Below are 114976 nucleotides of genomic sequence, written 5' to 3'. Positions count from 1 at the left end.
TTTGTGGCAATCAGCTAATGCAGAGGTTATGACGAAACAGCTGGAGAAGGTCGATCCTTTCGCAGCGGACCACTATCATTCTTATTTAAATGAAGTGAAAAGGCTCTATCATTTGGCGGAAGATCAATTTTTCTATCGAAACTTTACTTCATGGAAAGACTATCTTTCTCCCGGTCTTGCGAAAGCATTAGTCAAAGTCAGGCCGTTTGAGCAGATGGATCATTTTCACCGCCGCTTTTTCAGTCACCCTCATGTTTTACAAACATTTAATCGCTATGCGACGTATATCGGTTCATCTCCATATAAGTGTCCAGCTACCTTTGCGTTAATTGGCCATTTAGAAATGAATGAAGGCGTGTATTATGTAAAAGGCGGCAATACGAAGATAGCCGCAGGATTTGCTCGTGCTTTTAAGGAACTTGGGGGTGAGCTGCACTTAAATCAAAGAGTGAAAAAAATAATCGTGAAAGATAAAAAAGCCGTTGGGGTTGAATTATTATCTGGAGAAAAAGCTGCAGCGGATTTTATAGTGGTGAATGGAGACTTTATTACGGCTACACGGCAGCTGATCGTCGAAGAAGATCGGCCGGCTTACCCGAATAAAAAGCTAGATAACTATGAGCCCTCCATTTCGGCTTATGTCATAATGGCAGGATTAAAAGAAAGAAACCCTAATCTTGTGCATCATCAAGTCTACTTTACTGAGAATTATCAGGAAGAGTTTGAGCAGTTATTCAAGAAGAAGCAAATGCCCAAAGATCCAACTATCTACATTAGCCATAGCGCCTCAACGGATCCTGATGTGACAAAGGGAAGCAATGCTTTTATATTAGTCAATGCCCCGGCAAGGCCAATGTCACAGGAGGAAGCAAAAGCGTATAAAGAAGTGGTCTATAAGAAACTGGCAAACTTCGGACTCGACCTTTCGTCAAAGATCGTCGCGGAAAAAATCGTTACGCCAACAGATATTACGAGCCGATTTTCCGCATATAAAGGTGCTCTGTACGGGATCTCCTCTCATAGCATGAGAAATTCGTTTTTACGACCGATGAATGCTCACCCAGATATCCAAAATATCCACTATGTTGGCGGCACCACACATCCCGGAGGCGGCAGTCCAATGGTCACGATCAGCGGAATGATGACACCTATTCCGAGGTAGGAGGAACAGCTAAACCATAGAAAAACAGCTGCACTAATTCTTCAGTTAACTGTTCTGTCTCAGCTAAACTTAGTTGACCGTACTGCAGCTTTTCTCCTGCTTCTTTGAAAGCCCCAAGATAAAATAATATCGAGGAAATCGACACATGAGGGTTGATTTCCTTTTTTTCTTGCGCTTTTTGGATCATTTTCGTAAAGAAAGGCAGGACTTCATTGATATACAATTGATCTGTATGCTGTTTTAACTCCTCATCTTCTAAAAGCAGAGATTGAAAAACAGAGGGGGGAATTTCTTGAAAAGAAGATTTCTTTTGAAACACCATGAATTCAATTTTTTCTTTTAATGGCCATTCTCCTTCAAACACCGCTTTTGTTTGTTTGACTTGATCATTGAGGTAATCTTTCATCACTTCTCTTATTAAGTTGTCTTTATTGGCAAAATAGTTATATATAGAGACCTGCGACACGCCAGCTTCTTTCGCTATGTCACTGACTTTTATCGACTTGGCTTCACTTGTTTGCAAGAGGGAAAAAGCTGCTGTTTTTATTAGTTTTTTCTTTGCTTCCGTTCTTTTCTGGAACCCATCCATTTTCCTCACCTCTCCCAATTTCCTTCTTCTATTATGTCATTTTTTGAAATAAAGGCAAATATAAAGTTCAAAATTATGTTGCGGTTTTTAGAGGGATGTCATACAATAAAAATGAAATATTGTTTAACTTAAATTTCAAAACTTTACCGTGGAGGTGATCGGCATGATTGAATTAAATGGTTTAACTAAACAATTTCCAAATGGAAAAGGGATTTTTGATGTGTCATTTACGATCAGCGAGGGTGAAGTATTCGGTTTTCTCGGACCGAATGGGGCGGGGAAATCCACAACAATTCGAATGTTAATGGGGTTTATGAAGCCGGATCAAGGCACTGCGACAATTAATGGTCTAGATTGCTGGACAAATGCGGCTGATATTCAGAAGTCAGTAGGTTATTTGCCGGGGGAGATTGCATTTATAGAAGGAATGAACGGACGAGAATTTTTACATCTCATGGCAGAAATGAGGGGATTGAAGGACCGTTCTTATGAAAAAGAATTAATCGAACGGCTTCAGTTTGATGTCACTGTGCCCATTCGCAAAATGTCAAAAGGAATGAAGCAGAAAGTGGCTATAACTGCTGCGTTTATGCACCGTCCATCCGTCATTATTCTGGATGAACCGACGTCAGGACTTGATCCATTAATGCAGCAGGTGTTTATTGACCTTGTACTCGAAGAAAAAAAGCGAGGTGCGACATTCTTGTTTTCTTCCCATAGCTTTCAGGAGATTGAGAGAACATGCGACAGAGCGGCGATCATTAAGGATGGCTATATCGTGTCATCTAAACAAGTGTCCGAATGGCAGTCCTATCAGCAGAAAATAGTGGAAGTGACAGTAGAAGATCAGCTTCAAACAGAGCATCTTGTCTCTGCCTTCAATGGAGAAGCTATTGGACCGAATCGCGTAAGAGTCACCGTTAAAGGAAATTTTGATCAGCTGATTCAGGAACTTTCCCAATGCCGCGTGAAAAGCTTGGATGTTCATGCTCAAAAATTAGAGGACGTCTTTATGAATTTCTACGACAGAAAAGGGGATGAACGATGAATCTGCCATTATATAAAAAGATGCTGAAGATTCATGCGAAAGGCATGTGGAGCTATGGGACAGGGGCAGCTGTTTATTTGCTGTTAATTATCAGTGTGTTCCCGTCTATTGCAGGTTCAGAAGAGATGGATCAGATTATTAAACAAATGCCTAAAGGCTGGGTGGATGCTTTCAGTTTAGAAAATGGCATGGGAACACTTACAGATTTTATCGCAGGAAAGTTCTATGGTTTGATCTTTATTATCATTCTTTCCATATACTCGATCATGACGGCGTCACAGTTGATGGCGCGCCTTATTGAACAAGGTTCTATAGCCTATTTGATTTCTGCGTCTGTTTCTAGAAAGCAGATTGCCTTTACACAAATCGCTGTATTACTGACAGGTTTGATATTAATTGTCGGACTTACACTTGGTGCAGGCGTTGGTGGAGCATTTTGGTTTCTAGACAGTGCCGATTTTCAAATCATTGATTTTGTCAAATTAAACTTGATTGCTTTTTTGCTTTTTTATGTAATTAGCAGTTACTCATTTTATTTTTCAGCGAGTGCCCATGATGAGAAAAAGGCCTTAAGTTTATCGGCAGGATTGACATTATTATTCTATGTATTAGATTTAGCTGCTAAGCTAAGTGATTCACTAGACTGGCTGCAGTATTTCACCTTATTCACTGTATTTAACACCTCTGAATTACTGACGGAAGATTACCCGTTTTGGGGTACGGTCATAGGGCTTGCAGCCTGTGGAACGGTTCTTTATATTCTGGCTGTACAGAAGTTTACTAGGCGGGATTTAAGCATTTAAAAAGAAAATTGGAAAACCCTTCAGCGGACGCTGAAGGGTCATTAGGTTTGTGTTGAACCGAATATGGCTATGGTGGAGTTAAGCTGACTTTCGTATCAATCACAAGGATGGGTGATGGCCGTTGGAACCATCATGGGCTGTAAGCACATAATTGAGAGAGGAATGAATTTAGAGTGTAAGTCTACGCTTCCATCGCTTGCTCTTCTGAAGTTTCTTGAAGAGTACGCATATGGTGAAGAGTAAATAGATCTTTAGGGATTTCGAATAAATCATACACATCTTCGTCTTTATTCAGTTCAGCATAAATGGCTGGACGTGTCTCGTTGGCAAGAATAGCATACGGCAATTTTTCGGCCGCTTTTCTTGAACGGATATTGACTTTACGTATTCTCATGAATACTGCTTCAATGCCTAGTTCAAAAAACAGCTCTTGAAAGAAAGCTTCTTTCGCTGGTGCGTTATATCCTTTGCCGTGATAATCTTTGCCAATCCACGTGCCGAGGAATCCAGCATTCTGGTCGATGTCATACAGGTTAATCGTACCGATTGGGCTGCCCCATTCATCGGTAATGGTACGGGAGATTAACTCTCCTCTTTCTTCGGCCTCGATCGTTTGCTTCGTAACGAACACAAACTCTTCATAGGAATGGGCTTTTTGACGCACAAAAGGGAAGACATCCGGATGCGTCATCATGTCGAATAATACATGGCTGTCATGTACATCGCGCTTCTTTAACATAATACTCCCTCCAAATGAGGGCAGTTCGGTCCCATAGTGTCCGAAATCCACCCTCGAAATTTTTCATCAATTGAATATGAATAAAAAATTTCGGGGTGGGAATCGAACCCACTAGAACCAGCTAAAGAAGCTGGTGGCGCACCATTTGCCTTCCCTATACCTTTTTGTCATTCTGATATTATAATACAAAATTTTTATCCATTTGAGAATAGGGAAAATGTAAATTTTTTAGCCAAAAAGCAAAAAATTTTTCGGCTGTTTTTTACAAAGGCAAAAGAATTTATTTCGGCTGTTATTTTGTTACAATAATAAGAAAAGAATAGGCAATGAACAAAGGAAAGATACAAGAAATCCTTATATCTATATGAAAGAAATCAGGAGATGGTGCGAGATGGCAAGAGAAACAGGACTGGTGCTTGAAGGCGGAGGAATGAGGGGGATTTACACAGCAGGCGTGCTGGATTTCTTTTTAGAAAAGAAATTGGAGTTTCCGTATGTTATTGGTGTTTCTGCAGGTGCTTGCAATGCGGCTTCCTATTTATCGAAGCAATGGGGAAGAAATAAACAAGTGAATATTGGCTTTGTCAAAGACCGAAAATATATGTCTTACCGCAATCTAATTCTAAAAGGAGAATTTTTTGGAATGGATTATTTATTTGATATCATTCCTAACCAGATTGTTCCTTTTGACTATGATGCATTTAAACAAAACGAAGCTGAATTTGTTGTCGGAACGACCGATTGCCATACAGGTGAACCGGTGTATTTCAGCAGGAAAGACTATCAGGAGAATCTATTGACGCCGATTCGGGCTTCGAGTTCGCTGCCGTTTATGGCACCGATCGTTACATATAAGGAACGCCATTTGCTTGATGGGGGAATGAGTGATCCCATTCCGGTCAAAAAAGCAGAACGAGATGGATACGAAAAAAATGTCATCATTTTAACCAGGAATCACGGGTATCGTAAAACATCCTCCCGTTTTCATTTTCTGGCAAGAAAAAAGTATGCCCGCTACCCCGGCATCTTAAAAGTGCTGGAAAACCAGTGGAAGGTGTATAACGAGACGATGGACTATGTAGAAAAACTGGAAGAGGAAAATCGGGCATTTGTCATTCGGCCGACTGAACAGTTAAAAGTCAGCCGGATTGAGCGAAATCAAAAAAGGCTTAGCACCCTCTACGAACAGGGGTATCAAGATGCGAAGCAATCTTATTCAGCCATTGGGGATTGGCTTACTAATGTATAAATGAGAATGAGGATGAAGACAGCTTCTATGATTGATCTGTTTCAGAAAGGGTATAAGCCATAGGAGAGAACTACTAATGAGGAGGGACACATATGAACACACAGTATGAAGATTGCTTAAAAGCTTGTCTTGAGTGTTTGGAAGCCTGTAATCATTGTTATCACGCCTGCCTAACAGAAGAGAATCCTGCCCACATGGCTAAATGCATCGAGCTTGACCGGGAGTGTGCAGAAATATGTGCGTATGCCGCTCAGGCCATGCAGCGCGATAGCCAGTTTGTCAAACAGATTTGCCAGCTTTGTGCTGAAATATGTGACACATGCGCTTCTGAATGCAAACAGCATGATCATGATCATTGCCAAAGATGTGCAGAAGCGTGCTTTAGATGTGCCGAGGAATGCCGAAAGATGGCAGCTTAATAAGAATGAAAGAGAGACTGGCCATAAAATTGTGCCAGTCTCTCTTTATGATATGGATTGATTTTCAGCAGGCTTTACTTTTTTTAACTGGCTGATCAGGTAAAAGACAAACCCAGCCATAGAAAACGCCAAGCCATACATTAATAGCTGATTATCTACTCCGCTCTTCAAAAGGATCGTATAGATCACAGTGCCGATCAGCATAAGGAGATTATTGCAAAAATTTTGCACAGCAATTGTTTTGCCTGAACCTACCCGTATATGTCCAACTTGCTGAACGGCTGTGTTCATTGGTACAACATACGCTCCTGCTGAAAAGCCGATCACAAACAGCAAAAGTACGGACAGCCATAGGTTAGAAGTGAGTGGCAGGATCAACATACATACAACCATCACTAATCCAAACCGGTAAGCTAAATAATAGGCAGACGCCCGTATCATATAGGGAGTCAGAAGCGAGCCGATAATAATTCCTAAGCCAACGGATGCAAAGATCATCGATTGCTGATCCGTTTCTGTAATGTTAAGAGCGGCAGGAATCCAAGCGATAACTGCGATGCGCAAGACAGCCGAACTCATCCAGAATGAGGCGGTGCCGATAAGTGAAAAAGCTGTTTTAGGGATCTGGAACAATATTTTTATATCAGCGAAGAAATCCCGTACGGCATGCGTATAGGCTAATTCTTTATTGACCGCCGTTTTTGGAACGAATAAAGCTGCCACTATGGACAACAGGTAGAGAACAAGCACAGAGCCGAGAGCGATCGTTAATGATTGAGACGCTGCGATACCTCCAATAACAGTTCCGGCGAGAATCGATACAATCGTATAGGCTTCTATATAAGCATTGGCTTTATGAAGCTGTTCATCATCAGCCGATAACTCGGGTAACAAGCCGTATTTGGCAGGAGAATAAATGACTGCGCCGATCCCGACAATAAAATAACTGATGACTTCTCCTACCCCCAATATAAAACATATAATTCCCGCTAATTTAATCAGGTTGCCAATCAGCAGAACTTGATTCTTATGGTTCTTATCCGCAAATGGCCCAACAAACGCAGCTAATAAAACATAAGCAAGCAGAAAGGCCATTTGGACAATGCCAAGATTGTCTTCGCTTCCTTTTTGTTTCAAGATCTCCACAATGATAAAAAGAATCATATTGTCTGCTAAGGCGGACAGAAATTGCGTGGTATATAATGCTCGTAAAGATCGAGTGTTTTTCATATGAAGGCATCCTCGCTTATGGATATTTTATCGATGATTAAGTATATGTATGTTAAGTGAAAATAATCTATTGCCGATCTCTGTATTCTTCGACTGCATTAGGTCGGAATCCTTTATTTCTCTATTTTTTTCGTGTGTTTTGTCGGAATGTTATGATAATTAGGTTATTTTTACTTTTATAGGGTAATTGTGAAAGGAAGGTAAGCTTTAGACATATTTCTTACAAACCATCATAAATATGAATGAAAGTGAGAATACAGGAGGAAAGGATATGTCGAATGATTGCATTTTGCTTAAAGAAGTGAAGACTAGTGCGGAGCTTAATAAGCTGCTAGAAGAGAATTTCATTTTTGTTAGCTTGGATAAGAACTGCCAAGTGTCAGTGGAGACGCATTTGTGGAAGGATTATGCCTTTTATAAATATGAGGATCTGTCCAAATATGGCATCTGTCCGATTAGTCATCTCTCTTCATTGGTGAAAATAAAAGAAGTGTGATAGAGGTTCCTCTTAAAATAGGTTAGAGGTTAAAAAGTCAAAGCAATAAAAAAAGGTGTCCACAAAAGTAAAAGCTTTTGGGACACCCTTTTCTCTTATTTAGTGACGGTGCTGGATCAGGTCAATTGAGCCTAATACGATGTGGGCTAAACCAAAGCCGAAAACCGTATTAGCGACCATTTTATTCGAATTACGGTCTTGTTTCATAGCATAACCTGCGGCTGTTACGGCAGTACCTAATGCTGTTGGAATCAAACCTTCACGAATATCCATGTCATTTCCCTCCGTAAGATGAAGAATTGGGTGAGGTTTTCGCCACCAACCATAATTTGTCCGTCCTGATATAGAATATACATGAGGGAATGAAGAATGCTTGCGTCAATAGATCGCTGACATTCCATTTGTGCTGATCTACCTTATAAATAGGGTCTGCATTCACCTTGCACAGGCCAATTATTTCTTAGCAGAGTTATTATTTTTTAGAAAATTAATGAATCGTGTTCCGCTTTTCATCTCGCTTTTGCAAAATGGGCAAGTTGGGTCATTTTGTGAGAAGTCTTTTCTCATCCATCCGTTACAGTCGTCCGACACGCACTCCCACGTTTCGATATCTTCACTTTCTAAAGGTTCTTCACGTTTTTTATTATAATAAGACATCCGATCACTTCCTCATTTTATATTTAATACCTCTACATTATCTCATACTATGTACTATACCCATAAGATTATATTTTTATAAGGCGGATTTAATGCCTGAATGAGTGATTTAATAGCTGGTATTTATTAATAAGTTTATCTAATTCTTCGCTGTATTTCAATGTTTCTTGATTATCTAATCCTTTTGTTAATCCTGTTGTAATCATGAGGTCGCGTATCACGTTGATTTGTGCAGTTAGTTTGTGGAAATTGTCAGAAGTTCTCATCTTTTTTCATTTCTCCTAATAAAATTTTTTTATGTAAAAATTACAACAAAAAGTATTATGCAAAATTTTATTGAAAATTGGAAGGCGTTCGACAAAACTTCTATTAATGTTACATAATCTCTTAACAGCTGCAAACGAATTGGAGCAGATATTGGATTTTAATGGGATTTTTCATAAATAATGTGCGAAACTTAAGTTTCGCACATTGCCTGTCTTAATTAGTGTCTGTAATAATGGAAAAGATGCTTAAAGCCTGCAAAAATGAGCACTAGAGCGAAGATGATTACTGCAATGACACCAATCGTTAATACAACAATTGCTAGTGGAGCCAAGAATGTCGGTGCTAAGTATCCAGCTACAAAAATTAATGCGAAGCCAGCCGCAATACAAGCTAAGAATAAAAAGATTTTGTGGTAGTGATGGTTGTGAGTCATGATGTTCCCTCCTTTCCTTATCAATATATGTACAAGAGATGAAAGAGAAAGAGGCGTTTACCTTAACTGGTAAAAAAATAATATAAAAACCTAGAGTAGAGAAGCGCATTGCTTCGAACAAAATAGTAATTGAAGATGAATCCTAGGCGGAGCGAAGAGAATGACAAATATATTCAAGCATTTATATGAAGTGGGGGGTATGGATTCAAGCAATCGGCACAGTGATTGCAACAGTAGGGAGCACGGAGATAGTGTTAGTCAAATTTAAGTAAAAAACCTCCCTAAGAATAGAGAGGTTTTTAAAGATTTATTGTGAATCAGAACCCTCGCCAATTGGTATTTCAATCAGCTGATTCGATCCAGTCGCTTTCGGCATTTTGCCGTCCCATTTTTCGATCCATTTGTTTTGAATGACTTCTTTAGATATCGACTTCTTGATGATTTCGTTATAATCAGAAATTCCTTTCGCTTCGATTTGTTTTTTCTCAGCTTCCGCTTTGGCAATCTTTAATTCGATTTGTTTTCGTTCCAATTCTTGAGCGGCTTCTACTCTTTTGTCAATGGCTGCCTGAGTTGATTTATCAGGCTTTGGTACACCAAGCGTCAAGTTATCTACGGTAAATCCGAGGCTGTTAATGTCTTCCGCGAATAATTTTTGCACATTTACTGCCGCTTCTGATGACTTTTCCCCATATGTATCAATAACTGAGTATTTCGCAATCGCTTTTCGGCCGGCATCCCACAGCCGGGTTCTTAAATAAGAAGCTTCAATTTCCGATACTTCGACAGGACCGAATTTATTAAATACGTCCACCACTTTGTCGGGCTGAATATTATAATTATAGGCAAAATCAATCGTCACATTTTTCCCGTCAGAAGTAGCCACTTCAATATCACTGTAATTGACGGTCTGCATACGGACAGGGTATTTCGTTACCTTGTCAAACAAACCGACTAAATGCCAGCCTTGTCCAAGTGTTTCTTTCTGTACGCCTCCATTAGGGCTGTACACTACCCCTACATAACCATTGGGGATTTTTTCAATAAAAAGGGAAAGCACCAAGACTCCGATACCTAAGGCGGCAGCGACAATAACGGCCCCCAGCACTTTACGGTTCTTGCCTGATAGCTGTTTATTTTTTTCCTCCATTTTCATCCTCCTCGAACTTACTTTTGATTTTCTCAGCTGTTTCTCCTACTTTTTTGAAGGAAGGAGCTAACATCAGCCAAATTCCGATGCAGATCAAGATCACGATAATAATAGAACCGATCATGACTTTCACATTTTCACCTCCTGCTACTATTCTTACATTCTTTAACGTAAAAATCACCCATCATATGCTAAATATGAGAATAATAGATAAAAAATCCAGCTATTATTGCTAACTTATGAATAGGCGAGGATAATTATCACTTGCAAAAAGGGATGATTACGATTTAGTATAAGTAAAAACAAAATAAATCGTAATAATTATGATTTATGAGCATCGGAGGTAATTATTCGTGAAAGACTGGCTGATTATTGGCGGGGGAGTGCAAGGCTGCACGGTCGCTTCATTTTTATTGAAAAGCGGAAAAACGACAGTAGATCAATTGAGCATCATTGATCCCCATGAGAAACCATTATCTAATTGGAAAAGGATGACAGGTTTGATTGAGATGCCTTATCTTCGCTCTCCGTTCGTCCATCATATAGATGCTGCACCATTCAGTCTTCATGCTTATGGCAAGAAACACTATGAGCTGAATCATTTCTATGGAAACTATAAGCGTCCATCGCTTGAGTTATTCAATGATCACTGCGATCAATCCTTGCAGGCCATAAAGCTCGAGAAATGCTGGGTTCAAGGAAGGGTGAAGGGATTGAAAAAAGAAGGACATTGGGTATTGGAAACAGAAGACGGGGAGCGGCTAACAGCACAAAATGTGGTCATTGCGATCGGCGTCACGGAACAGCCGCATTGGCCAGATTGGGCAAAAGAAGTAAAGAAAGCAATCCCGTCTCGCATTTATCATATCTTTGATCAGGAAGTGAAAAGGACAGACGATTTTTCACCGCCTTTTCTTATCGTAGGCGGGGGAATATCTGCTGCCCATTTGGCAGTTAAGCTCAGCAAACAATTTCCGGGACAAGTTACAATGGTAACCCGTCATCCTTTCCGGCTCCATGCTTTTGACAGCGACCCGGGCTGGCTTGGTCAAAAATATTTACGATCCTTTGATCAATTAGCCTGTTTTAAAGAAAGAAGAGACAAAATTAAAAATGCAAGGAACAGGGGATCGCTGCCTAATGATGTCTACCGTAATATCTGCTCTCTTCAAAAGCAGGGAAAATTAAAGATCGTATTTGATGAAATCAATGAATCATCTATACAAACAGATGCCCAAACACTCACATTGGAATTATCTAAATCAGGAGAGAGATTAAGCCCGCAAACGATTCTGTTGGCGAGCGGATTTGAACCATCCATGCCGGGAAAGGAATGGCTTAAACCTCTTGTACAAAATGAAAACCTCACATGCGCGGAATGCGGATATCCCATCGTGTCGAAAGATTTAGAATGGTGTCCTCACCTTTTTGTAGCGGGTGCTTTGGCAGAATTAGTTGTGGGACCGGCAGCGCGGAACATTTCCGGCGCAAGGATGGCAGCGGAGAGGATTGTTTCGAGTATATAGCTTGTTTTTTGGGCGAAAAAAAACAATCTTAAAAAGCATCCTCATTCCATTTGAAAATCAGCATCCCGTTAGGTTTAAGTACTTATATGCATTCTTTAAAACCTTGGTTAATGTCATGTGGCCACAACTCATCTAACTTTCCATATTTTTTAGCCAGCTATGAATCTTCTCCGGTGGCGGATATGCAAAAACAAACCTTTGTTACAGCTGATGGCCAGATAGTAACAGCATTCACTTCTCATTTTGCTACTTGCCCGAGTGTCAGTAACTTTAGAAAGTAAAAAAGCAAGAATTCCTCCCGACCATTTAATAAACTTGGTACCTTTATTTTTACAGATCGGGAAGGGTTTTTGTAAGATTAACAGAGATAAAAGTTACCACTAGTACAATGTTGCTAGAATTGGATATAATGGAATTATATAACAAGGCTATTGTCATCTGTGATGGCAAGGTGAAAGTGGCGGATCTGCCGCAGCATGGGGAGACGCGAATCGTCACGCACCAGGTGAAAGTTAAGAGGTCAAGTGGGATGGGGGAAAAAGCTTTGAGTGAGAAACAATGGTATAAGAAAAAAGAGAACTGGTGGATCGCTATTGGCGGATTGATTGCTGTAATTGCATTAAGTATACCTTTTATAATTATGAAAGTCAGCAACAGTAAATTTGCATTGAAAGAATTTCAAAATTTAGGTACAGTAGGTGATTTTTTTGGAGGAACTACAGTAGGATTGTTGTCGCTTGCAAGCATTACTCTAGTTACAGCAGCAATTATTATGCAAAAAGAAGAGTTAAGATTGCAACGAAGAGAGTTAAAGTTAACACGGAACGAATTTGAAACGGGGAATAATACAGCAAAAGTCCAACAGATAGATAACGCTTTTTTTAACATGCTGTCTCTACATCATCAAATCGTTAACAATATTAAACTAGCTGAGGGCGGTGACCCACTTACTGGTCGCGAGGCAATTACGGAATTAAAAAAAATCTATGAAAATAAGTTTGCCTTTAGGCAATTTAAACTTGAATATCCTGAAGAAGGCTTTAGATCCTATGCACATTCTTCTATTTTAAAAGGGTTTACTGAGAAAATTTTCAAAAACGCTAATACTATAACCCAAGAGAGTTTAGATGAAGTATACGGAGATTTTCATGCTGCATACGGCAATAACATAGGACATTATATGAGAAATAACTACCGAATAGTTAAGTTTATAGTTAATAATGTAGCAAATGACGAAGAAGAACAAAAAAAAATAGAAGAAGAAACTGGCAGGAAACCTATAATTGGTGACAAAAAATATTATTTTGGAATGTTAAGAGCCCAATGGTCTAATGCTGAATTTGAGTTAATACTTATTAATTCACTTTATAGTGAAAATCATAAATTTAAGAATTTAATAATAAAGCATGATGTATTAGATATTGAGGAGACACAAAAAAAGGATATGTCTCAAGAAGTATTTATTCTAAAGGAGAGTATGGACAAGTTTAAAGCATACAAAAAGTTAATAGAAATTAATAAATAGTTCTACCAGCCATCGGGAGGACACAAAACTTTAGAGTAGCTTTACAGTTGCTTTAAAGCTTGGTGTCCTTTTTTATTTGCTAAAAAGAGGTGTTATAAGTGAAATCGATGTGCCGCGGTCAGAAAAGCCTCGCAAGAAACGAAAAAGAAAACAAACCGTTAGAAAGTCGAGGACGCTCACTTAACGAGAGTTAGCGGATTTAATGGGCATTAACATGTGAATGCTAAAACGAGGTCGTGGAGGAGCTTATAAATAAAAAAATGAAAGAGAGCTGAAACATGCAGGATTTAATCTTTGAATATAAATGAGCTTTAGGAAGTAAGGAAAATGTACAAGGCATATCTACAAAATGATGAAGCCAAAGATCCTAAACTATCTGCTCAGCAGCTTGATGCCAAAAAATTGATCAGTGGTATGATTTCGGTTTAGAATTTACCATCGAGTGGTTAGAAGTCGGCCGTCTTTTCTTGAGTAAATAGAGGATATGATCGGCGGGATTTGAGATTATCATTTTTAAGGACTCACGAATCATGGATGCTTTTGCAAGTAATCTGAAGAAGGATAATGAATCGCCAGTGTCCGCAGTGGATATTGAGTGAATTAAAGACGCACTATCAAATCTGACAAAACGAGAAAAAGAAATTTTCCTTTTGAAAAAGGTACAACTGTACACATACGATGAAATTGCTGAATTATTGAATGTGAAAAAATCTGCGGTCCAGACAAACATGAACGTGCAGGACTTATAATGTCAAAGCGATTGAATAAGAGCCTTTGCTGCTTAGCTTAAAAAGGTTCTTTTTTGTCCTCCCTTTGCCACCTATATATGAGAATAATATTTTTAAAGAGAAGGAACAATCATGAATTGGAGATAAAACTGCCATATATTAATCGAGATCATCAAAATGGTTGAAATTAGCTATTAGGACAGGTAGGTGCTTATAGAAAAAAGTCGGAGCTAGCCAAAATTTGACGTTTCTTGTAAGAAAATAAAAATTGCAAAAAAAGATAACTAATTGTAAACAATAACAAATAATGTTTAAATAGGAGTAAGATTGACTAAATGGAAATTAATCATCACATCATTCATACTAGAGGAGGAAATTTAATGGCAGTTAATGATAATGTAGAAATTATTTCAACTAGTAACGAGGAATTAAATGGTAAGCAAGGTATGATTACAGGTATTATTTCAGGCGAATTAGGAACTGAGGTAAAAGTCCTTCTTGAAAATGGAATGGAAACTTGGATTGGTTCTGATGAAGTATTTACTTGTTAATATTGAAGGGGAATAATTGTCAGAAAAGTTGAATATATGGTAAAATAAACCTATCTCAAATAAATGGAGGTAGGTTTTTTATGAAAATGGAGTTCAGAGTGTATCAATTAACCTATTCTAATGACTTAACAGAAGGGGCTAATGAATTGTTTCGTTATTTAAGAAGTATGTCCATAGTCCCTGGTGAGCATGGGTTTGAATATTGTATAACTAATGAAATTGATTTGGACGAGAATATCATTACGTTTTGTTTTAGTGAAGAACATCAGTCGGATACTATTACTATAGATGATGAGAAAAATTCTTTCATTGCCGATGTTGCTCCTTTTATAAATACAATGGTAGCGATTGACCTTCAAGAAAAAAGAATGATAGTTCAAAATAGGGATTATCCTGCAAATAATCTTAACAAGCACCAAACTATGACACGGATGAGAGTAATGCTAAATGAAGCTTTTGAAAATGTTTACAATTCTGTATTCAACACATTAGACATCGAAAGAGAAATTAATGATGAAGAGCTGGAACACGCCTTTTATAATAACCGGGTTAGTTTTTTGCGTATGCAAATAAGTAACGCAAATCGAAATTTATTGCAACATGTTGAAATTTTTGAGGATAGACTTTTAAATGAAAAATGGGTTGAGGGCTGGAATACTGATCAAAGCGTTACATACGAGGTAATCTTAAAAGCTCCTGGGCAAGGTGGAGAGGGTGACTTAAGGCTATCTCCTATTGCAATAAGTCTGTTGAATGTTTTAGGAGCAAGGATTGAACAAATAAATATATGGGATGAGGAAGGTAACAACGAGGTTCTTTCTAGAAGTTCATTTAGTAGATTTATAATCAGAGGAATAAACCATAGAACACAAGTGATTACCTGCATAGATACCATTTCACAAGAAGTATATAACAGAAGGCAAGAGCTTAGAAGCTTTAGAGCAACGGTTGAATTATAAAGAGTAAACTAGCATAGCATCCTCCAGGGAGGAGGTTCTGTAGAGGGAAATATATGTGTTGGTCGAAATGGTAAGCAAAAAGGAGAAATTATGGATACTGGTTTTGTTACTGAATTATTTAATAATATGGGTTTAAAAATAATAGCTTTTATTATACCTTGTGCTTTAGCTTTTTTAATGAGTTTTTTGTTGCTAAGATTTTTAAAAGTTCCCTATGAAATAAGCAACTTTTTGTCAGGAATTATCTTTTTGGTTACCATGTATTATTCTTTTCAATATACATTTTCGCCAAATTCATGAAGAAACTTTAATACACTTTGCATCCATTTATATGGGTGCTTTTTTCTTGGTATAAATTTTTGTAATACGCTTGCACCTATATATGAAAAGGCTAAATCTTATGCTATTCTTGCGTTGGCGGTTTTATAATTAAATTGTCGAAAAGTAATTGAAGGATTAAGTCTTTTCTCCTAGAAATATGTAGGGAAGGGGATGATATGAATGTCTGAGAAACTAACGTATGAACACTTTGTAAGAGGAGCTTTTCAATTTGCACTTGAACGAGAAATAGATAGGTGGGGAGATCCTGCTACATTGGCTAACACTGACTATTTTGAAGATCATCTGCTACCCAGAGTAAAAGCTGCAGTGTCCTACTCCATGGAAATTTACAATGGGCATATTCGTGAAGAAAGCATATCAGAGTCTGACTATGATCTTATGGATCAAATTCTTGCATCTGTTGTTAATGCGCCAGATACGCGTGCTATTAGTAAATTGATTCAACAGTACAAAACTTCTATCCGAAGTAAATACATTACTGAGTAAGCACCCATAGCGGTGCTTTTTCTTTCCTCCAAGACAAATTCTAACGTTACAAGCCAAGGAGTGAAAGAGCGGTTTAAATAATCACTTCATCTAATAATTTTCTCTGTTTCGCTTGTAACGTTAAAACGAACCATTACAAACGAAACAAAACATGAGGTGTAACGTTACATGGCAATGCAAACAAAAATAGAAAAACTCTGCTGGCAAGTAATCGTCCTGGACGGTATTCGTTCTGAGCCTCCGAAATCGACCAGACAGATTGCTGAAGAATGTTGTGACTGGGCTGGAGAAAAGATTTCTCATATTCCAAAATGAAGAACAGCAGAAGTAAAAAGAAGTTATTGTTCAGGATAGACGCCGGGTACTAAAAACGGTTAATCAAGAATTGGATATTATTCAGCTCCAGTACAAAATGACTGAAAGGCTACTTAAACTTTTTGATCTGATAGATGATCTGTCGGATCACGTTCAGAATCGGCTAGATAAAGTAGTCGATAAAATCGTAGAAGGTGGACCAAACCGGGAATATTTAGAAATATGGCGAGATGACTTCGAAAGAGAATTAAAGCGTAAAGTATATGAAGTGAACACATTAAATAAAGAACCGCGGTAAAACAGTAAATTCCTTGCAAATCTTCGAGAGAGGGCTTTTGAATTCAGGTTAGTTCAAGAGTACCTCTCTTTATTTATGGACATTTTTAGCGAGGCATCACGGGAGGACATATACGGTTGCTATCCGGCAAATAGCGGCTAATCCTCGAATGAAAAAAATAGTGGAACAACAAGAACTTATAAGGGGTAACGGCTGAGGTGTTAGCTAAAATTCACACGCATGACGAAAAAGATTCTTTAATTATTTATAGACTGTTAATAGTTTTGTCATTTGTATTCTAAAACATTGTTGACCAAATTCACCAAAAATGTTCATTTCCAGATCAAATCCAATCATAATCAGAACATTTAAAACCTTGACATAAATGCACTATAACATAGATAATAAGATCATAATCGAATAGAGTATCCTTCGGGGCAGGGTGAAATTCCCTACCGGCGGTGATGAGTGATTTGCTCTTAGTCCGTGACCCGCAAGTATTCGCTTGCGGTGGATTCGGTGAAATTCCGAAGCCGACAGTGAAAGTCTGGATGGGAGAAGGATGGAACGTTTTTAAACATTTACTTTAAAACGTTTATTTAGTTTTGCTATTAACGCCCCGTATTGTATAAATACGGGGCTTTTATTGTTTCATTGGCTGTGAAACAGGAGTTTTCATTGACGAAAAAAGAATAAAGGAGTACGGCAAGCATGATGAATGAACATTATATGAAATTAGCCCTTACCCTTGCTGAAGGAGTCAAAGGCCAGACTTCACCGAACCCGCCCGTTGGCGCTGTAGTAGTGAAGGAAGGAAGAGTCGTAGGCATGGGTGCGCATTTAAAAGCTGGAGAGGGTCACGCAGAGGTGCATGCCCTAAATGATGCGGGTGATGAAGCCATTGGCGCGGATGTGTATGTCACTTTGGAGCCTTGTTCTCATTATGGAAAAACACCGCCCTGTGCGGATCTGCTCATCGCCTGCAAAGTGAAAAGAGTGTACATAGCTGCAGTGGATCCTAACCCACAAGTAAGCGGCCGGGGGATCAGAAAGCTGCAAGAAGCAGGCATTGAAGTCTTCACAGGCATCTGTGAGAAAGAAGCCAGATCATTATTAGAACCATTTTTTCATTTTATTCAAACAAACACCCCATTCGTCACAATGAAAACAGCCATAACAGCCGATGGCAAAACAGCAGCCTATACAGGACATAGCCGATGGATTACAAGCGAACAAGCAAGAGAAGATGTTCATTTGATAAGACACCAGCACGACGCCATATTAGTAGGTGTCAATACCGTTCTGCAGGACAACCCCCTTCTCACCACCCGATTGCCCCAGGGAGGAAAACACCCCATTCGAATTATTTTAGATACTCAATTACGCATACCGTTAGAAGCAAATGTCATCATTAATAAAGAAGCAGAAACCATCGTTGTTTGCGGATATGATGCAAGTAATGTCAAGGAACAAGAGTTAAGCAATATTGGGATTCAGGTCATCCGGCTTCAACAAAGCTTTATCTCCGTTAAAAATGTATTGATGGAATTAGGAAAGCAAGGCATTATGACGCTGCTAGTTGAAGGCGGAAGCGAAGTAAATGCTTCCTTCTTTCAAGAACGATCATTCCAGCAGTTATTAATCTATATGGCTCCCAAATTAATAGGCGGAAAGCTTGCTCCGACCGCTTTTGGCGGAGAAGGGCTGCCTCTGATGAATGAAGCGATTCCCCTGCAATTTGAAGCTGTTGAACTGTTAGGGCCTGACTTGAAAATTACGGCTTCACTTAAAAAGGAGGGGTGACGATTGTTTACAGGAATCATTGAAGAAATAGGCATAGTAGAACAGGTGAAAGCGGGAGCCCGTTCTCTTGAACTTTCCATTGCTGCAGAGAAAGTGTTAGAAGACGTTCATCTCGGCGACAGTATCGCCGTCAATGGAGTTTGTTTAACGGTAACAAGCTTTACCAACACAAGATTTACCGCTGATGTCATGCCCGAAACGTTTAAATCGACGTCTTTATCCATCTTGACAAGAGGATCCAAAGTCAATCTTGAACGTGCTATGGGTGCGAATGGACGCTTCGGAGGACATTTCGTATCTGGGCATGTAGACGGAGTCGGTGTCATCGCTGGTAAAAAAACAGATGAAAATGCTTTATATATGGATATAACGTATCCGGAACCATTCGGCCGTTATTTACTAAAAAAAGGATCCATTTGTCTAGACGGCACGTCATTAACGATTTTTCATGTCGATGAAAAGCAATTAACGATCTCGTTAATTCCGCACACGCAGGAAGAAACGATTCTAGCGAATAAAGCGATCGGTGAGCCGGTAAATATCGAATGCGATATGCTGGCAAAATATGTTGAGCGAATGTTAGAAAATCGACAAGAGCAACCTAAATCAAACGTGACGATGGACTTGTTAACGAAACATGGGTTTGCCTAAATTTGAACGGGGGAGGAAGAAATATGTTTGCATCAATTGAATCAGCTATAGAAGACTTAAAAAAAGGAAAAGTCATTATCGTTGTCGATGATGAAGACCGGGAAAATGAAGGAGACTTTGTAGGGTTAGCTGAATTTGCCGACGCTGAAATGATCAACTTCATGGCGAAAGAGGGCCGCGGCTTAATCTGTGTGCCAATTGAAGAAGAGAAAGCAAAGCAGCTGGACTTAAAAATGATGGTTGAAAACAACACAGACAGTCATGGGACGGCTTTCACTGTCAGTGTGGACCATATTTCAACTCATACGGGAATTAGCGCCTTTGAGCGGGCGAATACTATACAAGAGATGATGAATCCTGAGTCAAAACCGCAGGATTTCAAACAGCCGGGACATATTTTTCCCCTGATTGCTAAAAGTGGCGGAGTGTTAAAACGGGCAGGTCATACAGAAGCAGCAGTCGACTTAGCGCGGTTATCAGGAGCCAAGCATGCGGGTGTGATCTGTGAAATCTTAAAAGAAGATGGAACGATGGCGCGGCTTCCGGACTTGCTTGAGATGGCGGAACAGCTGGATCTGAAATTAATCACGATTGAAGATTTAATCGCCTATCGACGCAATCATGAAGAGATGGTGAAGCGTGAAGTGGAAACCGTTCTTCCGACAGAGTATGGTATGTTCCAAGCGGTTGGGTTTACTGAAGTTGTTACCGGTAAAGACCATGTCGCACTGGTTAAAGGAGAAATCAGTGAAGACGATCCCGTCCTTGTCAGAGTCCACTCGGAATGTTTAACGGGTGATGTATTTGGCTCCTGCCGCTGTGACTGCGGACCTCAGCTTGAAGCAGCCCTTCGCCAAATTGAAAACGAAGGCAAAGGCATTCTTCTTTACATGAGGCAAGAAGGACGCGGAATTGGGCTGATCAACAAACTGAAAGCTTATAAGCTGCAAGAAGAAGGCTATGATACAGTTGAAGCCAATGAAAAGCTGGGCTTTGCAGATGATCTTCGTGATTATGGAATTGGTGCGCAGATCTTAAGAAACCTTGGCGTGAAGAACATGAGGCTTTTAACTAATAACCCTCGTAAGATTGCCGGACTTAAAGGATACGGTTTAGAGGTGGTAGAACGCGTGCCAATCGAAATGCCGCCAAAAAACGAAAACCGTCATTACTTGGAGACGAAGATCTCTAAACTTGGCCACTTATTAAAAATGTAATGTTAAAACACTATAAAAATGAAGCAGATAAGGGAGAGAATAAGAATGAGCAAAACGTTTGAAGGAAATTTAATTGGTACTGGTTTAAAAGTCGGGATCGTTGTGGCCCGTTTTAATGAATTTATTACAGGGAAATTGTTAAGCGGAGCAGAAGACGCACTCGTTCGTCACGGAGTAAGCAAAGAAGATATCGCGACTGCATGGGTACCGGGCGCATTTGAGATTCCATTGATTGCAAAGAAAATGGCTGAAAGCGGCAAATATGATGCAGTGATTACGCTAGGTACGGTGATTCGCGGTTCAACGGCTCACTTTGAATATGTAAGCAACGAGGCAACGAAAGGCGTGTCAAAAGCGGCGATGGATTCTGGCGTACCTGTGATTTTCGGCGTATTAACGACTGATACGATTGAACAGGCGATCGAGCGTGCCGGAACAAAAGCTGGCAATAAAGGCTGGGAAGCGGCTGCGACAGCTATTGAAATGGCTAACTTAGTGAAAAACCTAGAGATTTAATGTAATCATTACAAAGGAGTGACGTTCAATCGTCACTCCTTTCTTTTCGTTAATGGCATTGAAAACTAAACCATGTACGCTCAAATTTCCTGTCGGCAAGATCCTGTTTTGAAATACAATAATACAGCATACCCATGTCACCCCACATGACATCCAAGTTCTCCTCATCAGAATCTACTTGCAGCAATAAAACCATGTCATCTTCATCGGCATCTACATAATCACTCACTTCTTCAAACACTTCGCCTTGAACAGACGTTGGCATGCCAAGCGTTTGGTGAGCCGATTCTTCTTCCTGGTATATCTCATCCATTAATTCGATGAGCTTTTCCTCATCTTCTTCAGGTTCCATAAAGAAGTAGTCAAGCTTTTCTCTCACCTCAAACTTCATTTCACATTGCGGATAAGGGTTCGAGTGTTTTGATACAGGAGACAGTTCTGATAGATCCCCATCAAAAAACAACACGCGCCAGCCTTCCTTTTGGTCAGGCTCTCCATAAATCACGTCCTCATCTTCTTCCCAGTTATCGTAATAAAAGAAATAAAGGAATCCGGCTGCAGGAAGTGGATTGTTAGGGTAATTTAATTCCGCCATTTCTGTTAAATTTAGCTGGGCGATAAAATTTAACGGCACATTTTTGTAGGTAGGATAGGTTAAACTGTCCGGTAGATCAGGTGTGCCGCCAAACTTCGAGCGGCCCGTTGCTAAATCTTCAGTCGGTACAGGCTGAATAGAGATACAAGTAAATAATTCTGCCAATATTTCTTGTCTTTTATGCTCAAGCTGATGCTTTTTAATTAATTTTTCAACAAAATCTCTCATAAAATTCCTCCTGTTTAGCCAAAATATAAATAAATTATATCATGTTTGTTTGGATAAATTTACAATCTGAACAGGGAAAGAGGATGAAAAATGCTAAAGAAAACAGCAAAAATCCTTATTGTATGTACGCTTTTTTTAATCATATTTAATAAAGTGGAAGCAGATCAAATGTCGATGCCGACAAAAGATTCTCTTTATCTGCTTCAAGATGCAAAAGGAAAGAGCGGCAACAGCAAAGGAGCAGCCATGGTTTCCGATATTCATCTGAACAAGAAAGATTGGCGTACAAGCATCAGTGTACATGCGATCCATTTGCCCGACCCAGAAATTTACGGCATGTTTAATGGGTATGAAGCGGTCGCTTACGTTCCAGATGAAATACTCAGCAGTTTTCCTTTGCAAAAGATCCATCTTAAAAAAGATCAGATTTGGGCGGGGAAAAATGAAGATCATTCAGCGGATATTAGGCCGTCAAAAATTGAAATTAGACCATATCATTCGAGCACAGGAGAATATGGGCCAGCTGTTTTAACTAGAATCCACCGTAAGTAATACACTTTGTGCAAAATTCAAAATAAAATTTTTAACCCGTGGTTAAGAACTGGAAATAATTTGTGCAGAAAATGAAGAAAGACGTCTGACCTTTATATTGAGAACGATAGCAGCATTTGGTACAATACTCTTTGTGGCTGATCTGCGAAAGCAGAATAAGCGGGTAGGGAGAGGGCGCTGTACGAGAGGTACATGTATTATGAAAATGAACGGAGGATTTTTTCAAGTAAGAGAGCACGGAACAAGTGTGAAAAGAGAAATGATGGCTGGAGTCGTAGGGTTTTTTACAATTATTTATATTGTGGCCGTTAATTCACTGATTTTGTCTGAGGCAGGTGTTCCCTTTGAGGGTGCGGTGCTCGCCACCATTTTGACATCTTTTGTTGGATGTTTGATCATGGCATTGTGGGCAAACGCCCCAATCTTGCTTGTTCCGGGAATGGGAATTAATGCGATGTTTACGTATACGTTTGTGCAATCAATGGGTCTTACCTGGCAGGAAGCCCTGGGTGTCGTATTCGTATCAGGTATTCTATTTTTCATCATATCGGTTACAAGATTAGCGGGATTGCTCAATGCGGCAATACCGAACACATTAAAGGAAGCTATATCTGTTGGATTAGGGTTCTTCCTGATGTTAATTGGTCTGGAAAAGGGCGGAATAGTCGTAAAGGGAACCAATTCTTTAATTGCGCTAGGCAATTTAAGTGACCCGCATGTGCTAGTGACCCTTTTAACGCTGATCGTTGCGATTATCATTTTTTTAAAAGGCTGGCCGGGCGGATTTTTATCCACGATCTTATTTGGAACTGCGGCAGCTGCCGTTTTTGGATTGTTGCCAAAAGCAGAAGGTGAACCCTTTTCTGTTGCGTCCTATAGCGGAGTATTTGGCGCCTTTTCATTAGAGAAATGGGTGGAGCTTCCTTTTCTAATCGCGGTTTTTTCGTTAACGATGGTATTGGTATTTGAGAATATTGGACTTGTGCATGGGCATACCGACTTCGCTGGCCGTCCTGATAAATTTAAACGGTCACTGCAGGCGAATGCCGCTTCCGCTTTTCTATCGGGAATCTTTGGCACCAGTCCGACGGTGTCTACTGTAGAAAGCACGGCATCGATTGCCGCAGGCGGACGAACCGGTTTGACTTCATTGACTGCCGGGACTCTGTTCCTCGTGTCTGTGTTTTTTATCCCATATATGAAGTGGATCCCGGATATGGCGATTGCCCCGGTGCTAATCATCATCGGTGGATTGATGGTTCAGAATATCCGTCATTTAGACTTGTCTGATTTGACAGAAGCATTCCCGGCGATCTTTATTATTGTGATGATTCCTTTTACTTATAGTATTGCGGACGGAATTGCGATGGGATTTATTTTATACCCGATCCTGAAGGTGTTTAAAGGAAAGGCACGAGAGGTCTCGACGGCTTTATATGTCATTTCTGCTTTGTTTTTCATAAACTTTGTCTTGCATTATATATAGATCGACTAAAACCGGCCTCGTGCCGGTTTTTTCTTTTGTTTAAAGCTTGATCATAGTTTTTCATAGCGGAGTATTCTAAGCAATAACCAAATATAAAGATTATGATGTGATTTATGAGAATAATTGGATTATAATAGAAGTAATAGGAGGATCTGGATGAACAAAAGAACAAAAGTTATTTTACTGTTTAGTATTATTTTGATTGCTAGTCCCATAGGGTTTGTATATGTATTAAACAACGGAAATCCCTATACGAAATATATAGCAAATAAGTATATTCCAGAACATTTAGAGGAAATAGGGTATGAAAAAGGACAGCTCAAAGTATCTGATTACGGAGAGCCGAAATACTTAATCAATAAAGATTTTTATCATGGGCATTACATGGTAGTTTTTATAGACGAACCTGATACAAGGTATTTTTACGGTGTAACTAAAAAAGGGAAGCAAGTGAAACAATTTTGTGAAAAGGACGTATTGTCAGCAAATGGTGTGAGCGATATGGTCGTTTCTAAGACTAAGCATAGTGAGAAAAAATGTGTGAATTTTCTTGATAACAGAGACTAATTATGAAGGTAAGAAATTGCAATTCAGGAGTTCAGAACATATAAACAATAACGCTAGTTTAGGAGATATTCTATGAAGAAAAAAGCAATGATTATGGCAGCTCTGGCAGCAGCATTTATTATATTGCATATAACACCAAGCCTGGCGTTAAGAACACAAGTATTTATCATGGGTTACCCAAAAGCGGCTATCTACTCAGGAATTATTGAAGATACCTATCATAACGAAGTGGATCAAGAAAAATTTGCTGAATTAAATGCCAAAGCGTATACCTTAACAAGACCTCCAATCGAAGAAGCTACACAAGGTGAGTTAAGAAACTATCTTGTAAAGAAAGTTGGATTTTTATATTTTGCAGAATACTATGGTGAACTTTAATTATCGGAAGAGTGGATGAAACTTCACCAGAGGAAAGTCAGCCTGCAGCTGGTGTGATAAATGTTAGGGGTGCGGCTTGTCATTCATCATAAATGAGAGAACAGTAGGAGGACTAACGTGAGAATTTTTGATGCGCACTTTCATATTATTGACTATAACTTTCCTGTTACAGTGAATCAAGAGTATGTGCCTCCCGATTATAAAGTAGAAGATTATCAACACGAAACGGCTGACCTGCATGTGGCAGGCGGTGCGATCGTATCCGGGTCATTCCAAGGGTTTGACCAAGAGTATTTATTGCATGCACTTCAACAAATGGGCCCAGCTTTTTGCGGAGTCACGCAATTGCCTTTTACAGCAACAGATGAAGAAATACTCCATTTAAATAAAAACGGGATAAAAGCATTGCGGTTTAATATTATAAGAGGCGGGTCAGAAGATTTATCAAAGCTCGACTATTTTGCCAAAAGGGTATATAACCTAGTGGGATGGCATAGTGAGTTATATATGGATGCTCAAGATTTGCCGGAAATCGCGCCTATTATTAAGGATCTGCCTGCCGTTTCTATTGATCATTTAGGGCTGTCTGAAACAGGGTTGCCGCATTTGCTTAAGCTTGTGGACAAGGGCGTTCGAGTAAAAGCTACAGGGTTTGGCCGGGTTCAGCTAAATGTAGCATCTGCATTAAAAAGTATTTATGACGTGAATCCAAACGCCTTAATGTTTGGAACCGATTTGCCTTCTACGAGAGCAAGAAGACGGTTCAATGAGGAAGACATCCATCTGATTTATTCTCTATTTGATGAACAATCAGCTGAAAAGATCATGTATTCAAATGCGGTAAATTGGTATAGAAAATGATAGCTTATAAGTGGACTGGAGGAAGGCGATGAATAAGTGGATCAGTTTTTTACTGACGATCGCGGTTTTAGGAATGCTCAACTTTATCATTCATGCTGTTTTCGGTGTTTTATTTATTGATTACGCTTTTGTCACCGGACTGATCGGTGCAGCAGGCATTTATTTTTTCAACAGTTCAGGGGGATATACAAGCAGGAATCTTGAAATGAAAGTGCAGTCGCAGACTGGAATAAAATTAAAACAGGAAGAAAATCAAAAATTTAGTCCAACGAGCGCTTTTTATGCCGCCATTTTATATACGGTGTTAGCTGGAATAGCCACTTTTTATTACTATAAAGAGTATTTTATGTAGACAAATAGGTCAACTTTATTAGAAGGAAACAATCGTATTTTCTATAAGGATGCCGGCATCTGTTTTTTTCTCTCAATTTTATGTTCACAGAAGAAATTTAGATCATTTTCACCTCGATCTTCCATACTGCTGTCTCTTGCATATGAAGACAATGAAACTCATGATTCATGGATCATGAGTTTCGGTCGATTGCCGCCCAGTTCAGCATTTGATTTTCAAGAAATGCTGCAGGGCTGGCAGCAGAATCATTTTTTAGGGTATGCACACTTGTTGGCAAGAAATTATAGGTTACTCAGGTTGGTTGTTAACGTTTGGGTCCGGTACAAAATCTGATATAAAGTCTTTATATTTGACCTCAGTAACCATTCCAGCAGATGCATGATGTAAGTCATGACAGTGGAACATCCAATTGCCGGGATTGTCGGCTTTGAAAGAAACGACATATTCTTCTCCGGGCTTGATATTTAAGGTATCTTTCATAATTGTAGAGCCTTCAACAGGGTTGCCATTTTTGCTTAAGACCTGAAAGAAATGACCATGCAAGTGCATAGGATGATCGTCTGATTTAGAGGTGTTTTTCAGAGTCACCTTTACTAAATCGCCCTTTTTTACATCTAATGGCTCCGTTTCCGGATATACTTTATCGTTAATTGTATAAACCATTCCCTCTTTCCCCATGGACGTGCCTAAATCCATTGTATATTCAACATCATATTGATTCTTTACCGAAGAAGACTGATTTTTACCATATTTCGTAATATCTAATACAGGCAGCTGTTCCGTTTCTCTTGTTTGATCCTTCTTGTCATCTGTTCCTTCGTACACAATTTCTGCTTTCATCCCTTTAGCAGCATTGCTTTCATCATGTGATTCTATTAACCAAGTACCAGGACTGTCGGCCGTGAATTCTAAATCATAGCGTTCTCCAGGGGCAATTTCTACTAAAGAATCCTCCAGTTCATCTGGGTTTTCAATTGGCTGGCCATCTGAAGAAGTCACCTTGAATTTATGGCCATGTAAATGAATTTTATGAGACATATATCCGGCGTTTACCAAACGCAGTTTAACTGTTTCTCCTTTTTTTACGGTAAGAGGAGAAACCGATTCACCACTTTTGCCGTTGATTGTATATAAATCGTACATGCTCATATCATGGCTTTCCATGTTCATGCCAGAAGAATGCATATCCTTCATGTCTCCCTCTGACTCTCCCATATCCATGCCGGAATGATCCATTCCTTCCATGTTTTCATTCCCCATTTCCATGTTGGCCATTTCGGGGTTGCTAATCCATTCATCTAAAACAAGAGTATAATCTCTGTCTGCTTTTTCTTGATTTTCTTCTACGATCAATGTTCCATACAATCCTTTATCAATTTGATTTACGCTTTCTTGATGTGAATGATACCAGTAAGTACCAGGAACGGCAGCGGTGAACTCATACGTAAAAGTTTTACCGGGCTGAACTGCATTCATAGTTACACCGGGAATACCATCTTGGTTATTCGGAACCGGAAGTCCATGCCAGTGTATGGTAACAGGTTCAGAAAGTTCATTCTTTAAATTTATTTTTAATTGCTCTCCTTGTTTTACTCTTATTTGCGAGCCTGGAACAGAACCATCATAAGTCCAGACAGGCAGGGAGGTATCTTTATTAAATGTATGGATTGCCTCTTTTGCTGTAATGGTAAATTCATTTCCAGTTTTCATTTCGGTTTCTTTCGTTGTTGTACCTTTACTGTCAGTGTCCTTCGTATGCTGTGCCTTCTCAGATTCATTCATTTTGGACATGTCATGGTCTTCCATGCTCTCAGAATTAGAGCAGGCAACGCCAATGATTGCAAATAATGCCATCATAAGACTTAACCAATAATTTTTCATATTTGTTCCTCCAATTTTTAATGATGTATCATCAGTATAGATAGTAAATTTGAAGATTCTTTGCAGAAATGGTTACCGTTTTAAGGATTTTTTAAGTTCAATTAATAAAATCTGCCTTTTACTATGGCGCGTAGAAGGGATGACTACAATTATAAAAATGTTCTAATTACTTTCATTACACTGTTCAGCTTGCTCACCTGAAGCTGCTCTTTCGCCACAGCGTTTGTCCTGGTCATTTATCTGTTTCATCTGCTAAAGGCAAAAAGAAGGATAAAATAATTTTTTTGTTGAGAGAATTTTTTGTCATCAGTTTTTTAAGTCATTGCATAACCTTTATTAATAGCAATAAAAGAGAAGGTGAAACATGGCTAATAAAAATAGAAATATCTCTAATCTCTCCTTATTAATAACCATTCTATTATTTGTAATAATCACTTTCATTCTCGCTGCAAGCTTCTTTTCAAAAGAAAGACAAGCCGTTCATTCTTATTTGCAAAAAAATATTGGAACAGTATCTTCACAAATACTTGTTACGATGTTAGGTGCTGAAATGCCCTCGTTTTCCTCAGACAGTTTAAAAAAGGAACAAACTTCTATGATCTCTCTTGGATTCGAGTTAGCTACTAATGTAAATATAGGGGATGTCCGCAGCTTAGTGGGAAATGAGATGCCGGGATTTAATATTTTTAAAGATGAAATTATTATTTCAGGGAAAGGAACAAACTTTACTACCCTTCCAACCGAGTCTTCGCCTCCGCTAGAAGATATATTAAATAAGGTCGAAATAGCCAAAGATCAATTAACAAAAACCGAAGACCCAAACACTGACGGAAAGCCAAATATTCCTCAGCGAAAAAACTTTTATATTTATCATACTCATAGCTGGGAATCATATCTTCCGTTGTTAGGGCTTGAAGGAAATCCAAATGTGAATAAAGCAGTTGATTCTAAAACTAATATCACGATAGTGGGAGAAATGTTGGGGAAAGAAATGGAAAAATTAGGGCTGGGAGTAACGGTAGACAAAACAAACATGGGAGAAGAATTGAAAAAGAAAGGGTGGAAAACACCCAAATCCTATAAAGTCTCCCGTGCCCTAGTTCAAACAGCTATTTCCAAAAATCAAGAATTAGATTATTTCATTGATCTTCATAGAGATTCTTTACGTAAGAAGAACACTACCGTAAAGATTCATAATAACCAATACGCTAAAGTCGTGTTTGTTGTTGGAAAAAATAATCCGAACTACGAAGAAAATCTTGAAATAGCAAAATCTCTTCATGAAATTCTGCAGAAAAAATACCCTCATATAAGCAGAGGGGTCATTGGAAAAAGCGGGAAGGGTGTAGATGGCGTATACAACCAAGATCTATCGAAAAGATCCATTCTTGTTGAAATGGGAGGGGTCGATAACAACATAGACGAATTACATAACACGGCTAAAGCTTTTGCGGATGTCATCAATCAATATTACCGTGAAGCAGAAAAAGTGAGCAGTGAAAATTGAATTGCTTTTTGATTATGAAGATTAAGTATAGTAGAAAAAACTTAACCCTTTTAGCCGCAGGGCAAACCATCACTGTATGCTAGTGGTAAAATAAGATTTCATCCATAGATTTAGAAAAGGAAGTAAAAATGCTGTCTTATATAAATTCGAAAGTATCTTTGTCCATCCCAGTATTTGGTTTTGTTAAACAGGAGAACGGGCTGTATTTTGTAGGATATAAAAGCTTCCCGAGGAGTAGTTAGAAGAAGATTCAATTGCAACATTTAACCGAAATCAAGTGAAAAATCTGGTGCAAGCACTTTCTATATTTATTAAACAACTGCATTCCATTCCTATTGATTTTTGCGGAAAGTATGGATGTGCCTGCAATAAATCTTAAATCTAAGGCCCTACATATATTCCATGATGCAAAACAGAAATCATGGAGGACTGTGGTAAAGGAATTACAAGGGATTTGCTACAATCTCTAGGGTGTTCTAGGGTAGAAGAGCGCTTAAAGAAAATATCTTATTTCGTCACCTTTGACCAAATCAGATACACAGTAGAGGGTGTAATCAGAAAGGGCCAATCTTGGATTCAAGAAGGTTTGGAGGAACTGAACGGAGACATAAGAAACAGTATGCAAGACTAACCCAATGGAATAAAGCATTACGCAATTTAATTCAGTACCAGCCAAAGCCATTCCCAATTCAGGGGATGGCTTTTCAACTTACCATAAATACTTTCTTTCGCATAAAGTAAATGACAGTGGAATGCAATAATAGATTACAGGCCTCTATCATTCTATTTTTTCCGTCAATCAAATTCTTTAAATGCTTTCCGATGATGTCTCTCTTCTCTGCACTCTTCATCAAGATAAATTCTGCTTTCATGAGCCAGAGTTTGACCAGTATATTTTCCGCTATAAGGCGGGGCGGCCTGATCTAATTCAGCAAATACGAGCTGGCATATCCGTCTGCCCGCACTTAGTTCAATGGGGACGTGATTCGCATTATAAAGTTCAAGAGTAATGTTTCCTTCAAACCCCGGGTCGACCCAGCCGGCATTTTGAATAAAAAGACCTAACCTGCCTATGGAGCTTCTTCCTTCCACAAACGCTGTGAGATCATTAGGGAGCTTTACCCATTCCATCGTTGTCCCCAGCACAAAACCATGAGGAGGAATAATCATTTTCTTTGTAAACACTTCATTATAGTTCGCCTTGCTATCCAAGGATAAGCAGGGGACAGATGTTTCATCAAGGCTTAAGAAATGATTGTCTAAACGCAAATCAACAGAAGCGGGCTGGAATTGAGGCTGTGTAATAGGTGTGATTTGCAGCTCATGATCCATAAGCCTGCTTTGAATAGATTGGTAAGAAAGAATCATAAATAAAAACCTCCAAGAATATTAAAAAAAATAGTAAGTGGCATGAAACTTGTAAAACGTAACCGTTACGATTTATAATGGGTATTCATAATCTATCATTTCTATGAATTTTAAACAAGTACCAATTATGTTTTGATAGAAATACGTTTAAGCATTTTTTGCCCAAGGGGAGGACAAATATGGCGACATGGAATTTAAGTAAAACAACGAACCATCTATTCATCTGCAACGGAAGCAGCTGTAATAATGTGGGAGCTGAGGAGTTAACACAAGCCATCCGCAAAGAAATCTCGGAGAGAAATGCAGATGATGTTATTCATACGACTCGAACACGCTGTAATGGTAGGTGCCATGATAAGTGCGTGGTGATCGATTACCCAAAAGGAACATGGTATAAGGATTTGAAGCCTGTGGAAGCAGCTCTTTTTATCGATTCAGTGTTAAATGGGCAAGATTATGCGGAGAAACTGAGCCATACATTTAACGAGCATGGGTTTACACGAGCAGCCGGAGTGATTGCCGGTGTAGAAAAAGAAAAAGAAGCAGTTCTTAAGGTTTCTAAGTAAGAAGGGTGTGTACTTTGCTAATTGCACACAATCATCAATAAAATTTCTAGAAAGGGGAGCTATAGCTTGTTAGATCATCTCTATCGTACAGTCATAATGGATCACTATAAGCATAAGAGAAATTACGAAAGGCTGACTGGTGACCATATTAAGAAAGCTCACTATAAAAATCCTACGTGCGGTGATGCAATGACACTTTTTTTAGATATAGAACAAGAGGTAGTAAAGAAAGCAGCCTTTATTGGGGAAGGCTGCAGTATCAGTATGGCTTCAGCCTCGATGATGTCAGAACTAATAAAGAACAAGTCAATTAAAGAAATCAGCACAATGAGAAAAGCATTCGAAGAGTTAATCCGAACAGGAGAGACTGATCAAGAAGAACTGCTGGGTGATAGCCTGTCCCTTCAAGGTGTACATGCGCTAAAAGCGCGGCACAACTGTGCATTAATGACGTGGCAAGCTTTGCATAAGATTTTAAATGCGGAAGAAAATTATCAAAATTAATTAAAACTAGGAGAGAACATCATGGATAAACATTCAAACAAACATCTGCAAATTGGGCGTTTTCACTGTATAGCCTTGTCTGACGGAGTATTTTCAGTTTCCAAGGATTTCTTTTTTGCTAACACCCCAAAAGACTTAATTGAACATATTCCCGATCCATTTCAGGCACCTCTTAACTTTTTGTTCATCGACACAGGTGAAAAAAAGGTGTTAGTAGACACGGGACTTGGACAGGAAAACACGCCAGTAAGCGGGTTATTGCTTAATCGGCTTCAGGAGGAAGGAATTTCTCCGCAGGAGGTTGATGCGGTCATCATTACCCACGGGCATCTGGATCATATTGGAGGAGTGTCGCATGAAGGAGATCCAGTCTTTCCGAATGCGAATTATTATATTAGAGACGAAGAATGGAGCTTTTGGGAGAATCAGAAAGAGTCGAGAGAATTTGAAAAACTAAAGCCAATTGAAAATCAAACAATAAAAGTTTTCTCGGATTTTGAAATTTACCCAGGGATACTGGTTAACCATACACCTGGTCATACGGAAGGTCATCTTACTGTCTCTATCCAGTCAGAAGGAGACAGCTTGATAGTTGCATCCGATATATTAAGCGACCCTTGTGTCTTGAACTATTCGCCTTCTCACATTGCAGCCGAAGTATCGCCGGCAAAGGGACTGCAAACACGCACAGCATTTTTAGAAAAAGCCTCTGAACAAGCAGCTCTGCTTTTTGTTTGTCATTATCCCTTTCCTGGGTTGGGTTATATAGAAAAAAATCAATTAGAAAACGGCTGGGAGTGGGTTCCATACATTGAGAAAGGGAAGTGATTGTTATGCCAGTAAGATATGCCCGTTTTTCACAAAAAAGCGGCCGTAAATACACTCCTAGACAGTTCGGCAGCAAATTAGACGGATCTGTTTTATTGAGAAAAAGATGGAAATCGAAAAACACCGATGAATATTCGTCTTAGTGTGTTTTTACTTACAAACAAAAGATTCTATACTAAAATTAAATCGTAATAATTACGCTTTATAAGGAGAGGTATTACATGAAAGAAATTCCTGTGACAGTGCTGAGCGGCTATTTAGGTGCGGGCAAAACAACCATTTTAAACCATGTTTTAAATAACAGAGACGGCTTAAAAGTGGCTGTGATTGTCAACGATATGAGCGAAGTTAATATCGACGCAGAAACGATTAAGCAGGGTGGAGGATTAAAGAGAACAGAAGAGAAGCTTGTGGAGATGTCGAACGGCTGTATTTGCTGCACCCTGCGAGAGGATTTGTTAATAGAAGTTGAGAAGCTGGCCAGGGCAGGCGATATTGATTACATTGTGATTGAATCGACGGGTATTAGCGAGCCGGTTCCAGTTGCTCAAACCTTCTCTTATATAGATGAGGAGCTGGGAATTGACCTGACCCGGTTCTGTTCGCTGGATACAATGGTGACAGTCGTTGATGCGAATCGCTTTTGGCACGATTTTCGTTCAGGGGACAGCCTTTTGGACCGGAAAGAAGCGCTTGGAGAAGAAGACAATCGGGAAATTGCGGATTTATTACTGGATCAAATCGAATTTTGCGATGTTTTAATCGTAAATAAATGTGATCTAGTATCTGATGAGGCTTTGCTTCGCCTTGAGCAGATTCTTCGAAAGCTTCAGCCAGAGGCGCGAATTATCCGAACCACCAAGGGACAGGTTCCAGCCAATGCCATTTTAAATACCGGTCTTTTTGACTTTGAAAAAGCTAGTGAATCAGCTGGCTGGATCAAAGAATTGACTGCTGGACACAAAGAGCATCAGCCAGAAACGCTGGAATATGGCATTGCTTCTTTTGTTTACAAACGAAGGCTGCCCTTTCATAGCGAGCGTTTTTACCAGCTAATGCATTCGTTAGCTAAAAGTATAGTCAGAGTGAAAGGGATTGCTTGGTGCGCATCAAGAAATGAGTTTGCACTTTCTGTTTCACAAGCAGGCCCCTCTATACAAATTGAACCGGTTGCTTATTGGGTGGCTACGAGGCCGCAAAAAGAACAAATGGCCATCCTGAACGCTAACCCTCACATTCAAGAAGATTGGGACCCTGAGTTTGGAGACCGTATGACGCAGCTGGTGTTTATCGGAATCGATATGAATGAAAAAGAAGTAACAAAGCTATTGGATGATTGCTTACTAACTAATGAAGAGTTTGATTCAAATTGGGATGTGCTTGGAGATCCTTTTACATGGGAGATCCCCGCAGGAAGCTGACTTGAAACCTACTCACTCTAGGCGCTTGTATTTTATTTAGCTTTCACTTCATCGGATAGAATTAGATTTTTTTAATACTCTACAGCTAGGATCAACATAGAAAGAGGTGCACAAATGGATAAATCTGTTGAAATCTATATACTAGCCGGATTTTTAGGCAGCGGGAAATCAACATTGTTAAAAAGCTTATTAATGAAAGAAAGAGAAGAAGGCCGAACAGTAGCCGTGTTAATGAATGAACTAGGAGAATACTCGGTTGATACTGGAATCATAGGAACAGATGTGACATTAACAGAACTGTTAAATGGCTGTATTTGCTGTACGATGAAGGACGAAGTAGAGATTCAGCTCCTCACATTATATAAACAGGAGCAGCCAGATGTTATTTATATTGAAGCAACAGGAGTGGCCCATCCTATTGAAATACTCGATGCTTGCCTATCACCAGTTATCGCTCCATTTGTTCAAGTTAAATCTATTATAAGTGTCGTTGATTCGAAGAGATGGTTAGATCGTACCCGGTTAAACAGACAACTTCAAAAATTGCTGGAAGAGCAAATCATACATGGGGATCAAATTTTGCTGAACAAATCTGATTGTGTTTCCACAGAAGAATTGGCAGAGATCCAAAAGGAAGTTAAGGGGCTAAATCCTAGAGCACGTATTTATACTGCATTATTTGCAGAAGTGCCACTATCCATATTAGTTGTAAACAGAGATGAACAAGACATTCAAAGCAGGGAAGAATTACATGTAAAAAAACATTTACATATACAGACAATGACCTATTCATTTCATGACCCAATTGAAAGAGGGTCGTTTGAGAGCTGGCTTAGAGCGGTTCCTTCGAACATTTTCAGAGTAAAAGGATTTATCCGGTTCCACGACGACGACCAGACTTATTTAATTCAGCACTCTTACGGGGTCCCTTATTTATTGCCGCAGCCCATTAAGTTTCCTGCTAATTTAGTGATCATCGGAACTGAATTAAACAAGGATCAAGTCAAAGAAGAATTGATGACAATTGAAGGAGTAATTAATTAATAAATTAATATTTTTCATTTCCTAGCGTGTAGAAGCTTCTGCACGCTAGGAAATGTTGGTAACAGTTTTAAACACTGCAAGTTAAATAAAAGTTATTATTTCAATAGGTATAGCTAAAAGTTATTATTCATTTGACGAATCAAATGATCTATATCTCCAGAAGGTGTCAGGTCTGCCCATTTAGGATGCGACTTCTTTAATTTACTCGCAAATTCCAATAGCATCGGTTTTTCAATATGTGCCTGTTGCAGCAATGAATCGTTTGCAAATAAAGCTTCCCTTTCCCCAGCATACAAAAGCTGCCCTTTATGTAAAACGAGATAATAATCGGCCCAGTCATAGATTAAGTGAGTGTGGTGGGTAGCATACAGAAATGTTCGGTTATTGCCATCTAGCTTTGTTAGATATTGTTTGAGCTGTTTGGAGAAATAATAATCTAAATTACTTGTGGGTTCATCCAGAATAAAAACACTAGGCTCCATAACATATACACCGGCAATAGATACGCGTTTTTTTTGCCCGCCGCTTAAACATTGAATAGGCTTATTCGCAAGTGGGGAGAGCTCTGTTAACTGCATGGCTTCATCAACCATCTTATGAACCTTTTCAATGTGCCAGCCCAAATTTACCGGTCCGTATAAAACATCCTGCTTAACAGTGGGAGCAAACAGCTGATAGTCCGCATCTTGAAAAATGATTCCAACTTGTTCTCTTAAACGCCGAAGCTCTTTTTTAGTGAAAGAAAATGGATGACCTAAAAAAGAAATCGTGCCGGAAGTTGGTTTAATAAGGCCTGCTATCAGTTTAAATAACGTCGATTTTCCAGAGCCATTTTCTCCTAAAATAGCGATTTTTTTATTTTGTGGTATGTCGAATGACAGGTTTTGTAAAGCAGCCGTCCCATCTTCGTACAGGTAGCTTACATTATCAAATGTAAAATAGGGTTGTTCGCTCATTTCATCAGCTCCTGAAGAAAAATATTTGTCGCTGCGATCACATAGAAGGCAAGTCCAATTGAGAGGAATAAATGCCTTTCTTTAGGTTCATCTAAAAAAGAAGCAGGAAGCACGAAGCAGTCAATACTTCTTGCTTTCATGGCCTCTGTTAAATGAGTGTTGCGTATGAATATCTGCTTCACAATACCTGTCATAAGAAGGGCTAGTGAGTGAAAGCTTGACTGATAGCTTTGATAGCCGAAGCGAGCCATTTGAGCTGTACGGATTTGCTCGGCGTATTCTAAAAATAAAAAGATAAATCGGTAAATTAATATAAACAATTCAACTACAATGGTCGGTACCCGACATCGAATCAAAAGAGCTGTTACATGCATAACAGGTGTGGTAAGGATGAAAAAATAAAAGCAGGTCATGCTGCTGAAAGCTACAACGAATAATTCTATGGCCTTATTCAAATCAGCCTTTACTATAAATATCTGAAAAAAAGGAGTCGAATAATGCCAAATCGGCGAAATGGCAATAGGCTCTGATGAAAAAGAAAGAATTATAGGTACAGTACCTGCTAGACTGAAACCAAATGGGATCAGCAATAATGTAAGATACTGCTTTAAAGGTATTTTAGCTGCCGTTAAGATAAATGTACTCATAAAAAGAAAGGTAAAAAAACCAATCGTTATATCTCTTGTGACTATTACGCAAAACAGCGGGATGAAAGCAAATAATAGTTTTTGATTAACGTGATAACAGCTAAGCGCATTATGGTAAGCTAATTGGTCTATTCTTATCATTTAAGTATTAGTTCTGTCCTTTTTATTACTGCCTCTCATATAGCCAATAAAGTAGCCGATAATAAGAGCCCCAATGACTCCCTGCAAGACGAAAAACAGGCTCTCGATCTCACCGCTTGGCGGCTCCCAGATCGATGTAAACCATGGTTCGTAGTCCGCAACAATTTGAGTAATCATTTCTTCTGCTTCCCCATCCGCACCACCGAATTCGGCATCTTTTAAAAATACAATAGGAACAAGTGTCAAAACGATAACGGCTAAAAATAACAGTAGATTTTTCATCAGCATGAATCAGCTCTCCTTTGACTTTAATACACGCAGCTGCAGAAGTTCTTGTACGTTATATTTTCTCAAGAAATTCATGACAATGACTGTCAGTAAACCTTCAGAAATCGCTAGCGGAATTTGAGTGAGGGCAAAAATACCGCTGAATTTTGTAAATGAAGCGAAAAATCCGCCAACCTCTGATGGAAAAGCAAGAGCCAATTGAATAGATGTCATGACGTAGGTGCCTAAATCTCCAAGCATAGCTGCAAGAAAGACAGCAATGCTGAATGAGAAGCTGAGCTTCATGCAGCTTTTATATACACCGTAAGCGATAAGCGGACCGACAATAGCCATGGAGAAAATATTTGCTCCTAAAGTGGTTAAGCCTCCATGTGCCAATAAAAGCGACTGAAATAGTAAAACGATAGATCCCAGGATGCTCATAGCAAATGGTCCAAACAATACCGACCCTAATCCGGCGCCTGTTGGATGAGAGCAGCTGCCAGTAACAGATGGAATTTTTAAGGCTGAAAGCACGAATGAAAAAGCTCCTGCTAGTGCGAGCAGCATTTTGCTTTCTGGATTGTCCTTGACCGTCCGTTTGATCGAGCGCAGCCCAACTATTAAAAATGGCAGGCAAAGTGCAAACCAGAATATGGCCCATGCAATTGGAAGGTAGCCCTCCATGATATGCATGGCGTAAGCTTTTTTCGGTACAAATAATAGCACAAGTCCGAAATAAGCCAGTTTTGTCCAAAGATTTTTCATGACCATTCTCCTTTTTGATGAAATAGACAAAAAAAGTGCATAAAAAAAACACTTTTTTGGAGAAAAGTGCACAGAAAAAAGCAAATTAAATTGCTTCTTTCGCACCTATCCTCGTAGGGTAAAGAGTTTGCATTTTTGGCAGGTCTCCTGGCTTATCATCAACGCTCCTTGCCCCCCTTCCCATCATTTGACAGTGGGTTTATCATGCGAGTCGCTCCGAATTACAGTTGCGGGACAGCGACGGTTTTGCACCGTACTTCCCTTTTAAGCTGAATTTGGTCAGCACCAAAAATGTTTGAATTTTGTCATGGCTTATTCTAGCAGTACATAAAAAATAAGTCTAGATATAATTCAGAAAATTAGTGAATGTTTCAGAATTATTGTAATGAAATTTATAGTCTCGTAGTTTAGATTCTGAAGAAAATTCTTTTTATTATGATTTTTATATGGTATGGTATTTTTAATTTCATACAAACTTGTTTAAGTGCTCACATTGTGAGTTGAAAGGGAAACTAGTGAAAATCTAGTGCAGCCCCCGCTACTGTAAATGCTGATGAAACTATAAATCCACTGAGCAATCGGGAAGGTATAGGAGTAAAGAGAAGCAAAGCCAGGAAACCTGCTTATTCAAGAGAAACTAGCTTTTCGGAGGGAGAAGCATAGGCGGAATCATGATGATTATTTCTGGTTTTCTGTGCAATTTTAGAATTCAGAATTTTATTAGCCTATCTCCCTTCTGGCGGGAGATAGGCTTTTTTGTTTAGGAGGAATGTTATGAAGAAAGGAAAAATTTTCGTTGTTGGATTCGGCCCGGGAGATCGGGAGCACATTACAAAGCGGGCGATAGATGCTATGCAAGACAGCGATTATATTATCGGCTATAAGACATACGTTGATCTGATTAGACATTTAGTCACAGCAAAGTCGATCGTGAGTACAGGAATGACCGAAGAAGTTTCGCGTGCGCAAGAGGCCGTTCGGCAAGCGGAATCCGGAAATATAGTTTCGGTGATTTCTAGCGGTGATGCAGGCGTATATGGCATGGCAGGCCTTGTGTATGAGGTGCTGATTGAGAAAGGATGGACAGAAGCAGAAGGCATTGGAGTGGAAATTGTCCCCGGTGTTTCTGCGATTAACTCTTGTGCCAGCTTACTCGGTGCCCCCGTTATGCATGATGCTTGTACGATTAGCTTAAGTGATCATTTAACACCTTGGCAGGTCATTGAGAAGCGAATTGAGGCAGCCGCCATGGCAGACTTTGTGATTGCATTTTACAACCCGAAAAGCGGTCGCAGAACGAGGCAAATTGTAGAAGCGCAACGTATTTTATTAAAATACCGTTCGCCACACACACCCGTTGGACTGGTGAAAAGCGCGTACCGTGATACTCAAAACATTATATTAACGACATTAAAAGACATGCTGGATCATGAGATCGGGATGTTGACCACGGTGGTAGTAGGGAATGCAAGCTCATTCTTCTATGACAATAAGATCATCACACCGCGTGGCTACCAGCGGAAATATACATTGGGCGAAGAGAAACAGCCGTTAAGACCACATGAACGACTGCGAAAAGAAGCTGAACCATGGGCGCTTGACCAAGAATTAGCGGCAAGGGAGGCAGGTCAAGATCAAGAGCCGGTAAAAAATAAGAAGTCTTCCCTTGAACTGGCACAAAAAGCTGTGGCTTTGCTGGATAAAGTGGACACTTCACTCATTGTAAATCAGCCAATAGAAGAAATTTTTGAATTTGCCGTCTCTCCAGGTATTGCGAATAAACAATTAACACCGGAACAAATGCGCTGCCTGGCAGATGTAATTGGTAAAAAAGGGACATTAGAATACACACCTGATCATCGTTTTATGATCAAAATGCCGACAGCAACCCCGGCAAAAATAGTCGCAGAACTGGAGAAGGCTGGATTGCTTGTTATGCCTGTTGGGGACGTGCTTAACCTAAAGGCATGCGATTTTTGCTACGGGGAAAAGGCAGAGTCGATTCCATATGCAGATGAAATTGCATCCACTCTCTCTGGTATGAAGCTGCCGAAAGAATTACATATCGGTTTCAACGGATGCGGCATGGCATGCTATCGCGCAGTGTTTGATGACATTGGTATTGTGTATCGCAAAAAGAAATTTGATTTATTTATTGGGGCAAAGCCGGTTGGGCGAACAGCACACGCGGGTCAGCCTGTTGCAGAAGGCATTGAGCCGGACAAGCTCATCCCCTTACTCACGTCATTAGTTGAAGAGTATAAAGAAAATGCTCACCCAAACGAACGTCTGTTTAAATATTTTAAACGAATGAAGAAGCTGGGTCACTTTAACTATCAGGATGTCAGCTGCAAAATCGAAATTGAGCCAGCGCCTTGCGGGGATTAAGGAGGACGCAATGATTTTATTTTTGGCAGGTACAAGTGATGCAAGGGAGCTTGCGGTTCAGATTCATAAGAATGGATACCAGTTAGTAGCGACGGTTGTTACAGAATCTGCGGCAGAGAATTTAAGATCTGCAAATATTCCTGTACGGGTCGGCCGGTTAAATTTCAGACAAATGAGGCAGCTGGTTGAAGATGATGAAATAAAGCTCATCATCGATGCCAGTCATCCGTTCGCAGAAGAAGCCTCTAAAACAGCGATGGAAGCTGCCGATTTAGAAGACATTCCTTACATTCGCTACGAACGGCCGGATGAAATATTTTCGCACGCGCTTATTACTGAAGTGGACACATATGAAGACGCAGCACTCTTGGCAAAGAAACATCGAGGGGTTGTCATGCTGACGACAGGCAGTAAAACACTATCTACATTTACCAGGCACCTGCAAGCAGAAGGCATCCGCTTCATTTGCCGTATGCTGCCGAACAAAGAAAATATGGAAAAATGTGAGACTCTTCATATTCCGCAAAAGGACATCATCGCCATTCAAGGGCCTTTTTCAACCGATTTAAACAAAGCATTATATGAGCAATACGGCGTGACATTAATGATTACCAAGGAAAGTGGAAAGGTCGGAGCAATGGATGAAAAGATAGAAGCAGCTATTTCACTAGGCATTCCTGTGCTGCTTATCAAGCGGCCGCGCATTACATACATCAATGAATGTACATCATTCGAACAAGTAAATGAATTAATAGGAGGATACTTAAATGGCCAATACCAATTTTAATACAGCATTTACCCCCTTAACGGTGGACCCAGACAAAATTTATGACTACAGTTTCTCCATCATTAAAGAGGAAATGGGGGATCATCCTTTCACAGATGAGCAATGGCTGGTTGTTCGTCGCATCATTCATGCCTCAGCTGATTTTGAACTAGGGAGAAGTGTGATGTTTACACCTGATGCCATCGAGGCAGGGATTCAATCCATCTTAGCCGGCCGACACGTCATCGCCGATGTTCAAATGATTGAAAGTGGATCAGGTCGCAAGCGATTCCAAAGACATGGTGGGGATCTGCATTGTTACATTGCGGATGAAGATGTAGCAAAAGAGGCAAAAGCTCAAGGGACTACTCGAGCGATTATTTCTATACAGAAGGCCACCAAACTTCATCAAGGAGGCATTTATGCAATTGGGAATGCACCTACTGCCTTGCTAGAACTCATCCGCTTAATAAAAGAAGGGGTAGCCAAACCGGACTTAATTATCGGAATGCCAGTAGGTTTCGTCTCCGCAGCAGAATCGAAAGAAGAGCTTGCGTTGCTTGAAGGCATCCCATTTATTACGAATACAGGACGAAAAGGAGGGAGCACAGTGACGGTTGCAGCATTGAATGCAATCTCCATTATGGCAGATGAGCACGCAAAACAAACGAAGTAAAAAAGACCCTTCACAAATGCGTCATGGATACACCACAGGAGCGTGTGCTGCAGCAATGACAAAGGCTGCTTTTATTGGCCTTGCCACCGGCACAGTGCCTAAAGAAGTAACCATTTATTTACCAGTTGGTCAATATGCCACCTTTCAGGTTCATTCCTTTGAGGTGAATGAACAAACAGTGATGTGCGAAACCATTAAAGACGCCGGTGATGACCCTGATGCTACACATCAGGCTCGGATTCAAAGCACCGTTAAATGGCAAGAGAGTCCAGGAATTGTCATTGATGGCGGTGTCGGCATTGGCCGTGCGACAAAACCAGGCTTGCCTGTAGCCGTTGGGGAAGCGGCAATCAATCCAGTCCCTCGAAAAATGATTCACGCTGTTCTTGAGGAAGGGCTCATGACGTACGGCATAATATCAGGTGTGAAAGCTGTGGTGTCTGCACCTGACGGAGAAGAATTGGCGAAGAAAACATTAAATGGCCGGCTTGGCATATTAGGCGGCATATCCATACTTGGCACGAGGGGGACGGTTGTGCCTTTCTCCAGCTCTGCTTATATGGCGAGCATCGTTCAGGCGATTAGTGTGGCAAAAGAGACCGGCTGCGATCATCTAGTCATTACTACAGGAGGCCGCAGTGAAAGGTTTGCAATGAAGCAATATCCACACTTGCCGGAAGAAGCATTTATTGAAATGGGGGACTTTGTTGGCTTTACGCTAAAGCATATTGCCAAGAAGGAAATTCCGAACGTTTCATTAGTAGGCATGATGGGCAAGTTTTCAAAAGTAGCGCAAGGCGTCATGATGGTTCACTCGAAAAGTGCTCCGGTCAGTTTTGAGTTTCTAGCTGCAATAGCAAAAAAAGTCGGTGTTAAGCCTTTAATGCTAGAAGAAATTTTACAGGCAAATACAGCTTCTCAGGTCGGTGAGCTATTGGCAGGAAACGATGATTTTTTTGAGGCGTTATGCAGAAATTGCTGTTACTTCTCGTTATATCACGTGAAGTACCCGCTCAACGTATCAACGACGATTTATGCGATGAATGGAAATTGTTTAGGAAAGGCAGAGAATATCAATGTATTGGACGAAAGTGATTGGTATCGGGGATAACGGTGCGCAAGGTTTACAGAGAGAAACAATCAAATGGATTGAAGCCTGTGACCTGCTTGTCGGTGGAGAGAGGCACCTGGCCTTTTTCTCGCAGGTTCATGCTGAAAAAAGAGTCATAAAAGGTGGGTTGCAGCCGCTTATCGATGAATTAAAAAAGGCTGAAAAAAATATGGTGATACTTGTGTCAGGGGATCCATTGTTTTATGGCCTTGGTTCCTACTTGGCGAAAAAGATGCCCATCGATATCATTCCATATGTCAGTTCTGTTCAGCTTGCTTTTTCAAGAATGAAGGAAAGCTGGCAGGATGCAAAACTAGTAAGTGTTCATGGTCGGTCTATGAAAGGATTGGCACAAAGGATTGACGGCTGCCCAAAAGTCGCTTTATTAACGGATGAAATAAATTCGCCAAGTGCGATTGCAAGTTATTTAAAGAAATTCGGAATGACTGAATACAAGGCGTTTGTTGCTGAAAATTTAGAAGGGGAAAACGAGCGCTGCCGTTTTTTTACATTAGATGAGTTAGAACAAACCAGCGTTTCTCCCCTGAATGTCTTGGTTTTAACACAGCATACCAGGCATGAAAAAAGCGCGATCGGCCTGGATGATGACCTGTTTATCCAGCGCAAACCGGACAAAGGGTTAATTACAAAAAAGGAAATCCGGACATTGTGCTTACAGGCATTGCAGCTAAAGCATAACAGCATTATGTGGGATATTGGCACATGCACAGGATCTGTGGCGATTGAAGCTGCAAAAATCGCATCAGAAGGACAAATATTCGCCATTGAAAAAAATGAGGCGGATTTAGTGAACTGTATCCAAAATCAAGCCATTCATCGGGCAGATTTTACAGCGGTACTAGGAAAAGCCCCTGAACGATTAGAAGAATTTCCAGATCCGGATGCCATTTTTATTGGCGGAACCGGAGGCAATATGGAACACCTGCTGCAAGTTTGTGTAAGCAGATTAAAGCCAGGCGGCCGCGTAGTGATGAATATAGCAACCATCGAAAACCTGGCAGAAGCGATGGAGCATTTCAAGAGCCTTGCTTGTGAAGTGGAAATAGCGCAGGCCATGATTTCACGCAGCAAGCCGATTCTGAATTTAACCAGATTGGAGCCTTTAAATCCGGTTTTTATTTTAACAGCTAAAAAGGGGAGAATGACATGAGTGGAACATTGTATGGAGTAGGCGTGGGTCCTGGAGATCCGGAATTAATTACGGTCAAAGCGTTTCGAACGCTTCAGGAAAGTCCGGTGATTGCGTATCCGAAAAAGGTTCGCGGCAGTGCGTCGTATGCCTATAAAATTGTGGATGCCTATATTAATCCAGCAGAAAAAGAAATGCTCGGACTCGTCTTTCCGATGACAAAGGATAAAGAAGAATTAGAAGTGGAATGGGTCAAGTCAGCTATTCAAATTTATGCCTATTTACAGCAGGGAAAAGATGTAGCGTTTGTTACCGAGGGCGATCCTATGTTATTTAGCACATTTATCCACTTGATGAAAATCATGAATGAGCGGTACCCCGAAATGTCCGTTCAAACCATTCCAGGCATTTCTTCTTTTAATGGTTCAGCCAATCGATTACAGGTTCCCCTAGCTGATGGAGATGAACAAGTGGCCATGGTTCCTGCGACAGAAGATATGGAAGACATGCGTAAGGTGATCGAATCACATGACGCGGTCGTCTTTATCAAAATCGCCAAAGTATTAGATCAGCTGCTTGATCTATTAGAGGAAATGAATTTGCTTTACGGAGTGAAGGTAGTTACGAAGGTCACATCCGATGAAGAAGTGATTTGGGATGTGAATGAGCTGCGGGGAGCAGAATTAAATTACTTATCTTGTATGGTGGTGAGAAAATGAGAAAAGTTTGGATTATTGGTGCTGGACCAGGCGATCCCGATTTAATTACGGTGAAGGGCTTAAAGTACTTACAAATGGCAGATGTCGTCATGTATACAGATTCTCTCGTACATGAAGATTTAGTTGCCAAGGCAAAGCCTGAAGCTGAAGTGATTCGAACAGCTGGAATGCATTTAGAGGAAATGGTTGACTGCATAATCGACCGGCTAAATCAAGGAAAAATGGTTATACGTTTACATACGGGCGATCCTGCGATGTATGGAGCAACAATGGAGCAAGTTGCCTTGCTAAAAAAGCATAATATTACATATGAAGTGGTACCCGGTGTAAGTTCTGTATTCGCTTCAGCGGCAGCTGTCGGAGCAGAGCTGACGATTCCCGATTTAACACAAACATTAATTTTAACGCGCGCTGAGGGACGGACACCTGTACCAGAGCAGGAGCAGCTGCAAAAACTGGCGAGTCATCACTGCACGATTGCGATGTTTTTAAGTGCGACATTAACGAAGAAGATTGTAAAAGAACTGCTCCATGCAGGCTGGGAAGAAGAAACCCCCGTTGCGGTAGTACAGCGAGCATCCTGGCCAGATCAAAAAATCGTTCGAACAACAGTGGGCAAGCTTGATGAAGCTATGCGGATAAACGGAATACGCAAACATGCCATGATTTTGGCAGGCTGGGCGTTAGATCCTAACGTGCATGAGAAAGACTTCCGTTCCAAATTGTACGATAAGACATTTACCCATGGTTTTAGAAAAGGTGTGAAGTCGGTTGATTAATTTACAGGAAGGTGTCATTCCTAAAATAGAGGTGAAAAAGCCTTATGCATTAGTTGCCATTACTAAGCACGGTGTGTCACATGCCAGACAATACAAAAATCAGTTTCCCAATGTGGATGTATATTATATGAAGAAATTCGCTCGAGGGGATGAAGACGAACAGCAGATTCAGTTATTTGATGGTACAGTCCGTCTATTGCTACCCGCACTTTTTAAAGAATATAAAGCGGTGATTTGCATCATTTCACTCGGTGCTGTTGTGCGCATGATTGCCCCGCTTCTTGTAGACAAAAAGAAAGATCCTGCCGTATTGGTGATCGATGATAAAGGACAATATGTGATTCCTGTCTTATCAGGGCATATAGGGGGCGCGAATGATTTAGCCCGTGAATTTGCTGCAGTTATTGGTGCCCTGCCCGTCATTACCACTGCTTCAGATGTACAAAAAACGATCCCGGTCGATTTATTCGGCGCCCGATTTGGCTGGACTTGGGATTCGGCGGATAAGCTGACACCAGTAAGCGCTGCTGTTGTAAATGAAGAGCCTGTTGCTATTATTCAAGAAACGGGCGAGCGCAATTGGTGGATGCATGATTCGGTTATGCCGCAGAACTTAACCATGTATCCGTCTATTCAAGCAGCTATTGATGCAAGACCTAATGCTAGTTTAATCATAACGGATCGGCTGTTGGAAGCGAAAGAGCAGGTGCTGCTTTCAAATGGCGTTGTGTACCGGCCTAAATCGTTAGTGCTTGGCATTGGCTGTAATCGGGGAACCTCAAGTGCTGAAATAGAAGCGGTGATCGAGGACACGTTAGCAGAAATGGGGTTAAGTAAAAAAAGTGTAAAGGCGATTGCCACCATTGACTTGAAAAAGGATGAAGAAGGACTGCTTGACGTGTTGGCGAAAAACAGCTGGTCTTTTAAAGTATACACACCAGCGGAACTGAATGAAATGCCGATCATTCATCCATCAGATACAGTCTATAAATACACAGGAGCCTACGGGGTAAGTGAACCTGCTGCTATGAGGTGTGCGAACAATCAGGCCTTATTGCTTGAAAAGAAAAAAAGCGGGAATGTAACGATTTCCATTGCCCGCATCAATTTTAAGGGGGAAAATGCATGCACCGAGTTGTCATCGCTGGAACAGGGAGTGGTGTTGGAAAAACAACGGTTACGATAGGACTGATGCGAGCACTAATGAAACGGGGGTTAGCTGTACAAGGATTTAAATGCGGACCTGATTATATTGATCCCACGTATCATAGCTCTGTGACGAATCGCCCATCTCGCAATATTGATACCTGGATGATGGAGCCGGATATTGTGCGCACCATCGTAGCACGAGCAAGCAGGGATGCAGACATTAGCGTCATTGAAGGAGCTATGGGGCTATATGACGGGAAATCTCCGCTGGGGAATATCGGGTCTGCCGCCGATATTAGTGTAGTAACCGAAAGCCCGGTCATTTTAGTGATTAATGCAGCCAGCATGGCAAGAAGCGCGGCTGCTGTTGTCAAAGGGTTTCAATTGCTTGATGAAAACGTCCATATTGCCGGGGTCATTGCCAACCAAGTCGGGAGTAAGAGCCATTTTGAGATCGTCAAGACAGCTGTGGAACAAGAGTGTTCGATTCCGGTCATTGGTTACTTGGAAAAAGGGGCTGTACCATCGTTACCAAGCAGACACTTAGGATTGGTTCCCGCAATAGAGCGCGGCGATTTAGATCCATACTTTGATGAATTAGCACAAGTGATGGAACAATCAATTGATATGGAGAAGCTTTTAACGATTTCCAAGACCTCTCCTTTATCAGCCACATCCAATATTTTTGACAAAACAACTGAGGCGACAGTCCATATTGCAGTTGCTAGAGATGCCGCATTTAATTTTTATTACGAGGAAAATTTGGGGCTTCTGCGCGCAAATGGTGCCAATCTGTGCTTCTTTTCTCCTCTGGCAAATGAGGAAGTGCCACACGAAGCCCAAGGTCTTTATCTCGGAGGCGGTTTTCCAGAGGAATTTGCGGAGCAGCTGAGCCGGAGTGAGAAAGCAAAGCGATCGATTCAGCAAGCGGCTGAGTCACTTCCGACATTAGCGGAGTGCGGAGGCTTTATGTATTGTACAGAAGCGATCATCGACCGCAGCGGAAAAGAATACCCTATGCTTGGCGTCATTCCAGGGAAAGTGAGGATGCAGGAAAAGCTGGCCGCATTAGGCTATAGAGAAATTACGGGTATGCCCAACAACTTTTTACTATCTGATCAGGAGCTTGTGAAAGGTCATGAATTCCATTATTCAGTATATGAAGGAAACAACAATCAGCCTGCTTATACAAGTAAGGGGCGCTTTAAGACTCAAGAGGAAGGGTATTTGAAAAATCGATTAACGGCGGGCTACGCACATATGCATTTTGCTTCAAATCCACAGCTTGTACGAAACTGGATCAAAGCTTGCAGGGAGGTAACCTATGAATCTATTTCCGATCCATGTGAATGTTGATTATAAAAAAGTGGTGATCGTCGGCGGCGGAGAAGTGGCTAGACAAAAGGCAGAGGCACTGTTGCCGACAAAGGCAACTATCGTCGTTGTGAGTCCGGCTGTAAATGTGAAGCTTGAGCAGTATATAAATGAAGGACTTATCACATGGCAGCAAAAACATTTTGAACCTTCAGATTTAGATAATGCCTCATTTATTTTTGCTGTAACGAATCACGAGGAGGTTAATAACGCTGTAGAAGAGGCCGCCCAGCATTGGCAGATGCTAAGCCGGGCAGATGCAAAAGGCCGAGTCGACTTTATGAATCCCGCAGTCGTTCGCAGAGGGGAGTTCTTATTAACCGTCTCTACGTCAGGAGCTAGTCCGGGGTTAACTCGAAAAGTTAAGGAAGAATTATCAGAACAATATGACCCAGTATACGCGGCGTATGTTCATATTTTACGAGAAGGCCGCGAGAAGATATTGCAGACACTGCAAGGTGAACAGAAGAAGCAAGCATTGTCGAGATTGCTAGATCCGGCGCTGCTTGCTTGGGTCCGAACGGGAAATGAGCAATCGATCGCTGAGTTTTTCGACACACTTTGTAAAGGGGAATGGTCATGAGTGGATTCGTTTACATTGTCGGTGCGGGGCCAGGAGATCCTCGGCTCATTACCGTTTACGGAAAAGAATGCATCGAAAAAGCAGATTATGTTTTATACGACCGTTTGATTAATAAAGAATTGCTGCGTTATGCGAAGCCGACAGCCGAGCTGGTTTATTGCGGAAAAGCACCGGGAGCCCATGGCTTTATACAAGATAAAATTCATGAAACGCTTGTAGAACAAGCCAAAAAAGGAAAAACTGTTGTCCGCTTAAAAGGCGGCGATCCATTTGTTTTTGGGAGAGGTGCGGAGGAAGCAGCGGTGTTAAAACAAGAGAGCATTCATTATGAAGTCGTCCCAGGTATTACCGCAGGCATTGCAGCCCCCGCTTATGCAGGCATCCCGGTCACACATCGAGATCATGCGGCGAGCTTCGCTATTGTTACAGGGCATGGGCGGGAAGAAAAAGGTCAAGATTTCTTGCGGTGGGAGGCGCTTGTGCAGATAGATACAGTTGCTTTTTATATGGGAATCGGGAATGCCGGGTATATTTCAGCTAGTTTAATAGCGCACGGGAAAGCGGCGCATACACCAGCCGCTGTCATTGAGCAAGGAACGACAGAAAAGCAGCGAACAATTGTGGGCACGCTTGAGTCGCTGGCTGATGATATTAAACGAGATAGCATTCAAAATCCCGCCATGATTATTGTTGGGGATGTGGTGAATGTGCGTAAAGAAATTAAATGGTATGAACAGCAAAGAGGTGGTCAATATGTTAAATCAGTTTAAAGAACGACGAACCATTAGAGAATTTCAGCCGGTTGAAGTAGAGCGGCAGAAAATTGAGCAGCTGCTAGAAGCGGCCATACATGCGCCTAACGACCGAATGAGAGAACCATGGCATTTTTATGTCCTGCAAGAGGATGCACTCGGGCAATACCGTGCGCTTGCTCGAGAGTTTTTAGAGCAGCGATTTCCAACAAAGCCTAATTTGGTGGAGGGGTCAATGAAGTCAATTGAAGCGACCCCATTAATTATTGTTGTCACATCAAAGATTGCTGCTGATGATGAGGGGGCGACTTATGATAACTTATTCGCTGTCAGCAGTGCTATTATGTCCATGTGGCTGATGGGTGAAAGCTTAGATTTAGGGATGGTATGGCGTACGCGCGGTGTAGGCTTTGTGCATGAAGGACCATTGCATGAATTTATCGGAGCAAATGAAGATGAGCGATTAGTTGGCACACTATGTATCGGATATCCAGTTAAACGAGATCTGCCTGAAAAGAAAAGAACGTCCTATATAGATAAAACAACATGGGTATAGGGGGAGTTAAATGGATCGTCAAGGCATGGTGTTAGTGTATACAGGAGATGGAAAAGGCAAGACTACTGCTTCTTTAGGGCTGGCATTGCGGGCAATCGGGCGTGGGATGAATGTTAAGATTCTTCAATTTATTAAATCGCCAAGCCGAACCTATGGGGAGCACCTAGCCCTTCAAAAGCTCGGTGTAGATATAAAACAGCTTGGCGCAGGATTTACGTGGACAAAAACGCCAGAAGAACACCGGCTGGCGCTTGCACAAGCATGGAATCATGCGAAACAAGCCTTGCAGGATGAAAGCATTGACGTGCTTATTCTGGATGAGCTTAACAATGCGCTCGCCATTCAGCGTTTCCCGGTTGATGATGTGTTGCCGCTTGACGAAGTCCTTTCTGAGATTCAATCTCGCCCTGCTGGGATGCATATTGTCGTCACCGGCCGGTCTGCACATCCTGAAATGGAAGAAATAGCTGATTTAGTCTCAAACGTCCAAATGATCAAACATTATTACAGCGATCAGGATGTATCTGCACTGAAAGGTCTGGAGTTTTAAGGTTGAATCAAAGTTACTGAAAGGTGTTGAATGTTCTGTTGATAGAAAAAGAAATACGGTTATACAGGCACGGGGAGACACAATGGAATGCGGCAGGGCGTTTGCAAGGCTGGATGGATTCACCTCTGACTGAACAAGGAATCGCGCAATTAGAGCCTATAATGGACAGGGAGTATGTGGTGGTAAGCAGTGACTTAGGGAGGGCGGTGGAATCAGCGGAAAGAATATTCCCCCAAAATAAAATTTTACAGGATGAAAGATTACGAGAAATTTATTTAGGTGATTGGCAAGGAGGAGAAATCTCCAATTTGTTACACAATCCCGATTATCTTCAATATATAACAAAACCGCAATACTTTTGTCCAACAACTCAAGAGACCTTTGAGCAAGTCACGACTCGGATGCTGTCAGCTATTGATACGTATAAAGCCCACCCATCACAAAAAATCGCTTTCGTTTCTCATGGAGTAGCCATTGCTTGTCTGGTGAATCGGCTGAAAAATAAGCCGCTCAGCCTGATATGGGAAGAATTCATACAGGGCGGCGATTGCGTCCTGCTTCAATTAGAAGACGAACAATGGAAGATCGGAACGAACCTGAATAACAATATTGCTTTAGGCTAGTCAATTAATTGCTGTAACTGCATCATTTGGTCATATCATTGGCTGTTTGTATGAGTTGCTTTTAAAAAAATAGCTAAAGAATTTCTGTTGAAAAATAGGTAATAAATTCGAACAAAGGGGAGAGCAAGATGACTACGTGGAATTTATCAGGCATGCAGCGCCATTTACTTATTTGTAATGGTTCAACTTGTATGGGAGCTGGCGGAGAAGAAATTACCCAATCGATCCGGCAGGAAATCAAGAGACAGCAATTAGATCCATTGATTCATACATCAAGAACACGATGCAATGGCCGGTGTAAGGATAAATGTGTTGTCATTGATTACCCAAAAGGAAATTGGTACAGTGTCCCGAATACTGAAATCGCTAAGCAAATAGTGAATGAGGCAGTAAAACCGGAACACTACATATATAAAGTGGAGGAAGCGCAATTGCAGCAGATAAATACAGAACGATTTAGAGGGGTATCTAAAAATACAGACAAACGAAAAAGCAATCAAGTGAAAAAAAAGGCGATTCTGTTTGTGGGACATGGAAGTAAATTTGAACAAGGCAATGAGGAAGTGCGTCAATTTATCCAGCAATTAAAGCGCCGTATTAAGGATTCATTATTAGTAGAAACCTGCTTTTTAGAGTTTGCCAGGCCAAACATTGAAGAAGGCATTGAGATTTGTGTAGAAAAAGGGGCTGATGAGGTTTATGTCATTCCCATTATTTTACTTCATGCAGGCCACTCGAAATTACATATTCCGGCAGAAATAGAACATGCGAAAGAGCATTTTCCTGATGTGACCTTCACTTACGGTCAGACGATAGGGATTCACGAGGCGATTATCGATATTTTATTGCATCGTTTATCAGAGGTTGGTTTTGATCTGACAGCCAAGCATGAAGAAATAGCCATTCTATGTATCGCTCGCGGCGGCAGTGACCCTGGGGCTAATAGTGACTTTTATAAGATTACGCGTTTGCTTTGGGAAAAGCTCGATGTGAAGATTGTAGAGAGTGCTTTTATGGGAGTGACTAAGCCTAGTGTGCCAGAAGGAATCGAGCGCTGTTTAAAACTAGGTGCAAAAAAAGTGATTGTGTTGCCGTACTTTTTATTTTCAGGCATATTAATGAACCGTATGCAAAAAATGACCGCCGATTTTTCTGACAAGCATTCGGACGTATCCTTCGAATTAGCCAAATACTTTGGCTACCATTCGAAATTACAGGATGTACTATTAGAGCGTATGCAGCAGGCTTTAGATGGCACTTCAACAGGCTTGCAAGATTTAGAAAACTTCAGGAAGTATGCGCAGGAACATGGTTACGAGCATCACCATCATCATTAAATGAAAGAAAAGAGCATCTTTTTAATCGGTTGATGGGATTATTGTTAAAACAATGTGAAAGAAATTTTGCCAACCATATAGCCAAATTTCTGTTCAATAAGGGATTTGGTTATATGGTTAGTTATATTTATTTAATGGATGTTTAAGCACGTCCTCAGTGTTTGAAAAGAGCTTTGTACCTATAATTGAAGGTGAAGATTATTAGCCTGAGAACTTATAAACACTAACCTAACAGGAAATGCCTTTAAATGATACCTTAAATCAATTGGGTATCCCTGGTCTAGGGATGATTAACTGTCCATGAAGTTGTATTACAATGTCAAAATGCTATTCGCACCTTCAATTGGATTTTATTGACAGTTTATTAATTTTAAGATAGATAAAAATAATAAATGGAATCTTAACTACTTTGTGAATAGGAGAAGAGTTATGGACTGGAATAATTTTTGGAATGGAGGAAATTCATTAAATCCCTTTGAAATTTTTTTGAGAGCAACCATTCTTTATTTTTTAATATTGTCTATTACAAGGTTAATGGGTCCTCGTCAAGTTGGAATTGTTTCAGCTTTTAATTTTATTACCCATGCAGGGATGGCTCATGTGGCTACTGCTCGTATGGTTAACCCTGAATCTTCACTTACAGCTGCTCTTGTTATTATCATGGTAGCTTATTCTTTAAGCCTGCTTCTTTCCTGGATTGATTATAAATTTCCTTCTATGGTAGGAACAAGCCCTATCCCTTTAGTGAAAAATGGACAACCCATTTGGTCAAAATTAAAAAAGGCTCATATTACAATTGATGATTTGTTAGCTCAACTTCGGCTTAAAAAAGTACATAACTTATCAGAAGTTGCAGAAGCGATATTAGAGCCGATGGGAGAATTAAGTATTATAAAGAAACCAGAATCTTCTCCTGTAACAAGAAGTCTATTGAATCTTCCACAAACACCGATGGGGATATCAACGATTCTTATCTATGACGGAAAAGTTAAGATGGAAGAACTGAACGCATTTGGGCTGCGGGAAAATTGGCTAGAAGCTGAAATTGCCAAAAAAGGATATTCGATTCCTCAAGTGATGTTGGCAACGTTAGAATCAACAGGAAATATCCATGTGAGTGTGAAAGTAAAATGAATCAATTACTGGACTTTTTTAAACTAACAGAAAAACTAAGCACTGCGGGGTTCGCTGTTCGAGCATTCGTATCTATTATATTAATTTATATTATGAGCCGATTTCTCATGAAAAGGGCTGCTGGACAATTTACCGCATTTGATTTTACATTTCTATGGATGCTAGGGGCATTAGCTGTTGCTCCTGTACTTGATGGAAAAATTTTGTTTACAACAACAGTCCTCGCAACTGCAACTCTTTATTTTTGGCACTTTGCTCTTTCTTGGTTATCCGTTCGAAATCATGTTTTTGCAGCACTTCTTATTGGAAAACCAACCGTTTTGATTGAAAAAGGAAAAATGAATGAAGTAAATATGCGACGTTCATTTTTTAGTACCGATATACTGCTTTCAGAAATGAGATTATCGGATGCCCCTAATTTAACTGAAGTGGATCAAGCCATTTTGGAGACCAGCGGACATTTAAGTGTGATAAAAAAATCGGGACACATTCCACCTACTCCAGTTGATTTTCAAATACCTATACTTTCTGGTGGTCTGCCGACCGTTCTCGTCAATAACGGGAAAATTATTTATGACAACTTGAAATCGTTAAATTATAAGGAGGAATGGTTAAAAGAGCAACTTAATAAATATGGGATTATTAATACAGAAGATGTATATTTAGCAACGATCAGTTCAAACGGAGATTTTTATTATTCTGTAAAAAAAGCAGCTCATAAATTGGAGGGGGAAAAATATGCTATCCGAACTAGAAATGATGAATAATGCCTTTAAAGATTTGTTTTTCCACGAAGATCTGTTAGCAAAGAAATATGCTGAATTACAAAAAGAGGTCACTGATCCGCAAATGCAGAAAATGTTTCAGGGATTGGAAATGGCAGCCCGAACACGTTATAAAGTTCTTTCACAAAAAATGAGTGGGTTTGGAATTGTATAAATAGGAGTGATGAAAGCATGAATAAACTAGACAAGCTTCATGATATAGTTGAAACAGAAATGGCATACCAAATGTTATATAATAAATATATGCTTCAGATTACAAATCCTGAAGTTAGACAGCTGTTTACCCAACTTAGGGATGAACATATGCAACATGTTACACAGCTCCAACAACAAGTTCAGCAGCTAAAGAAAAATCCCAATAATTTAAATTGAATATTAAGATTTTAGATACTCCATTTATTCAAAGTATATTTAGATAAAACTAAGAAAACCCATTAGTAAAAGGGATATCTATATCTTATTGAATGTTTAATAAATGCGTACTGGGACCTAAATGCAAGAACAACCATTGAAGGGAATCGAATCTGTAGGCAACCGTATTTTTGAAGAGATCACCAAAGTTTCTTCTGGAATATTGACAAAGGCAGAAGTGCTTAAAGAAGAGCCTAAGCCAAGTTTAAAAAAATTCATGCGTTCGTCTATACCTTTTTTCTGAGTCTGACTATAAAAAGAATAGACCAGAAACACTTAGATTTGATATGCTAAACTAATCAATAGCAGAGAAGGGAAGTAGGAGAGTGGAGATTCAATTAACGAAATGCCATGGATCTGGCAATGATTTTTTATTAATCGATGAAATGACGCATGGCTATACATTTACTGAGGAAGAACGTCGGGACTTGTCGCTGCTTTTGTGCGACCGGGATTCGGAATTTGGAGCGGATGGGATTTTATTTGTCGGCAGCAGTGACAAAGCAGACGCTAAAATGCGTGTGTTTAATTCTGATGGGTCGGAGGCATCGATGTGCGGAAACGGTCTGCGCTGTGTAGGACGCTATGTCTGTGAATTGCTAAATAAAGATGAAATCATTGTGGAAACGATGAAAGCAGATTTAAAAGTCAATCAAGAACAAGAGATTTACGAAGGTTTACCTACATATAAAGTGGAGATTTCTCCTGTGTTATTCGATGTGGACAGCTTGCCGATGAATATCGATCAAGAAACACTTCAAAATGAAATCGTACCGTCGATCTCAGATACCCTTTCATTTACAGCCCTTGCTGTGCCCAATCCGCATTTAATCAGTATCGTGACTCCGGATCAGCTGGCGTTACAGGAAGAGATGGCCAAGAAGTTGAATGGGCCGAATGAGATTTGTCCAGATGGAGTGAATGTCAGCTTTGTCTGCCCGATTAAAGAAGGAGAAATTTACGTTCGCACGTTTGAGCGCGGCGTTGGCTTTACGAACGCTTGCGGTACAGCGATGTCTGCTTCCACCTTAACGACTTGTCTTCTAGGGTTAAATCAAATGGAAGCTGTGATAGACGTCTATAATCCGGGAGGTAAAGTTCGCTGTGCGGCTCATAAAAAAGCAGATGGCAGCTACTTTATCGACTTAATCGGGAATGCGACCTATCTGTATCATGCAAAGCTAGATGTTGAGCTTTCAAATTCAAATGTTAAGATTCTCTCAAAAGCTGATTTAGAAGAACAAGCGAATTACGAAAAGCTTGAAGTTCATGCAAAAGAGTACCTTGATTCAACTTTATTCGCTTAAAAAATGAAGTACGCCAGGCGTCTCCTTAAAAGAGAAGCCTGGTTCTTTTTTTGGGTTAGAATCCGTTATAAAACACATGTAGTATAAATACTTGTTTCAGGGCACGTAATGAGTGGAAAATAAGGATAAAAAACGGGAGTGAAAGGATTGAATCAGGAAGAAAATAAACGAACATGGTTGTATTATTCCGTTTTGATTGCATTGTTAATTTTTTTCACCTGGGGATTTGCAGAAGTTGTAGACGCGCTGAAAGAAAATGAAGTCCAGAATTTCGATCATTTGATCATTAAGGAAGTTCAATCGTGGATCAATGAAGGACGTACGTCACGAATGGTGTTTATCACAAATTTAGCGTCGGTGCGGTTTCTTGCCGCAGGAACCATTATAATTACGGCATTTCTTCTGTTTAAGAAGCGATGGCATTACGCCATGTTTTTCCTGCTGACTGTATCACTTGGAGCTGGTCTGTTTAATAAGTGGTTAAAAGCCATGTTTCAGCGGCAGCGGCCAGAGATCTTACCGCTGATTGAACAAGGCGGCTACAGCTTTCCAAGCGGACATTCCATGGGGTCATTTATCTTTTACGGAGCGATCGCTTTTTTACTTTATGAACTGCTTGATAAAGGGTGGAGCAGATTGATTGGGGCGGCTTTTGCTGTTGCTCTAATATTTTTGATTGGTCTGACACGGATCTATTTAGGGGTTCATTATCCGAGCGATGTCATCGGCGGCTACACAGCAGGTGCGGCCTGGCTGACATTTTCGATGGCGGCTTTTCATTATTTTGAATACCGAGTGAATAAAAGGCGGCGTCGGAAATTACAGCTTTAAACTGTAAGATTGTCCGGAGACACTGTATGATTCATGGACAATATGAACAGGAAATTGCTATAAAAGCGGGGGTTAAGACTGGCATTGTATTTGCATATAGTTACATATACCGAAATTAGGGGGAATGAACATGTATGCAACTGTAGCCTCGATTTTTGAACAAACAGCCAATAAGTTTGCAAGTAAAGAAGCGCTAGTCGACATTCGTTCTGGGAAAAGGTGGACATACAGAGAGTGGCAAGAAGATGTCAATCGCCTGGCGAATGCTTTCTTAAGTGCAGGAGTAGAAAAAGGCGATCGTATCTCCACGTTTTTATTTAATACGCCAGAGCTTGCTACCGCTTACTTTGCGGCCGCGAAAATCGGTGCCGTCATTAACCCGATTAATTTTCGATTAAAGTCACAAGAAGTGGCTTATATCATTGCAGATGCCAAGCCGAAGATTCTCCTTTTTGAAGAAGCTTTAGAACCTCAAATTGCAGCTGTTGAGAAAGATTATCCCGGTACGTCTTTTTGGTCCATTGATCAAAAGCTACCGTATGGTGAAAATTATTATGAAAAAATGGCTCAATCTAAAGCGGAGACTCCTTCTGCGACCGTTGATGAAAATGATATTTATGCCATTATGTATACGAGCGGAACAACGGGCCGGCCAAAGGGTGTGCTGCATCGACACCGGGATATGGCAGAACAAAGCATGCTGTGTACGGCTGTCATGAAACTGCATCCTTCTGACCGTGGTTTAGTGACTGCCCCTATGTTTCACTGTGCTGAGCTGCATTGCTGTTTCTTGCCAAGAGTTCAAATTGGTGCTGTGAATATCATTGTTCACCAGTTTGATCCGAAAGCCGTTTTACAAACCATTCAGAAGGAAAAAATCACGACACTTTTTGCTGCACCGACGATGTGGAATATGCTGCTGCAGGAAGATCTGTCAGCTGAAGCGGTTCAAAGCTTACGACTTGGCCTATACGGAGCCGCGCCAATGGCTCCTGTGCTTGTGAAAATGGTGAAGGAGCGATTAGGAATTGACCTTATACAAGCTTATGGCCAGACAGAAATGGGGCCGGCCGTCACATTCTTAAGAGAAGATGAGCAGCTGACGAAAGCCGGATCAGCAGGTCGTGCTTGTCTGAACCATGAAATCAGAATTGTTAAGCCGAATGAAAACGGACCGTCAGAACCTGATGATGTGCTGCCTCCGAATCAAGTGGGAGAAATCATAGTTCGCGGACCGAGCATGATGGCAGGATATTATAATTTAGAAGAAGCAACAGCAAAAGCACTCTATAAAGGCTGGTATCACTCGAGTGATCTAGGATACATGGATGAAGAGGGCTATGTTTACATCGCGGACCGTGTGGATGATATGATTATCAGCGGAGGAGAAAATGTGTATCCGCGAGAAGTAGAAGATGTACTATATGAGCATGAAGGTGTGCTTGATGTTGCCGTTTTAGGTGAACCTCATGAAAAGTGGGGAGAACAAGTAACGGCGATCATTGTCAAAAAAGATGCCGCTTTGACGGAAGAAATGCTGGATGCTTTTTGCAAAAACAGCGATAAGCTGGCCGATTATAAACGGCCAAGATCTTATATTTTCACAGATGCGCTGCCGAGAAACGCGAGTGGAAAAATACAAAAGTTCATTCTTCGTCAGCAGCTGGATCAGAGAGTGAGTCATTAACATATAAAAGAGGTAGTGAAGTGTTCATAAGCTATGCTTATGAACGCTTTTTTATTGTTCGGGTTTTTGATGAGTAAAACTTAAAGTTACTTAAGTCGTAGTTTGAAAGATAGTTAAATGAAAATATTAAGTCCATTCTGCTGAAAATAGGTAGAAAAATTAAAAAGCAACTAAAAAAACACCTTCTTTTTCCATATTGCTCTATATTTAGTGTTTATCTATCATTGATACAGGGGAATGGAAAGGTAGATTTATTACTTTTTATCCAGTTTCATTTTAAGAATTAAGGATAAGAATTGAATCAATTATAAGAGGAGAGAAGAACTATGTTAAAAAAGATGAGTTTAGCAGGAACGCTTATGGCGTTATCAATCGGTTTAGCCGGCTGTGGAGGAGACGAAGAAACCTCAGCTTCCGGGACAGCGAAAAGCAAGGTGATGGAAGCGACTATTCAAGATGCCTCATACATACTAGCAAATCAAAACAATGGAGTGTCAGAAGGGGAAGAACCAGGGTTGTTAGCTGTAAACTTTAAGATTAAAAATACTTCAGACTCTTCCATTACTCTGTCAGGACGAAACGATGTTAAGCTTTATGATGGCGAAAACCAATTAAGTCCCAATACAGAAGCGGCTTATTCTGTTGATATTCCTCCAGCAGCTTCAGGCGGAGAGATTGGCGCAGGAAAGGTGAAAGAGATGACGGTTTTCTTCGATGTGGAAAAAGGCAAAGAATACGAAGTAGCACTTAAGCCGTTTGTGAATGGAGAGCCGGAAAGTGAAGAAGTAACTATGAAGCTAAATACACAAAAATACGAAGACAGCTTAAAAACGTTGAACGATCCAGCGAAGGCGCTCGCAGGATATGTAGATACTATTTATTTAGGCAAAGAAAATACAGACTATGAAAAATTAGTGACTGCAGATAAAGCAGCACTTCAGGAAGAAGCTCGAAATAAATTTAAAGAAAACCTGACAAGAGGAATGGATAAGCAGCTGACGGATGAAGAAGTAAATAAATATTATGAAACGTTTAAAAACACGCTCGCTCAAAAAGCCAAAATAGAACCTGTCGTGTTATCCAATGCGAATGGAAAAGCAGAAGTAAGTTTACAATACTCGGCTGTTTCCATGTCTAAGTTTTATGATCAAATGTACAATTACCAAAAAGAGTATTATCAAAATGCCGGCTATGACCGTGAAAAAGCTGAAGAATATGCTCTATCCAAGTTCGATGCCATCGTTAATTCACTTGAAGTGAAGCAAGGAGCAAGTGACATAAAAATTAAAATGCTTGAAAAAGATGGCAGATGGACTGTGGATCCGTCACACCATTCAAGCAAGTATTTAGTGGACGCATTTGGTGCGGGATCCATTTATTAAGGGGAGTGGCCAATGAATAATCAACGATGGATCATTGTTTTGGGAGCGGTTGTATCCATTGCCGCAATCGCCGTCTTCTTGGTCATGCAGCAAGCAAGCTCTCCTGAAAAAACAGTTGAAAAGTTTTATCATGCAATAGAAAAGAAAGATCATGAAGAATTAAAAACGCTGCTTGTAGCAGATGAAGAAAAAGCCAAAATGAATAAAGTGTCCTTGCAAGCGTTAATCAATTACTTAAATCAAAACAATGCAAGTTTTGAAGCAATCAAAGACGGTTTCGAAGATCAGATTTCTAATGAGGATTACTCTACCTCCACCCAGCAAATCAGTTTAATAGAAGATGAGAAGAAGTGGGGAGTCTTTTCACAATATAAATTGAAAGCAAAAACCGTCGCAATCAAAGTAAAGGATGAGCAGGAAAACGATAACATAAACAAACTATCTGCAGGTGGCATGACGATTCCGGTTCAGAATAAAGAAGAAGGTGTGTATGGACCGGTGCTGCCTGGTGTTTATGAATTAGAAACTACTGTGAGTAATCAGCTCGGTGTTTTTAAAGAAAAAGCCAAAAAAGATTTATGGGGAAATACGGAAATCAGTCTATTTATAGACGATGTGAAACTTGTGAAGGAAGACAAGAAGGTTCAACAAGAAATTCTTGAAGCGATAGCTGTCTTTAACAGTGACTTTGCTGTTTTTCAAACCTCGAGCTTTAACATGGAGAAGTTCACTAACGTGACGGATACCATTAAAGAGATCAATTCATTTGCGAAAGCTGATTTTGAACGCGCAAAAGACTACATTGATGAAGTGCAGTCTCAATATTTAGGGTCTGTTGTCAATACTGACGGATTAACGGTTCATTATTTTAACGAACAGTGGAAAGCAGATGCACAGGCGCTTGTATCTTACAGCAACAAACTGAAGCTGAGAGAACAAACGGCATATGAGGATTTTTCAGATGAAACGATTTGGAATTATTCATTGATCTATGATAATGACAAAAAGAAATGGTTAATTGCGAATGTAGTTGATACACGAAAAGGTAAAGCAGATACACAATTTTGGAACAGTAAAAAAGAAATGAAGGTCAGCAATCCAGAGGTGCATAAATGGATGCGTACCGGGCAGAAAGACCAGGCAATATTCTAAAGAAAGACCCGCTTATTAGAGAAGCGGGTCTTTCCTTATGCATTCTGTTCAGCTTTCTCTAACAGATTAGTTGTTAACGAGGTGAGGCCTGTTGTTGTTTGGCTGATTTCCTGAATGGATTCCACAATTAGATCCAAGTCTTTTTTGTTGCGCGCAAACATGTCAAGATAGTTATCCATTTCTGCCTTTACAGTAAACAATCCGCCTTTCACTTGTTCGAGTTTACTTTTGGATTGATCGTTGGAATCATTTAATGCTTCCATCTGGCTGACGAGATGATTGATATTTGTATTGTTCTTATTGATTAATGTGTTAATGCTGCTGCTCATCAGTTTAGCATTTTCCGCAAGCTTTCTCACTTCACTGGCGACGACAGAAAACCCTTTGCCATGCTCTCCGGCGCGGGCTGCTTCAATAGAAGCATTCAAAGCCAGCAGATTTGTTTGATCGGCAATATCTTCAATTCCTTGGGTGATTTTAATAATTTCTTCTGATGTTTCTTTTAGTTCTTTAATGCCTGAAATCGAAGTGCTGACTTTATCGGTGGAATCAATAAATTGTTTCTCCATTTCTTGCATTTGTGCTTCGTTTTGTATAGTTAAGCCGACTAGATTTTTGCTAGATTTCTCGGTGTTGGCTGTTTCCTGCAGAATTTGAGAGGCGCGTAAACTTGTATCAGAAATAGCGGCTTCTGTTTGCTCCACTGAAGCGGCGACCTCTTGACTGGCTGAAATAATTTCCTGCTGGAGTATGCTTTTCGCTTCATTTGCCTTATTTAATTCAGTTAATCTTACATCCATATATTGGTTAATAACGAGTTGAGCATCAAGATTCATGACATGAGTAACGGCTAAAATTGCCTCGGATAGCTCCTCTGGATCCTGTTGATAATACTCCACGATTTTTGGGATAATTAGTGTGTTAAAAGCTGCATATGAGGCGACGAACCATGTAACAGGTACAAAATGCCGGTTGTGTGTCTGCCCCATTCTCGCTCTCATCTGTAAAAATGCATCATCAATTTTCCCAGTCAAGAGGCTGCCAAAATAATCTGCAAACACTTTTTTCAGTCTCTCGCGGCTTGAAGCGTGTTTAGCAATTTGAGCCATTTCAGGATTTTTAAGCAAATGGTCTAATACTTTTTCTAATACTTCATTTAATATTTCATCTATAACTGGGGACATTTCTTGCAGCTTTTGAAGGTGCTGTTCCGTCAATCCCATATAAAATAGCCGGGAGTTCAACGTGTGATCACTCGTAGTGGCAATGACTGATTGGTTTGGAAAAGCAAGCGAAGCTTCATATTCTTGAAATTCTGTTTTATTTTTTAAGAAAGGAAACATGAGACATCCTCCATCGTATATGTAATAAGTTCTATTACATTATGCCGATGATTGGCATTTTTTTGCAACTATTAATCGGTTAGAAGCCAATAAAATGGTTGAAATAAAGGGCGATTCGTTTATCAATATAGGAATTTTGGTAAAGGGTAGTAAGAGAATGCTTTAGGGAAAGAAGTGATGGTATGGAGCAAATGGTCGACGGTTGGTACAGGACTGAAATTCTTTATTTTATGGTCATTTCTTCAGTGATCATTTTAACTAAGTGGCTAGTCATGTTTAAAGTGAAAAAAAGTCAAGGGACAGAAGAGAAAAAAGCTGTTTGGGTTTGGCTTCAATCTGTTCTGAATTGGTTTTCTTTTTATGGAATTATTCTTTTGTTTTTATATTATTTTTCTAATGAGAGCTGGCTGTTTTACTCGCTCTACTCAACAGATGAAGTAGAAGTTACCTTATTTCTTCTGCTCGTTTTAATCGTTGTCATTTCATTTGCGCATCGAATAGCGAGGCTGTTTAACCGCATTGTCATGCCGAATATTTACGAATTTTACGGAATGGATCGAGGATCGGGTGCGACTATTAGTCAGATCATCTATTATATCGTTATGACGGGCGCGCTTGGTTTTAGCTTTGCGGCAGTGGGTCTAGATCTGGCAACTGCTGCAGCCGTTTTCAGTGTGCTGGGAATCGGAATCGGATTCGGATTGCGAAATGTGGCAGGTAACTTTATTTCGGGTATTATCATTTTGTTTGAACGTCCGATTAAAGTGGGAGATACTGTTGAAATCAATGGTAAGTTTGGCAGGGTTGAAAAGATTCGTCTTCGTTCAACTCTTGTTCAGACGGCAAAAGAAGGGGCGCTTATTGTTCCTAATCAGTACTTTCTCGAACAGGTGGTGCCTAACCGGTCAGGAGCTGAAATATTGGCTGAGGTAAGAATACAAGTGGCTTACGGGGAGGATACAGTCAAAGTAGAACGGTTATTGCATGAAGCAGCGGAAAAAATAATTAAAGAGAAAGACATTCAGCTGATGGGGAAGCAGGATGTGCGCTTTGTGGAATTTCGTCATCAAGCGATGATCTTTCTGGTAGAGGTGCCTGTTCAAAATATTGAGATAAAGCAGCGAACAGAGAGTTATTTGCGTCATGCGATTGCTGAAATATTTTATAGTAATGAGGTGATTCTTTCATCTGAACAGAGCGGCTCGCCTCAATCGTAAAAGGAGCAGGGAGAAGAACTCACCTGCCCCTTTTTGGGTTCACTTTTAAGACGACGGTTTTAAAAATTCATGCTGTCCACAAGTCAGGAGATCTCTCCATATACGATTGATCGTGGATGTTTCCATAATCGCTTCCATTCCTAAATGGCGGAGTAATTGATTGGCTGAATCAATCACTGCTTGAACGGTATGAAGGCATGTGCCAGTCATTTTTGCTAAGTCGTCCTCAGAAAGTGCAGAGCCTGAGGTGTGTTTTTCCCACATTTGCTTGACCATTAAATAAAATTGGCCTTCGAGCAAATGATGGTTTTCCATTGCTTTCTTGAGAGGGTCGGATATGAGCGTAACTGTAGGATTCTTCGCTCTTTTCTCCTTGTAAATGGTCTCAGCTTCTTCTAAAAAATGCTCGCCGATTCCAAGACAAACAGCCGTAAATGATGCTTCCGAGAATTGTTGGAATGGAAAGGAATGAACTTCATACCCGAAAGCGTTCTCTCGCTTGAAAATGGAGAACGTTCGCTCTGTTGGCACAAAAATATCTTTGACCATTACTGTATGACTTCCCGTCCCTTTTAAACCGAACGCTTGCCAATCCTCTTTAATTTCAACTTCTTCGGGAAGAAAAATCATCGCCAGCATGTCATCCGTTTTCCCTTTAATTAGGCAGTTGGCTGTGACCATCGTTGCATGATTGGCTCCGCTGCAATATTTCCATTCTCCACTGACCAAAAAGCCGCCCGCAATCGGTTCCGCGACTCCTGAAGGCGAACCGCTGCCTGCAATCACAGCTTCAGAAGGTGAAAAAAGTTCATCGGCGGTTTGGGAATGAAAATAAGGAACAAACATACCTCCGCCAGAACCAATCGTCACGAGCCATCCAAAGCTTCCATCCATAGAGGAGGCCTTTTGACATTCATAGAGACCATCTGGCAAACTCATTTCTAGTCCATTCAAAGACTTAGGCACAAATAATTTAAAAAGCTTTGTTTTATAAATATAATCGAGTATTTCGTCCGGCAAAGATCCAGATACTTCTATCCATGCAGAAGCTTCTCTGATAAATGCCGTGACATCTTGATCACGCAAAATGGTCACCAGCTTTCGTTTTCTTTCATCATAGCACGGAGTAATAGTATTCTGCAGATAAAAGATATGAAAATACTTGACGCGGCTATTGAATTTCATTTACGATGTTAAACGTAATAATTACGCTTTATATACAAGTTGATTTTTAATCACCTAAACACACACTTTAAATCGTAATCGTTTTGTTTTAATGAAAGGGAGCGGAGAAAATGAAAAAAGTACCGGTAACCGTGTTGAGCGGATTTTTAGGAGCAGGAAAAACGACATTATTGAATCACATACTCGACAATCGCGAAGGAAAAAAACTGGCTGTCATTGTGAATGATATGAGTGAAGTAAATATTGATGCAGAGCTAGTGAAGCAGGGCGGATTTTCACGAACAGAAGAAAAATTTGTTGAGCTGCAAAACGGCTGTATTTGCTGCACACTGCGCGAGGATTTAATGATTGAAGTGGAACGGTTGGTTAAGAATGGCGGCATCGACGGAATTGTGATTGAATCAACAGGAATCAGTGAACCCATTCCCGTTGCACAAACCTTCACTTACATTGATGAGGAGATGGGAATTGATTTATCCGCTAATTGTCAGCTAGATACCATGGTGACAGTAGTAGATGCTTATCGCTTTTGGAATGACTTTTCATCAGGTGAAACGTTGCTCGACAGAAAGCAAGCGGCAGGTGAGGATGATCATCGAGAAATTGTCGACCTATTAATCGATCAGATCGAATTTGCCAATGTTCTTATCCTGAATAAACTCGATTTAGTTGATGACGAGACAAGAACTGTGCTTCTCGGGCTGCTCAAAAAATTAAATCCTGAAGCAAAGGTGATTGAGACTTCTCATAGCCAAGTGAATTTGAACGAAGTCTTTCACACTGGTTTATTTGATTTTGATCTGGCGAGCCAAGCAGCAGGCTGGCTGAAAGAATTAAACGAAGAGCACGTGCCTGAAACAGACGAATATGATATCACTTCATTTGTGTTCAGAAAAAATATCCCTTTTCATCCAGAAAGACTTTATCAATTTTTAAGTGAACTGCCAGTGGAGATCGTCCGATCAAAAGGGTTTATTTGGCTGGCCAGCCGTCCGACAGAGTCTATTCTTTTATCGCAGGCGGGACCGTCGATTGTACTCGAATATGCAGGGAGCTGGATCGCAGATTTACCGGAAGAAGAGCAGAAACAAATGTTTCAAGAAGAACCTGAAATCCTAGACACTTGGCACCCAGAAACGGGCGACCGTAAACAGGAGCTAGTGGTGATTGGTGTGGAAATGAACCATGCGGAAATGATTGCGGGACTTGAAGCGTGCTTGCTAACGGAAGCTGAACAGCACCTAGATCCTCGTGATTTTAAAGATCCGCTGCCCGTCTTAACAGGTGAAACGGTTCAGCAATAAGAACATTCTCTTATGGAATGTGATCCCCCTTCTGATAAAATAGAAATACATTGAATCAGAAGGGGATTAATATGTGCTTAATTAACTTTCAGTATCAGCAGCACTCAACATACAAATTAGTGCTGGCGGCAAACCGGGATGAATTTTTTGAGCGTCCAACTGAGAAGGCTCACTTTTGGGATGACCATCCAAACGTGCTTGCTGGGCGGGATCTTAGACAAATGGGCACTTGGCTTGGAATCACGAAAGATGGCCGAATCGCAGCTTTGACTAATTACCGCGATCCGTCTGAAGAAACAGACGGGAAAGAATCGCGCGGCGAAATTGTACGTTCCTTCTTAACGAGTCTTGATTCTCCGAAAACATTTTTAGAAAAGCTAAGCAGCGAGAAAGATAAATATGCAGGATTTAATCTGTTAGTCGGAAATGCAGATGATCTATGGTATTACAGCAATAAAAGTGATCAGATAGAAGCGGTTTTATCCGGGACACATAGTTTAAGCAATGCTTTTTTGACAACGTCTTGGCCTAAAACGGACAGAGGAAAAACTCTGCTAGAACAATGTCTGAATGACGAAGAGGCAGGTATAGACTGTTTGTTTTCTCTTTTGCAAAATGATGAACAGGCACCGATTGAGAGTTTACCCAAAACAGGCGTCTCTTTAGAATGGGAAAAAATCTTGTCGCCGATCTTTATTAACAGTGAACATTATGGAACGAGGGCATCAACCGTCTTAATCATTGATCGGGAAAATAATGTAAAGTTTATAGAAAGAAGCTACTTAAACGGAAAATGTATAAACGAAGAAAGCTTCCGCTTTACGATTCAGCCTTGATGGTTGAATGGTGAAGGGAAGCTTTTTTGTTAAGCGATTTTACTGTAAGTGTTTGCGGACAAAAGGCGGGCCGAAACTAAACGTTTGCGGGCTAAAATACCAATCCAGGCAGCAATAAATGCCTTAATCAAACCGCCAATAATAAATGGTGCAAATCCGCCGGCAAAAGCTTGAGTCCAGGTTAAATCAGCGAAAACCTTCAGCCAGGCTGTTCCAAAGCCAAGGTTAATGAACATGCCGATCACATTTGCCGCAAATGCTTGTGCTACGGTAAAAGATGTTTTCTCTAAATAAAGACCGATAACAAAAGCTGAAAGAATGAAGCTGATGATATAACCGCCAGTAGGTCCAAAGATCACTCCCATGCCGCCGCTCATTCCAGAAAAGACAGGGACACCTACAGCACCAATCATCATATAGACAAATGCGGATAAGGCCCCGTATCTAGAACCTAAAATCGTTGCCGCAAGTCCAACAGCTAATGTTTGTCCTGTTATTGGCACTAAAGGTAAAGGGATGGTGACTTGAGCTAATATTCCGATAATTGCAGCGAAAATAGCAGCCGTCAGCATCATTTTCAGTCGTTCTCGCTGTTGATTCATGTCGATTCCCCCAAAGAAATTATGTCTAAAATGTTAACTTTATTTTAAACACAGTTGTCATTATAGTCAATAAAATTATTCGATCAGAAATTACAGTTAGTGCAAAATTCAAAATATAAACTAATACCGAGAAGCAAGTAACATAGGGGAAATGTATAACTGTTATTTTATTGAGGGCTGAATCGTGCGAGAAAAGTAGCGTTATTTGAGAATAGGCAAAAATTAAACGAAGGGGAGGAAGTACTAGCTGCTCAAAATAAACGGCTGGCCCACCTGATCGCTGAGCCAGCCGCTGCATTTCAATATTCAGCTTTTACGCTTCTTCTAAATCTGCAATACTTACTTCTGTTCTTTCTTCTAACGGACCGCGAAGGTGAACCACAGCCATTTGTTCGTTTTCCTTCAATTCATCAATCCAAACGGATGTGCCATTGAATTTGACGTCAATATCCGCAGATGAAGATAAGATTTGTTTAGCACGTATAATATCCATCTGTTTACCTCCTGTTATTGTAAACGGTGAAGAAAAACATCATCTCGTTTTTGCATTTTGATCCTTGTTTCGTTTCACACCTTTGCTGTTGTCACCGGCTGTAATTTCAGAAGCAAATTCAGTCGTGCCACGTGCTGGTGAGCTTTGATTTTTGCTGCCTTTGTTAAACTTTTTCGTCATTTTTCATTCTCCCTTCCATATAGTCAGTTATAGTGTTTGAAGGAAAATGAAAGTTATGCACTTCATTTGAAAATGATAAGGGTTATGACATAAAAGTGAGGGGCTTTGAATAATAAAAAGCAGGGTGATTCAAGTCAAAATCAAAAAGCCCTTCCTGCAAATTGGCAGAAAGAGCAACGCTATATTCAAGATGCATTTCTGAGGAGGTAAGCTAGTAATTATCTTCCCCATTTTATTGAAAATAAACAGATGTTTTTGACTTTTGTGTGAAATTATTGATGATGCAATGAAATAAAGCAGAGGTTATATCAGTTTATTCTGTGTTTGAATAATACCTAAATGCAGACCTTCATGGAATAAAGTAAAGTTAAGTAGTTCTTCCACAGAGCTAAAAGTAAGTCCTCTAATAGTAATCTCTTTTTGAGGCTGTGCCTGTAATCGGTCAGAAAAATGCCGTTGAATATTTTCTGTCTGTTCGTTTAACAGTTGAATGACCTCTTGTTTAGAAGGGGATTGACCCGGCCAATCTGAAGGCCGTGTGCCGGCAGCGAAATAAGAATTATATTCTTTTACTTTTGTGTCATAGCTTGAATCAGCCATCTTCATAAAGGATTCGAGCACAAAGTAAATATGTCCAGCATTCCATTTGATTGTGTTTGAAAACCCGGGAGGCTGCACATCCCATTTGCTTTCATCAATTTTCTCAAGTGTTTTGATCGTTGCACCTCTAACAAACTTCAATTGATCCCAAACCATTCCTACCACCCTTTCGATATGACTACCCTATTATCTACTTTAATCTCTTTATTGTGATAAATCAAAAAATTACACCTAAACGATATCAAAAAGTTTCATTAGTCTGTAAGCAACGAATATAAGTGGCGGTCACTGAGGCTAATAACACCAGACCAAACCCATTTTTTGGACCTGACCAACCGATACTCATCCTCGAACCACAGTTCCCATACTTTAATAATCCACCAAGTAGGTTTTTGGAATCAAATAGAATAAAGTTCTTAGGAATTATACCCGTATAATGTAGGGAATGTAACATTCAATTTTATATTATTTTTAAGTGACTGAACTAATAAAAATAGTTATAATAAAATTAAATAGAGACTATTTTCCTATTTTAAATTAGTTATATAAGATATTGAAAGTAACTGTCACATAGGTAATTATGCTCTTGATGAAGATTGCATTAATTAATGGTGAGCATATCTATGTAAGATTAACAGATGAAAGTCTTAAGAGTATAAATGTGCTTACTATTATCATTAAAATGATAAGTTTATAGCAATTTTGACAGATAAGTTTTGTAAGTATGAATGAAGATTACGAATAAGATTATTTGTGAAAGATGATGGTACTTAAATCAGAGTGGATTGATAATTTTGAATGTTACTTATTTACAGATAAATTTTATTATTTAAAAATTCAGATAAATATTTATTAGAATAGGAAAACGATATGTTTATTGTTAGAGCAAGGAACCTGTTCCTGTGACTCACGGGAATCATTTTTCCAATATCCTAAGGAGAAAATTATATGCCTATAGAAATGAAGATGATAAGTCCGGGAGAAGATGGCGATTTTCTTTTTCAGTTATACGCCAGTTCAAGGCAAAATGAAGTGTTGTTATGGGGTTGGAGTGAGGAAATGACAGGGCAATTTTTGAAAATGCAATATATGGCACAGTTGCGATCTTATGTGATGCAATATGGTGATGTAGATACTAAATTGATCTACTGTGATGGTGATAGGGTAGGGCGATTGCTATTGTCCAGTGACGAAAATAAGTTGCGCATTTTAGATATTACGATTCATCCAGAGTATCAAAATAAGGGAATAGGAACGTTTATTTTAAAGGAAATGATGGAAACGGCATGTGTTAATCAACAGAGTGTAAGATTGTCAGTGTTAAATGGAAATCCTGCACAACGTTTATATGAGCGGTTGGGGTTTGTGGTTGTGGAGGATGGAGATATATATTGCAAGATGGAGTGGAAGGATAGTCAATTTGAGGAGGTGACGCGGAGGTAGCTAACGGGAAAAGCAGTCGGATATTCATTGTTTCATAGTGAAAATATCAGTCAGTCAGAAGGAAGGAGCGCATAAATTGGAATCGTATATAGGGGAAATTCGCATGTTTGCAGGAAACTATGCACCAGAGAAGTGGGCATTATGTCAAGGTCAATTGATTTCAATTACAGAGAATGAAGCATTATTTTCTTTAATTGGCACTACTTATGGCGGAGATGGTAGAACGACATTTGCGTTACCGGATTATAGAGGAAGGGTTGTTGTTCATCAAGGGCAGAATCCGATTACTGGCACGATGTATCCGCTAGGGCAAAAAGCTGGAACTGAAACAGTCACTTTGACAACAGCACAATTGCCTGAACATACACATGTTGTTCACGCATCATCACAAGCTGGTACAGAACCAACTCCTGAGAATAATGTATGGGGAAGTGGAGTACAACAATATTCTACACAAGCACCAAATGCAACGATGAACCCACAAACAGTGTCTAATGTTGGAGGAAATCAATCGCATGATAATATGATGCCATATTTAACAATGAATTATATCATTTCATTGTATGGCATATATCCACAAAGATCATAGTGAAGGGGTGAACAAATATGGCAGAACCGTTCTTAGGAGAGATAAGATTATTTAGCTATTCATTTGCGCCAAAGGGTTGGGCTTTGTGTAATGGTCAAGTACTACCAATCAACGGCAATCAAGCGTTGTTTTCGCTTCTTGGAAAAGTATACGGTGGTGATGGTGTGACTAATTTTGCTTTACCTGACTTACGAGGAAGAGTACCTAATCATACTGGGTACGGTATAGCTCTAGGTGAGAAAGCTGGGGAGGAAACACACACATTAACGATAAACGAAATGCCTATGCATACACATCAAGTATTTGCCAGTACTAAAGATGCAAATCTGAAACAAGCTTCAGGAAATGTGTGGGGTGTAGCTGTTCCAAGCAGATTAAACTACTCTGAACAATCAAATACTACGATGCGCCCTGAAGCTTTAGCAGCTGCGGGCAATTCACAGCCACATTCAAATATGCAACCTTATCAAGTGGCGAATTATTGTATTGCAATAGTGGGAAATTACCCACAAAGAAATTAGAATGAAAGGAATGTAGACATGGATGCGTTCATAGGTGAAATTAGACCAATTGCAGGTAACTTTGCGCCAAGGGGTTGGGCATTATGTAATGGGCAGTTATTAACAATTGCACAAAATACAACGTTATTTTCCATTATAGGTATCATGTATGGCGGAGACGGCATAACAAATTTCGCGTTGCCAAATTTGCAAGGGAGAGCTGTCATGCAACAAGGTTCTGGGCAAGGGTTGACTCCTAGAACGATTGGTCAAGGCGGAGGAACAACTACAGTGACCTTAATAGAGAGTGAGATTCCTAGTCATAGTCATGTGCCAAGTTGTAATAATGCTACTCCGGAAAGTGACCCTACTAATGGGGTATGGGCGGATGTGGAGAACAGAAGAGGATATCCAAATATTTACTCACAAGAATTGGATGTCAATATGGCCCCTAATCTCATTGAACCGACTGGAGGTACTCAATCTCATAACAATATGCAGCCGTATCTTGGTTTGAATTTTATTATTTGCGTAAGCGATGGGGAATATCCTGTTAGATCTTAGTGTTTTGTGTTAATAGAAAAATAAAATAAAGGGGTGGGGTAATTGCTGAGCCGCTCTTTGCATTTTAGTTCGAGTAGAGAAAAAGCGTCTGTTATAGCGAAGTTGAACTTTTCAGTTCGGGTTGTTTTATCTTTTATGCTTATTTTTATTCCGTTTGTACAAATAAATCCTATTCAGTCCTATGCAGGGTCTAATGGTACCAATAACGGAACGTATGATTTTAGTGGTTCGCTTGATGCGGATAACAGTGCTGGTTCGGGTTTTGCTAATTTTTCGGATAAGTTTGTGATTAGTAATGGTTTTGAAGTATATGGAACTCAACTATTTTCAAAGAAAAATGGTGATGTTAATACTGCTAATAGAGGTATTGAAGAGACGCTAATTATCAAGGCTGAGGGTGGGAGTACTTGTAAAACTTTCACTTTTAAAGATTTGGGTATTAGTCCTTTTGCTGAGCCAAGTAAGCATGTTGAAAAATTTGATGTGGTATTAAAAGACATTAGTGAAAATCAAATTGGAGAGAAGATATCTTTTTCAAACACGGACTTAGAAGTAGGGAATATTACGCAATTAAGTTCTGTAGCGAATAGTGGTACACAATTTTCTATAGACAATGTTGCGTCTATCACTATTAATTACCAAATGGATAATCTTACTCCTCCAGCCGATTTAAATTTTGATAACATAACAATTTCTAATGTAAGTGTGGATTCAACCGCACCGACATTAACTAGTGGAACAATCACCCCTTCCTCCATCACAACCACAGGTGTCACATTAGGATGGGATAAGGCAACGGACAATATTACAACTGCTGGGAACTTAGAATACCGTGTCTACCAATCTACAAACAACAACATCGACACGGTAAGCAATATCGAAGAAAACGGTACACCTTTAGGATCAGGATTTACAAAAGATATCAATACGTTCAATGTAACGGGCCTCACGCCATATACGACTTATTATTTCAATGTCATCGTGAAAGATGCGGCTGGAAATAAGACGTCGTATACAAGTAAAGATGTGACGACACTTGCACCAAATGCACTACCCACTGGTTCTGTAACGATTAACGCTGGAGATAGTTTGACGAATTCAGCTACAGTTAATCTTACATTAACAGGGACAGATGTGGATACAGGTGACACGTTAGAAATGGCTTTTTCAAATGATAATAGTACATGGAGTGATTGGGAAGAATTTAGTACATCAAAAACAAATTGGGCATTATCATCTGGTGATGGTGCGAAAACTGTGTCTTTCAAGTTAAGGGATAATAAAGGTGGAGAATCCACTGTTTATTCTGACTCAATTACACTTGACACAACCGCACCAACCGTTTTAACTGTTACAATGTTATCAAATAACACAGCGACTTCAAAAGCGAAAGTTGGCGACACTGTCACATTAAACATCACAACAAATGAAGATATCCAAACACCGACTATCACGATAGCAAATCAATCAGCAACTGTTGGCACCGATGGCGATAGTGACGATAAGACGTGGACAGCAAGCTATACGATGCAGAGTACTGATACGGAAGGTGCGATACCTTTCACACTAGATATTACAGATGTAGCAGGCAATACAGCTACACAAGTAAGTTCTGTGACAAGTGGTTCAGCTGTTACTTTTGACAGAACCGCAGCTAATGATATTAATTTATCAAGTTCGTCAGTGACAGAAAAGAAACCATCTGGTACAACGGTTGGGACTCTGTCAGCAACAGATCCGAATGATGCTAGTGAAACGTTCACTTATTCTTTAAAAGCGATTGGAGATCATGCTTCTTTTACGATTGATGGTAGTACGTTGAAAACAGCATCATCCTTTGATTATGCAGACAACAATAGTTACGATATTACTGTTGTTGCAATAGATGATACAGGCAATCCATTTGAGAAAGATTTCACCATTACTGTTACACTAAATCAACCACCTACTGGTACGATTACAATAAATAATGGTAACGAGGTTACAAAGTCAACAAATGTAAGCTTAACACTGACAGCCTCCGATCCAGAAAACGAAACAGTGGAAATGCAATTCTCCTCTGATAATAACGTTTGGAGTACTTGGGAAACATTTAACATAGAAAAAACTTATACAATACCATCTGGTGATGGAACGAAAACTGTTTATGTGCAGTTGAAAGATGAGGCTGGAAATTTATCAAACTCAGTTTCGGATACAATAGAGCTCGATTCAACACCACCGGAAGTATCAGGGGTGACTGACGGGTCTTCATATCATACAGACCGCACAATTACCTTTAATGAAGGAACAGCAACTTTAAATGGAAGTGCATTTTCAAGTGGCGATACAGTCAGTGCTGAGCAAGAGCACACGTTAGTGGTTACGGACGCTGCTGGAAATAGTACAACAGTTAATTTTACCATTGACAAAACAGCCCCGACTACAACAGCTGTGTCAATTAGATCCAATCATACAAATCCGACAAAAGCAAAAATCGGAAGTGTAATTACATTAGACATCACAACAGACGAGGACATCCAAACACCAACTATAACGATTGCCGGTCAAGCAGCAACCGTAACAAATGCAGGGGATAGTAATGAAAAGACATGGCGAGCAACCTATGTGATGCAGAATAGTGATACGGACGGAAATGTTAGCTTTATAGTTGATATACAAGATTTAGCTGGAAATAGTGGAACACAAGTGACGGGAGTAACCGATAATAGTGCTGTCGAATTTGATGGAACAATACCAACCGCTACAACAGTTATGATGAGCTCAAATAATACGAGCGCTGGTGTCGCCAAGGTTGGGGATGTCATCACACTAGACATTGTAACGAATGAAGATATTACGAACCCAACTATTACAGTTGCAGGAAATTCAGCATCAGTTAGTGACAAAAATGATAGCGATGCAACAACATGGAGCGCAACTTATACAATGCAATCAAGTGATTTAGAAGGGTCAATTGCTTTTAGCATTGATTTTGCCGACCAAGTTGGAAATGCGGCAACACAGGTGACCGCTTTAACAACAGGGACTGCGATTATTTTTGATAGAACGGCACCGATTATTCAAAGTACGACTCCAGCTGATGATTCAACTAATACTGATTTTTCAAGTGACTTATCCATCACATTTAATGAAAACATAAAAATTGGAACAGGAAATATCGTGATTAAGAAACAAACGGATGACAGTACTGTTTCGACCATAGATGTGACGGGAGATAATGTAACAAAACCGTCAGATGACACAATTTCGATAAACACTGGAAAAAGTCTTACGAGTGAGACCGACTATTATGTCCAAATTGACAATACTGCAATCAAAGATGTGGCAGGAAATCCATTTGCAGGTATTGTCGATAAGACGACATGGAATTTTAAAACAAGAGCATTATCGACGGATGCTTCCTTGACTTCTTTACAATTAAATAATGGAACACTCATACCTGAATTTGATAGTACTACAACAAGCTATCAATCTTCTGTCGCATATGGAACTTCTAGTATGATCATCACGCCAGCAACAACAGATACGAATGCAAAGATAAAAGTAAACAATTTATCAGTAGTAACCGGACAACAAAGCCAACCAATCAATTTAAACGTTGGCTCAAACACGATTACTGTTGTCGTAACAGCTGAAGATGGAACAACAAAAACATACGAAATTGAGGTAACAAGAGCACCTCAACCTCCTAGTTCAGGAGGTGGCGGCGGTTCATCATCACCCAACCCTTCTAATCCACCAAAGGTAGAAGAAATCACTGTAGACGTTGAAACAGGTGAAAAGGATGACGGCACGATCGTATCTAAAACTCCTGTAAAACGAACGACTGAATCTGATGGTACTGTGAAAGATGAAGTAACATTTACAGAAGAAAAAGTAAAAGAAACAATTACTAAACTAAAAGAACAAAAACAAGAGACAGCAAGAATCGTTATTCCAGACAAAGAAGACAAAGTATCGGAAGTAAATGTTAATGTACCAAAAGATGCCGTAAAACAACTGGCTTCAGGAGAAACGAATCTTGAAATTCAAACAAATGATGTAAGTATTAAGATTCCAAAAGCATCTATGAAAGATTTCAAAGAAGATTTATACTTTCAAGTCGTTCCAGTAAAAGAAAAAGATAAGAAAAAAAGAATTGAGGAACGAGCTAAGAAAGAAGAACTTGTTCAACAAATTACTAAGGGAGAATCTGTAAGTGTTTTAGGCCGGCCAATGGAAATTCATACAAATATGCAAAGTCGTCCTGTCACATTAACATTACCTTTAACAGACCTACCAAAAAATGAAGAAGAAAGACAACAAATATTAAAAAACGTAGTTGTCTTCATTGAACACAGTGATGGTACGAAAGAAATCAAGAAAGCTACCATTATCACCAAAGATAAAACAGTGAATGTAGAATTTGAGGTGAAAAAGTTTAGTACGTTTACGTTGATGTATATGGATGGATGGGAAGAATATCTTCAGGAGCTTGAACAAAATGAAAGTGTTCATGACTCTTATATTAATGGATACCTTGACCACACATTCAGACCTAACGCACCAGTAACAAGAACGCAGATGGCAACAATGTTGGCGAGAAATTTAGGTGTAGAAACTGATTTTGGCTCGATGGAACAATATAAAGATGTATTTGATACACATTGGGCATTCAACGAAATCATGACAGCTAAAAAGTATGGCATCATGGTTGGTTCTGATGGTTCATTCAGACCGAATGAAAAAATTTCGCGTGCACAAATGGCTACAATTGCTTATAGATGGATAAAAAGTGAATGTGAAGCTAACCCTTCATATAGAATATATTGTGAAAACCTTGACGATAAATCAGGAGTAAACTACTCAGATGTATCCGATAAACATTGGGCATCACATGCTATTCGAGCGATCCAAAAGACTACTATCATGGAAGGATACGAAGGTGGTAGATTTAATCCAGAAGATAAGCTAACAAGAGCACAAGCTGTAAAAGTATTAAATCGTCTATTCAATCGTGGTCCACTGTATGGTGAATTAGAACCGTCTTTTACTGATGTACCAAAAGACCACTGGGCATTCAGAGAAATTGAAGAAGCAGCTAGAAAGCATAGTTTCATCATTGAAGCTGATGGCAAGGAATATATAGTTACACGATAATTATTCAAAAGGAAAGTCTGGAATTTTTAGGCTTTCCTTTTGACTATTAAAAAGCACCTTCAAAGAACAAAGGCTGTATCTTTTTCAGGCTTCATTTGTAAGCGGTCAGAAAGTGCCTTTGATGTTCATAATAATTGGAGAATCTCTTGTTTAGAAGGGGGTTCTACCGGCCATTCTGAAGGCCGCGTGCCGGCAGCGAATAAGGGTTATAGTCTTTAGCCTTAGTATTATAGCTTGCGTCGGCCATGTTCATAAAGTATTCAAGCACAAAGTAAATTTGTCTTGCATTCCATTTGATCGTATTAGTAAACCCTGCTTTCATCGATTTTCTCTAGTACTTTAATTGATCACCTCGGACAAGCTTGAGCTGGTCCAAAGCCATTCCACCCTGCCTTCGATTTTCTGCCATATAAGCAATTTAATTTCTTTTAAGCAAGAAATCAAAGATTTGTACTTTCTACTTTCAAAAAACGAATATAAGTGGCGGTTAATGTGATCATTAATAGGAGCTCAAATCCATTAACAGCTGCTGTGCTAGGAATGGGGAATTCAATAAAGCTGCCAATCATCATCATGGTAATACCGACCATCATCCAAATCCAGCGCCGCTTTTTCCAAACGAAAAGAGAAACGAGCAAAATGACAAAAGAAACAACTAGAACCATGACAGGCGGTCCTTCACTAGAGTTCTCATATCGAAGAGCGCCGTATTCCATTTGCGGTTCCAGATTTACATTCAAAGTGACCGTCCATAATTCATAGATGATCAGCGTAATCGTCAACCCCCAGAAGATCAGTGTCAGCCAAACACGCTGAATTCCGATGGTCTCCAGCATATAAAGGCAGAAAATGACTAAAAGTGGAGTGAAGAAAGCGTGCATCCAATAACGACTCATATTCAATGACTCAAGCAGGCCGCTTTTTCCAATCGAAGCTCCGAGGCCGATAATCGCATTGTCTAATACCAATCCTGTTAGGACAAGTAAAAGGAAACTGCCCTTATTCCATTCGTGTCTATATGCAGCGTACAGAGCGGTAATGAGTAATAGGATATAGCTGAATGAAAAAAGTAAATAAATGATTGAATCCATGAATCTTCTCCTTAAAAAAGCAGACAGAACAGTGTGTTACTTCTGTTCTGTCTGCTTATAAATTATTTATCCGTAAACGTATCCTTTAGATCACCCAGCTTTTGCTGCGCTTTCCCTTCATATTTCTCTGCTTTTCCTTCTGACTTGGTGCTGTGGTCATCTGTCAGAGCACCCCAAGCTTCTTTCGCTTTTCCTTTTAACTCTTTGCCTTTACCTTCCATACGATCGTCATTAGCGTGGTTTGTCATCTCTTCATTCATCCTTTCTTGAGTTGTAGGTTTCAGTTAATTGCTTTCATATATTGAGTAATTCCCGATAATATCTCAAGTAAACATCACGGATCATTTCACGTGATTCATTACGAATAAGAGAAATTTATATCTGACTGGAAAATATATCAATTACCAAGTAGCAGTGCTATCCTATTCATAGTCAAAAAAGATACATAGTAAGAACAGGAGTGATGAGGTGGAAATTACTTTGATCAGACATGGAAAGTCAATACATAAGGAAGGAAATCGGATGAATAGCAAACAATTTCAAAAATGGGTGATGGCATATGACCAGAAAGGAATTGAATCTGCTGATTGTTTTCCTGAACAAACAAAGGAGGCAGTAAAGAAGGCAGAAGCAGTTGTTACTAGTCATTTAAAGAGGTCAATTGATTCTGCTTCTTCCATCAGTCACCAGGCGAAAGTGGTGACCGATCAACTATATAGGGAAGTGGATCTCCCTGAATTAAATCTGCCAAGCATCATTAAATTAAAGCCCTCCGCGTGGTTAGTTCTCTCCAGAATCATTTGGTTAGCAGGGTTTTCCCATCAAGCGGAGTCTTATAAGGAAGCAAAGATTAGAGCGAGGCAAGCAGCAAAACAATTATCTGCTCTCACCCAACACCATCGGCAGATCGTTCTTTTCGGTCACGGTTTTTTTAATCGAATGATCGCCAGTGAACTCCAATCGATCGGATGGAGAGGGCGAAGAAGACCTAGAGCCAAACATTGGCATGCGGCCACTTATAAAAGGATAGATAGTTAACCTCTACCGGCTTTCTGTAGAGGTTTTTAATGGTGGCTGGCACTTGAAAAAGCAATTATTCTCGCATTTCAAAATATTTAATTCCTCATATACACCGATTAAACGTGATTATTTAGGATGAGATGGGGTTAGAAGGGGCTGAAAACCTATTGATAACGTTTTCATTCACTAAATGGCTCATATACGCATGACTTTCCCATATCCCCTTGAATCTCATTCTGAGCATGTTACGATAGAAAGCGTTGAAAAAAGCGAACGGCATACGAACAGTCAATTGAATATGAATCTCTGAGGAGGATGACATGTTAAACGAAAAAACAATCGTATTTTTAGGCGCAGGGTCAATGGCGGAATCAATGATTTCTGGAATGATACAAGCGGGGAAAGTACCTGCTAATCAAATCATTGTGACAAACAGAAGCAATCGGGAACGTCTTCAAGAATTAAAAAAGAACTACGGTGTAAGAATCACATCACTTGAAGACATTCCATATCAAGAAGCGGATCTATTTATTTTAGCGATGAAGCCAAAAGGCGCATCAGACGCATTATCTTCTATTAAAGATCAATTAAATAAAGAGCAAGTCGTCATTTCAGTATTAGCTGGCATTTCAACCGGATTTATGGAAGAACGATTAAATGCAGGACAACAAGTGATCCGTGTGATGCCAAATACTTCAAGTATGATTCAAGAATCAGCTACAGCGATGTCTCCAGGCAAGCATACGAAGATGGATCATGTGCTAGATGTAAAAGAGCTGCTTGAATGCATGGGGAAAGTATACGTGATCGAAGAAGAGCAAATGGACGTATTTACGGGTCTTGCAGGAAGCGGTCCAGCTTATTTCTATTATTTAATGGAACATATGGAGTCGGTAGGCAAGAAGAACGGAATGGATGAGGAAGTCGTTCGAGAAATTGTTGCCCAAACGATCTATGGCGCAGCTAAAATGATTATGGAAAATGATGAAACACCTGCGGAATTAAGAGAAAACGTCACTTCTCCTAATGGCACAACAGCAGCCGGATTAGATGCTTTAGCTCAATATAATGGAGGAAAAGCTATCGCTCAAGCTGTCAATCATGCCTTAAACCGCTCAAAGGAAATCAGCGAAGAACTTGAAGGCGTATTAGTTCCTTCCTAACAAAAAAATAAGCAAGCGTAAAAATAAAATAGTAATAAAAAATGTTGGAGGGATAGGATGTTAAACGAAACAGATAAACAGGTAAAAAGAGTTGTCATTAAGATTGGAAGCAGTTCTTTAACAAGCATGCACGGTGAGATCAGCAGAAGAAAATTGGAAAAATTAGCTGAGCAAATTGTCGCGTTAAAGGACGCAGGCTATGAAACAGCAGTCGTATCATCTGGAGCAGTAGCTGCGGGGTATAGAAAACTTGGATGCATGGAGCGTCCTCAGTCTTTACCAGAAAAACAAGCAGCAGCTTCCATTGGTCAAGGGTTGCTAATGGAATCTTATTCAGAACTCTTTTTATCTCACGGCTATGTAGCCTCACAAATATTGATCACAAGAAGCGACTTCTCTAATGAAAATCGCTACCATAATATGAAAAATGCATTGAACGTACTTTTAGACAGAGGAATTATCCCGATCATCAATGAAAATGATACTGTGACAGTTGACCGCTTGAAATTCGGAGATAATGACACGCTTTCTGCAAAAGTGGCGGCACTCGTGGATGCGGATCAATTGATCATTCTATCTGATATCGATGGTTTATATGATGCGAACCCTAACGAGAAGCCAGATGCGAAGCTGCTTGAAAAAGTTCATTCGATTACACCTGAAATAGAAGCAGCTGCCGGCGGTTCAGGCAGTGCAGTAGGAACAGGCGGAATGAAATCGAAAATCTCTGCAGTGAAAATCGCTTTGGCTTCAGGGTTGAAAGCATTTTTAGGAAGAGCTGAAACACCGGGCATCTTGCTCGGAGCGGTGAATGGCACAGCAAAAGGCACGTATTTTGAATCGGAGCCAGATGCGGTGAATTTAGATGATAATAAACAATGGATTGCCTTCCATTCAGGTCCCGAAGGCCAAATCATTATTAATGATGAAGCGAAGAAATCGATCGTAGAAGGCAACAAGAGTCTTTTCCCGGCAGATATCATCGAAGTAAACGGACAGTTCAATGATGGAGCCGTTGTTCGCATTGTGGATGAAACAGGCATGGAAATTGGACTCGGAAGAATTAATTATTCAACGGAACAATTAGAAGCGGATGAATTCCAGTTTCAAGATCAAAAAAACGGGCAGGCAGCTGTGCGCCAGGAAGCGTTTGTTTGCGCGCTTGATTTCGCCGTACCAGTCACTGTGTAACCTTGCATAGATTGTCAAACTAAAAATGGAGGGATTAGATGACGAATACAACGATGAATGGATCAGTAAAAACTCAAGCTGCAGCCGCAAAGAAAGCAGCGAAAACATTGAGCCTATTGTCAACAGAAGAGAAAAATGAAGCGTTGATTATGATGGCGGATCAATTAGAACAAGAAGCTAGTTATATTCTTGCAGCGAATGAAAAGGATTTAGAAAATGGGCGTGAAAAAGGCTATGAAGAAGCATTTATGGACCGCTTATTATTAACTAAGGAACGCGTTCACGAATTTGCTGAAGGACTTCGTGAAGTAGCTAAGCGAAAAGATCCTGTGGGTGATGTTTTATCGAGCTGGACGCTTGATAACGGCATGAATGTGGAAGAGGTCCGAGTACCTCTTGGCGTCATTGGAATGATTTATGAAGCACGTCCAAATGTGACAGTGGACGCGGCTGGTCTTGCGCTGAAATCTGGGAATGCAGTAATTCTAAAAGGCGGTTCGTCTGCCATCTTCTCTAATAAAGCCATTGTGGAAATCATGCACCAAGCGCTTGAAAAGTCGAAAATTCCGCAAGAAGCAGTTCAGTTTATTGCGAGCACCGACAGAAATGCGACACAGGAATTATTTACGTTGAAAGAATACATTGACGTGCTGATACCAAGAGGCGGAGCGTCACTGATCAATACGGTCGTTGAAAATGCGACGGTGCCAGTATTAGAAACTGGCGTTGGGAACTGCCATATTTATGTGGATAAAGAGGCAGATGTGGAAAAAGCATTGCCGATCATTATTAATGCGAAAACGGATCGTCCTGCGGTATGTAATGCGGCAGAAACATTAATCGTCCATGAAGACTGGCTGGCGGCTAATAAAGATCGTTTAGCAGAAACATTAAAGGAAAACGGTGTGACAGTCCATGGAGATGCAGAGGCAGCTAACTATTTGCCAGATGTCATTCCAGCTAACGAAGAGGACTGGGCGAATGAATATTTAAGTTTGGATATCGCTGTTAAAACAGTAAAAAGCTTAGATGAAGCCATTGATCACATTGAAGTTTATGGCACCAAGCATTCAGAAGCTATTGTGACCGAAAATAATAAAACAGCAGCGAAATTTATGAAGCTTGCTGATGCAGCAGCTCTCTACCATAATGCTTCTACTCGTTTCACAGACGGCAGTGCACTCGGATTTGGAGCGGAAATTGGCATTTCAACTCAAAAGCTTCATGCTCGCGGGCCAATGGGGCTTGAAGCATTAACTACGGTGAAATATCTGATGAGCGGAAATGGGCAAATACGATAATTAAATAATAATTATTTGAATCCGGCACATATTTAAATGTGCCGGATTCATTTTTTATGTAAAAAGCTTCACCTAAGACTTTTATTCCATTGAATTTCATTATATAATTTAATATTATCAGAATAATCATAAAAATATAAAATGTCTTACTGAGCAAAAAATTTATGTAAAGTAACTTCTAGATTTTTCAAACGCTAATTAAAAATATACTACATAAAGAATAGCCGACATGATATAGATATAAAAAAGATAAAGCAGGTGAGTGAATTGGCTAAAACGATTTCTGATATTGCCCAAATGGCAGGTGTAACAAAAAGCACGGTCTCTCGTTTTTTAAATGGCGGACCAATTGCTGAAGCAACGAGAAAAAAATTAGAAAAAATTATTGATGAAACGGGCTATATCCCAAATTCATTCGCGCAAAGTTTAAAAGCCAAACAAACAAGTTTTGTCGGAGTGATCGTCCCCCGGCTGGATTCTATAGCTGCATCAAAAACGCTGATCGGCATTGATGAAAAACTTAAGACACTAGATTATCAGATGATCATTTCCCACACGAGCAAGGATATAAACCGGGAAGTTGAAAGCATTTACAGCTTGGCTAACCAAAAAATAGCAGGATTGATTCTCCTGGCAAGCAAAATCACGCCCGCTCATATGGAAGCGTTTGCAAAAGTCAATATTCCTGTTTTACTGGTTGGGCTTGAGCATGAAAAGCTCTATTCACTGATCTACAACGACTACAATAGCGGGTATGATATCGGCAATTGTATCGTGCAAAAAGGTCATAAAAGAATCGCCTATTTAGGAGCGAGAGAAAAGGACTTAATCATTGGCAGACAAAGGGTAGACGGTGTATTAAAAGCTGTTAATGAGCATGGAGGATGTACGTTTAAGCAGTTTGAAACAACTTTTAAAATTCAAGATGCACAAAAAAAGGCAGAAGCCATCATAGATGAATTCAATCCAACGATCATTGTTTGTGCTACGGATAAAATAGCATTAGGGGTTCTAAAGGCCGCACATATGAAAGGTCTGAAAATTCCAGATGATTTATCTATCACAGGATTTGGCGGGCATGACATTACTGAAAGTATTCATCCAGGGCTCACGACGATTCAATTTCATTACAAAGCAGCAGGGGAAAAGGCAGCAGAAAAAATTGTCAGCCTGATCCAGCGAAAACCGGTTCCGTTCTGTACCGTTTCTAACTATAAGCTAGTGGAACGTGAAAGTGTGAAAGATTTAACGAAAGTCAACCAGCAGGATAAAGATATTGCTTCAGTGTAATAGCATGTTTCTTATTAAACCACTTTAGAAGAATTTGACGTATATCTCATCAATGGACTCAAGTCGTGGAATCCAGCAGCTCATGTATGCAAAGCGAAAATTGTGAGAACCTATATGATGCGGCATAAAAATGTAGCCATACATGGTTTAATAAGGGGGATATAATATGTCAATTGAATGGTTCGACAGAGTAGCAGATGAAATTTTGGAACCTCTGCAGTCAATATGTGAAGAATTTGATCAAATTGGACATATGGAGGTGCTGCGGGCTGCCAAACATCCCCGTTTAGAATTCTTTGTGGAAACGGATGAGGGAAACAGAGAATATTTTTGTGTCATTCACTTTGACCCGCATAACGAAGAGTTTTATGTTAAAACAATGGAGTTAGACTTTGAACTGACATCTAAAACGATATTAGATGATATTGAAGAAATTGTAGAAGAAGTGCACGAAAGCTTTCATGTGTTTATGGAAGAGGAAGAATATGAGGAAGAGTATGCAGAGAGATATGATGATGAAATGGAAGAAGAGGTGGAGGTTGAATGGACCACGCCGGAAGTGACTGCTTTTTCTAAATTTGATGAAGTAGAGGTCACTTATCAGTTCGGCATCATTGAAGAGACCAGAGATGGAGTTCTGCGCCGTGTCAGCCGTGTAAAAACCGATGAGGATGAATGGCTCACAGATGAGACGAATTTTATTTTCAGTAAAGAAGAAGCAAATACGATTGTTGCCATGATCGCAAGCCATGCAGATGATTTGAGTGAAATGAACGAATATGAATAGATAGAGCCGGGAAGATTTTTCCCGGTTTTTTTGCGAAAAAAATGTTAGGGACCTATAATTTGATCATTGTTCTTTGTGAGATCCCAAGCTGTAATAATGCCAATCGGAAGTTCGCTCTCTCTGCCGTTAGGAGTAATGAGCACAGCCTCAAGCTTTTGTTTTCTTGCTTGGTGATCTTCAAACAGAAATTCAATATCATAAATGTTAGCCTGCTGAGATAAGAAAACGATTGTACAGACTGTGTTTTCTGTCACTAGATCTTTGACTTGCAGGGCCGAGAGATCCAATTTACCCTGCTGGTGATGTATGGCCATCCACTGTAAGATGGTTTTTGCTGTTAAGAGTCCTCTGCATCGGCCTTTCTCATAGATCGGATAGCCGGAATAGCCGTGCTGTTCCACATACTTTAATACTGTTGTAAGCAGAGTGTTCATTTCAACGGTATAAACGGGAGCAGAGGCGATGCTCAAAGCTTTGCCAGGGTCGGTTAATAGCCGGTCAATGCTTTCAATTCTCTCCACAATTTCATGATGAGGCTCAGCGATGTAGAACTGCGCATCTTTTTTATGATGAACGATGGCATTTCTTAGTTTAGCATATTGTTTGAGATCTTCTAGACAAGCTTTAACGCTGGCGTGGGTCCTGGCTGCATCATGCAATATTTCCATAAACGCATCATTTCCGTTCGTGCGGCTGATCTGTTTCAAGGTTTGATGGATGCGGTTAAAAGCGGTTTCAAACCGTTCAGAGCGCTCTCTAGAAAGATGGGGGTCTACTGGCATATTATACTTCCTCTCCGTGTAAGTGATGGTATGAATAGTATGACCTGCAATGTTTGAAAATATATGAGCCGACTTAAACCATCAACTTGTCATTGTTTTAATTTCATGTATAAAGGGTACTTTCGTTATTATCACTGTTGTTATTAAAGAAGGGAGATCATTTTTATGATCAAAAAGAAAATTGTCGTAACAGGACCAGGAACAGAACAGAATGACAACCTGACTGATGCTCAGGAAGTATTGTATAACGAAGATTATAAACAAGCGGATCAAGCTTCTGAAAACGAGAAAAAAGAAGATAAGCAATAAATATCAAACAGCGGCTAAACAAAAGAGCCGCTGTTTTTTTCATGTTTCCCTTGGGAATTGCCTCTCATTTTACTTATTATGGTACTCTTGTTAGAGGGCAGCTAAAGGATGAGTTTAGCGAAATGACAAAAAGTACTGGAGGGATGATTTTGAATCGCGATCTTTTAAGGCGAATGGACAAAACCAGAGAAAAAAATGATTTTTCTGGCAGTATACTCGTTATGGAAAATAGCGATATTTTAACAGAGACAAACTACGGTTATGCTAACCGTTCTGAACACATTCATAATGATTCTCACACAAGATATGGGATAGCTTCTGGGTGTAAGCTTTTTACCTCTATCGCTATTTGCCAGCTTGTAGAGGCTGGAAAACTTTCTTTTGAAACAAAATTGGTCGATTGCCTCGATGTTCAGTTCCCTTATTTTGATCAAGATATTACCATTCATCATCTTTTAACCCATACAGCAGGAATACCTGATTATTTTGATGAGGAAGTGATGGATGACTTCGAGGAGTTATGGATGAAGAATCCGATGTATCATATAAGATCTTTAAAAGATTTTTTACCGCTTTTTCAGAACCAAACCATGAAACTAAAAGCTGGAGAACAATTTCAATACAATAATGCTGGATATATTTTACTTGGCTTAATTATTGAGCAAGCGGCCCAGCTTGAATTTTCAAAGTATGTGGAAGAACACATTTTTAAAAAAGCAAATATGGTTCATTCGGGGTATTTTGAATTTGACTGTCTTCCAAAGAATACGGCACTCGGTTATATTGACCTTCCAAATGGAAAGTGGAAAACAAATATTTATTCATTGCCAGCAAAAGGGGGTTCTGACGGGGGAGCTTACGTAACCGTGAACGATACGGCCAACTTATGGGATGCGCTCTTACACCATCAACTGCTTAATGAAGAACACACTAGAATGTTACTTACTCCGCATGTTCGAACTAATGGAGAAAATAGTTTCTACGGGTATGGAGTATGGGTAGAGAAAAAGGGTGAAGAAATCGTAAAGTTCCATGTGGTGGGCTATGACCCGGGAGTTAGTTTCCATTCTGCTTTTTATCCGAAAGCTTTCATAAAAACAGTGATATGTTCAAACAGATCTCATGGTGCATTTGATATGATGAAAGAAATAGAAGAAGAAGTTTTAAGCTGAGTTATTTGGATTATGTGAAATGTATTCCTGTGAAGTGCCGAAAAAATCATTTTCAATTTCTTATTGTAATAAAATAAAGTCTATGTTATTCTTATCAAGCGATGAGCTAATTTGCGTAAGTCGCAAAACATACTTTATAGTTAAACGTTTGGATGTGGCCAAACGGTTTTGCGCCGCAAACGCATCAAGACGCCTGTATTTATACAGGCGTCTTTTCATATATCTTATTTAGCTGCGATTCGCAATAACGACGAGTTTACCTTCGTCTAACTCTTTTTCATGTGTTTCTGCTTCCTGCGGAGTTAAGCCAACAGCCTGCATTTTCTCGCGCAATTCATCTCCGCGGGAATGAAACATATTCGTGATTCCATCAAGTAACCCTTGCTCTTTCATTCCAACTTCCTTCGTGTCCAGTGCATCATTTACATCTGCCGTCCGTTCTTTCTCATGAGCAAAAATGTGAATTTGATCAGGTGAATAGCCTTCTGCTTTCAGACGATCTACCTCTTGCTTTGCTTGTACGGCATTCTCAACAGTTTTCTTCGTAATCATAATGAACCCTCCTAAAAATTAAGTAGTACTGTAATAAATGTTCTCCTTCTTTCTATACCATTATGCAAAAGTTTTAAACAAAGTATTTTTTCATCGACAGCAGCTCATAGTTCCCAAATCCATTTTCATACATAGGCTATAAAGAATAATGGATAAAGGAGACATGTATATGTACGAAGATGATTATATGTATGATTACGACAGGCAGTTCCTGTTTTTTCAAGGGCCTTCTAATATGGGAAGCTTTTTCCCTCCATTTGGTCCTGGTCCCGGAAACCAGCCTGGACCAGGAGGATTTCCACCACCTCCACCGCCATTTCCGCCAGGCGGGGGAGGCGGTGGAGGACAGTCAGGGCCACCAGCAGGTCCACCGCCTTCATTCACTCCACAGCAAGGAGCTCAGGCATTTGCAGTAGACCCAGGAGCCATTAGAGGCTGCTTGTACCGTTACACATATATTTGGATGAGAGGCAATCAGCAGTTTTGGTTTTATCCAGTGTATGTAGGCCGCCGCTCCGTTGCCGGTTACCGCTGGACTGGTTTTAACTGGGTCTATTTCGGGGTAGACTTAAGAAGAATACAGTCATTCCAATGTTTTTAATGTAAAGGAGGGGAGTCCCTCCTTTATTACTAAAATTTATACATATGTTAGTTAAACATTATTAAAAAAAGAGGTGAAGAGTTGTATAAAGGGATAGCCATTTTATGCCTTTTACTCGTTGCTGGTTGTTCTTCGGAAACGACAGATCCGTCTTATAAGAAAAAAGGAAATTTAAAGGATGAGACAAGTTTAGCTCCGCAAACCATCGCCACAGATCTACAAACTCCATGGGATATCGAAAAAACTGAGCATAGTTTTTATGTAAGTGAACGCCGGGGGAAAATCATTCAAATTAATAATCATGGTAAGGACTATCAAATGGACGTGAATCTTCAGAAGGAAGTATATGAATATGGAGAAGGCGGACTGCTGGGATTTCAGCTTGATGATGAGTTTGAAAAAAATTCTTTTGCTTATATTTTCCATACGTATGAAGAAGAGGGAAATGTGTTAAATCGCATCGTACAAATTAAGAAAAGCGGAAATCGATGGGTGGAGGAAAAAGAACTGCTCGCCCATATACCTGGTGGGAGAATACATAATGGTGGAAGGTTAGCCATTGGTTCAGATCAATTGCTATATGCCACTACTGGAGATACCGGAAATGAAACGAGTGCACAAGACCTTAGATCTCTTTCAGGAAAGATTTTAAGAATGCACGTCGACGGTTCTATTCCGGAAAATAACCCGTTTAAAGATTCTTTCATCTATTCATATGGTCACCGAAATCCGCAAGGCTTAACCTGGGACGAGGAGGGAAATTTGTATTCAGCTGAACACGGTTCGTCAGCACACGACGAAATTAATGTTATAAATGCCGGCAGTAACTATGGATGGCCTATTATTCAAGGTGATGAGAGAAAAGAAGGAATGGAAGCGCCCCTGTTTCATTCAGGAAATGATACCTGGGCTCCTTCCGGCATCGTTTTCCATGATGGGAAACTGATCGTTGCTGCGCTTCGTGGAGAGAGAATGCTGTCCTTTAATCTCCTGAATCAATCTTCTCGGGTGATAGTTGAGAATTCGGGAAGAATCAGAGACCTCTCAGTAGATGGAGAGTCGGTATATTTCATAACAAATAATACGGACGGCAGAGGGCAAATCAGGAAGGGTGACGATAAATTGATTAAAATACCTTTGAAGTAAAATATTATATTTATGAAGTAATAAGGGGATATTCAAGGGGCATAGAAAAGGAAAACAAGAAAAAACCCAGAAAAATGATGCACAGCTAGCTGCTTTTTAAAAAGTGGCTAGTTTTCTCTTTTCAAGACATATGATTAGAATAGTATATAAATGAGACTTAATATAAGGCAGGTGTAAAAAACGTGCATTTAGATAAAAAACACGACCCAAAGAAGAATGCCGAGATGCTTTTAGCTTATATCCCTAACGTAACCATTCATGATCTGGTGCGAGAAACGATGGATCAGTGGAAAGAGCATCAAAAGAATGCTCAGGTCGCTGTAACTAAACGAAAGGTATCTTTTACCATTCGTACGACCATTAAACAAATTGGAATCCGTCTCATCAGCCGGCTTTTTAATACGAAAAGGCCTATTCCTGTACACATGAGTGAAACAGTCGTGGATTCTTCAGGACAAGCGGCTCCTGAGTGGAAAGAAGCGTTAGATCATGAGTTTGAAAAGTTAACATCAACGATTAAAGAAGTGAACGTGTTAGATTACGGAGCGGTAGGAGACGGTAAAACAGATAGTACAGATTCATTTAAAAAAGCGATTGGCAAGGGAAAAGTAAAAGTGAAAGTTCCTGCAGGTGTATATGTTGTAAAGGGAATGAAGCTTCCATCATGGACGTATTTAATAGGGGAAGGCAAAGGTGTCACAATCATTAGACTTCATGATCTGTCGCCAAAAAGAAGCTGGCTGATCACAAACGCTAATCATGTAAAAGGAGATCATCATATTGCGGTAGAAGGCATGAGTTTAGACTGGAATCTTGAAAGGCTGCCTAAAGATGAAAAGTCGAGTTCAGGCAACAACCGGTCAAGCTGCCTAATGTATGCGAATGTCACCTATGGGTGGGTGAGAGAGGTGGAAGCGATCAATCCCGGCCTTCATTGCTTTGATGTCTCGTCCACGGTCTATACGTATACAGGAGATGGAACCCGGGCAAAAGGCGGCAGCAATTATATTTGGCTGGACCGGTTAAATGGATACGGATTCGGTGATGACGGGATTACGACTCACCACAGTGATCATATTTTTATCTCTAATTCTCATATGTGTGATCCGAGCGGGCGTGCTCATGCCGAAGGGTTTTCCAACTCGAATGGAATTGAAGTAGATGATGGATCAAGAAACGTTTGGCTCTCGAATAACTCGACGGCACGCTGTTTTGGCGGTGTGGAAATTAAGGCCCATGCGACATCTTCGGCGGCTAGAAATGTTCATATTTTTGGCCATCTATCCGTCAATGATCATCGCTCCTTTAACTTCCGCCATATTGGCCATCATAAAGCGGATGACCCTGAATCCACAACAGCTTTTAACATTACAGCAGCTAACCTCGTCTCGATTCACCCGGTCTACACCGATCTATATAAGAACTCAAAGCCGCGTTCTCTTGTCGTATCCGCTTACCGTAATGTTGTAATTAATTATTTCACAGCGATCGGCGACCCAGACTATGATTACCGGAAAAACCCGGTCATTGCGGTGCAGTATAAAGCGCGAAATGTGACATTGAATCATTTTACAGTAAAAGGGTTTACCTCAGCCGGAGAGGATATTAAAGTGTTCGGAGGCAGTCAAAAAGCCGAGCAAGTGGCCATTAAGAATGTGCAAATCGATCATTCCGCCAAAAAAGGCATTTTCGTCGGGGAACATATTAATGACATTTCGATAGAACACGTTGTCGCGATTGGAAAACAAGCGGAATGTGCTTGCTTCATTCAAAGTCCCCATGCGAAAGTAGCTAATATTCATACCGAGGGCTATAAAACTTCAGTGATTGATCAGTCAAAGCAGCTGGTATGAAGCTGAATGTGTTTTTAGGAGTAAAAGGGAGAGTAGATTATAATAATATTATGTAACCTAAAAATACAATCCGCAAACTTACGCGTCCAGGAGCCTTCAATTTATGACTGGCTTCTGCTTCATCGACTCGAGTGCTAAACGGAAAATTTCCGGTTATATACAGTGTGAAGATCGTTTTATATAAGAAATAAGGGTAAATTTTCCGCTTATCTGAAAGTAAAACCGCCCATCAAGACGTTTTTCAAGTCAATAAGCGGAATTTCTCCGTCTATTAAGCCTATATTCTAGGCATTTTTTGAAATAAGCGAAATTTTTCCGCTTATTTATCAAACCGAGCGCTTAACCTGAAAATGACCTCAAAGGCCAAAGCTTTTGAGGTCATCCATTTAATTAAACTCGTTTTTTCTTTCTAGCTACAACAATAAGTCCTATGATCAGTGCGGCAGCTCCAGCTAACAGAAGGCCGATATTGACAAGGTTTGGCACCTTGACAGCTAGCTTCACATCGTTTATTTCATTTGGGATGAACTCCCAAACGAGTGTTTTCCCATCATCTTCAGTCAGGGTTGCGTTATGATCTTCTTTATCAGGCTTAATAGGGAGGGTTAATTTAAAGCTTAAATCCATTTGATCCAAAAAGCTTTGCTGCATTTCCTGGTCAAACATTTCATTTTCTTCCGTTTCTTCGGTCATATTTGTAAAGTCAAATTGTCCATTGACACGGTAGGTCGTAAATAAAAGACCTTTCTTTACATTAAGATCAAAGTCATTATTGTCATTTTTGCTTTTGTCCTCGCCGCCATAAATCATATCTTTCGCTGTCAGTTCATTAACATCGTCAAATTGTTTCTTAGCGACAAACCCGACCATTTGATCTTTTTTATAGTTGGTAATTTCATATCCTTCTTTAGAAGCTTCGACCTTTGCTTCTTTCATGGAGGATCCGCTCATCGCCGCCAGCTGCTGCTGCATGGCGACTAGAAAACTTAATTCCCCAGACCCATCCATATTGATCTTCAGCCCATAATTCATTTTCACGCATCCTGCCAGAGCCAGAGAGGAAGCGATCAGCATCACTGCCAAAAATAATTTCTTCATTGAATTCTCCTTCTATGTAAAATAAGTCAATTCATTATAGCAGAATATTTTAAGTGGAATTGTATAATGTTCTGTTTTCACGCGAAAAAAATCCCCCGGCTCAATAAAGTAGAGGCGGGGGATCACCATAAAAGGATTATTTAATGTTTTGTCCGTAAAAAATTTCATCCATTTCGGTCTTTAATTTTTCCGTAATTTCTTCGATTTCTTCACTAACGAGCTGATCCTTTGTATAGCCAAACAAGTAGTTGTTTAAATCAAATTCTCTTAGCTTGCACTTCGTATGAAAGATATTTTGCTGATACACATTCACGTCAATTAAATCGTATTTGCTCTTAACTTCTTCAGGAATGTAATTCTGAATGGAATTAATATCATGATCGATAAATAGCTTTTTTCCATCTACATTTCTGGTAAAGCCCCGCACGCGATAATCGAGTGTCATAATATCCGTATCAAATGAGTGAATTAAATAATTCAGTGCTTTCAGCGGCGAAATTTCTCCGCAGGTCGAGACGTCAATATCGGCTCTGAATGTACTGATCCCTTCGTGTGGGTGAAATTCAGGATACGTATGGACAGTAATGTGGCTTTTATCCAAGTGCATGACAACTGAATCGGGCAGTGGGCCAGGCGATTCATCTAAAGATTCAGCCGGCACTTCTACAACAGGTCCTTCGGAGACAAGAATGGTCACACTTGCTCCCTGCGGCACGTAATCTTGCTTCGCTATGTTTAATACATGAGCCCCAATCATTTCGGTGACCGTTTTTAATATGTGAGTTAAGCGGTCGGCATTGTATTGTTCGTCGATATACTCGATATAAGCTTCTCGCTCTTCTTTTGTCTTCGTATAGCAAATATCATACATATTAAAGCTCAATGATTTAGTTAAGTTATTAAAGCCGTGGAGTTCAATTCGCTGTTCTGGATTGATCTTCAAGATGTAATTCCCCCTTACCTAGCATGAAGAACGCATGCTATTAGTTTCCCTACTTATGTTCATATGATTAACTCTCATAATCATGATAACATAAAGCAATATTTTCATCTTACCCAATTAATAATGGGCTAAAACAGAAACAAGGAGTTTCAGAACGATCGGTGCAGGAGGAATGTCTGAGTCGCAGGAGTTAGAAGCGAGGAAAAGACAAAGGCAGGAGATATGTAATAATTAAATAGAAAACGTACTGACAGGTTGCTGTCAGTACGTTCGTAACATGATCACTTTATCAGTTGTCGCCGTCTAACAGGCGGCCGATTCCGTCAAGAATGCTTCCTTCTCCCGTTGAACCGCCCCCGCTCGATGGTGCATTGGCAAAGATCCGATCCGCCAAACGGCTAAATGGAAGGGATTGAATCCAAACAGTGCCAGGGCCTTGAACCGTCGCATAAAAAAGACCTTCTCCGCCAAGCAAAGCTGTTTTCACTTTGCCTACATATTCAATATTATAGTCCGCTTCTTTCGATAAGGCGACTAAACAGCCGGTATCGATCCGCAGTTTTTCACCCGGCTTCAATTCTCTTTTCATGATTGTGCCCCCTGCGTGAAGGAATGCCAGCCCATCACCCTCAAGCTTCTGCATAATAAATCCTTCACCGCCAAAAAATCCGGCGCCCAGGCGTTTTTGAAAGTCAATCCCGATCGAAACACCCTTCGCTGCACATAAAAATGCATCTTTTTGACAAATCACTTTTCCATTTAACTCACTTAAGTCGACAGGAATGATTTTTCCTGGAAAGGGAGCGGCAAACGTGACATGGCGTTTAGCCGTGGATTGGTTTGTAAATACTGTCATAAACAATCCTTCGCCAGTAATTAGCCGTTTGCCAGCTCCGACAAGCTTGCCGAATAGGCCGCCTTTTTGACCGCCGCCGTCACCAAACACGGTTTCCATATCGATTCCATCTTCCATCATCATCATGCCGCCAGCTTCTGCCACGACGCTTTCCTTTGGATCTAATTCAATCTCCACACATTGCATATCATCCCCGTGCAGTTTGTAATCAATTTCATGTGAATTCACATTTATACCCCCGTAGTAATATATTTGTTGCCAGTACGGGAATATTATACCATTTTCGCACTATTTAATCTTTTTCCATTCTCAATTAAATGAAATAAAGAAAATAGCCGTGAAAAAGGTAGGGTTTATCACGGCTAGTAAGTTTAAGAGTGAAAATTAATCATAATAAGATGCTTTAGCTTGTGAGTATGACATTTAAAATCTGAGTACATCTTTCTTCAGGGGAAGGGACATGGTTCTAATCCTTCTTTTATTTAATGGCATCTTCTGCTAGCTTCGTATTCACTAATTTATTGTAATTCGCATCTTTAGGCAGTTCTCCAGCTTCTTTCATGATTTCTTTGAGATTATTCCATTCTTCTTCATCTAGCAGAGGGTTGGTGGCAAAGCTATGCTGGCTTTTATAACGGTCGACAACGGTCGCAATTAATTCTTCAGGCGTATCGTCAAAGTAAGGAGCAATGATTTTCGCTGTTTCTTCAGCGCTGTTCATTTCCACAAATAGCTGAGCTTTATAAATAGCTTTCGTGAATCGTTCTAACACGTCATTGTTGTTTTTAATATAGCTTTCTTTCGTCATAAATGTTGTGTAAGGAAGCTTTCCTGACTCATTGCCGAAAGAAGCGATAATGTGGCCTATTCCTTGCTGCTCGAACAGGCTGGCTTGCGGTTCAAATAGCTGAACATAGTCACCTGTGCCTGAAGCAAAGGCGCTCGCGATGTTCGCATAATCGATATTTTGGATAAGAGTCAGATCCTTGTGCGGGTCAATGCCATGCTTTTTCAACCCAAATTCTCCTGCCATTTGCGGCATACCGCCTTTGCGCTGACCTAAGAACGTGCTGCCTTTCAGCTGATCCCAAGAAAAGAATTCCGGCTTTTCTCTAGCGACAAGGAAGGTTCCGTCCGTTTGCGTAAGCTGCGCGAAATTAATGACAGGATCATTGGAACCTTGAGCATCTACATAAATACTCGTTTCACTTCCGACAAGGGCAATATCTGTACTGTCTGATAACAGCGCCGTCATGGTTTTATCTCCGCCCCATGTCGTTTTTAGATCCACATCAAGTCCTTGTTCTTTAAAAAACCCTTTTTCCATCGCAACATATTGGGGAGCATAAAAGATTGATCTCGTGACCTCAGCGACACGGACGGTTTTCATTTTTTCTTCTTTTTTCTCGGTTTCTTCTGATGAGCACCCGCTGAGTATAGCGGCTCCCAATACGAGCGACAGCAATAAGTATCCACTTCGTTTGAATGTTTTCAAGCCATAGCCTCCTCACAAATATAAAAGAATTGAAGACCTTTTCATATTATTAGTGAAACTTGAAAATTGTGCATGTACCCATTCATTTGCGGTAAGCTGCCGAGACTGACACAAATTCACCTTTCATGATTGCACACAATATATTAGAGATAGAAAACTATACTGAACATGAAATTGTTGAACGCGTACAAACTGGAGGGATTCATATGGCATTTTTACAGCTGGAATCTGTCAGCCAAACCTATTTCTCTAAGCATTCGGCTGCTGTTACGCTACAAGATGTCTCTTTAACGGTTAATGAAGGGGAGTTCATCTCGTTTTTAGGACCGAGCGGCTGTGGAAAGACGACGGTATTATCGATCATTGCCGGACTGTTTCCGCCAACGGAAGGAACCGTTACATTATATAATCAGCCCATATATGGTCCGCACCCTAAAGTGGGGTATATGCTACAGCAGGATTACCTCTTTCCCTGGAAGACGATTCAGGATAATATCTTTCTCGGCCTTAAACTCCGAGGCATGTTAAATGAAGAACGTAAATCTTATACGCTTTCTTTATTAAAAGAAGTGGGACTTCATTCTGTGTTAAATAAGTATCCGGGGGAATTGTCAGGAGGCATGCGCCAGCGAGTGGCGTTTGTCCGGACGCTTTCAACCAATCCAAAAATCCTTCTTCTTGATGAACCATTCTCCGCGCTTGATTACCAAACGAAGCTGAAGCTTGAGAATCTGGTAGCCGGTATGCTGACGGATTACCAAAAAACAGCGATTCTTGTGACGCATGATATTGGCGAAGCGATTGCCATGAGCAACAGAATTGTCCTGTTTTCCAAAAACCCCGGCAGAATCTCCCGGATATTCGATGTGCCTGAATCATTAACGAAGCTTTCTCCGTTTGAAGCGAGACAGCATCCGGATTACAGCGGGATGTTTCAAAACGTATGGGAGGAGTTTGAGCGACTTGAAGAGCAAGAAAATACCTGAAACGCACGAGAGCTTTTTATTAAAATTGAAAAAAGAGAAGCGAAATGTATTACTTGTTCAATTATTGATCTTTATCTTATTTATTAGTCTGTGGCAGCTTTCTTCGATGAAAGAGTGGATCAATCCACTGTTATTCAGTTCGCCATCGGAGATTGTTTCGTTATTTACCGAAAAAGTCGGGGATGGCAGTTTATTTACTCATGCTGGAATTACATTATCCGAAACAATTGTCGGTTTTTTACTTGGTACGTTTTTAGGTACGCTGCTCGCTGCTGTTTTATGGTGGAATCCATTCCTGTCCAAAGTATTTGACCCTTACCTGGTTATTTTAAATTCGATGCCGAAGATCGCTTTAGGTCCTATTTTAATCGTAGCTCTTGGTCCTAATTTTAAATCGATCCTCGCGATGGGTGTATTAATCACCATCATTATTACCACCATTGTGATTTATTCAGCCTTTAAAAATGTAGATGCCAATTATATGAAAGTCGTTCAAACGTTTGGCGGCACAAAATATCATTGCTTCAAAGAAGCAGTGCTGCCCGCCTGTTTTCCTGCCATTATTTCTACTTTGAAAGTCAATGTCGGTCTGGCATGGGTGGGAGTGATCGTTGGGGAATTTCTCGTATCAAAGCAAGGGCTTGGCTATATGATCATCTATGGCTTCCAAGTATTTAACTTCACACTTGTTCTGTTAAGCCTGTTTATCATCGCCATCCTCGCGACAGTGATGTATCAGATAGTAGAAAGACTAGAGCGAAAGCTGATTCACAGCAAATAAACGCTTTAGAAATTAGTTGAACTTGGCATACCGGCAGACATATCTGTATAGTGAATAGGGATATTAGTGATTACATTCTTCAAGGAGCGGTTTATGATGTCTGTTGTTATTTGGATTGGAATTATCATTTTGTTTCTGCTTAGTTTTGCAGGAATGGTGTTTCCGATTATTCCTTCTGTTCTAGTTCTGTGGGGAGGGTTCGCCCTTTATTATTTCGGTTTAAGCAAAGAGGAGCTTTCTATTGTGTTTTGGCTTGCGATGGGTGGCTTCACGGTGCTGATCATCCTGGCAGATATTTTGGCCAATAGCTATTTCGTTAAGAAGTACGGCGGATCGAAGTGGGGAGAATGGGCAGCGACCATCGGGGTCATTGCAGGATCCTTTATTATGCCGCCATTCGGTATTCTGTTCGTCCCGTTTATCGCTGTTGTTTTGACTGAATTAGTTATTCTGAAAGATGTGAAAAAAGCGGTTGTCGTCGGTTTTGCCACATTAGTCGCTTTTCTAAGCGGCACCATCGCCAAAGTATTGATTCAGCTCTTGATGATTACTTGGTTCATTGCAGAAGTCCTCATTTAAAAGGTCTGCCCCGGGGCAGACCTTTAGTTTTGGTATCTGTTTTTATGGTAAAATTTCTTTACAATATATATCAGCAAAGCGATGGCTGCCGCAATCAGGATGAATTGGCCTTCTATCGTCCAATTAACCATTTGGTAGGCGGTATAGGCTTCCATAAAGGTAGCTGGAATTTTTCCAATCAAACTCGCAGTGAAGTAAGATAGAAATGAGATTTTTCCGATGGCCGCAAAAAATGTAACGACGCCAGATGGAATAAAGGGCAAAAGGCGGAGAGTCAGCACAGTGTAAAAAGCTTGTTTTCCTTCTAGCTCAAGAAGCCGCTCTGCTTTAGGGTACCGGGTTGCCTTTTGGTTGATGAATCGGCGGAACCCTCTTCGATAAAGCACAAATGCCGCGGCGGCACCGAGTATTTCACCAATGAAAGACAGAAACAGGCCAGGCCAAAAGCCAAACACCACTAAGTTGACTGTGGTCAAAAATGCACTGGGTATCACGCCGGCAATGCTAATTCCTATATTAAGCAACACACTGAATAGTGCCGCGATCCAAAGCGGGACAGATAATAAAGCATCTAATAATAATTCCATTTTATAAACTCCTAATCTTTCATTGCTATTGCAGCGCATTTAATATCCATATTATATTCATCCACAGTAAATGAAAAGAGGGAAGAGCGTTTGGACACAATTACGCACACGCTATTCGGCATTGGTCTTTACAAAGCTATTAATAAAGAAAATATGAATGAATCTGAAAAACGGGCGCTGCTAGTTACAGCCATTGCAGGAAGCCAGATCCCCGATATTGATGTGATTTCTAAATGGTGGGATACGAATGGGCAGTACCAAATGTGGCATCGAGGCATTACTCACTCCATTGCTCTCGTTCCGGTATGGGCTTTCTTATTGACCATCTTAAACTATATAATATTCCGAGTGAAAAGCACTCATTTGTTTTTAATAGCGGCACTCGCCGTTTTCATTCATGATACAAGCGATGTTTTTAACGCATGGGGAACTGGTTATTTAGAGCCGTTTTCGAATGCCAGGCTGACTTTGGGGACCATATCCATTATTGATTTTGTCATTTGGTTTATTTTTTTAGCTGTGTTTCTTCTATCTAAAAGGCGCAAGCTGCAAAAAGAGTATCAGCTCTATCGAATAGGCTGGGTGGTCATTGTTCTACATGTGATTGTTCAGTCTGTGCAAGGCTATGTTTTATACGAGCAGCATAAACATGACTATGATCAGCTGGCTCTGTCAGCGGATTTTATCCCATGGCATTATACCATTATTGGAAAAAAGGATGGAACAGTGGAGATTATTTCTGATTCACTTGTGACAGAGAAGCAGCTTAAGGAAAGACTCTATTCAAATGAAGAAGCCGATCTTAGCGAGCTATTTGCAAGAAACCCAAAAGCAAAAACTCTGGTGGAATGGTCACCATTTGTTGTCATTGAACAAACGGACGAAAGAATCGGAGTGTACGATCCAAGATTTTACCGAAATGGCCAATCGTTTTTATTTGAATATATGGAAAGAAATCAGCCATGATCGCTTTGTAAAGAAAATTTACATTATTTAAAAAGATCTGCATGCATTCGCAGCAAGAGGAACTTCGACTTGAAGTTTCTCTTTTTCATGCCATAATCCTTTAACTATCAGTGATTCAGAGTCTGTAAGCGTTTTAAGAAAAAATTACCTCAGCCGTATTTCTGGCATACATCTTTATAATCTGCTATAATGACTCTTGTTTCAAATTTCCTTTACATGATCTTAATAATTTTAGAATAGGGTGATGAAGTTTACTATGAATCTATTAAAAAATAAGATGGGAAAGATGACTTCAGTCAACCTTTCTTTTTTCTTTATAGTCGTTTTGCTGTTTTGGATCAAAACGTATGCTGCTTATCAAATAGAATTTAATCTTGGTATTCAAAATGCATTCCAGCACTTCCTATTATTTATTAATCCATTGAGTTCAGCACTATTATTCTTCTCGCTGGCTTTATTTTGGAAAGGAAGAGCGCGAAATATCGCCTTTGTGCTAATTAATGTGTTGCTATCCTTTGTACTGTATGCAAATATTGCTTACTACCGATTCTTTAACGATTTTATTACGGTACCTGTTTTGATGCAGGCAAAATCGAATGCGGGAATTGGCAGCAGTGCCATGGAACTGATCTCAATTTTTGACCTGTTCTACTTCGTGGATACATTCATCATTATTGGTTTAATAGTGATGAAGAAAGCGGGACTTCAAGAGAAGCTGCGTATTCGCACGGTGATGTCTGTCATGACTTCTGCAGTCCTTATTTTCTTGTTAAACCTGGGACTGGCTAATATTGACCGTCCAGAGCTTTTGACAAGAAGCTTTGACCGCAATTACTTAGTGAAGTATTTAGGTGTGAATAACTTTACTATTTACGATTTAGTTCAAAACTCAAAAACAACGGCCAAGAGAGCAATGGCGGACTCAAGTGAAATCTCCGAAGTGGAGAATTATGTCAAGTCCAATAATCCTAAACCGAACCCTGAAATGTTTGGAAAAGCGAAGGACATGAATGTGATCTATGTATCGATGGAATCACTGCAGACGTTCGCGATTGATAAAAAAGTGAATGGAAAAGAAGTAACGCCATTCTTAAATTCATTAGTGAAAGATGAAGGTGCGTTCTATTTTGATAACTTCTTCCATCAAACTGGACAAGGCAAGACGTCCGATGCTGAATTTATGATGGAAAATTCATTGTTTGGTCTGCCGCAAGGGGCTGTCTATATGACACATGCGGAAAATACCTATCAATCTGCTCCAGCCATGCTGAAAGATGAAGGATACACATCAGCTGTTTTCCATGGCAACTACAAGACATTCTGGAACCGTTCTGAAATGTATCGTTCGTTTGGATACGATAAGTTTTATGATGCGACGTACTATGATATGGAAAAGCAAGACCACTTAGTGTCTTATGGATTAAAAGACAAACCATTCTTTAAAGAATCCATGCCATATTTAACAAGCTTGAAGCAGCCGTTTTACTCGAAGTTCCTTACACTTTCTAACCACTTCCCGTTTGACAGACACGAAAAAGATACTGATTTCCAAAAGGGAACGACGGGAGATAAAGTGGTAGATAATTACTTCCAAACGGCTCATTATATGGACCAGTCACTTGAACAATTTTTCAACGACTTGAAAAAATCAGGATTATATGACAATACGGTGATTGTGATGTATGGTGACCATTATGGAATTTCTGAAAACCATAATGAAGCGATGGGGAAAGTGCTTGGCGAAGAAGTGACGGATAACAAACATGCACAGCTTCAAAGAGTACCTTTATATATCCGCGTGCCTGGCGTGAAAGGTGAAGTAAACCACACGTACAGCAGTCAAGTGGATGTCATGCCGACCGTTATGCATTTGCTCGGACAAGACACAAAAGATTATATTCATTTTGGACAAGACTTGTTCGCGAAAGACCGTGATGAAATTGTTCCTTTCCGTAATGGAGATGTGATTTCAAAAGAATTTTCTCATGTGAAAGGCGTTTGCTATGACAATGTAACAGGTGAGCCTGTTCAAGAGGCAGAAAGAAAGCAAGCTTGTCAACAAGTGAGCGATGAAGGCACAAAACGCTTAGAGCTTTCTGACAAAGTCGTCTATGAAGACTTGCTGCGTTTCTATCAGCCAAAAGATTTTAAAAAGATTGACCGAAACGATTATCAATATGTGAATCCAAATCCTAAGAATTCTCCAAACCCTGAACAGCAGGGAGCGGAGCATTAATTCAAACCAAGCTGCTAAATTGGCAGCTTGGTTTTTTCGTTCGTTTAATAAACAAAATGAGGCTAAAAAATAGTTTTCCAAGCAGAATTTAGGGAACACTTACTTATGTGAAGAAAAGAGAAAGGTGGATGATGAAAGATGTTTCATTACACAAAACCGGTAACTGCTTCTGTTGAAGAAGCCATCACTGCACTCGAAGAATCCCTAAAATCCGAAAAATTCGGTGTCCTCTGGCAGTTCGATATTAAAGATAAGCTGCAGGAAAAGGGACTTGAGTTTGACAAAAAGTTCGTTGTATTAGAAGTGTGCAATCCTGGCGAAGCTAAAAAAGTGCTCGAAGAAGAAAGCTTAGCTTCTTATTTTCTCCCTTGCAAAGTGGTTGTGTATGAAGAAGATGGACAAACAAAAATCGGCATGCCGAAACCAACCTATTTAATTGAGATGCTAGAAAATGAACAGCTAAAAGGGCTAGCAGCTGACATTGAAAATCGTTTGATCGGCTGTATCGACCAAGTGAAATAATAAATGCAAGCGGAAGGGAATATAGCCTTCCGCTTGTTATTGTTAGACGATTTATTCTAGTCAGTATTATAATAGTAATTGTGAAAGCCTTACATAGAAAATTTGATTTTTAGGGGGAACAGTTATGAGTAGACGAAAAAAATGGATGACAGGCATCGCTTCTCTAGCAGCAGCAGTCTCCATTTCTGCATGTTCAAATGAAGAAGAAATGAAGGAAGAGCCGAAAGAAGAACCACAGATGCAAGAGGAAGTGAAAGAAGAACCTGCTGATCAAGGGGAACACGCTGGTCATGAAGGAATGGATCATTCAGGGTCAGGTGAAATTCCTGAAGGATTAATGGAAGCAGAGGCACCGACATACGAAGTAGGCAGTCAAGCTATGATCAATGCAGATCATATGCCGGGAATGAACGGGGCAGAAGCCACTATTTCAGGAGCATTTGACACGACTGTTTATACGGTTTCCTATACACCTGCAACAGTCGGCGAAAAAGTCACCGACCATAAATGGGTGATCCATGAAGAGTTGAAAGATGCCGGTGATGAGCCGCTGAATCCAGGAGATAAATCAACACTAGAAGCCGATCATATGGAAGGCATGAAGGATGCCGAAGCAACAATTGACTCGGCTGAAGAAACAACTGTCTATATGGTTGATTACACACCGACAACAGGCGGCGAGAAAGTGACGAATCATAAGTGGGTAACAGAGAGTGAATTGGCTCCTGTAAAATAATTGACTGAAGCAAAAGAGGATCTAAATATAGATTCTCTTTTGCTGTGTTTAGAACTATCAGTTCAATGATTTTTAATAATTCTGAGTTTACAGATAACATTAAATCGTTTATAGTTATAAAACCAACTAATTTTATAAGGATAGGTGATTTGTAATGATCAGTACGGAAAAATTAGTAAAAGTTTCAACAGGCGGTTTATGGGAAGGTGGAGTTAAAACAGGGATTAGCATCCGAAACTTTGAGAAATTGATTATGGATGAACCTGCAGCATTAGGTGGAGAAGATCATGGTCCTAACCCAATGGAGTATGTGCTGGCAGCTTTAAGCGGCTGTACATCGGTGGTCATTGCACTAGTGGGAAAAGAAATGGATTTTAGTTACACAGGAGTTGAATTCAAAAATTCCGGTGTCATCGACCTGCGTGGATTAGAAGGCCAGAAAGATGTATCTCCTCATTTTAAAAGTGTCCGATTTGAAGTGATTTTAACAACAAATGAAACTGAAGCTAGAATCAATGAATTGAAAGCCGAAGTTGAACGCAGATGCCCAGTCTTTAATTTGATTCAAGATGCGGGAGTAGAGATTAAGGCGAGCTGGAAAACAAAATAAGTCAGTGGAAAATACTGTTGATTAGCCTCAACAGTATTTTTTATGTGAAAATTAAATTCTAAAAAAGTATATTGTGCAAAATTCAAATAAATAAGCAGCGAAAAATAAAAAATCAAAAAAATAGTATAGTAAATTAGTCATGTGCTGTAAAATAATAGGAAGTGAAAAATAGATAGGCAGAATAGTCGTTAGGGGGACTTTATGGAAGCAACATTTACAAATTATAAACAAGATTTAATTTTTACAAGCAAAAGAGGCTATACCATTTTACTAGCCGGAGGCATTTATCATTTCATTCTTGGAATTTTATCTTTCTTGCTTCCGGTAGAAATAATTCACTTCATTTGGGTAGTAGGGATGGGTTCTATTTTTCCGCTGGGCGTGCTTCTGGGAAAGTTCGCAGGGATTAATTATTTTCAGAAAGGCAATCCTCTCGCCACATTAGGCGGACTTGCAGCAGGCATGCAATCGTTTTATATCCCAGTATTTATTGTCATTTATCAAATTAGTCCCAATTGGCTGCCATTCACCATTGGTCTCCTCGGGGGATCGCACTTTATTGTTTATTATTGGCTCTACAACAGCAAGTCTTACCTTTTCTTAACATTGGCTATGACGAGTTCCTCATTAATTATTGGAAGTGTCTTTCAAGCCTACGTATTTCAATTGCTCCCGTTTGTCATCGCCACTATTTTCTTCATTACTGTGTTAGGGGTTTTGAAAGAAAATAAGTCAATCATACAATAAGGAAAAGTATAAAGGTGGAGTGATGATTAGTGGAGATTTTCAATATATTTAAAATCCTGCATATCGCCGCAGGATTTTTAGCCTTGATTGTCTTTTGGATTCCGATCGTGACTAAAAAAGGGGGAAAAGTACACAATCTTGTGGGTTGGATCTACGTATATGCAATGGGAATAGTGGCTGTATCTTCCTTTTATATGGGGGCTTTTAGAATTTTCTTTGATGAACAGGCGGATCTTGAAAGGGTATCGTTCTCGTGGTTTTTAATCTTTATTTCCATATTAAGCGGTGCATCTGCCTGGTACGGGATTCGTGTGCTGCGGTTTAAAAAACGAAAAGAACCTCATCGCCAGGTGTTAGACCTGTTTGTCAGTTTACTATTACTATGTTCCGGTATTGGAATAGGAATCTATGGCGTGTCGATTGATTCCCCACTCATCACGTATTTTCCTCTGCTCGGTCTATTTTTAGGCGGGACTCAATTAAATTACTGGCTGAGAAAACCGAATAGGAAGATGCATTGGTATTTTGAACACTTCGGGGGCATGATTGCGTGCTGTATTTCAACAGTTACGGCCTTTACCGTCTTCGGAGCGCCTAGATTATTGAACATTTCATCCAGTAATTTATTATTATGGCTGCTGCCGACATTTGTGCTCGTACCGGTGATTATTGGGTTTTCAGTGTATTATCAGCGGAAGTTTAATGGGAAGAAGGGGTCTTCGATTCAAGCTTGAGAAAATGCATGGACATTGTATGGTGTCTGTGCTTTTTTATGTCCAATAACCCCCTAAATACGGGTCTATTTCTATCGGTATTTCATTGCACTTATAAAACTCCCAAGAACTAGAATATTTTTGTTGAAAGAACGAACTCTTTTCTATAAAATTTAGAAAAGACGAAAAATTATATTTTAATAAAATATTAGGTTGTCAAACTCTATTCTTCCATATATAATGTCTACTATGGAAAAACAAATGTACACGATATAAATACACAGAGGTGAGGAAGAATGACAGACAACGTAAATGTAGGATTATTAGGTTTAGGTACAGTAGGCACAGGAGTAGTAAAGTTAATACAAGATCACCAGGAGCAGCTTGTTCATCAAGTCGGATGTCCGGTATCGATTAAAAAAGTGCTTGTTAAAAACATTGATAAATCCCGTGATGTGGAATTAAGCAGCGATTTCCTCACTACTGATCCATATGATGTCGTAAACGATCCGGATATTGATGTGATTGTGGAAGTCATGGGCGGAATTGAAGATACACGCCAATACATAATTGATGCACTCAATGCGAAGAAACATGTCGTAACAGCGAATAAAGACTTAATTGCTTTATATGGCTCTGAATTGCAAAAGGTAGCCGCTGAAAACAATGCTGATTTATTTTATGAAGCAAGTGTAGCTGGTGGTATTCCAATCATCAGAGGACTAGCAGACGGTTTATCATCTGATAAGATCCAAAAAATGATGGGAATTGTGAATGGTACAACGAACTACATTTTAACGAAGATGAATAAAGACGGCTTGTCTTATGAGAAAGCTCTAAGTGACGCGCAAGACTTAGGATTCGCTGAAGCTGATCCAACGTCTGATGTAGAAGGACTGGATGCGGCGCGCAAAATGGCAATCCTAGCCCGTTTAGCTTTCTCCATGGATATTGAGCTTGACGATGTTAGTGTCAGCGGTATATCAAATGTATCGAAAAATGATTTGAAATATGGCAGCATGCTTGGATATACAATGAAGCTGATTGGTTATGCGGATCAAGATGATTCTCGTGCAGAAGTCAGCGTACAGCCGACGTTCTTATCCAATGATCACCCATTAGCAGCTGTAAATGACGAATATAATGCTGTGTATGTATACGGAGAAGCGGTAGGCGAAACGATGTTCTACGGACCAGGTGCAGGAAGCTTGCCGACAGCCACTTCAATTGTCAGTGATTTAGTCGCGGTTGTGAAAAATATGCGTCTTGGCGTGAACGGAAGAAGCGCGCTTGCTCCACAATTTGAAAAGCAACTGAAAACATCGAATGAGCGTTTTGCCAAATACTTTATTCGCCTTCATGTGCGTGATGAAGTCGGCGCGTTCTCTGAGTTAACGAAACTGTTTGCTCAGCATTCCATCAGCTTTGAAAAGATTCTTCAATTACCGTTAGAAGAAGAAGGCGTAGCGGAAATCGTGATTGTTACTCACAAGGCATCTTTAGAAAACTATGAAAATGTCTTAGAACAAATGAAAGATCTATCAGTAGTTAAATCGGTAGAAAGCTTCTACCGTGCAGAAGGAGACGGAGCCAAATGAAATGGGAAGGCCTAATTAAACAATATAAAGAATTCTTGCCTGTAACTGAAGAAACACCAGAACTGTCATTAATGGAAGGAAACACACCATTAATTCCACTTGAGAATATTTCTAAAAAATTGGGCGTTCAAATTTATGTAAAAACAGAAGGAACGAATCCTACAGGTTCTTTTAAAGACCGCGGCATGGTGATGGCGGTGGCTAAAGCCAAGGAAGCTGGAAGCAATACTGTGATCTGTGCGTCAACGGGCAATACGTCTGCGGCAGCAGCGGCTTATGCTGCACGTGCAGGCATGCGCGCAATCATTGTTATTCCTGAAGGGAAAATCGCGATGGGCAAACTGGCTCAGGCGATGATGTATGGAGCGGAGATCGTTTCTATTGAAGGTAACTTTGATGAAGCGTTGAAAATGGTTCGCCAAATCAGCGAGCATTCACCAATTACGCTTGTGAACTCTGTTAATCCTTATCGAATCGAAGGCCAAAAAACAGCGGCTTTTGAAATTTGCGATCAGTTAGGAAAAGCGCCGGATGTACTCGCGATTCCGGTTGGAAATGCAGGGAACATTACGGCCTACTGGAAAGGCTTCAAAGAATACAACGAGAAATTCCAAACAGGCCTTCCGAAAATGCACGGGTTCCAGGCAGAAGGTGCTGCAGCCATCGTAAAAAATATGGTGATCGAACAGCCAGAAACGATTGCAACAGCGATTCGGATCGGAAATCCAGCTAGCTGGGATAAAGCCGTTGCGGCACGTGATGAGTCTGGCGGTAAGATCGACTTAGTAACGGATGAAGAAATTCTAGAAGCATTTGAAATGATTACGAGAGAAGAAGGCATCTTCGCAGAACCTGCTTCTTGTGCATCTATTGCCGGAATCATTAAACACCGCAAGTCAGGAGAAATCCCTGAAGGCTCTACGATTGTTGCCGTGTTAACTGGAAATGGATTAAAAGATCCTCAAACAGCGATTGAGCGCATTGCTCAAAAACCTGTCGTTCTGCCAAACGATGAAAAAGCCGTATTCGATTATATTGAAGGGGTTGTTCGTGCATGAGTGCACCTGATGTGATCAAGGTGCCGGCTAGCACGGCAAATCTGGGGCCGGGGTTTGATTCCATCGGCCTCGCCTTTAATCTTTACTTAACGCTTGAAGTGGAACGTGCCGAGAAATGGTCGTTTGAACATACATCAGAGATCCTGCAAGGGCTGCCGACAGATGAAAGCCACTTGGTTTATCAAGTGGCGAAAAAAACAGCCGACCTTCACGGGGGAGATCTTCCTCCATTGAAGGTGCGCATGCATAGTGATATTCCTCTCGCTCGCGGTCTCGGAAGCAGTGCGGCAGCGATTGCGGCTGGCATTGAACTGGCGGATATTTATGCTAACCTCGGGCTTACGAATAAGGAAAAGCTTCAAATCGGCAATTCCTATGAAGGGCACCCTGATAATATTGGGGCGTCTATTTACGGAGGCATGGTCGTTGGCGTTTCGTTCGGAGAAACGGCTGAGATTGTTCATTTGCCTGCACCGGATATGGATCTAATTGTGACGGTTCCTCGTTATGAACTGAAAACAGAAGAGGCACGAAGCGCGCTTCCGGATTCTTACACAAGGCAGCAGGCTGTTGAAGCCAGTGCAGTATCTAATGTATTAATCGCAGCGCTTGCGACGGAGAATTATTCTTTAGCGGGCGAAATGATGGAACGTGATGTGTTTCATGAGCAGTACCGCGCTCATTTAATTAAAGAGTTTGAAGATGCGAGAGTCCTGGCAAAAGAAACGGGTGCTTTTGCGACCGTGATCAGCGGAGCGGGTCCCACGATCTTAACTTTTACGCCAAAAGGAAAAGCGCAGGTAATCGCTGAGTGTTTACAAGAACGTTTTGATGATTGCGATGTGCTGCAGCTCGAAATTGATTCAAACGGTGTCCAAAAAAAAATTAAAAATAAAAGCTTCGGTTAATGCCGGAGCTTTTTTCCTGTGGTCTGATCGTTCGTATGTTTTCAGCTATGCAGGCTGATACTAGACCAAAAAAGGTGTGAAGACTATGCCTTACGCAGAGGAACGAGGCAAGAAGATCTATTATGAGAAAACGGGAACGGGCCCGGTTGTGATCTTTATCCATCCCCCTGGAATGAGCGGGTATGTCTTTAAATACCAGCTGGAACTCCAAGAAGAAATGACCATTGTTCAAATGGATTTAAACGGCCACGGCAAAAGCAATTCATCCCTTGGCACAAGCTTAAATAGTTTTATTGAAGACATCGACATTGTGCAAAAACATCTAGGTGAGGAGAAGGTTTTCTTATTCGGCTATTCTTCGGGAGGAACAGTTGTGCAGCAATATGCTTTAACATATCCAGAGAGAGTGAGCGGTGTCTTATTATCCGGCGGCTTTCCCAAAGTGGGAACAACTGCGCTTAAATGGGAGCACCGAATAGGCATTCAGCTGGTGAAAGTGGCTCCTGCTGCACTGGCACGTCTGATCTCTTCTAGTCATTTTTCAAATGACGTGGAAAAGGATATCATGTATCAACAAATGATGAGAGCTGACCGACGAGTGTGGCAGAACTTTTACCAGCTTTCTTTGGCGTTTAACATCACGAATGACTTGAAAAGCTGGCAAACGCCGCTCATGTTAATCTATAGTGACCGGGCAAAGCAAATTAATCATCACAGCATTTATTATAAACAGATTCCGCAGTCAAGCATTCATTTTATTAATGAAGCCAATCATCAGCTGCCAACTAAATCTTACGAACAAATCAATCCTCTCATTGCATCATTCGTTCATAACTATGCCGGTCAATCGCTTGGTAGATAAAATCAATGATTGCAACCTGTCCTTCCTTATCGTATGGTAAAAATAACACAATTATTTTTGCGGTATATTTTTAGGAAAGGACGGAAATTCGTGAATGAAGTAAAAGATGAACGATTTAAAATTGCTAAACGTGAAGCGTGGATCGGTGTGGGTTTAGTGCTGATCAATTTCGTTTGGTGGTTTGGCTTTGCGTACGGGCTTGGCAGTGACCCTGTTGAAGAATACAGTTATGTATGGGGAATGCCTGCCTGGTTTTTTTACAGCTGCATTGTTGGTTTTGTTCTCATGGTGGGACTGGTTTATCTCGCTGTGAAAGTATTTTTTACTGAAGTGCCTTTTGAAGAGGAGGCAGATGACGAGTGAATCTTTCAGTTGTAGCGCCACTCCTTATATTTTTAGTTTTAATTTTTATGATTGGTCTGTATTCAAGTAAATTTGTGAAAAGTTCTAACGTGTTCGTGCAGGAATACTTCCTTGGCAGCCGTGAGCTCGGGGGCTTTATTCTTGCGATGACGATGGCTGCGACTTATGGGAGTGCATCAAGCTTTCTAAGCGGGCCTGGTGCGGCGTACCAATACGGGCTTGCCTGGGTTCTCTTGGCCATGAGCCAGGTGGCTACCGGATACTTCGTCCTGATGATTCTTGGGAAGAAATTTGCCATCATGGCTAGGAAATACAAAGCTGTCACTCTTGTTGATTTTCTCTATGCCCGCTATCAAAACCAATGGGTCGTCATACTCGCTGTATTGAGCATTATTATTTTCTTATTTTCTGCGATGACGGCACAGTGGATCGGCGGAGCTAGGCTCGTGGAGTCTATCACCGGATTATCCTATACGACGGCTTTGATCATTTTTGCGGTGTCTGTCATTTTTTATGTGCTGATCGGAGGGTTCCGTGCGGTAGCGATTACGGATATGGTGCAGGGACTGATCATGGTGACTGGTACGTTCATTTTGCTGTTCGCTGCTTTAAAAGCAGGAGGCGGTATGGAAAATATCATGACAAAGCTCGGAGAAGAAAATCCAAATCTTTTATCTCCTTACGGTCATGACAGAAGTTTAACGCCTTTATATATTTCTTCTTTCTGGATTCTTGTAGGTGTTGGAGTAGTTGGTTTGCCTCAAGTAGCGGTGAGAGCAATGAGCTATAAGGATTCGAAAGCGATGCACCGGGCTCTTATCATTGGGACGGTGGTTGTGGGAGTCATCATGCTTGGCATGCACTTGGTTGGAGTGATGGCGAGGGCGATTGTGCCAGGAATTGAAGTAGGAGATAAGGTGATGCCGACTCTTGCCATGACGATTATGCCGGATTGGCTGGCAGGAATTGTACTGGCGGCGCCAATGGCAGCGATTATGTCAACAGTAGATTCCTTGCTGCTCCTCGTATCTTCCGCGATTATTAAAGATGTGTACTTGCATTTTATCAATCCAAAAGCGCCGGAGCAGAAAATTCGCCAGATGAGTCTATGGATCACGGCGGTTATTGGTGCGGCTGTGTTTATCATTGCACTCAATCCGCCAAACTTAATTATTTGGCTCAATCTCTTTTCTTTCGGCGGCCTCGAAGCGGTATTTATTTGGCCGGTTGTTCTTGGTTTATATTGGAAACAAGCAAACGGAAGCGGGGCAATTGCTTCAATGGTCACAGGAATGCTTTCATATATTATTCTGCATTCCTATTACCCGAATGCGTTTGGCATGCATACCGTTGTGCTGCCAATCTTACTGTCTTTGATCGCTTTTATCATTGTTTCTAAACTTAATAGGAAAGAAAAAACGAGCTTAGGATAATTCCTTGCTCGTTTCTTTTCGTAATATCTGATCGCTCCAGCGAATGGCTTCATGATAGCAAGCAAAAAAGGCGTTGGGGTTAATGCCGACATGGACACAATTCGTCACCGCCTGCTGCCAGTTGCCTCGTTCGACCAGCTTTATAACATCAAGTGTTCGATAAAGGATGCTTTCAGAAGAGAGCAAGCCATTTTTGACTTCTGTATCAATGGGAAGTTCTGCTAGTATTTCTTCTAAAGGACGGGCGATTAATGCATGAATCATGGAAAACATGCCTGTCATAAAATAATGAGCGGACTGTTGCTTCTGATTGCACAGTTTAGCGATTTCCTCGAGCGTTCTTGCTCTGATTAATGATGTGCGAATGATTTCTTTTGTGCATTTTGGACCGGTGTCATTTAAAAGAATAAAAGAAATCCATTTTTTTAGCTCGTCTAATCCGATCATCATGACCGCTTGATGGATGGTTTTTATTTTGCCTCTTCGCTTATAGGCAACTTTATTCAGCAATTTCAGAAGCTGGTAGGATAATGAGAGATCCTTTTCTATGATACTTGAAATTTTATTCACATCTGCCTGGGTCACTGCCATTTCTTTTAAAATTAAAAAGTGGCTGTTGATTGTTTGCGGAATGGCATCGGCACTCATCGTTGAGGGTTTGGAAAAGAAAAATCCTTGAAAGAAATCGAATCCATCTTCCAGTGCTTCTTGGTGCTGTTCGCGTGTCTCTACTTTTTCTGCCAGCCATTTGATGGATGTACGGGTGATTCTCTGCTTCATCGCCTGCCGCTGACTGCGTGTTGTCAATAAAAAATCAACTTTAATAATATCTGTAAAGGGAAGCAAGGCTGCATTTTGATCATGGAGAATAAAATCATCCAGTGCGATTAAATACCCTTTTTCTTTTAATTTGCCGCAAGCATACAGCAGTTCCTCCGACGCCTCTATATCTTCTAATATCTCAATGACGACTTTTTCATTAGGGAGAAATGACGGCAGGTCCATTAGAAGCAGATTTTCTGTGAAATTAACAAATAATCTTTTTCCTTCTGCCATCCGGTCGATCCCAATATTTAAAAAACTATTATGTAAAACTTCTATGGTCGCGCGGTCTCCATCTATGTCATGAAAAGAAGTATGTCTAGCTGTAGAACGATGCAATAACTCGTAGGCCACTACTTTTTCTTGCCTGTCAAAAATAGGCTGCCTGGCTACGAAAACAGTCATACTTAACACCTCATGTGCTTTTTTCTTTATATTACCAAATAAGTAGGAGTAAAGGTACAAAAAAATAACGTATTTTGTTAATAGGAAACAAATTAAAGCGTATTTATTTTTGCATCTCAGCTTTGTTTTCATTATGTTTAATGGAATATGACCAGGAAAGGTAGAGTAGCATGAAAGAATCCATGATCATTATCGGAGGCGGAGTTGCGGGATTAACAGCAGCTGCCATGCTTGCAAATGATGGACATCAAGTAACCGTACTTGAACAATCAAGAGAATGGGGCGGATGTGCAGGCAAATTCTCTAGGAAAAAGTTTTTATTTCCGGTCGGGGCGACATTAGGGATGGGCTTTGAAGAGGGAGGCATTCACGAAAGAATTTTTAACCATTTACATATTCCGATGCAGGAATTGCCAGTTCAGAAGCTTGAGGAAGTAATGAACATCCATCTGCCTAATAAAACGATCACATTTCATCGAGATCGGAACGAGCATGTGGAATCCCTCGTTCGTGCGTTCCCTGAGCATAAGCAAAAAATCATGCGTTTCTACCAAAAACTCTATGAAATTGCAGCAAAAGTAAGAGCGTTAATGGTTGAATTGCCAGTGCTGCCGCCTCAAACAAGAAATGAGTGGCTAGGACTTTTGCATTCACTAAATGTCTCATCCCTCACCCTCTTGCCTTATTTCCCTAAAACGGTTGGGCATTTATTGAAGAAGTTTGATCTTCTGAATACGCCTTTTAAGCATTTTATAGATGGGCAGTTAATTGACAGCATGCAGGTGAAGAGTGAACAGTGCGCTTGTATTCTCGGCTGTCTGGCATTAGATATTTATCATGAAGGAGCTTTTTATGTGGAAGGCGGGTTATACCAAGTGGCCCACCGATTGGCAGATCATGCGAAAGGTAACGGCGGTGTTCTGATGCTCGGCAGAAAAGCAGAAAGAATGGTTCGTACGGGCAATAAATGGACGGTAACCGATCATCGCGGAAATGACTATCGAGCGGATCATGTCATCAGCAGCTTGCCTGTTCAAGTGCTTCCGGATCTCTTATCCGAAACAGACTTACGTTCTCTAGGCTATACGCTCCGGAAAAAAACAGCCGAAGAAACCTGGCGAACGATGACGCTTTACCTAACGTTAAAAGAAACGGATACCATTATGAATATGCCGCTTTTTCAGCAGATTTGCACATCAGAATCCGGAGAGATGTCAGAGGGGAATCATATATTTATGAGTTTATCTAATGGAACTGACCGTGTCCGGGCACCTGAGGGATATCGAACGATGACGGTATCGACTCATATTGATCTATCCTATTGGAAAGCAAAAGAGGAATATGATAAGCGAAAAATATTCATGCAAGAAAAAATGATAGCGGCCATTCTGTCAGTCTACCCTGATTTCAAGGAAGCCGTCGAACAAGTCGAATGTGGGGCGCCGAAAGCATGGGAGAGGTATACCGGAAGACCTGGCGGGATGGTGGGGGGATTTGGCCAATCAAGAAACAACAGTTTATTCTTCAGCCTTTCCCACCGCACGAAACTGCCGAACTTTTGGCTGTGCGGAGATTCGATCTTTCCGGGTGCTGGCACCATTGGCGTGTCTGTCGGAGCCTATCATGTGTATTCATCCATTACCGGCAAAAAACTGTCACAATAAAAACGATAGATTTCTTGAAATTTCCTTTCTTTTCTACTACTCTTAAATTCAGACATCGAAAGAGGGGGCTGAACTTATGAAAATGAGAGTATCTGCCATTCAATATCATTTACACACGATTCAATCATTTGAAGAATTCGCCGCACAGTGCGAGCATTATATAAAAGCAGCAAAAGAATTTGACGCGGAGTTTATTTTATTTCCGGAGTTTTTCACAACGCAGCTCATGTCGATCGGAGATGAAAACGGGAAGGCGCTAACGATTACAGATCTTCCGAATTTTACTGATCAATACCAGCAGTTATTTAAAAGTCTGGCGAAAACCTACGATGCTCATATCATTGCAGGTACCCACGTAGTAAATAAAGGAGATCGCATTCAAAATGTGGCCCACCTGTTTTATCCGGATGGCCGCATGGAGCAGCAGGCGAAGCTTCATATTACCCCGGCGGAAGTGGAAGGCTGGAATATGGAGCAAGGAGAGAAGTTTCAGAT

At 40.3% G+C, this 114976-nt stretch carries 125 protein-coding genes, 3 pseudogenes and 3 riboswitches (2 of these 131 only partly in view); of the genes and pseudogenes, 93 read left to right on the top strand and 35 right to left on the bottom strand.

Annotated features, from left to right (window positions below; translation table 11 throughout):
• Positions 1 to 1162, top strand: partial view of a phytoene desaturase family protein gene (locus JOC78_RS04015; protein WP_204553197.1) — the 3' portion only. It extends 287 nt beyond the left edge of the window; the window shows 1162 of its 1449 coding nt (coding positions 288–1449); its start codon lies beyond the left edge, outside the window; its stop codon occupies positions 1160 to 1162.
• Here the strand turns inward: JOC78_RS04015 and JOC78_RS04010 are convergent.
• Positions 1149 to 1751 (bottom strand): TetR/AcrR family transcriptional regulator, encoded by a 603-nt coding sequence (locus JOC78_RS04010; protein WP_204553196.1) that lies wholly within the window; start codon positions 1749 to 1751, stop codon positions 1149 to 1151. The genes JOC78_RS04015 and JOC78_RS04010 overlap by 14 nt on opposite strands.
• Before the next feature lie 163 nt (positions 1752 to 1914).
• Between JOC78_RS04010 and JOC78_RS04005 the strand changes: the two genes are divergently transcribed.
• Complete coding sequence (locus tag JOC78_RS04005) at positions 1915 to 2799, top strand: ABC transporter ATP-binding protein (protein WP_204553195.1); 885 nt, start codon at positions 1915 to 1917, stop codon at positions 2797 to 2799.
• Positions 2796 to 3602: an ABC-2 transporter permease gene (locus JOC78_RS04000; protein WP_204553194.1), complete on the top strand. Its 807-nt coding sequence runs from the start codon at positions 2796 to 2798 to the stop codon at positions 3600 to 3602. The genes JOC78_RS04005 and JOC78_RS04000 overlap by 4 nt, the downstream gene beginning before the upstream one ends.
• Before the next feature lie 181 nt (positions 3603 to 3783).
• On the opposite strand, the gene JOC78_RS03995 is transcribed toward JOC78_RS04000, so the two are convergent.
• Positions 3784 to 4341 carry a GNAT family N-acetyltransferase gene (locus JOC78_RS03995; protein ID WP_204553193.1) on the bottom strand — a complete coding sequence of 186 codons (558 nt, stop codon included), beginning with the start codon at positions 4339 to 4341 and terminating at the stop codon, positions 3784 to 3786.
• 391 nt (positions 4342 to 4732) lie between these two features.
• Here JOC78_RS03995 and JOC78_RS03990 point away from each other — a divergent pair, with 391 nt between their 5' ends.
• Both JOC78_RS03990 and JOC78_RS03985 read left to right on the top strand, forming a co-directional pair.
• Positions 4733 to 5590 carry a patatin-like phospholipase family protein gene (locus JOC78_RS03990; RefSeq protein ID WP_204553192.1) on the top strand — a complete coding sequence of 286 codons (858 nt, stop codon included), beginning with the start codon at positions 4733 to 4735 and terminating at the stop codon, positions 5588 to 5590.
• Between the two features lie 92 nt (positions 5591 to 5682).
• On the top strand, positions 5683 to 6009 hold the full coding sequence (locus JOC78_RS03985; protein ID WP_204553191.1) for a four-helix bundle copper-binding protein: 327 nt from the start codon (positions 5683 to 5685) through the stop codon (positions 6007 to 6009).
• A gap of 45 nt (positions 6010 to 6054) precedes the next feature.
• On the opposite strand, the gene lplT is transcribed toward JOC78_RS03985, so the two are convergent.
• Positions 6055 to 7239: a lysophospholipid transporter LplT gene (lplT, locus tag JOC78_RS03980; RefSeq protein ID WP_204553190.1), complete on the bottom strand. Its 1185-nt coding sequence runs from the start codon at positions 7237 to 7239 to the stop codon at positions 6055 to 6057.
• 271 nt (positions 7240 to 7510) lie between these two features.
• Between lplT and JOC78_RS03975 the strand changes: the two genes are divergently transcribed.
• Positions 7511 to 7735 (top strand): hypothetical protein, encoded by a 225-nt coding sequence (locus JOC78_RS03975; RefSeq protein WP_204553189.1) that lies wholly within the window; start codon positions 7511 to 7513, stop codon positions 7733 to 7735.
• Between the two features lie 99 nt (positions 7736 to 7834).
• On the opposite strand, the gene JOC78_RS03970 is transcribed toward JOC78_RS03975, so the two are convergent.
• The 6 genes from JOC78_RS03970 to JOC78_RS03945 form a co-directional block, all read right to left on the bottom strand.
• Entirely contained in the window at positions 7835 to 8008 is a 174-nt protein-coding gene (locus JOC78_RS03970; protein WP_204553188.1) for an asparagine synthase, read from the bottom strand.
• 180 nt (positions 8009 to 8188) lie between these two features.
• Entirely contained in the window at positions 8189 to 8392 is a 204-nt protein-coding gene (locus JOC78_RS03965; RefSeq protein ID WP_204553187.1) for a cold-inducible protein YdjO-related protein, read from the bottom strand.
• Between the two features lie 89 nt (positions 8393 to 8481).
• The gene (locus JOC78_RS03960) at positions 8482 to 8658 is read right to left on the bottom strand and encodes an aspartyl-phosphate phosphatase Spo0E family protein (RefSeq protein ID WP_204553186.1); all 177 of its coding nucleotides are present in this window, start codon (positions 8656 to 8658) and stop codon (positions 8482 to 8484) included.
• Between the two features lie 218 nt (positions 8659 to 8876).
• Positions 8877 to 9092, bottom strand: coding sequence for a hypothetical protein (locus JOC78_RS03955; protein ID WP_204553185.1), 216 nt, complete (start codon positions 9090 to 9092; stop codon positions 8877 to 8879).
• A 307-nt stretch (positions 9093 to 9399) separates the two neighbouring features.
• Positions 9400 to 10242 (bottom strand): prohibitin family protein, encoded by an 843-nt coding sequence (locus tag JOC78_RS03950; protein WP_420829898.1) that lies wholly within the window; start codon positions 10240 to 10242, stop codon positions 9400 to 9402.
• The gene (locus tag JOC78_RS03945; RefSeq protein ID WP_204553183.1) at positions 10226 to 10375 is read right to left on the bottom strand and encodes a hypothetical protein; all 150 of its coding nucleotides are present in this window, start codon (positions 10373 to 10375) and stop codon (positions 10226 to 10228) included. Before JOC78_RS03945 ends, JOC78_RS03950 begins: the two co-directional genes overlap by 17 nt.
• Before the next feature lie 220 nt (positions 10376 to 10595).
• On the opposite strand from JOC78_RS03945, the gene JOC78_RS03940 reads away from it, so the two are divergent.
• Positions 10596 to 11768, top strand: a complete 1173-nt coding sequence (locus JOC78_RS03940; RefSeq protein ID WP_204553182.1) for a SidA/IucD/PvdA family monooxygenase — start codon at positions 10596 to 10598, stop codon at positions 11766 to 11768.
• A gap of 85 nt (positions 11769 to 11853) precedes the next feature.
• On the opposite strand, the pseudogene JOC78_RS17705 reads toward JOC78_RS03940, so the two are convergent.
• Positions 11854 to 11925: pseudogene (locus JOC78_RS17705) on the bottom strand (SAM-dependent methyltransferase); the annotation flags it as partial.
• Between the two features lie 231 nt (positions 11926 to 12156).
• Here JOC78_RS17705 and JOC78_RS17700 point away from each other — a divergent pair.
• From JOC78_RS17700 to ribH, 12 genes and pseudogenes are all read left to right on the top strand, one after another.
• Positions 12157 to 12228: pseudogene (locus JOC78_RS17700) on the top strand (XtrA/YqaO family protein); the annotation flags it as partial.
• An 84-nt stretch (positions 12229 to 12312) separates the two neighbouring features.
• Positions 12313 to 13293 carry a putative phage abortive infection protein gene (locus JOC78_RS03930; RefSeq protein WP_204553181.1) on the top strand — a complete coding sequence of 327 codons (981 nt, stop codon included), beginning with the start codon at positions 12313 to 12315 and terminating at the stop codon, positions 13291 to 13293.
• A gap of 650 nt (positions 13294 to 13943) precedes the next feature.
• Positions 13944 to 14042 carry a hypothetical protein gene (locus JOC78_RS17805; RefSeq protein ID WP_420829897.1) on the top strand — a complete coding sequence of 33 codons (99 nt, stop codon included), beginning with the start codon at positions 13944 to 13946 and terminating at the stop codon, positions 14040 to 14042.
• A gap of 359 nt (positions 14043 to 14401) precedes the next feature.
• Positions 14402 to 14572, top strand: coding sequence for a hypothetical protein (locus tag JOC78_RS03920; RefSeq protein ID WP_204553180.1), 171 nt, complete (start codon positions 14402 to 14404; stop codon positions 14570 to 14572).
• 80 nt (positions 14573 to 14652) lie between these two features.
• On the top strand, positions 14653 to 15531 hold the full coding sequence (locus JOC78_RS03915) for a hypothetical protein (protein ID WP_239586985.1): 879 nt from the start codon (positions 14653 to 14655) through the stop codon (positions 15529 to 15531).
• A gap of 501 nt (positions 15532 to 16032) precedes the next feature.
• Positions 16033 to 16359, top strand: coding sequence for a hypothetical protein (locus JOC78_RS03910; RefSeq protein ID WP_204553179.1), 327 nt, complete (start codon positions 16033 to 16035; stop codon positions 16357 to 16359).
• A 168-nt stretch (positions 16360 to 16527) separates the two neighbouring features.
• A complete protein-coding gene (locus JOC78_RS03905; protein WP_204553178.1) occupies positions 16528 to 16674 on the top strand; it encodes a hypothetical protein in 147 nt (48 codons plus the stop codon).
• A gap of 70 nt (positions 16675 to 16744) precedes the next feature.
• Positions 16745 to 16972, top strand: a complete 228-nt coding sequence (locus JOC78_RS03900; protein ID WP_204553177.1) for a hypothetical protein — start codon at positions 16745 to 16747, stop codon at positions 16970 to 16972.
• A gap of 403 nt (positions 16973 to 17375) precedes the next feature.
• Positions 17376 to 17518, top strand: a riboswitch (FMN riboswitch).
• 144 nt (positions 17519 to 17662) lie between these two features.
• Positions 17663 to 18754 (top strand): bifunctional diaminohydroxyphosphoribosylaminopyrimidine deaminase/5-amino-6-(5-phosphoribosylamino)uracil reductase RibD, encoded by a 1092-nt coding sequence (gene ribD / locus JOC78_RS03895; protein WP_204553176.1) that lies wholly within the window; start codon positions 17663 to 17665, stop codon positions 18752 to 18754.
• 3 nt (positions 18755 to 18757) lie between these two features.
• Positions 18758 to 19405 (top strand): riboflavin synthase, encoded by a 648-nt coding sequence (gene ribE, locus JOC78_RS03890; RefSeq protein WP_204553175.1) that lies wholly within the window; start codon positions 18758 to 18760, stop codon positions 19403 to 19405.
• Between the two features lie 23 nt (positions 19406 to 19428).
• On the top strand, positions 19429 to 20622 hold the full coding sequence (locus JOC78_RS03885; protein WP_204553174.1) for a bifunctional 3,4-dihydroxy-2-butanone-4-phosphate synthase/GTP cyclohydrolase II: 1194 nt from the start codon (positions 19429 to 19431) through the stop codon (positions 20620 to 20622).
• Between the two features lie 45 nt (positions 20623 to 20667).
• Positions 20668 to 21138 (top strand): 6,7-dimethyl-8-ribityllumazine synthase, encoded by a 471-nt coding sequence (gene ribH, locus JOC78_RS03880; RefSeq protein ID WP_204553173.1) that lies wholly within the window; start codon positions 20668 to 20670, stop codon positions 21136 to 21138.
• Between the two features lie 49 nt (positions 21139 to 21187).
• Here the strand turns inward: ribH and JOC78_RS03875 are convergent, their stop codons facing one another.
• On the bottom strand, positions 21188 to 21961 hold the full coding sequence (locus JOC78_RS03875; RefSeq protein ID WP_204553172.1) for a YwqG family protein: 774 nt from the start codon (positions 21959 to 21961) through the stop codon (positions 21188 to 21190).
• A gap of 90 nt (positions 21962 to 22051) precedes the next feature.
• On the opposite strand from JOC78_RS03875, the gene JOC78_RS03870 reads away from it, so the two are divergent.
• From JOC78_RS03870 to JOC78_RS03845, 6 genes are all read left to right on the top strand, one after another.
• Positions 22052 to 22513 carry a YoqH family protein gene (locus JOC78_RS03870; RefSeq protein ID WP_204553171.1) on the top strand — a complete coding sequence of 154 codons (462 nt, stop codon included), beginning with the start codon at positions 22052 to 22054 and terminating at the stop codon, positions 22511 to 22513.
• A 199-nt stretch (positions 22514 to 22712) separates the two neighbouring features.
• Entirely contained in the window at positions 22713 to 23999 is a 1287-nt protein-coding gene (locus JOC78_RS03865; RefSeq protein ID WP_420829896.1) for an NCS2 family permease, read from the top strand.
• A 156-nt stretch (positions 24000 to 24155) separates the two neighbouring features.
• A complete protein-coding gene (locus tag JOC78_RS03860; RefSeq protein ID WP_204553170.1) occupies positions 24156 to 24566 on the top strand; it encodes a DUF3139 domain-containing protein in 411 nt (136 codons plus the stop codon).
• 72 nt (positions 24567 to 24638) lie between these two features.
• Positions 24639 to 24944, top strand: a complete 306-nt coding sequence (locus JOC78_RS03855) for a hypothetical protein (RefSeq protein WP_204553169.1) — start codon at positions 24639 to 24641, stop codon at positions 24942 to 24944.
• Between the two features lie 117 nt (positions 24945 to 25061).
• Positions 25062 to 25805: an amidohydrolase family protein gene (locus JOC78_RS03850; protein WP_204553168.1), complete on the top strand. Its 744-nt coding sequence runs from the start codon at positions 25062 to 25064 to the stop codon at positions 25803 to 25805.
• 28 nt (positions 25806 to 25833) lie between these two features.
• Complete coding sequence (locus JOC78_RS03845) at positions 25834 to 26157, top strand: hypothetical protein (RefSeq protein WP_204553166.1); 324 nt, start codon at positions 25834 to 25836, stop codon at positions 26155 to 26157.
• A gap of 288 nt (positions 26158 to 26445) precedes the next feature.
• Here the strand turns inward: JOC78_RS03845 and JOC78_RS03840 are convergent, their stop codons facing one another.
• Entirely contained in the window at positions 26446 to 28038 is a 1593-nt protein-coding gene (locus JOC78_RS03840; protein WP_204553164.1) for a multicopper oxidase family protein, read from the bottom strand.
• A gap of 364 nt (positions 28039 to 28402) precedes the next feature.
• On the opposite strand from JOC78_RS03840, the gene spoIIP reads away from it, so the two are divergent.
• Positions 28403 to 29545 (top strand): stage II sporulation protein P, encoded by a 1143-nt coding sequence (gene spoIIP / locus JOC78_RS03835; protein WP_204553162.1) that lies wholly within the window; start codon positions 28403 to 28405, stop codon positions 29543 to 29545.
• 795 nt (positions 29546 to 30340) lie between these two features.
• On the opposite strand, the gene dcd is transcribed toward spoIIP, so the two are convergent.
• A complete protein-coding gene (dcd, locus tag JOC78_RS03830; RefSeq protein WP_204553160.1) occupies positions 30341 to 30913 on the bottom strand; it encodes a dCTP deaminase in 573 nt (190 codons plus the stop codon).
• A 179-nt stretch (positions 30914 to 31092) separates the two neighbouring features.
• Here dcd and JOC78_RS03825 point away from each other — a divergent pair, with 179 nt between their 5' ends.
• The 6 genes from JOC78_RS03825 to JOC78_RS03800 all read left to right on the top strand — a co-directional run bounded on the left by JOC78_RS03825 (position 31093) and on the right by JOC78_RS03800 (position 35276).
• A complete protein-coding gene (locus JOC78_RS03825; RefSeq protein WP_204553159.1) occupies positions 31093 to 31479 on the top strand; it encodes a (2Fe-2S) ferredoxin domain-containing protein in 387 nt (128 codons plus the stop codon).
• A 66-nt stretch (positions 31480 to 31545) separates the two neighbouring features.
• The gene (gene sufU, locus JOC78_RS03820) at positions 31546 to 31983 is read left to right on the top strand and encodes a Fe-S cluster assembly sulfur transfer protein SufU (RefSeq protein ID WP_204553157.1); all 438 of its coding nucleotides are present in this window, start codon (positions 31546 to 31548) and stop codon (positions 31981 to 31983) included.
• 21 nt (positions 31984 to 32004) lie between these two features.
• On the top strand, positions 32005 to 32811 hold the full coding sequence (locus tag JOC78_RS03815; RefSeq protein ID WP_204553155.1) for an MBL fold metallo-hydrolase: 807 nt from the start codon (positions 32005 to 32007) through the stop codon (positions 32809 to 32811).
• A 5-nt stretch (positions 32812 to 32816) separates the two neighbouring features.
• The gene (locus JOC78_RS03810) at positions 32817 to 32954 is read left to right on the top strand and encodes a hypothetical protein (protein WP_204553153.1); all 138 of its coding nucleotides are present in this window, start codon (positions 32817 to 32819) and stop codon (positions 32952 to 32954) included.
• A 78-nt stretch (positions 32955 to 33032) separates the two neighbouring features.
• Entirely contained in the window at positions 33033 to 34232 is a 1200-nt protein-coding gene (locus tag JOC78_RS03805; protein WP_204553151.1) for a GTP-binding protein, read from the top strand.
• 114 nt (positions 34233 to 34346) lie between these two features.
• Positions 34347 to 35276 (top strand): CobW family GTP-binding protein, encoded by a 930-nt coding sequence (locus JOC78_RS03800; RefSeq protein WP_204553149.1) that lies wholly within the window; start codon positions 34347 to 34349, stop codon positions 35274 to 35276.
• A 113-nt stretch (positions 35277 to 35389) separates the two neighbouring features.
• On the opposite strand, the gene JOC78_RS03795 is transcribed toward JOC78_RS03800, so the two are convergent.
• Genes JOC78_RS03795 through JOC78_RS03780 form a run of 4 tightly spaced genes read right to left on the bottom strand, consistent with a single transcriptional unit; the run spans position 35390 to position 38055 of the window.
• Positions 35390 to 36232, bottom strand: a complete 843-nt coding sequence (locus JOC78_RS03795; protein ID WP_204553147.1) for an energy-coupling factor ABC transporter ATP-binding protein — start codon at positions 36230 to 36232, stop codon at positions 35390 to 35392.
• Complete coding sequence (cbiQ, locus tag JOC78_RS03790; RefSeq protein WP_204553145.1) at positions 36229 to 37020, bottom strand: cobalt ECF transporter T component CbiQ; 792 nt, start codon at positions 37018 to 37020, stop codon at positions 36229 to 36231. The genes JOC78_RS03795 and cbiQ overlap by 4 nt, the downstream gene beginning before the upstream one ends.
• Positions 37021 to 37305 (bottom strand): energy-coupling factor ABC transporter substrate-binding protein, encoded by a 285-nt coding sequence (locus tag JOC78_RS03785; protein ID WP_476693179.1) that lies wholly within the window; start codon positions 37303 to 37305, stop codon positions 37021 to 37023.
• A 6-nt stretch (positions 37306 to 37311) separates the two neighbouring features.
• Complete coding sequence (locus JOC78_RS03780; protein ID WP_204553143.1) at positions 37312 to 38055, bottom strand: energy-coupling factor ABC transporter permease; 744 nt, start codon at positions 38053 to 38055, stop codon at positions 37312 to 37314.
• Positions 38056 to 38175: 120 nt separating this feature from the next.
• A riboswitch (cobalamin riboswitch) is annotated at positions 38176 to 38360 on the bottom strand.
• A gap of 160 nt (positions 38361 to 38520) precedes the next feature.
• A riboswitch (cobalamin riboswitch) is annotated at positions 38521 to 38696 on the top strand.
• A gap of 133 nt (positions 38697 to 38829) precedes the next feature.
• Between JOC78_RS03780 and cobJ the strand changes: the two genes are divergently transcribed.
• The 24 genes from cobJ (at position 38830) to JOC78_RS03660 (ending at position 61257) form a co-directional block, all read left to right on the top strand.
• Positions 38830 to 40443, top strand: a complete 1614-nt coding sequence (cobJ, locus tag JOC78_RS03775; RefSeq protein ID WP_204553140.1) for a precorrin-3B C(17)-methyltransferase — start codon at positions 38830 to 38832, stop codon at positions 40441 to 40443.
• Between the two features lie 10 nt (positions 40444 to 40453).
• Positions 40454 to 41230 carry a precorrin-6A reductase gene (gene cobK / locus JOC78_RS03770; protein ID WP_204553138.1) on the top strand — a complete coding sequence of 259 codons (777 nt, stop codon included), beginning with the start codon at positions 40454 to 40456 and terminating at the stop codon, positions 41228 to 41230.
• Entirely contained in the window at positions 41211 to 41885 is a 675-nt protein-coding gene (locus JOC78_RS03765; RefSeq protein WP_204553136.1) for a precorrin-8X methylmutase, read from the top strand. Before cobK ends, JOC78_RS03765 begins: the two co-directional genes overlap by 20 nt.
• Positions 41860 to 42996: a cobalt-precorrin-5B (C(1))-methyltransferase gene (locus tag JOC78_RS03760; RefSeq protein ID WP_204553440.1), complete on the top strand. Its 1137-nt coding sequence runs from the start codon at positions 41860 to 41862 to the stop codon at positions 42994 to 42996. The genes JOC78_RS03765 and JOC78_RS03760 overlap by 26 nt, the downstream gene beginning before the upstream one ends.
• Positions 42962 to 44167 (top strand): precorrin-6y C5,15-methyltransferase (decarboxylating) subunit CbiE, encoded by a 1206-nt coding sequence (gene cbiE / locus JOC78_RS03755; RefSeq protein ID WP_204553134.1) that lies wholly within the window; start codon positions 42962 to 42964, stop codon positions 44165 to 44167. Before JOC78_RS03760 ends, cbiE begins: the two co-directional genes overlap by 35 nt.
• Positions 44164 to 44865 carry a precorrin-2 C(20)-methyltransferase gene (cobI, locus tag JOC78_RS03750; RefSeq protein ID WP_204553132.1) on the top strand — a complete coding sequence of 234 codons (702 nt, stop codon included), beginning with the start codon at positions 44164 to 44166 and terminating at the stop codon, positions 44863 to 44865. The genes cbiE and cobI overlap by 4 nt, the downstream gene beginning before the upstream one ends.
• Entirely contained in the window at positions 44862 to 45644 is a 783-nt protein-coding gene (gene cobM / locus JOC78_RS03745; protein ID WP_204553130.1) for a precorrin-4 C(11)-methyltransferase, read from the top strand. The genes cobI and cobM overlap by 4 nt, the downstream gene beginning before the upstream one ends.
• Complete coding sequence (locus JOC78_RS03740) at positions 45637 to 46830, top strand: cobalt-precorrin 5A hydrolase (RefSeq protein WP_204553128.1); 1194 nt, start codon at positions 45637 to 45639, stop codon at positions 46828 to 46830. Before cobM ends, JOC78_RS03740 begins: the two co-directional genes overlap by 8 nt.
• Entirely contained in the window at positions 46770 to 48149 is a 1380-nt protein-coding gene (locus JOC78_RS03735) for a cobyrinic acid a,c-diamide synthase CobB (protein ID WP_204553126.1), read from the top strand. Before JOC78_RS03740 ends, JOC78_RS03735 begins: the two co-directional genes overlap by 61 nt.
• Positions 48118 to 48750, top strand: coding sequence for a precorrin-2 dehydrogenase/sirohydrochlorin ferrochelatase family protein (locus JOC78_RS03730; protein ID WP_204553124.1), 633 nt, complete (start codon positions 48118 to 48120; stop codon positions 48748 to 48750). Before JOC78_RS03735 ends, JOC78_RS03730 begins: the two co-directional genes overlap by 32 nt.
• Entirely contained in the window at positions 48747 to 49520 is a 774-nt protein-coding gene (cobA, locus tag JOC78_RS03725) for a uroporphyrinogen-III C-methyltransferase (RefSeq protein WP_204553122.1), read from the top strand. Before JOC78_RS03730 ends, cobA begins: the two co-directional genes overlap by 4 nt.
• Positions 49504 to 50058: a nitroreductase family protein gene (locus JOC78_RS03720; RefSeq protein ID WP_204553120.1), complete on the top strand. Its 555-nt coding sequence runs from the start codon at positions 49504 to 49506 to the stop codon at positions 50056 to 50058. The genes cobA and JOC78_RS03720 overlap by 17 nt, the downstream gene beginning before the upstream one ends.
• A 10-nt stretch (positions 50059 to 50068) precedes the next feature.
• Positions 50069 to 50608: a cob(I)yrinic acid a,c-diamide adenosyltransferase gene (locus tag JOC78_RS03715; protein WP_204553118.1), complete on the top strand. Its 540-nt coding sequence runs from the start codon at positions 50069 to 50071 to the stop codon at positions 50606 to 50608.
• A gap of 38 nt (positions 50609 to 50646) precedes the next feature.
• Positions 50647 to 51231, top strand: a complete 585-nt coding sequence (locus tag JOC78_RS03710) for a histidine phosphatase family protein (RefSeq protein WP_204553116.1) — start codon at positions 50647 to 50649, stop codon at positions 51229 to 51231.
• Positions 51232 to 51359: 128 nt separating this feature from the next.
• On the top strand, positions 51360 to 52568 hold the full coding sequence (locus JOC78_RS03705) for a CbiX/SirB N-terminal domain-containing protein (RefSeq protein WP_204553114.1): 1209 nt from the start codon (positions 51360 to 51362) through the stop codon (positions 52566 to 52568).
• Positions 52569 to 52997: 429 nt separating this feature from the next.
• Positions 52998 to 53702 (top strand): DUF421 domain-containing protein, encoded by a 705-nt coding sequence (locus JOC78_RS03700; RefSeq protein WP_204553112.1) that lies wholly within the window; start codon positions 52998 to 53000, stop codon positions 53700 to 53702.
• On the top strand, positions 53699 to 54469 hold the full coding sequence (locus tag JOC78_RS03695; RefSeq protein WP_204553111.1) for a YetF domain-containing protein: 771 nt from the start codon (positions 53699 to 53701) through the stop codon (positions 54467 to 54469). Before JOC78_RS03700 ends, JOC78_RS03695 begins: the two co-directional genes overlap by 4 nt.
• Complete coding sequence (locus JOC78_RS03690) at positions 54441 to 54641, top strand: hypothetical protein (RefSeq protein ID WP_204553109.1); 201 nt, start codon at positions 54441 to 54443, stop codon at positions 54639 to 54641. The genes JOC78_RS03695 and JOC78_RS03690 overlap by 29 nt, the downstream gene beginning before the upstream one ends.
• Before the next feature lie 17 nt (positions 54642 to 54658).
• The gene (locus JOC78_RS03685) at positions 54659 to 54859 is read left to right on the top strand and encodes a DUF2383 domain-containing protein (RefSeq protein WP_204553107.1); all 201 of its coding nucleotides are present in this window, start codon (positions 54659 to 54661) and stop codon (positions 54857 to 54859) included.
• 365 nt (positions 54860 to 55224) lie between these two features.
• Positions 55225 to 56205 (top strand): diaminopimelate epimerase, encoded by a 981-nt coding sequence (gene dapF / locus JOC78_RS03680; protein WP_204553105.1) that lies wholly within the window; start codon positions 55225 to 55227, stop codon positions 56203 to 56205.
• 147 nt (positions 56206 to 56352) lie between these two features.
• Complete coding sequence (locus tag JOC78_RS03675; RefSeq protein ID WP_239586983.1) at positions 56353 to 57036, top strand: phosphatase PAP2 family protein; 684 nt, start codon at positions 56353 to 56355, stop codon at positions 57034 to 57036.
• 130 nt (positions 57037 to 57166) lie between these two features.
• Positions 57167 to 58723, top strand: coding sequence for a fatty acid--CoA ligase (locus JOC78_RS03670; RefSeq protein WP_204553103.1), 1557 nt, complete (start codon positions 57167 to 57169; stop codon positions 58721 to 58723).
• A 326-nt stretch (positions 58724 to 59049) separates the two neighbouring features.
• Entirely contained in the window at positions 59050 to 60105 is a 1056-nt protein-coding gene (locus tag JOC78_RS03665) for a DUF5105 domain-containing protein (RefSeq protein ID WP_204553101.1), read from the top strand.
• A gap of 12 nt (positions 60106 to 60117) precedes the next feature.
• Positions 60118 to 61257, top strand: a complete 1140-nt coding sequence (locus tag JOC78_RS03660) for a TcaA second domain-containing protein (RefSeq protein WP_204553099.1) — start codon at positions 60118 to 60120, stop codon at positions 61255 to 61257.
• Between the two features lie 35 nt (positions 61258 to 61292).
• Here JOC78_RS03660 and JOC78_RS17800 read toward each other — a convergent pair whose 3' ends face one another.
• Together JOC78_RS17800 and JOC78_RS17795 are read right to left on the bottom strand one after the other, a co-directional pair.
• Complete coding sequence (locus tag JOC78_RS17800) at positions 61293 to 61826, bottom strand: methyl-accepting chemotaxis protein (RefSeq protein ID WP_420829902.1); 534 nt, start codon at positions 61824 to 61826, stop codon at positions 61293 to 61295.
• A 237-nt stretch (positions 61827 to 62063) separates the two neighbouring features.
• A pseudogene (locus JOC78_RS17795) lies at positions 62064 to 62600 on the bottom strand (protoglobin domain-containing protein); the annotation flags it as partial.
• A 182-nt stretch (positions 62601 to 62782) separates the two neighbouring features.
• Between JOC78_RS17795 and JOC78_RS03650 the strand changes: the two are divergent.
• Complete coding sequence (locus JOC78_RS03650; protein ID WP_239586982.1) at positions 62783 to 63817, top strand: mechanosensitive ion channel family protein; 1035 nt, start codon at positions 62783 to 62785, stop codon at positions 63815 to 63817.
• A gap of 45 nt (positions 63818 to 63862) precedes the next feature.
• Here the strand turns inward: JOC78_RS03650 and JOC78_RS03645 are convergent, their stop codons facing one another.
• Complete coding sequence (locus tag JOC78_RS03645) at positions 63863 to 64903, bottom strand: acyl-CoA dehydrogenase family protein (protein ID WP_204553095.1); 1041 nt, start codon at positions 64901 to 64903, stop codon at positions 63863 to 63865.
• Between the two features lie 209 nt (positions 64904 to 65112).
• Between JOC78_RS03645 and JOC78_RS03640 the strand changes: the two genes are divergently transcribed.
• The gene (locus tag JOC78_RS03640) at positions 65113 to 66306 is read left to right on the top strand and encodes a GTP-binding protein (protein WP_204553093.1); all 1194 of its coding nucleotides are present in this window, start codon (positions 65113 to 65115) and stop codon (positions 66304 to 66306) included.
• Positions 66307 to 66377: 71 nt separating this feature from the next.
• Positions 66378 to 67142, top strand: a complete 765-nt coding sequence (locus JOC78_RS03635; RefSeq protein ID WP_204553091.1) for an NRDE family protein — start codon at positions 66378 to 66380, stop codon at positions 67140 to 67142.
• A gap of 29 nt (positions 67143 to 67171) precedes the next feature.
• On the opposite strand, the gene JOC78_RS03630 is transcribed toward JOC78_RS03635, so the two are convergent.
• The 4 genes from JOC78_RS03630 to JOC78_RS03615 all read right to left on the bottom strand — a co-directional run bounded on the left by JOC78_RS03630 (position 67172) and on the right by JOC78_RS03615 (position 69173).
• Positions 67172 to 67744, bottom strand: a complete 573-nt coding sequence (locus JOC78_RS03630) for a biotin transporter BioY (protein WP_204553089.1) — start codon at positions 67742 to 67744, stop codon at positions 67172 to 67174.
• A gap of 313 nt (positions 67745 to 68057) precedes the next feature.
• Complete coding sequence (locus JOC78_RS03625; RefSeq protein ID WP_204553087.1) at positions 68058 to 68237, bottom strand: H-type small acid-soluble spore protein; 180 nt, start codon at positions 68235 to 68237, stop codon at positions 68058 to 68060.
• A 39-nt stretch (positions 68238 to 68276) separates the two neighbouring features.
• Entirely contained in the window at positions 68277 to 68417 is a 141-nt protein-coding gene (locus JOC78_RS03620) for a hypothetical protein (protein WP_204553085.1), read from the bottom strand.
• Positions 68418 to 68720: 303 nt separating this feature from the next.
• Entirely contained in the window at positions 68721 to 69173 is a 453-nt protein-coding gene (locus JOC78_RS03615) for a DinB family protein (protein WP_204553083.1), read from the bottom strand.
• A gap of 792 nt (positions 69174 to 69965) precedes the next feature.
• On the opposite strand from JOC78_RS03615, the gene JOC78_RS03610 reads away from it, so the two are divergent.
• The 5 genes from JOC78_RS03610 (at position 69966) to JOC78_RS03590 (ending at position 77255) form a co-directional block, all read left to right on the top strand.
• Positions 69966 to 70460 carry a GNAT family N-acetyltransferase gene (locus tag JOC78_RS03610; protein WP_204553081.1) on the top strand — a complete coding sequence of 165 codons (495 nt, stop codon included), beginning with the start codon at positions 69966 to 69968 and terminating at the stop codon, positions 70458 to 70460.
• A 103-nt stretch (positions 70461 to 70563) separates the two neighbouring features.
• Entirely contained in the window at positions 70564 to 71049 is a 486-nt protein-coding gene (locus JOC78_RS03605; RefSeq protein ID WP_204553079.1) for a phage tail protein, read from the top strand.
• 17 nt (positions 71050 to 71066) lie between these two features.
• Positions 71067 to 71570, top strand: coding sequence for a phage tail protein (locus JOC78_RS03600; protein WP_204553077.1), 504 nt, complete (start codon positions 71067 to 71069; stop codon positions 71568 to 71570).
• An 18-nt stretch (positions 71571 to 71588) separates the two neighbouring features.
• Positions 71589 to 72113: a phage tail protein gene (locus tag JOC78_RS03595; protein ID WP_204553075.1), complete on the top strand. Its 525-nt coding sequence runs from the start codon at positions 71589 to 71591 to the stop codon at positions 72111 to 72113.
• A gap of 42 nt (positions 72114 to 72155) precedes the next feature.
• Entirely contained in the window at positions 72156 to 77255 is a 5100-nt protein-coding gene (locus JOC78_RS03590; RefSeq protein ID WP_204553073.1) for an S-layer homology domain-containing protein, read from the top strand.
• A gap of 163 nt (positions 77256 to 77418) precedes the next feature.
• Here JOC78_RS03590 and JOC78_RS03585 read toward each other — a convergent pair whose 3' ends face one another.
• From JOC78_RS03585 to JOC78_RS03575, 3 genes are all read right to left on the bottom strand, one after another.
• Positions 77419 to 77577, bottom strand: coding sequence for a hypothetical protein (locus tag JOC78_RS03585; RefSeq protein ID WP_204553071.1), 159 nt, complete (start codon positions 77575 to 77577; stop codon positions 77419 to 77421).
• 118 nt (positions 77578 to 77695) lie between these two features.
• The gene (locus tag JOC78_RS03580; protein WP_204553069.1) at positions 77696 to 78346 is read right to left on the bottom strand and encodes a hypothetical protein; all 651 of its coding nucleotides are present in this window, start codon (positions 78344 to 78346) and stop codon (positions 77696 to 77698) included.
• 62 nt (positions 78347 to 78408) lie between these two features.
• Positions 78409 to 78594, bottom strand: coding sequence for a CsbD family protein (locus JOC78_RS03575; RefSeq protein WP_239586981.1), 186 nt, complete (start codon positions 78592 to 78594; stop codon positions 78409 to 78411).
• Between the two features lie 220 nt (positions 78595 to 78814).
• Here JOC78_RS03575 and JOC78_RS03570 point away from each other — a divergent pair, with 220 nt between their 5' ends.
• The 6 genes from JOC78_RS03570 to JOC78_RS03545 all read left to right on the top strand — a co-directional run bounded on the left by JOC78_RS03570 (position 78815) and on the right by JOC78_RS03545 (position 85098).
• Positions 78815 to 79384 carry a histidine phosphatase family protein gene (locus JOC78_RS03570; RefSeq protein WP_204553067.1) on the top strand — a complete coding sequence of 190 codons (570 nt, stop codon included), beginning with the start codon at positions 78815 to 78817 and terminating at the stop codon, positions 79382 to 79384.
• Between the two features lie 302 nt (positions 79385 to 79686).
• Positions 79687 to 80529 carry a pyrroline-5-carboxylate reductase gene (gene proC, locus JOC78_RS03565; protein ID WP_204553065.1) on the top strand — a complete coding sequence of 281 codons (843 nt, stop codon included), beginning with the start codon at positions 79687 to 79689 and terminating at the stop codon, positions 80527 to 80529.
• A gap of 57 nt (positions 80530 to 80586) precedes the next feature.
• Positions 80587 to 81720 carry a glutamate 5-kinase gene (gene proB / locus JOC78_RS03560; RefSeq protein ID WP_204553063.1) on the top strand — a complete coding sequence of 378 codons (1134 nt, stop codon included), beginning with the start codon at positions 80587 to 80589 and terminating at the stop codon, positions 81718 to 81720.
• 38 nt (positions 81721 to 81758) lie between these two features.
• Positions 81759 to 83021 carry a glutamate-5-semialdehyde dehydrogenase gene (locus tag JOC78_RS03555; protein ID WP_204553062.1) on the top strand — a complete coding sequence of 421 codons (1263 nt, stop codon included), beginning with the start codon at positions 81759 to 81761 and terminating at the stop codon, positions 83019 to 83021.
• Between the two features lie 267 nt (positions 83022 to 83288).
• A complete protein-coding gene (locus JOC78_RS03550) occupies positions 83289 to 84311 on the top strand; it encodes a LacI family DNA-binding transcriptional regulator (protein ID WP_204553061.1) in 1023 nt (340 codons plus the stop codon).
• A 166-nt stretch (positions 84312 to 84477) separates the two neighbouring features.
• Positions 84478 to 85098, top strand: coding sequence for a hypothetical protein (locus JOC78_RS03545; RefSeq protein ID WP_204553060.1), 621 nt, complete (start codon positions 84478 to 84480; stop codon positions 85096 to 85098).
• 44 nt (positions 85099 to 85142) lie between these two features.
• Here JOC78_RS03545 and JOC78_RS03540 read toward each other — a convergent pair whose 3' ends face one another.
• On the bottom strand, positions 85143 to 85880 hold the full coding sequence (locus JOC78_RS03540) for a CBS domain-containing protein (protein ID WP_204553059.1): 738 nt from the start codon (positions 85878 to 85880) through the stop codon (positions 85143 to 85145).
• Positions 85881 to 86045: 165 nt separating this feature from the next.
• Between JOC78_RS03540 and JOC78_RS03535 the strand changes: the two genes are divergently transcribed.
• Together JOC78_RS03535 and JOC78_RS03530 are read left to right on the top strand one after the other, a co-directional pair.
• Positions 86046 to 86189 carry a YfhE family protein gene (locus JOC78_RS03535; RefSeq protein WP_204553058.1) on the top strand — a complete coding sequence of 48 codons (144 nt, stop codon included), beginning with the start codon at positions 86046 to 86048 and terminating at the stop codon, positions 86187 to 86189.
• Positions 86190 to 86338: 149 nt separating this feature from the next.
• Complete coding sequence (locus JOC78_RS03530; RefSeq protein ID WP_420829895.1) at positions 86339 to 87361, top strand: serine hydrolase domain-containing protein; 1023 nt, start codon at positions 86339 to 86341, stop codon at positions 87359 to 87361.
• Between the two features lie 228 nt (positions 87362 to 87589).
• On the opposite strand, the gene JOC78_RS03525 is transcribed toward JOC78_RS03530, so the two are convergent.
• A complete protein-coding gene (locus JOC78_RS03525; RefSeq protein ID WP_204553057.1) occupies positions 87590 to 87913 on the bottom strand; it encodes a YflT domain-containing protein in 324 nt (107 codons plus the stop codon).
• 163 nt (positions 87914 to 88076) lie between these two features.
• Here JOC78_RS03525 and JOC78_RS03520 point away from each other — a divergent pair, with 163 nt between their 5' ends.
• The 3 genes from JOC78_RS03520 (at position 88077) to JOC78_RS03510 (ending at position 91513) form a co-directional block, all read left to right on the top strand.
• Entirely contained in the window at positions 88077 to 88514 is a 438-nt protein-coding gene (locus tag JOC78_RS03520; RefSeq protein WP_420829901.1) for a hypothetical protein, read from the top strand.
• A gap of 81 nt (positions 88515 to 88595) precedes the next feature.
• On the top strand, positions 88596 to 89660 hold the full coding sequence (locus JOC78_RS03515; protein WP_204553055.1) for a PQQ-dependent sugar dehydrogenase: 1065 nt from the start codon (positions 88596 to 88598) through the stop codon (positions 89658 to 89660).
• Between the two features lie 182 nt (positions 89661 to 89842).
• Positions 89843 to 91513 (top strand): glycosyl hydrolase family 28-related protein, encoded by a 1671-nt coding sequence (locus JOC78_RS03510; protein WP_476693178.1) that lies wholly within the window; start codon positions 89843 to 89845, stop codon positions 91511 to 91513.
• A 390-nt stretch (positions 91514 to 91903) separates the two neighbouring features.
• Here the strand turns inward: JOC78_RS03510 and JOC78_RS03505 are convergent, their stop codons facing one another.
• The 4 genes from JOC78_RS03505 to JOC78_RS03490 form a co-directional block, all read right to left on the bottom strand.
• On the bottom strand, positions 91904 to 92611 hold the full coding sequence (locus tag JOC78_RS03505) for a DUF3153 domain-containing protein (protein WP_204553053.1): 708 nt from the start codon (positions 92609 to 92611) through the stop codon (positions 91904 to 91906).
• Between the two features lie 136 nt (positions 92612 to 92747).
• On the bottom strand, positions 92748 to 93554 hold the full coding sequence (gene speD, locus JOC78_RS03500) for an adenosylmethionine decarboxylase (protein ID WP_204553051.1): 807 nt from the start codon (positions 93552 to 93554) through the stop codon (positions 92748 to 92750).
• A 289-nt stretch (positions 93555 to 93843) separates the two neighbouring features.
• Complete coding sequence (locus tag JOC78_RS03495) at positions 93844 to 94638, bottom strand: TIGR00266 family protein (protein WP_204553049.1); 795 nt, start codon at positions 94636 to 94638, stop codon at positions 93844 to 93846.
• A 250-nt stretch (positions 94639 to 94888) separates the two neighbouring features.
• On the bottom strand, positions 94889 to 95848 hold the full coding sequence (locus tag JOC78_RS03490) for an ABC transporter substrate-binding protein (protein ID WP_338023170.1): 960 nt from the start codon (positions 95846 to 95848) through the stop codon (positions 94889 to 94891).
• A gap of 263 nt (positions 95849 to 96111) precedes the next feature.
• On the opposite strand from JOC78_RS03490, the gene JOC78_RS03485 reads away from it, so the two are divergent.
• The 3 genes from JOC78_RS03485 (at position 96112) to JOC78_RS03475 (ending at position 98251) form a co-directional block, all read left to right on the top strand.
• Entirely contained in the window at positions 96112 to 96891 is a 780-nt protein-coding gene (locus JOC78_RS03485; protein ID WP_204553047.1) for an ABC transporter ATP-binding protein, read from the top strand.
• A complete protein-coding gene (locus JOC78_RS03480; protein WP_420829894.1) occupies positions 96869 to 97672 on the top strand; it encodes an ABC transporter permease in 804 nt (267 codons plus the stop codon). The genes JOC78_RS03485 and JOC78_RS03480 overlap by 23 nt, the downstream gene beginning before the upstream one ends.
• A gap of 96 nt (positions 97673 to 97768) precedes the next feature.
• Positions 97769 to 98251, top strand: a complete 483-nt coding sequence (locus JOC78_RS03475; RefSeq protein WP_204553043.1) for a DUF456 domain-containing protein — start codon at positions 97769 to 97771, stop codon at positions 98249 to 98251.
• 23 nt (positions 98252 to 98274) lie between these two features.
• Here the strand turns inward: JOC78_RS03475 and JOC78_RS03470 are convergent, their stop codons facing one another.
• Complete coding sequence (locus tag JOC78_RS03470; protein ID WP_204553041.1) at positions 98275 to 98838, bottom strand: TVP38/TMEM64 family protein; 564 nt, start codon at positions 98836 to 98838, stop codon at positions 98275 to 98277.
• 90 nt (positions 98839 to 98928) lie between these two features.
• On the opposite strand from JOC78_RS03470, the gene JOC78_RS03465 reads away from it, so the two are divergent.
• From JOC78_RS03465 to panF, 13 genes are all read left to right on the top strand, one after another.
• A complete protein-coding gene (locus tag JOC78_RS03465) occupies positions 98929 to 99804 on the top strand; it encodes a metal-dependent hydrolase (RefSeq protein WP_204553039.1) in 876 nt (291 codons plus the stop codon).
• A 256-nt stretch (positions 99805 to 100060) separates the two neighbouring features.
• Complete coding sequence (gene ltaS / locus JOC78_RS03460) at positions 100061 to 102040, top strand: lipoteichoic acid synthase (RefSeq protein WP_420829893.1); 1980 nt, start codon at positions 100061 to 100063, stop codon at positions 102038 to 102040.
• Positions 102041 to 102178: 138 nt separating this feature from the next.
• The gene (locus JOC78_RS03455) at positions 102179 to 102562 is read left to right on the top strand and encodes a DUF302 domain-containing protein (RefSeq protein WP_204553037.1); all 384 of its coding nucleotides are present in this window, start codon (positions 102179 to 102181) and stop codon (positions 102560 to 102562) included.
• A gap of 124 nt (positions 102563 to 102686) precedes the next feature.
• A complete protein-coding gene (locus JOC78_RS03450) occupies positions 102687 to 103298 on the top strand; it encodes a YdhK family protein (RefSeq protein WP_239586978.1) in 612 nt (203 codons plus the stop codon).
• A 154-nt stretch (positions 103299 to 103452) separates the two neighbouring features.
• Positions 103453 to 103908 (top strand): OsmC family protein, encoded by a 456-nt coding sequence (locus JOC78_RS03445; RefSeq protein WP_204553034.1) that lies wholly within the window; start codon positions 103453 to 103455, stop codon positions 103906 to 103908.
• A 201-nt stretch (positions 103909 to 104109) separates the two neighbouring features.
• Positions 104110 to 104655 (top strand): DUF7010 family protein, encoded by a 546-nt coding sequence (locus tag JOC78_RS03440; RefSeq protein WP_204553032.1) that lies wholly within the window; start codon positions 104110 to 104112, stop codon positions 104653 to 104655.
• A gap of 29 nt (positions 104656 to 104684) precedes the next feature.
• Entirely contained in the window at positions 104685 to 105389 is a 705-nt protein-coding gene (locus JOC78_RS03435) for a DUF2306 domain-containing protein (protein ID WP_204553030.1), read from the top strand.
• Between the two features lie 275 nt (positions 105390 to 105664).
• Positions 105665 to 106966: a homoserine dehydrogenase gene (locus JOC78_RS03430; RefSeq protein WP_204553028.1), complete on the top strand. Its 1302-nt coding sequence runs from the start codon at positions 105665 to 105667 to the stop codon at positions 106964 to 106966.
• Entirely contained in the window at positions 106963 to 108024 is a 1062-nt protein-coding gene (gene thrC / locus JOC78_RS03425; RefSeq protein WP_204553026.1) for a threonine synthase, read from the top strand. The genes JOC78_RS03430 and thrC overlap by 4 nt, the downstream gene beginning before the upstream one ends.
• Positions 108021 to 108932 carry a homoserine kinase gene (thrB, locus tag JOC78_RS03420; protein ID WP_204553024.1) on the top strand — a complete coding sequence of 304 codons (912 nt, stop codon included), beginning with the start codon at positions 108021 to 108023 and terminating at the stop codon, positions 108930 to 108932. The genes thrC and thrB overlap by 4 nt, the downstream gene beginning before the upstream one ends.
• Before the next feature lie 85 nt (positions 108933 to 109017).
• Complete coding sequence (locus JOC78_RS03415; protein WP_204553022.1) at positions 109018 to 109794, top strand: alpha/beta fold hydrolase; 777 nt, start codon at positions 109018 to 109020, stop codon at positions 109792 to 109794.
• Between the two features lie 90 nt (positions 109795 to 109884).
• Positions 109885 to 110157 (top strand): YhdT family protein, encoded by a 273-nt coding sequence (locus JOC78_RS03410; RefSeq protein WP_338023164.1) that lies wholly within the window; start codon positions 109885 to 109887, stop codon positions 110155 to 110157.
• The gene (gene panF / locus JOC78_RS03405) at positions 110154 to 111590 is read left to right on the top strand and encodes a sodium/pantothenate symporter (RefSeq protein WP_204553018.1); all 1437 of its coding nucleotides are present in this window, start codon (positions 110154 to 110156) and stop codon (positions 111588 to 111590) included. The genes JOC78_RS03410 and panF overlap by 4 nt, the downstream gene beginning before the upstream one ends.
• Here panF and JOC78_RS03400 read toward each other — a convergent pair.
• Positions 111582 to 112817 (bottom strand): EAL and HDOD domain-containing protein, encoded by a 1236-nt coding sequence (locus JOC78_RS03400; protein ID WP_204553016.1) that lies wholly within the window; start codon positions 112815 to 112817, stop codon positions 111582 to 111584. The two genes, panF and JOC78_RS03400, sit on opposite strands and share 9 nt — an antisense overlap.
• Before the next feature lie 170 nt (positions 112818 to 112987).
• On the opposite strand from JOC78_RS03400, the gene JOC78_RS03395 reads away from it, so the two are divergent.
• Positions 112988 to 114481 carry a phytoene desaturase family protein gene (locus JOC78_RS03395; RefSeq protein ID WP_204553014.1) on the top strand — a complete coding sequence of 498 codons (1494 nt, stop codon included), beginning with the start codon at positions 112988 to 112990 and terminating at the stop codon, positions 114479 to 114481.
• A gap of 76 nt (positions 114482 to 114557) precedes the next feature.
• Positions 114558 to 114976: the start of a carbon-nitrogen hydrolase family protein gene (locus tag JOC78_RS03390; RefSeq protein ID WP_204553012.1), read on the top strand. It continues 439 nt past the right edge of the window; the window shows 419 of its 858 coding nt (coding positions 1–419); its start codon is at positions 114558 to 114560; its stop codon lies beyond the right edge, outside the window.

The sequence above is a fragment of the Bacillus ectoiniformans genome, from assembly GCF_016908875.1.
Taxonomy (GTDB): Bacteria; Bacillota; Bacilli; order Bacillales; family Domibacillaceae; genus Bacillus_BX; species Bacillus_BX ectoiniformans.
Note: the sequence above shows the minus strand (reverse complement) of the source record. Positions and strands in the feature narration are given on the sequence as shown.

Excerpts from the sequence above, each read along its gene's own strand:
- JOC78_RS03520 (WP_420829901.1), top strand. The coding sequence starts at position 88,077 with ATGTATATGTACGAAGATGATTATATGTATGATTACGACAGGCAGTTC.
- JOC78_RS03620 (WP_204553085.1), bottom strand. The coding sequence starts at position 68,417 with ATGACGAAAAAGTTTAACAAAGGCAGCAAAAATCAAAGCTCACCAGCA.
- JOC78_RS03800 (WP_204553149.1), top strand. The coding sequence starts at position 34,347 with ATGGATAAATCTGTTGAAATCTATATACTAGCCGGATTTTTAGGCAGC.
- JOC78_RS03555 (WP_204553062.1), top strand. The coding sequence starts at position 81,759 with ATGACGAATACAACGATGAATGGATCAGTAAAAACTCAAGCTGCAGCC.
- cobK (WP_204553138.1), top strand. The coding sequence starts at position 40,454 with ATGATTTTATTTTTGGCAGGTACAAGTGATGCAAGGGAGCTTGCGGTT.
- JOC78_RS03795 (WP_204553147.1), bottom strand. The coding sequence starts at position 36,232 with ATGAGCGAACAACCCTATTTTACATTTGATAATGTAAGCTACCTGTAC.
- cobI (WP_204553132.1), top strand. The coding sequence starts at position 44,164 with ATGAGTGGAACATTGTATGGAGTAGGCGTGGGTCCTGGAGATCCGGAA.
- JOC78_RS03485 (WP_204553047.1), top strand. The coding sequence starts at position 96,112 with ATGGCATTTTTACAGCTGGAATCTGTCAGCCAAACCTATTTCTCTAAG.
- JOC78_RS03545 (WP_204553060.1), top strand. The coding sequence starts at position 84,478 with ATGTCAATTGAATGGTTCGACAGAGTAGCAGATGAAATTTTGGAACCT.
- cobA (WP_204553122.1), top strand. The coding sequence starts at position 48,747 with ATGAGTGGATTCGTTTACATTGTCGGTGCGGGGCCAGGAGATCCTCGG.
- JOC78_RS03705 (WP_204553114.1), top strand. The coding sequence starts at position 51,360 with ATGACTACGTGGAATTTATCAGGCATGCAGCGCCATTTACTTATTTGT.
- JOC78_RS03700 (WP_204553112.1), top strand. The coding sequence starts at position 52,998 with ATGGACTGGAATAATTTTTGGAATGGAGGAAATTCATTAAATCCCTTT.
- JOC78_RS03470 (WP_204553041.1), bottom strand. The coding sequence starts at position 98,838 with ATGGAATTATTATTAGATGCTTTATTATCTGTCCCGCTTTGGATCGCG.
- JOC78_RS03955 (WP_204553185.1), bottom strand. The coding sequence starts at position 9,092 with ATGACTCACAACCATCACTACCACAAAATCTTTTTATTCTTAGCTTGT.
- JOC78_RS03630 (WP_204553089.1), bottom strand. The coding sequence starts at position 67,744 with ATGAATCAACAGCGAGAACGACTGAAAATGATGCTGACGGCTGCTATT.
- JOC78_RS03445 (WP_204553034.1), top strand. The coding sequence starts at position 103,453 with ATGATCAGTACGGAAAAATTAGTAAAAGTTTCAACAGGCGGTTTATGG.
- JOC78_RS03870 (WP_204553171.1), top strand. The coding sequence starts at position 22,052 with ATGCTAAAGAAAACAGCAAAAATCCTTATTGTATGTACGCTTTTTTTA.
- JOC78_RS03535 (WP_204553058.1), top strand. The coding sequence starts at position 86,046 with ATGATCAAAAAGAAAATTGTCGTAACAGGACCAGGAACAGAACAGAAT.
- JOC78_RS03430 (WP_204553028.1), top strand. The coding sequence starts at position 105,665 with ATGACAGACAACGTAAATGTAGGATTATTAGGTTTAGGTACAGTAGGC.
- JOC78_RS03575 (WP_239586981.1), bottom strand. The coding sequence starts at position 78,594 with ATGACAAACCACGCTAATGACGATCGTATGGAAGGTAAAGGCAAAGAG.
- JOC78_RS03600 (WP_204553077.1), top strand. The coding sequence starts at position 71,067 with ATGGCAGAACCGTTCTTAGGAGAGATAAGATTATTTAGCTATTCATTT.
- ribD (WP_204553176.1), top strand. The coding sequence starts at position 17,663 with ATGATGAATGAACATTATATGAAATTAGCCCTTACCCTTGCTGAAGGA.
- JOC78_RS03915 (WP_239586985.1), top strand. The coding sequence starts at position 14,653 with ATGAAAATGGAGTTCAGAGTGTATCAATTAACCTATTCTAATGACTTA.
- lplT (WP_204553190.1), bottom strand. The coding sequence starts at position 7,239 with ATGAAAAACACTCGATCTTTACGAGCATTATATACCACGCAATTTCTG.
- cbiE (WP_204553134.1), top strand. The coding sequence starts at position 42,962 with ATGTATTGGACGAAAGTGATTGGTATCGGGGATAACGGTGCGCAAGGT.
- JOC78_RS04000 (WP_204553194.1), top strand. The coding sequence starts at position 2,796 with ATGAATCTGCCATTATATAAAAAGATGCTGAAGATTCATGCGAAAGGC.
- JOC78_RS03665 (WP_204553101.1), top strand. The coding sequence starts at position 59,050 with ATGTTAAAAAAGATGAGTTTAGCAGGAACGCTTATGGCGTTATCAATC.
- JOC78_RS03640 (WP_204553093.1), top strand. The coding sequence starts at position 65,113 with ATGAAAAAAGTACCGGTAACCGTGTTGAGCGGATTTTTAGGAGCAGGA.
- JOC78_RS03910 (WP_204553179.1), top strand. The coding sequence starts at position 16,033 with ATGTCTGAGAAACTAACGTATGAACACTTTGTAAGAGGAGCTTTTCAA.
- JOC78_RS03950 (WP_420829898.1), bottom strand. The coding sequence starts at position 10,242 with ATGGAGGAAAAAAATAAACAGCTATCAGGCAAGAACCGTAAAGTGCTG.
- cobM (WP_204553130.1), top strand. The coding sequence starts at position 44,862 with ATGAGAAAAGTTTGGATTATTGGTGCTGGACCAGGCGATCCCGATTTA.
- JOC78_RS03610 (WP_204553081.1), top strand. The coding sequence starts at position 69,966 with ATGCCTATAGAAATGAAGATGATAAGTCCGGGAGAAGATGGCGATTTT.
- JOC78_RS04005 (WP_204553195.1), top strand. The coding sequence starts at position 1,915 with ATGATTGAATTAAATGGTTTAACTAAACAATTTCCAAATGGAAAAGGG.
- JOC78_RS03885 (WP_204553174.1), top strand. The coding sequence starts at position 19,429 with ATGTTTGCATCAATTGAATCAGCTATAGAAGACTTAAAAAAAGGAAAA.
- thrB (WP_204553024.1), top strand. The coding sequence starts at position 108,021 with ATGAGTGCACCTGATGTGATCAAGGTGCCGGCTAGCACGGCAAATCTG.
- JOC78_RS03540 (WP_204553059.1), bottom strand. The coding sequence starts at position 85,880 with ATGCCAGTAGACCCCCATCTTTCTAGAGAGCGCTCTGAACGGTTTGAA.
- JOC78_RS03825 (WP_204553159.1), top strand. The coding sequence starts at position 31,093 with ATGGCGACATGGAATTTAAGTAAAACAACGAACCATCTATTCATCTGC.
- JOC78_RS03635 (WP_204553091.1), top strand. The coding sequence starts at position 66,378 with ATGTGCTTAATTAACTTTCAGTATCAGCAGCACTCAACATACAAATTA.
- JOC78_RS03715 (WP_204553118.1), top strand. The coding sequence starts at position 50,069 with ATGGATCGTCAAGGCATGGTGTTAGTGTATACAGGAGATGGAAAAGGC.
- JOC78_RS03920 (WP_204553180.1), top strand. The coding sequence starts at position 14,402 with ATGGCAGTTAATGATAATGTAGAAATTATTTCAACTAGTAACGAGGAA.
- JOC78_RS03440 (WP_204553032.1), top strand. The coding sequence starts at position 104,110 with ATGGAAGCAACATTTACAAATTATAAACAAGATTTAATTTTTACAAGC.
- JOC78_RS03840 (WP_204553164.1), bottom strand. The coding sequence starts at position 28,038 with ATGAAAAATTATTGGTTAAGTCTTATGATGGCATTATTTGCAATCATT.
- JOC78_RS03615 (WP_204553083.1), bottom strand. The coding sequence starts at position 69,173 with ATGGTTTGGGATCAATTGAAGTTTGTTAGAGGTGCAACGATCAAAACA.
- JOC78_RS03875 (WP_204553172.1), bottom strand. The coding sequence starts at position 21,961 with ATGAGAGATTTTGTTGAAAAATTAATTAAAAAGCATCAGCTTGAGCAT.
- JOC78_RS03595 (WP_204553075.1), top strand. The coding sequence starts at position 71,589 with ATGGATGCGTTCATAGGTGAAATTAGACCAATTGCAGGTAACTTTGCG.
- thrC (WP_204553026.1), top strand. The coding sequence starts at position 106,963 with ATGAAATGGGAAGGCCTAATTAAACAATATAAAGAATTCTTGCCTGTA.
- JOC78_RS03475 (WP_204553043.1), top strand. The coding sequence starts at position 97,769 with ATGTCTGTTGTTATTTGGATTGGAATTATCATTTTGTTTCTGCTTAGT.
- JOC78_RS03690 (WP_204553109.1), top strand. The coding sequence starts at position 54,441 with ATGCTATCCGAACTAGAAATGATGAATAATGCCTTTAAAGATTTGTTT.
- dcd (WP_204553160.1), bottom strand. The coding sequence starts at position 30,913 with ATGATTCTTTCTTACCAATCTATTCAAAGCAGGCTTATGGATCATGAG.
- cobJ (WP_204553140.1), top strand. The coding sequence starts at position 38,830 with ATGAAGAAAGGAAAAATTTTCGTTGTTGGATTCGGCCCGGGAGATCGG.
- JOC78_RS03995 (WP_204553193.1), bottom strand. The coding sequence starts at position 4,341 with ATGTTAAAGAAGCGCGATGTACATGACAGCCATGTATTATTCGACATG.
- JOC78_RS03455 (WP_204553037.1), top strand. The coding sequence starts at position 102,179 with ATGTTTCATTACACAAAACCGGTAACTGCTTCTGTTGAAGAAGCCATC.
- JOC78_RS03845 (WP_204553166.1), top strand. The coding sequence starts at position 25,834 with ATGAATAAGTGGATCAGTTTTTTACTGACGATCGCGGTTTTAGGAATG.
- JOC78_RS17800 (WP_420829902.1), bottom strand. The coding sequence starts at position 61,826 with ATGGAGAAACAATTTATTGATTCCACCGATAAAGTCAGCACTTCGATT.
- JOC78_RS03625 (WP_204553087.1), bottom strand. The coding sequence starts at position 68,237 with ATGGATATTATACGTGCTAAACAAATCTTATCTTCATCTGCGGATATT.
- JOC78_RS03975 (WP_204553189.1), top strand. The coding sequence starts at position 7,511 with ATGTCGAATGATTGCATTTTGCTTAAAGAAGTGAAGACTAGTGCGGAG.
- JOC78_RS03685 (WP_204553107.1), top strand. The coding sequence starts at position 54,659 with ATGAATAAACTAGACAAGCTTCATGATATAGTTGAAACAGAAATGGCA.
- proC (WP_204553065.1), top strand. The coding sequence starts at position 79,687 with ATGTTAAACGAAAAAACAATCGTATTTTTAGGCGCAGGGTCAATGGCG.
- JOC78_RS03450 (WP_239586978.1), top strand. The coding sequence starts at position 102,687 with ATGAGTAGACGAAAAAAATGGATGACAGGCATCGCTTCTCTAGCAGCA.
- JOC78_RS03580 (WP_204553069.1), bottom strand. The coding sequence starts at position 78,346 with ATGGATTCAATCATTTATTTACTTTTTTCATTCAGCTATATCCTATTA.
- JOC78_RS03585 (WP_204553071.1), bottom strand. The coding sequence starts at position 77,577 with ATGAAAGCAGGGTTTACTAATACGATCAAATGGAATGCAAGACAAATT.
- ribH (WP_204553173.1), top strand. The coding sequence starts at position 20,668 with ATGAGCAAAACGTTTGAAGGAAATTTAATTGGTACTGGTTTAAAAGTC.
- JOC78_RS03960 (WP_204553186.1), bottom strand. The coding sequence starts at position 8,658 with ATGAGAACTTCTGACAATTTCCACAAACTAACTGCACAAATCAACGTG.
- JOC78_RS03720 (WP_204553120.1), top strand. The coding sequence starts at position 49,504 with ATGTTAAATCAGTTTAAAGAACGACGAACCATTAGAGAATTTCAGCCG.
- JOC78_RS03415 (WP_204553022.1), top strand. The coding sequence starts at position 109,018 with ATGCCTTACGCAGAGGAACGAGGCAAGAAGATCTATTATGAGAAAACG.
- JOC78_RS03735 (WP_204553126.1), top strand. The coding sequence starts at position 46,770 with ATGCACCGAGTTGTCATCGCTGGAACAGGGAGTGGTGTTGGAAAAACA.
- JOC78_RS03730 (WP_204553124.1), top strand. The coding sequence starts at position 48,118 with ATGAATCTATTTCCGATCCATGTGAATGTTGATTATAAAAAAGTGGTG.
- JOC78_RS03525 (WP_204553057.1), bottom strand. The coding sequence starts at position 87,913 with ATGATTACGAAGAAAACTGTTGAGAATGCCGTACAAGCAAAGCAAGAG.
- JOC78_RS03815 (WP_204553155.1), top strand. The coding sequence starts at position 32,005 with ATGGATAAACATTCAAACAAACATCTGCAAATTGGGCGTTTTCACTGT.
- JOC78_RS03970 (WP_204553188.1), bottom strand. The coding sequence starts at position 8,008 with ATGGATATTCGTGAAGGTTTGATTCCAACAGCATTAGGTACTGCCGTA.
- JOC78_RS03650 (WP_239586982.1), top strand. The coding sequence starts at position 62,783 with ATGGAGCAAATGGTCGACGGTTGGTACAGGACTGAAATTCTTTATTTT.
- JOC78_RS03865 (WP_420829896.1), top strand. The coding sequence starts at position 22,713 with ATGAAAATGAACGGAGGATTTTTTCAAGTAAGAGAGCACGGAACAAGT.
- JOC78_RS03695 (WP_204553111.1), top strand. The coding sequence starts at position 53,699 with ATGAATCAATTACTGGACTTTTTTAAACTAACAGAAAAACTAAGCACT.
- JOC78_RS03395 (WP_204553014.1), top strand. The coding sequence starts at position 112,988 with ATGAAAGAATCCATGATCATTATCGGAGGCGGAGTTGCGGGATTAACA.
- JOC78_RS03660 (WP_204553099.1), top strand. The coding sequence starts at position 60,118 with ATGAATAATCAACGATGGATCATTGTTTTGGGAGCGGTTGTATCCATT.
- cbiQ (WP_204553145.1), bottom strand. The coding sequence starts at position 37,020 with ATGATAAGAATAGACCAATTAGCTTACCATAATGCGCTTAGCTGTTAT.
- ltaS (WP_420829893.1), top strand. The coding sequence starts at position 100,061 with ATGAATCTATTAAAAAATAAGATGGGAAAGATGACTTCAGTCAACCTT.
- JOC78_RS04010 (WP_204553196.1), bottom strand. The coding sequence starts at position 1,751 with ATGGATGGGTTCCAGAAAAGAACGGAAGCAAAGAAAAAACTAATAAAA.
- proB (WP_204553063.1), top strand. The coding sequence starts at position 80,587 with ATGTTAAACGAAACAGATAAACAGGTAAAAAGAGTTGTCATTAAGATT.
- JOC78_RS03985 (WP_204553191.1), top strand. The coding sequence starts at position 5,683 with ATGAACACACAGTATGAAGATTGCTTAAAAGCTTGTCTTGAGTGTTTG.
- JOC78_RS03780 (WP_204553143.1), bottom strand. The coding sequence starts at position 38,055 with ATGAAAAATCTTTGGACAAAACTGGCTTATTTCGGACTTGTGCTATTA.
- JOC78_RS03855 (WP_204553169.1), top strand. The coding sequence starts at position 24,639 with ATGAAGAAAAAAGCAATGATTATGGCAGCTCTGGCAGCAGCATTTATT.
- JOC78_RS03765 (WP_204553136.1), top strand. The coding sequence starts at position 41,211 with ATGGCCAATACCAATTTTAATACAGCATTTACCCCCTTAACGGTGGAC.
- JOC78_RS03605 (WP_204553079.1), top strand. The coding sequence starts at position 70,564 with ATGTTTGCAGGAAACTATGCACCAGAGAAGTGGGCATTATGTCAAGGT.
- JOC78_RS03505 (WP_204553053.1), bottom strand. The coding sequence starts at position 92,611 with ATGAAGAAATTATTTTTGGCAGTGATGCTGATCGCTTCCTCTCTGGCT.
- JOC78_RS03400 (WP_204553016.1), bottom strand. The coding sequence starts at position 112,817 with ATGACTGTTTTCGTAGCCAGGCAGCCTATTTTTGACAGGCAAGAAAAA.
- JOC78_RS03860 (WP_204553170.1), top strand. The coding sequence starts at position 24,156 with ATGAACAAAAGAACAAAAGTTATTTTACTGTTTAGTATTATTTTGATT.
- JOC78_RS03810 (WP_204553153.1), top strand. The coding sequence starts at position 32,817 with ATGCCAGTAAGATATGCCCGTTTTTCACAAAAAAGCGGCCGTAAATAC.
- JOC78_RS03670 (WP_204553103.1), top strand. The coding sequence starts at position 57,167 with ATGTATGCAACTGTAGCCTCGATTTTTGAACAAACAGCCAATAAGTTT.
- JOC78_RS03760 (WP_204553440.1), top strand. The coding sequence starts at position 41,860 with ATGAGCACGCAAAACAAACGAAGTAAAAAAGACCCTTCACAAATGCGT.
- JOC78_RS03805 (WP_204553151.1), top strand. The coding sequence starts at position 33,033 with ATGAAAGAAATTCCTGTGACAGTGCTGAGCGGCTATTTAGGTGCGGGC.
- JOC78_RS03965 (WP_204553187.1), bottom strand. The coding sequence starts at position 8,392 with ATGTCTTATTATAATAAAAAACGTGAAGAACCTTTAGAAAGTGAAGAT.
- spoIIP (WP_204553162.1), top strand. The coding sequence starts at position 28,403 with ATGGCTAATAAAAATAGAAATATCTCTAATCTCTCCTTATTAATAACC.
- JOC78_RS03990 (WP_204553192.1), top strand. The coding sequence starts at position 4,733 with ATGGCAAGAGAAACAGGACTGGTGCTTGAAGGCGGAGGAATGAGGGGG.
- JOC78_RS03905 (WP_204553178.1), top strand. The coding sequence starts at position 16,528 with ATGGCAATGCAAACAAAAATAGAAAAACTCTGCTGGCAAGTAATCGTC.